This is a genomic window from Desulfurispirillum indicum S5, assembly GCF_000177635.2.
Classification (GTDB): Bacteria; Chrysiogenota; Chrysiogenetes; order Chrysiogenales; family Chrysiogenaceae; genus Desulfurispirillum; species Desulfurispirillum indicum.
Map to the genome: position 1 here is coordinate 2,397,672 of NC_014836.1, position 114,243 is coordinate 2,511,914.

General features: G+C 56.3%; 110 protein-coding genes (1 of these 110 cut by a window edge). 78 read left to right on the forward strand and 32 right to left on the reverse strand.

The window, feature by feature from the left end:
- Positions 1–217: 217 nt before the first annotated feature.
- The 11 genes from SELIN_RS15135 to SELIN_RS11260 all read left to right on the forward strand — a co-directional run bounded on the left by SELIN_RS15135 (position 218) and on the right by SELIN_RS11260 (position 13,846).
- Positions 218–2,347 (forward strand): hypothetical protein, encoded by a 2,130-nt coding sequence (locus SELIN_RS15135; RefSeq protein ID WP_013506768.1) that lies wholly within the window; start codon positions 218–220, stop codon positions 2,345–2,347.
- 143 nt (positions 2,348–2,490) lie between these two features.
- The gene (locus tag SELIN_RS11215) at positions 2,491–2,991 is read left to right on the forward strand and encodes a 3'-5' exonuclease (protein ID WP_013506769.1); all 501 of its coding nucleotides are present in this window, start codon (positions 2,491–2,493) and stop codon (positions 2,989–2,991) included.
- Between the two features lie 224 nt (positions 2,992–3,215).
- A complete protein-coding gene (locus SELIN_RS11220; protein ID WP_013506770.1) occupies positions 3,216–4,658 on the forward strand; it encodes a protein adenylyltransferase SelO in 1,443 nt (480 codons plus the stop codon).
- Between the two features lie 1,168 nt (positions 4,659–5,826).
- On the forward strand, positions 5,827–8,322 hold the full coding sequence (locus SELIN_RS11225; RefSeq protein ID WP_013506771.1) for a flagellin N-terminal helical domain-containing protein: 2,496 nt from the start codon (positions 5,827–5,829) through the stop codon (positions 8,320–8,322).
- Positions 8,323–8,544: 222 nt separating this feature from the next.
- Positions 8,545–9,297 carry a 4Fe-4S dicluster domain-containing protein gene (locus SELIN_RS11230; protein ID WP_013506772.1) on the forward strand — a complete coding sequence of 251 codons (753 nt, stop codon included), beginning with the start codon at positions 8,545–8,547 and terminating at the stop codon, positions 9,295–9,297.
- Positions 9,298–9,318: 21 nt separating this feature from the next.
- Complete coding sequence (gene nrfD, locus SELIN_RS11235) at positions 9,319–10,497, forward strand: NrfD/PsrC family molybdoenzyme membrane anchor subunit (protein ID WP_013506773.1); 1,179 nt, start codon at positions 9,319–9,321, stop codon at positions 10,495–10,497.
- A gap of 39 nt (positions 10,498–10,536) precedes the next feature.
- Complete coding sequence (locus tag SELIN_RS11240) at positions 10,537–10,998, forward strand: hypothetical protein (RefSeq protein ID WP_013506774.1); 462 nt, start codon at positions 10,537–10,539, stop codon at positions 10,996–10,998.
- 9 nt (positions 10,999–11,007) lie between these two features.
- The gene (locus SELIN_RS11245; RefSeq protein WP_013506775.1) at positions 11,008–11,400 is read left to right on the forward strand and encodes a hypothetical protein; all 393 of its coding nucleotides are present in this window, start codon (positions 11,008–11,010) and stop codon (positions 11,398–11,400) included.
- 137 nt (positions 11,401–11,537) lie between these two features.
- A complete protein-coding gene (locus SELIN_RS14210) occupies positions 11,538–12,203 on the forward strand; it encodes a TorD/DmsD family molecular chaperone (RefSeq protein ID WP_013506776.1) in 666 nt (221 codons plus the stop codon).
- 12 nt (positions 12,204–12,215) lie between these two features.
- Complete coding sequence (locus SELIN_RS11255; RefSeq protein WP_013506777.1) at positions 12,216–13,349, forward strand: 4Fe-4S binding protein; 1,134 nt, start codon at positions 12,216–12,218, stop codon at positions 13,347–13,349.
- A gap of 116 nt (positions 13,350–13,465) precedes the next feature.
- Positions 13,466–13,846 carry a hypothetical protein gene (locus tag SELIN_RS11260; protein WP_013506778.1) on the forward strand — a complete coding sequence of 127 codons (381 nt, stop codon included), beginning with the start codon at positions 13,466–13,468 and terminating at the stop codon, positions 13,844–13,846.
- A gap of 132 nt (positions 13,847–13,978) precedes the next feature.
- On the opposite strand, the gene SELIN_RS11265 is transcribed toward SELIN_RS11260, so the two are convergent.
- The 5 genes from SELIN_RS11265 to SELIN_RS11285 form a co-directional block, all read right to left on the reverse strand.
- The gene (locus SELIN_RS11265) at positions 13,979–14,446 is read right to left on the reverse strand and encodes a NapC/NirT family cytochrome c (protein ID WP_013506779.1); all 468 of its coding nucleotides are present in this window, start codon (positions 14,444–14,446) and stop codon (positions 13,979–13,981) included.
- A 55-nt stretch (positions 14,447–14,501) separates the two neighbouring features.
- A complete protein-coding gene (locus SELIN_RS11270; protein WP_013506780.1) occupies positions 14,502–15,995 on the reverse strand; it encodes an ammonia-forming cytochrome c nitrite reductase subunit c552 in 1,494 nt (497 codons plus the stop codon).
- 193 nt (positions 15,996–16,188) lie between these two features.
- The gene (locus tag SELIN_RS11275) at positions 16,189–17,532 is read right to left on the reverse strand and encodes a sigma-54-dependent transcriptional regulator (RefSeq protein ID WP_013506782.1); all 1,344 of its coding nucleotides are present in this window, start codon (positions 17,530–17,532) and stop codon (positions 16,189–16,191) included.
- A gap of 298 nt (positions 17,533–17,830) precedes the next feature.
- On the reverse strand, positions 17,831–18,112 hold the full coding sequence (locus tag SELIN_RS11280) for a hypothetical protein (protein ID WP_013506783.1): 282 nt from the start codon (positions 18,110–18,112) through the stop codon (positions 17,831–17,833).
- Positions 18,113–18,250: 138 nt separating this feature from the next.
- Positions 18,251–20,566, reverse strand: a complete 2,316-nt coding sequence (locus SELIN_RS11285) for a glycosyltransferase (protein WP_013506784.1) — start codon at positions 20,564–20,566, stop codon at positions 18,251–18,253.
- A gap of 246 nt (positions 20,567–20,812) precedes the next feature.
- On the opposite strand from SELIN_RS11285, the gene SELIN_RS11290 reads away from it, so the two are divergent.
- Genes SELIN_RS11290 through SELIN_RS11310 form a run of 5 tightly spaced genes read left to right on the forward strand, consistent with a single transcriptional unit; the run spans position 20,813 to position 24,715 of the window.
- Entirely contained in the window at positions 20,813–21,916 is a 1,104-nt protein-coding gene (locus SELIN_RS11290; RefSeq protein ID WP_041726930.1) for an iron ABC transporter substrate-binding protein, read from the forward strand.
- 7 nt (positions 21,917–21,923) lie between these two features.
- The gene (locus SELIN_RS11295) at positions 21,924–22,997 is read left to right on the forward strand and encodes a FecCD family ABC transporter permease (RefSeq protein ID WP_013506786.1); all 1,074 of its coding nucleotides are present in this window, start codon (positions 21,924–21,926) and stop codon (positions 22,995–22,997) included.
- Positions 22,994–23,761, forward strand: coding sequence for an ABC transporter ATP-binding protein (locus SELIN_RS11300; protein WP_013506787.1), 768 nt, complete (start codon positions 22,994–22,996; stop codon positions 23,759–23,761). The genes SELIN_RS11295 and SELIN_RS11300 overlap by 4 nt, the downstream gene beginning before the upstream one ends.
- Positions 23,762–23,780: 19 nt before the next feature.
- Positions 23,781–24,344, forward strand: coding sequence for an FmdE family protein (locus SELIN_RS11305; RefSeq protein ID WP_013506788.1), 564 nt, complete (start codon positions 23,781–23,783; stop codon positions 24,342–24,344).
- A complete protein-coding gene (locus tag SELIN_RS11310) occupies positions 24,302–24,715 on the forward strand; it encodes an ATP-binding cassette domain-containing protein (protein ID WP_013506789.1) in 414 nt (137 codons plus the stop codon). Before SELIN_RS11305 ends, SELIN_RS11310 begins: the two co-directional genes overlap by 43 nt.
- A 212-nt stretch (positions 24,716–24,927) precedes the next feature.
- On the opposite strand, the gene SELIN_RS11315 is transcribed toward SELIN_RS11310, so the two are convergent.
- Positions 24,928–26,142, reverse strand: coding sequence for an ISL3 family transposase (locus SELIN_RS11315; protein WP_013505421.1), 1,215 nt, complete (start codon positions 26,140–26,142; stop codon positions 24,928–24,930).
- Between the two features lie 289 nt (positions 26,143–26,431).
- Between SELIN_RS11315 and SELIN_RS11320 the strand changes: the two genes are divergently transcribed.
- Entirely contained in the window at positions 26,432–28,420 is a 1,989-nt protein-coding gene (locus tag SELIN_RS11320; RefSeq protein ID WP_013506790.1) for a methyl-accepting chemotaxis protein, read from the forward strand.
- Between the two features lie 28 nt (positions 28,421–28,448).
- Here SELIN_RS11320 and SELIN_RS11325 read toward each other — a convergent pair whose 3' ends face one another.
- From SELIN_RS11325 to SELIN_RS15140, 5 genes are all read right to left on the reverse strand, one after another.
- Positions 28,449–29,030: a transglutaminase-like domain-containing protein gene (locus SELIN_RS11325; RefSeq protein WP_013506791.1), complete on the reverse strand. Its 582-nt coding sequence runs from the start codon at positions 29,028–29,030 to the stop codon at positions 28,449–28,451.
- A gap of 622 nt (positions 29,031–29,652) precedes the next feature.
- Positions 29,653–29,964, reverse strand: coding sequence for a type II toxin-antitoxin system RelE/ParE family toxin (locus SELIN_RS11335; protein ID WP_013506792.1), 312 nt, complete (start codon positions 29,962–29,964; stop codon positions 29,653–29,655).
- Positions 29,952–30,209, reverse strand: a complete 258-nt coding sequence (locus SELIN_RS11340; protein WP_013506793.1) for a type II toxin-antitoxin system Phd/YefM family antitoxin — start codon at positions 30,207–30,209, stop codon at positions 29,952–29,954. Before SELIN_RS11340 ends, SELIN_RS11335 begins: the two co-directional genes overlap by 13 nt.
- 772 nt (positions 30,210–30,981) lie before the next feature.
- Positions 30,982–31,819 (reverse strand): IS5 family transposase gene (locus tag SELIN_RS14855; RefSeq protein ID WP_156788070.1). Its coding sequence is split into 2 segments (ribosomal slippage): positions 30,982–31,413 and positions 31,415–31,819, totalling 837 coding nucleotides; the frame shifts between segments, so codons are not numbered across the junction.
- Positions 31,820–32,365: 546 nt separating this feature from the next.
- Positions 32,366–32,542: a hypothetical protein gene (locus SELIN_RS15140; RefSeq protein WP_013506795.1), complete on the reverse strand. Its 177-nt coding sequence runs from the start codon at positions 32,540–32,542 to the stop codon at positions 32,366–32,368.
- A gap of 309 nt (positions 32,543–32,851) precedes the next feature.
- On the opposite strand from SELIN_RS15140, the gene gluQRS reads away from it, so the two are divergent.
- Both gluQRS and SELIN_RS11365 read left to right on the forward strand, forming a co-directional pair.
- A complete protein-coding gene (gene gluQRS / locus SELIN_RS11360; protein WP_041726091.1) occupies positions 32,852–33,778 on the forward strand; it encodes a tRNA glutamyl-Q(34) synthetase GluQRS in 927 nt (308 codons plus the stop codon).
- A 99-nt stretch (positions 33,779–33,877) separates the two neighbouring features.
- Positions 33,878–34,900 (forward strand): NAD-dependent epimerase, encoded by a 1,023-nt coding sequence (locus SELIN_RS11365; RefSeq protein ID WP_041726092.1) that lies wholly within the window; start codon positions 33,878–33,880, stop codon positions 34,898–34,900.
- Between the two features lie 105 nt (positions 34,901–35,005).
- Here the strand turns inward: SELIN_RS11365 and mnmA are convergent, their stop codons facing one another.
- Positions 35,006–36,043 (reverse strand): tRNA 2-thiouridine(34) synthase MnmA, encoded by a 1,038-nt coding sequence (mnmA, locus tag SELIN_RS11370; RefSeq protein ID WP_013506798.1) that lies wholly within the window; start codon positions 36,041–36,043, stop codon positions 35,006–35,008.
- A 132-nt stretch (positions 36,044–36,175) separates the two neighbouring features.
- Positions 36,176–37,135, reverse strand: coding sequence for a cysteine synthase A (gene cysK / locus SELIN_RS11375; protein ID WP_013506799.1), 960 nt, complete (start codon positions 37,133–37,135; stop codon positions 36,176–36,178).
- Positions 37,136–37,425: 290 nt separating this feature from the next.
- Between cysK and flgB the strand changes: the two genes are divergently transcribed.
- The 9 genes from flgB to SELIN_RS11420 all read left to right on the forward strand — a co-directional run bounded on the left by flgB (position 37,426) and on the right by SELIN_RS11420 (position 44,932).
- Positions 37,426–37,851 (forward strand): flagellar basal body rod protein FlgB, encoded by a 426-nt coding sequence (flgB, locus tag SELIN_RS11380; protein WP_013506800.1) that lies wholly within the window; start codon positions 37,426–37,428, stop codon positions 37,849–37,851.
- A gap of 1 nt (position 37,852) precedes the next feature.
- Positions 37,853–38,308 (forward strand): flagellar basal body rod protein FlgC, encoded by a 456-nt coding sequence (gene flgC, locus SELIN_RS11385; RefSeq protein WP_013506801.1) that lies wholly within the window; start codon positions 37,853–37,855, stop codon positions 38,306–38,308.
- Between the two features lie 2 nt (positions 38,309–38,310).
- Positions 38,311–38,631: a flagellar hook-basal body complex protein FliE gene (gene fliE, locus SELIN_RS11390; protein ID WP_013506802.1), complete on the forward strand. Its 321-nt coding sequence runs from the start codon at positions 38,311–38,313 to the stop codon at positions 38,629–38,631.
- A gap of 145 nt (positions 38,632–38,776) precedes the next feature.
- Positions 38,777–40,453, forward strand: coding sequence for a flagellar basal-body MS-ring/collar protein FliF (fliF, locus tag SELIN_RS11395; protein WP_013506803.1), 1,677 nt, complete (start codon positions 38,777–38,779; stop codon positions 40,451–40,453).
- A complete protein-coding gene (gene fliG / locus SELIN_RS11400; protein WP_013506804.1) occupies positions 40,453–41,460 on the forward strand; it encodes a flagellar motor switch protein FliG in 1,008 nt (335 codons plus the stop codon). The genes fliF and fliG overlap by 1 nt, the downstream gene beginning before the upstream one ends.
- 21 nt (positions 41,461–41,481) lie before the next feature.
- Positions 41,482–42,603 (forward strand): FliH/SctL family protein, encoded by a 1,122-nt coding sequence (locus SELIN_RS11405; RefSeq protein ID WP_013506805.1) that lies wholly within the window; start codon positions 41,482–41,484, stop codon positions 42,601–42,603.
- 6 nt (positions 42,604–42,609) lie between these two features.
- Entirely contained in the window at positions 42,610–43,929 is a 1,320-nt protein-coding gene (gene fliI / locus SELIN_RS11410) for a flagellar protein export ATPase FliI (protein WP_013506806.1), read from the forward strand.
- 2 nt (positions 43,930–43,931) lie between these two features.
- A complete protein-coding gene (locus SELIN_RS11415; RefSeq protein WP_013506807.1) occupies positions 43,932–44,387 on the forward strand; it encodes a flagellar FliJ family protein in 456 nt (151 codons plus the stop codon).
- Positions 44,384–44,932 (forward strand): MotE family protein, encoded by a 549-nt coding sequence (locus SELIN_RS11420; protein ID WP_013506808.1) that lies wholly within the window; start codon positions 44,384–44,386, stop codon positions 44,930–44,932. The genes SELIN_RS11415 and SELIN_RS11420 overlap by 4 nt, the downstream gene beginning before the upstream one ends.
- A gap of 21 nt (positions 44,933–44,953) precedes the next feature.
- On the opposite strand, the gene SELIN_RS11425 is transcribed toward SELIN_RS11420, so the two are convergent.
- Positions 44,954–45,604, reverse strand: a complete 651-nt coding sequence (locus SELIN_RS11425) for a TetR/AcrR family transcriptional regulator (RefSeq protein WP_013506809.1) — start codon at positions 45,602–45,604, stop codon at positions 44,954–44,956.
- Positions 45,605–45,855: 251 nt separating this feature from the next.
- Between SELIN_RS11425 and SELIN_RS11430 the strand changes: the two genes are divergently transcribed.
- The 5 genes from SELIN_RS11430 to topA all read left to right on the forward strand — a co-directional run bounded on the left by SELIN_RS11430 (position 45,856) and on the right by topA (position 53,256).
- Positions 45,856–47,742: an N-acetylmuramoyl-L-alanine amidase gene (locus tag SELIN_RS11430; RefSeq protein ID WP_013506810.1), complete on the forward strand. Its 1,887-nt coding sequence runs from the start codon at positions 45,856–45,858 to the stop codon at positions 47,740–47,742.
- Positions 47,743–47,753: 11 nt separating this feature from the next.
- Positions 47,754–48,146, forward strand: a complete 393-nt coding sequence (locus tag SELIN_RS11435) for a hypothetical protein (RefSeq protein ID WP_013506811.1) — start codon at positions 47,754–47,756, stop codon at positions 48,144–48,146.
- A 10-nt stretch (positions 48,147–48,156) separates the two neighbouring features.
- Entirely contained in the window at positions 48,157–49,569 is a 1,413-nt protein-coding gene (locus SELIN_RS11440) for a phosphomannomutase/phosphoglucomutase (protein ID WP_013506812.1), read from the forward strand.
- 42 nt (positions 49,570–49,611) lie between these two features.
- Positions 49,612–50,676 (forward strand): type IV pilus twitching motility protein PilT, encoded by a 1,065-nt coding sequence (locus tag SELIN_RS11445; RefSeq protein ID WP_013506813.1) that lies wholly within the window; start codon positions 49,612–49,614, stop codon positions 50,674–50,676.
- A gap of 273 nt (positions 50,677–50,949) precedes the next feature.
- Positions 50,950–53,256, forward strand: a complete 2,307-nt coding sequence (topA, locus tag SELIN_RS11450) for a type I DNA topoisomerase (protein ID WP_013506814.1) — start codon at positions 50,950–50,952, stop codon at positions 53,254–53,256.
- A gap of 73 nt (positions 53,257–53,329) precedes the next feature.
- On the opposite strand, the gene SELIN_RS11455 is transcribed toward topA, so the two are convergent.
- The 6 genes from SELIN_RS11455 to argS form a co-directional block, all read right to left on the reverse strand.
- Positions 53,330–53,788, reverse strand: a complete 459-nt coding sequence (locus tag SELIN_RS11455; RefSeq protein ID WP_013506815.1) for a hypothetical protein — start codon at positions 53,786–53,788, stop codon at positions 53,330–53,332.
- 71 nt (positions 53,789–53,859) lie between these two features.
- Positions 53,860–54,252, reverse strand: coding sequence for an aspartate 1-decarboxylase (gene panD / locus SELIN_RS11460; RefSeq protein ID WP_013506816.1), 393 nt, complete (start codon positions 54,250–54,252; stop codon positions 53,860–53,862).
- Positions 54,253–54,257: 5 nt separating this feature from the next.
- Positions 54,258–55,121, reverse strand: a complete 864-nt coding sequence (panC, locus tag SELIN_RS11465; RefSeq protein WP_041726094.1) for a pantoate--beta-alanine ligase — start codon at positions 55,119–55,121, stop codon at positions 54,258–54,260.
- Between the two features lie 4 nt (positions 55,122–55,125).
- Entirely contained in the window at positions 55,126–55,947 is an 822-nt protein-coding gene (gene panB, locus SELIN_RS11470) for a 3-methyl-2-oxobutanoate hydroxymethyltransferase (RefSeq protein ID WP_013506818.1), read from the reverse strand.
- 163 nt (positions 55,948–56,110) lie between these two features.
- Positions 56,111–56,887, reverse strand: a complete 777-nt coding sequence (locus SELIN_RS14215) for an SPOR domain-containing protein (protein WP_013506819.1) — start codon at positions 56,885–56,887, stop codon at positions 56,111–56,113.
- Positions 56,888–56,918: 31 nt separating this feature from the next.
- On the reverse strand, positions 56,919–58,589 hold the full coding sequence (gene argS / locus SELIN_RS11480; protein WP_013506820.1) for an arginine--tRNA ligase: 1,671 nt from the start codon (positions 58,587–58,589) through the stop codon (positions 56,919–56,921).
- Between the two features lie 232 nt (positions 58,590–58,821).
- On the opposite strand from argS, the gene lepA reads away from it, so the two are divergent.
- From lepA to SELIN_RS11500, 4 genes are read left to right on the forward strand one after another with little or no spacing between them, the layout of a single operon-like run.
- A complete protein-coding gene (gene lepA / locus SELIN_RS11485) occupies positions 58,822–60,630 on the forward strand; it encodes a translation elongation factor 4 (protein ID WP_013506821.1) in 1,809 nt (602 codons plus the stop codon).
- A gap of 3 nt (positions 60,631–60,633) precedes the next feature.
- Entirely contained in the window at positions 60,634–61,452 is an 819-nt protein-coding gene (gene lepB, locus SELIN_RS11490) for a signal peptidase I (protein WP_198007094.1), read from the forward strand.
- Positions 61,453–61,456: 4 nt separating this feature from the next.
- Positions 61,457–61,930, forward strand: a complete 474-nt coding sequence (locus tag SELIN_RS11495) for an N-acetyltransferase (RefSeq protein ID WP_013506823.1) — start codon at positions 61,457–61,459, stop codon at positions 61,928–61,930.
- On the forward strand, positions 61,930–62,982 hold the full coding sequence (locus tag SELIN_RS11500) for an amidohydrolase family protein (protein WP_013506824.1): 1,053 nt from the start codon (positions 61,930–61,932) through the stop codon (positions 62,980–62,982). The genes SELIN_RS11495 and SELIN_RS11500 overlap by 1 nt, the downstream gene beginning before the upstream one ends.
- A gap of 12 nt (positions 62,983–62,994) precedes the next feature.
- Here SELIN_RS11500 and speD read toward each other — a convergent pair whose 3' ends face one another.
- Positions 62,995–63,384, reverse strand: a complete 390-nt coding sequence (gene speD / locus SELIN_RS11505) for an adenosylmethionine decarboxylase (protein ID WP_013506825.1) — start codon at positions 63,382–63,384, stop codon at positions 62,995–62,997.
- 337 nt (positions 63,385–63,721) lie between these two features.
- Here speD and thiE point away from each other — a divergent pair, with 337 nt between their 5' ends.
- From thiE to SELIN_RS11620, 23 genes are all read left to right on the forward strand, one after another.
- The gene (gene thiE / locus SELIN_RS14860) at positions 63,722–64,357 is read left to right on the forward strand and encodes a thiamine phosphate synthase (RefSeq protein WP_198007095.1); all 636 of its coding nucleotides are present in this window, start codon (positions 63,722–63,724) and stop codon (positions 64,355–64,357) included.
- 163 nt (positions 64,358–64,520) lie between these two features.
- Positions 64,521–64,790: a 30S ribosomal protein S15 gene (rpsO, locus tag SELIN_RS11515; protein ID WP_013506827.1), complete on the forward strand. Its 270-nt coding sequence runs from the start codon at positions 64,521–64,523 to the stop codon at positions 64,788–64,790.
- 28 nt (positions 64,791–64,818) lie between these two features.
- A complete protein-coding gene (gene pnp / locus SELIN_RS11520) occupies positions 64,819–66,987 on the forward strand; it encodes a polyribonucleotide nucleotidyltransferase (protein ID WP_013506828.1) in 2,169 nt (722 codons plus the stop codon).
- Positions 66,988–67,079: 92 nt separating this feature from the next.
- The gene (gene rplU, locus SELIN_RS11525; RefSeq protein ID WP_013506829.1) at positions 67,080–67,388 is read left to right on the forward strand and encodes a 50S ribosomal protein L21; all 309 of its coding nucleotides are present in this window, start codon (positions 67,080–67,082) and stop codon (positions 67,386–67,388) included.
- A gap of 21 nt (positions 67,389–67,409) precedes the next feature.
- On the forward strand, positions 67,410–67,682 hold the full coding sequence (rpmA, locus tag SELIN_RS11530) for a 50S ribosomal protein L27 (protein WP_013506830.1): 273 nt from the start codon (positions 67,410–67,412) through the stop codon (positions 67,680–67,682).
- Between the two features lie 92 nt (positions 67,683–67,774).
- Positions 67,775–68,791, forward strand: a complete 1,017-nt coding sequence (obgE, locus tag SELIN_RS11535) for a GTPase ObgE (protein WP_013506831.1) — start codon at positions 67,775–67,777, stop codon at positions 68,789–68,791.
- Complete coding sequence (rsfS, locus tag SELIN_RS11540; RefSeq protein ID WP_013506832.1) at positions 68,778–69,155, forward strand: ribosome silencing factor; 378 nt, start codon at positions 68,778–68,780, stop codon at positions 69,153–69,155. Before obgE ends, rsfS begins: the two co-directional genes overlap by 14 nt.
- Positions 69,115–69,585: a 23S rRNA (pseudouridine(1915)-N(3))-methyltransferase RlmH gene (locus tag SELIN_RS11545; RefSeq protein ID WP_013506833.1), complete on the forward strand. Its 471-nt coding sequence runs from the start codon at positions 69,115–69,117 to the stop codon at positions 69,583–69,585. Before rsfS ends, SELIN_RS11545 begins: the two co-directional genes overlap by 41 nt.
- Positions 69,586–69,600: 15 nt before the next feature.
- Positions 69,601–69,960 (forward strand): TraR/DksA family transcriptional regulator, encoded by a 360-nt coding sequence (locus tag SELIN_RS11550; RefSeq protein WP_013506834.1) that lies wholly within the window; start codon positions 69,601–69,603, stop codon positions 69,958–69,960.
- The gene (gpmI, locus tag SELIN_RS11555) at positions 69,960–71,471 is read left to right on the forward strand and encodes a 2,3-bisphosphoglycerate-independent phosphoglycerate mutase (RefSeq protein ID WP_013506835.1); all 1,512 of its coding nucleotides are present in this window, start codon (positions 69,960–69,962) and stop codon (positions 71,469–71,471) included. Before SELIN_RS11550 ends, gpmI begins: the two co-directional genes overlap by 1 nt.
- Positions 71,468–72,115, forward strand: a complete 648-nt coding sequence (locus tag SELIN_RS15145) for a ComF family protein (RefSeq protein ID WP_013506836.1) — start codon at positions 71,468–71,470, stop codon at positions 72,113–72,115. Before gpmI ends, SELIN_RS15145 begins: the two co-directional genes overlap by 4 nt.
- Positions 72,112–73,743, forward strand: a complete 1,632-nt coding sequence (locus SELIN_RS11565; protein ID WP_013506837.1) for a PAS domain-containing protein — start codon at positions 72,112–72,114, stop codon at positions 73,741–73,743. The genes SELIN_RS15145 and SELIN_RS11565 overlap by 4 nt, the downstream gene beginning before the upstream one ends.
- A gap of 52 nt (positions 73,744–73,795) precedes the next feature.
- Complete coding sequence (gene gap, locus SELIN_RS11570; RefSeq protein ID WP_013506838.1) at positions 73,796–74,791, forward strand: type I glyceraldehyde-3-phosphate dehydrogenase; 996 nt, start codon at positions 73,796–73,798, stop codon at positions 74,789–74,791.
- A gap of 12 nt (positions 74,792–74,803) precedes the next feature.
- On the forward strand, positions 74,804–75,991 hold the full coding sequence (locus SELIN_RS11575) for a phosphoglycerate kinase (protein ID WP_013506839.1): 1,188 nt from the start codon (positions 74,804–74,806) through the stop codon (positions 75,989–75,991).
- Positions 75,992–76,138: 147 nt separating this feature from the next.
- Entirely contained in the window at positions 76,139–76,564 is a 426-nt protein-coding gene (locus SELIN_RS11580) for a F0F1 ATP synthase subunit B (RefSeq protein WP_013506840.1), read from the forward strand.
- Positions 76,561–77,118 (forward strand): F0F1 ATP synthase subunit B, encoded by a 558-nt coding sequence (locus SELIN_RS11585; RefSeq protein ID WP_013506841.1) that lies wholly within the window; start codon positions 76,561–76,563, stop codon positions 77,116–77,118. The genes SELIN_RS11580 and SELIN_RS11585 overlap by 4 nt, the downstream gene beginning before the upstream one ends.
- Positions 77,115–77,651 carry an ATP synthase F1 subunit delta gene (gene atpH / locus SELIN_RS11590; protein ID WP_013506842.1) on the forward strand — a complete coding sequence of 179 codons (537 nt, stop codon included), beginning with the start codon at positions 77,115–77,117 and terminating at the stop codon, positions 77,649–77,651. The genes SELIN_RS11585 and atpH overlap by 4 nt, the downstream gene beginning before the upstream one ends.
- 23 nt (positions 77,652–77,674) lie before the next feature.
- Entirely contained in the window at positions 77,675–79,183 is a 1,509-nt protein-coding gene (gene atpA, locus SELIN_RS11595) for a F0F1 ATP synthase subunit alpha (RefSeq protein ID WP_013506843.1), read from the forward strand.
- An 11-nt stretch (positions 79,184–79,194) separates the two neighbouring features.
- Positions 79,195–80,070 carry an ATP synthase F1 subunit gamma gene (gene atpG, locus SELIN_RS11600; protein ID WP_013506844.1) on the forward strand — a complete coding sequence of 292 codons (876 nt, stop codon included), beginning with the start codon at positions 79,195–79,197 and terminating at the stop codon, positions 80,068–80,070.
- 18 nt (positions 80,071–80,088) lie between these two features.
- Entirely contained in the window at positions 80,089–81,495 is a 1,407-nt protein-coding gene (gene atpD, locus SELIN_RS11605) for a F0F1 ATP synthase subunit beta (protein WP_156788071.1), read from the forward strand.
- Positions 81,496–81,505: 10 nt separating this feature from the next.
- Positions 81,506–81,922 carry a F0F1 ATP synthase subunit epsilon gene (locus tag SELIN_RS11610; protein WP_013506846.1) on the forward strand — a complete coding sequence of 139 codons (417 nt, stop codon included), beginning with the start codon at positions 81,506–81,508 and terminating at the stop codon, positions 81,920–81,922.
- A 115-nt stretch (positions 81,923–82,037) separates the two neighbouring features.
- Complete coding sequence (gene sfsA / locus SELIN_RS11615) at positions 82,038–82,760, forward strand: DNA/RNA nuclease SfsA (RefSeq protein WP_013506847.1); 723 nt, start codon at positions 82,038–82,040, stop codon at positions 82,758–82,760.
- Positions 82,741–83,682 carry an RluA family pseudouridine synthase gene (locus SELIN_RS11620; RefSeq protein WP_013506848.1) on the forward strand — a complete coding sequence of 314 codons (942 nt, stop codon included), beginning with the start codon at positions 82,741–82,743 and terminating at the stop codon, positions 83,680–83,682. The genes sfsA and SELIN_RS11620 overlap by 20 nt, the downstream gene beginning before the upstream one ends.
- A 24-nt stretch (positions 83,683–83,706) precedes the next feature.
- On the opposite strand, the gene SELIN_RS11625 is transcribed toward SELIN_RS11620, so the two are convergent.
- Complete coding sequence (locus tag SELIN_RS11625; RefSeq protein WP_013506849.1) at positions 83,707–85,119, reverse strand: M99 family carboxypeptidase catalytic domain-containing protein; 1,413 nt, start codon at positions 85,117–85,119, stop codon at positions 83,707–83,709.
- A gap of 81 nt (positions 85,120–85,200) precedes the next feature.
- Positions 85,201–86,997, reverse strand: a complete 1,797-nt coding sequence (locus tag SELIN_RS11630; RefSeq protein ID WP_013506850.1) for a methyl-accepting chemotaxis protein — start codon at positions 86,995–86,997, stop codon at positions 85,201–85,203.
- Between the two features lie 84 nt (positions 86,998–87,081).
- Here SELIN_RS11630 and SELIN_RS11635 point away from each other — a divergent pair, with 84 nt between their 5' ends.
- On the forward strand, positions 87,082–87,558 hold the full coding sequence (locus tag SELIN_RS11635; RefSeq protein WP_013506851.1) for a tRNA (cytidine(34)-2'-O)-methyltransferase: 477 nt from the start codon (positions 87,082–87,084) through the stop codon (positions 87,556–87,558).
- A 47-nt stretch (positions 87,559–87,605) separates the two neighbouring features.
- Positions 87,606–89,042: a hypothetical protein gene (locus SELIN_RS11640; protein WP_013506852.1), complete on the forward strand. Its 1,437-nt coding sequence runs from the start codon at positions 87,606–87,608 to the stop codon at positions 89,040–89,042.
- A gap of 55 nt (positions 89,043–89,097) precedes the next feature.
- Here SELIN_RS11640 and SELIN_RS11645 read toward each other — a convergent pair whose 3' ends face one another.
- A complete protein-coding gene (locus SELIN_RS11645) occupies positions 89,098–89,736 on the reverse strand; it encodes a carbonic anhydrase (RefSeq protein ID WP_013506853.1) in 639 nt (212 codons plus the stop codon).
- An 834-nt stretch (positions 89,737–90,570) separates the two neighbouring features.
- Here SELIN_RS11645 and SELIN_RS11650 point away from each other — a divergent pair.
- The 12 genes from SELIN_RS11650 to ftsZ all read left to right on the forward strand — a co-directional run bounded on the left by SELIN_RS11650 (position 90,571) and on the right by ftsZ (position 102,668).
- On the forward strand, positions 90,571–90,864 hold the full coding sequence (locus SELIN_RS11650) for a DUF4212 domain-containing protein (RefSeq protein ID WP_013506854.1): 294 nt from the start codon (positions 90,571–90,573) through the stop codon (positions 90,862–90,864).
- 10 nt (positions 90,865–90,874) lie between these two features.
- Entirely contained in the window at positions 90,875–92,590 is a 1,716-nt protein-coding gene (locus SELIN_RS11655; RefSeq protein ID WP_013506855.1) for a sodium:solute symporter family protein, read from the forward strand.
- 134 nt (positions 92,591–92,724) lie between these two features.
- Positions 92,725–93,036 (forward strand): hypothetical protein, encoded by a 312-nt coding sequence (locus SELIN_RS11660; protein ID WP_013506856.1) that lies wholly within the window; start codon positions 92,725–92,727, stop codon positions 93,034–93,036.
- Positions 93,037–93,040: 4 nt separating this feature from the next.
- Positions 93,041–93,277 carry a hypothetical protein gene (locus SELIN_RS11665; protein WP_013506857.1) on the forward strand — a complete coding sequence of 79 codons (237 nt, stop codon included), beginning with the start codon at positions 93,041–93,043 and terminating at the stop codon, positions 93,275–93,277.
- A 485-nt stretch (positions 93,278–93,762) separates the two neighbouring features.
- The gene (locus SELIN_RS11670) at positions 93,763–94,050 is read left to right on the forward strand and encodes a DUF485 domain-containing protein (RefSeq protein WP_013506858.1); all 288 of its coding nucleotides are present in this window, start codon (positions 93,763–93,765) and stop codon (positions 94,048–94,050) included.
- Complete coding sequence (locus SELIN_RS11675; protein ID WP_013506859.1) at positions 94,047–96,005, forward strand: sodium/solute symporter; 1,959 nt, start codon at positions 94,047–94,049, stop codon at positions 96,003–96,005. The genes SELIN_RS11670 and SELIN_RS11675 overlap by 4 nt, the downstream gene beginning before the upstream one ends.
- Before the next feature lie 142 nt (positions 96,006–96,147).
- A complete protein-coding gene (locus SELIN_RS11680) occupies positions 96,148–96,771 on the forward strand; it encodes a hypothetical protein (protein ID WP_013506860.1) in 624 nt (207 codons plus the stop codon).
- Positions 96,772–97,004: 233 nt separating this feature from the next.
- Positions 97,005–98,216 (forward strand): pyridoxal phosphate-dependent aminotransferase, encoded by a 1,212-nt coding sequence (locus SELIN_RS11685; RefSeq protein WP_013506861.1) that lies wholly within the window; start codon positions 97,005–97,007, stop codon positions 98,214–98,216.
- The gene (locus SELIN_RS11690; RefSeq protein WP_013506862.1) at positions 98,213–99,124 is read left to right on the forward strand and encodes a D-alanine--D-alanine ligase family protein; all 912 of its coding nucleotides are present in this window, start codon (positions 98,213–98,215) and stop codon (positions 99,122–99,124) included. Before SELIN_RS11685 ends, SELIN_RS11690 begins: the two co-directional genes overlap by 4 nt.
- The gene (locus SELIN_RS11695; protein WP_013506863.1) at positions 99,121–99,855 is read left to right on the forward strand and encodes a cell division protein FtsQ/DivIB; all 735 of its coding nucleotides are present in this window, start codon (positions 99,121–99,123) and stop codon (positions 99,853–99,855) included. The genes SELIN_RS11690 and SELIN_RS11695 overlap by 4 nt, the downstream gene beginning before the upstream one ends.
- Positions 99,855–101,120, forward strand: coding sequence for a cell division protein FtsA (gene ftsA, locus SELIN_RS11700; protein ID WP_013506864.1), 1,266 nt, complete (start codon positions 99,855–99,857; stop codon positions 101,118–101,120). The genes SELIN_RS11695 and ftsA overlap by 1 nt, the downstream gene beginning before the upstream one ends.
- Positions 101,121–101,288: 168 nt before the next feature.
- Positions 101,289–102,668, forward strand: a complete 1,380-nt coding sequence (gene ftsZ, locus SELIN_RS11705; RefSeq protein ID WP_013506865.1) for a cell division protein FtsZ — start codon at positions 101,289–101,291, stop codon at positions 102,666–102,668.
- Between the two features lie 70 nt (positions 102,669–102,738).
- On the opposite strand, the gene SELIN_RS11710 is transcribed toward ftsZ, so the two are convergent.
- The 8 genes from SELIN_RS11710 to SELIN_RS11745 form a co-directional block, all read right to left on the reverse strand.
- Positions 102,739–103,632 (reverse strand): class I SAM-dependent methyltransferase, encoded by an 894-nt coding sequence (locus SELIN_RS11710; RefSeq protein ID WP_013506866.1) that lies wholly within the window; start codon positions 103,630–103,632, stop codon positions 102,739–102,741.
- Positions 103,629–104,501, reverse strand: coding sequence for a peptide chain release factor N(5)-glutamine methyltransferase (gene prmC / locus SELIN_RS11715; RefSeq protein WP_049871142.1), 873 nt, complete (start codon positions 104,499–104,501; stop codon positions 103,629–103,631). Before prmC ends, SELIN_RS11710 begins: the two co-directional genes overlap by 4 nt.
- A complete protein-coding gene (prfA, locus tag SELIN_RS11720) occupies positions 104,488–105,555 on the reverse strand; it encodes a peptide chain release factor 1 (protein ID WP_013506868.1) in 1,068 nt (355 codons plus the stop codon). The genes prmC and prfA overlap by 14 nt, the downstream gene beginning before the upstream one ends.
- A gap of 30 nt (positions 105,556–105,585) precedes the next feature.
- A complete protein-coding gene (locus SELIN_RS11725) occupies positions 105,586–106,017 on the reverse strand; it encodes a CoA-binding protein (protein WP_013506869.1) in 432 nt (143 codons plus the stop codon).
- Positions 106,014–107,045 carry an NAD-dependent epimerase/dehydratase family protein gene (locus tag SELIN_RS11730; RefSeq protein ID WP_013506870.1) on the reverse strand — a complete coding sequence of 344 codons (1,032 nt, stop codon included), beginning with the start codon at positions 107,043–107,045 and terminating at the stop codon, positions 106,014–106,016. Before SELIN_RS11730 ends, SELIN_RS11725 begins: the two co-directional genes overlap by 4 nt.
- 73 nt (positions 107,046–107,118) lie before the next feature.
- On the reverse strand, positions 107,119–107,850 hold the full coding sequence (locus tag SELIN_RS11735; protein ID WP_013506871.1) for an RsmE family RNA methyltransferase: 732 nt from the start codon (positions 107,848–107,850) through the stop codon (positions 107,119–107,121).
- Positions 107,851–107,856: 6 nt separating this feature from the next.
- Entirely contained in the window at positions 107,857–108,717 is an 861-nt protein-coding gene (locus tag SELIN_RS11740) for a 50S ribosomal protein L11 methyltransferase (RefSeq protein WP_013506872.1), read from the reverse strand.
- Positions 108,714–110,138: a type 1 periplasmic-binding domain-containing protein gene (locus SELIN_RS11745; RefSeq protein ID WP_013506873.1), complete on the reverse strand. Its 1,425-nt coding sequence runs from the start codon at positions 110,136–110,138 to the stop codon at positions 108,714–108,716. Before SELIN_RS11745 ends, SELIN_RS11740 begins: the two co-directional genes overlap by 4 nt.
- Before the next feature lie 109 nt (positions 110,139–110,247).
- Here SELIN_RS11745 and SELIN_RS11750 point away from each other — a divergent pair, with 109 nt between their 5' ends.
- The 4 genes from SELIN_RS11750 to SELIN_RS11765 form a co-directional block, all read left to right on the forward strand.
- Positions 110,248–110,856, forward strand: a complete 609-nt coding sequence (locus SELIN_RS11750) for an L-threonylcarbamoyladenylate synthase (protein ID WP_013506874.1) — start codon at positions 110,248–110,250, stop codon at positions 110,854–110,856.
- Positions 110,853–111,812, forward strand: coding sequence for a tetraacyldisaccharide 4'-kinase (gene lpxK / locus SELIN_RS11755; protein ID WP_013506875.1), 960 nt, complete (start codon positions 110,853–110,855; stop codon positions 111,810–111,812). Before SELIN_RS11750 ends, lpxK begins: the two co-directional genes overlap by 4 nt.
- 4 nt (positions 111,813–111,816) lie before the next feature.
- Positions 111,817–112,653: a menaquinone biosynthetic enzyme MqnA/MqnD family protein gene (locus SELIN_RS11760; RefSeq protein WP_013506876.1), complete on the forward strand. Its 837-nt coding sequence runs from the start codon at positions 111,817–111,819 to the stop codon at positions 112,651–112,653.
- Between the two features lie 107 nt (positions 112,654–112,760).
- Positions 112,761–114,243, forward strand: the 5' portion of a protein-coding gene (locus SELIN_RS11765; RefSeq protein WP_041726099.1) for an ATP-dependent DNA helicase. 587 nt of this gene lie beyond the right edge of the window; only the first 1,483 of its 2,070 coding nucleotides appear in the window; it begins with the start codon at positions 112,761–112,763; the stop codon falls past the right edge of the window.

Sequence of the window (114,243 nt, forward strand, 5' to 3'; positions counted from 1 at the left end):
CACAAACAAGCTGAGGGCAATGTCAAGAAACGCAGTCTGTACAGAACCATTTCAGCATGGCATCAGGGTCGGCGCAACAGCCTGCCGTTTCGGAGGGAGGGGAGAGAAATTTGATGATTTACTCCTCTTTTACACTTCCCCGACACCTTTCGGCGCTCCCCTGTTACCCTGCAGGGAAATGTTACTCACTTGTGCGTCACTGAGGAGGCGTCCCTCTATGTCACCAACGGGAAAAAGGGAAGATCGCGCCCGGCTCAGGCAGATCGCCAGCGGAGCCATTGTCTTTATCATACTGTGCCTGAGCTCCAGTGTCGCCGCCATGGAGCACTCCCAGGCGGGTTGCCCCTTCATCAGCTTCCACCACGCCCTTGAGAAACCACCCACCATAGCCTTGCAGCGTACCCTGCTGGACGCGCGCTCCCTGCTGGACACCACCTTCGGCTGCGACACTGCCCACAGGATTTCGGGAGCCATGGCGGTGGAGATTCACCTGGAGTATGCGCCATCGGATGAGCCGGGCTTCCGGGTGAGCGGCAGCACCTGGCAGGACATTCGGCGCATCACCATCAGCGCAGGCGAACCGGGGGAAATGAGCAGCGGCATCTACGCCCTGCTGCAGGAAAAGCTGGGCATCCAGTTTCTCCATCCGCGCCAGACGGTTTTCCCCGCATACCGGCAGTGGCCTCTGCCAGAGCACTTTGACCTCCGGGCTCGCCCACGCTTTGCCGTGCGGGGCTTTCACCTGCACACCCAGCACCCCACGGAGCTGGAAATGGCACTTCACCAGCCTGGCAGCGAGTCGCTGCAGATGGTGCGGGAATATATCGACTGGCTGGCCCGCAACGGCCAGAACCACTTTCAGTTTTACCTGCTGCGCACCGTGGATCGTCACCACTGGCCAGAACACGCTCGCGCCATTGTGGACTACGCCCACCAGCGGGATATGGGGGTGGGAGTCATGGTTTCCGCCTCCATGCTGCAGCAGCACGCCTTCCAGCTGGTCAAACTCCTGCGGCCCGAACGCTACAGCACCCAGGCGCGCCGCAACCTGGAATGGCTCATGGCCATACCCTGGGACGCGGTGATCCTGGAGCCCACCACCGGGGAGTACCTGCCCGATATGCGTCGTCTCTTCCCCGGCGTGCTGGAGGCCATCGAGCGCATGACCATGGACGAATTCCAGACACCGCTGTTTTACGCCACCCACGTCATCCATCCCCGCGACCGCATCGGCGGCGGCACCAACGACATTCACTGTGAACACCCGGTGGACCCCCGCTCCGGCATCCTCATTCATACCGTCATGTGTTACGACCTGCAGGAGCCCCTGCCCGGTGTCTATGGCAACCGCGACTTCCACTGGATGCGCGAACGGGCCCGTTGCGAAGTACAGCGCCGCCAGACCTGGTACTGGCCCGAATCCTCCTACTGGGTGGCCTTCGACAATTCCGTGCCCCTGTTGCTACTCCCCTATCTGGACAGTCGCCTGCGGGATATCCTGCTCACCGCTAACATGGGCCTTGACGGCCACGTGACCTTCAGTTCCGGCTGGGAGTGGGGTTACTGGCTCTTTGACTGGAGTATCGCCCACTGGAGCTGGCAGTGGTGGCACGAAGGCCAGGAACGCCAGCCCCTTCCCGCCGGACGCCTGCACCATCTGGCTGCGGACGGGGAGCTGGCCAGGTTGATGGAGCGCTCCCTGGACCTCCAGAATCACTTCCTGAAGGATCACGAACTGCTGCGCTATCTGCCCGCCTTCGAACCCTTTGCCGAAGCGCCACCGCCCTTTGACTTCATATTTCAGCCCCGCCCCGAACGGCGGCCCGCCCACCTCATGAAGCGCGCCTCGGCCACCGAAGCCCAGGCGGTGCTGGATGGCCCCGTCCGCCAGCTGGAAGCCTTTGCTCACCAGAGCCTGGCCCTGATCGCGACACACCAGCCCCGCAATGGCCTGGAGCGGGAGCTGTTGGATGGGCTGCATATCACCGCCCTGCGCGCCCTGCACCGCAGTGCCACCCTGCAGGCCACCATCGCCCGCCGTGAAAAGCCGCGCCTGTGGCACCAGCCCACCCCTTCAGCACAGCAGCACCTGGAGCAGGCCGAACGCATCCGAAGCGAAGCCCTGTCCATCGTGCGCCAGCGCGAAGCCGCCTACCGTTATCCCGTCAGCGACATTGCCAGCAGACGCCAGAGCTTCACCGCCTACGACTTTGGCTACCTCTACCCCGTCCATGAACTGTATTTCTGGCAGCGCGAAGAGGAGCAGGTTGCCACCGGGCGTTTTGACATGTTCTATCGCACCATCTGGAACTATTGGCGGGTACTGGGACTTTCCGGTTTGTGGTGAGACATGCGAAGCGCATGCAAGAAGTTTGGCATGATGTCCTTCTGCCTGTATTGTGAGGAGCATATGGCAGAAGGTTGCTCATTCCATGTCCCTCATGCGATGGTAGACTGCAATCAATAACGCAGAATACAGGAGCATTCAGCATGCAGAACTTCACCGCCATCGACTTTGAGACCGCCAATGAACAACGCACGAGCGCCTGTGCCATCGGGGTTGTGGTAGTGGAGAATCGGCAGATCGTGCGACAGTATGCGCGCCTGATTCGCCCGGAACCCATGCGCTTTGCGTCCTTCAACACGGCTGTTCACGGCCTGACTGCTGCGGATGTGGCTGGTGCACCGGTATTTGGTGAGCTGTGGCCAGAGATTGCCGCGGATATTGTTTCTGCTCCATTGTTGGTGGCCCACAACACTTCCTTTGACATGAGCGTCCTGCAGCACTGCCTGCGTTCCAGTGGCATTGCCGCCAATATCCCCGACGCTGTCTGCTCATGCCGTATGGCGAAAAAGCTACTCCCCCAGCTGGTCAACCACAAACTCAACACGCTTTGTAAGCACTTCGGCATACCATTAAACCACCACGACGCCCTCAGCGATGCCCAAGCGGCGGCGCGCATTATTCTGGAGTTATACCAGGAGAGGTAGACCATGGCGGGAAAAAGCCAGCTATCACGCCCTTCAGCGCAGGAAAACCTGGTATCTGATGGCCTCTGATGAGTCGGCCTGCAACCTGCGCATCTTTGCCTGAGCCGCATACAGGGCTGCCAGATTCGGCATTCGCTGGCAGCCTGAACGGGGTAAGGGTATGATGCTCCAAAAAGCTGTTATTTTTCCTCACCACACTCACCCCCCCGAAAGGTCTTCTGCCCATGCAACTCTCACAAAGCTACGCGCAATTACCGGGGATGTTTTACCAGAGCCTTGCACCGACTCCCGTGACCAGCCCTGAGCTTTTGTTATGGAATGACGAGCTTGCACAGGCCTTGAATATGGATTTTACCGGGCTTGATGCTTTGCAGAAAGCGCAGTTTTTCAGTGGCAACCGGCTTTTACCGGGAAGTCAGCCGCTGTCCCAGGCCTATAGTGGTCATCAATTTGGTCACTTCACCCATCTGGGTGATGGTCGCGCTCATCTTCTGGGTGAGTATGAGGATATGCAGGGGCGGCGGTGGGATATTCAGCTGAAGGGTTCGGGGCGGACCCGCTATTCCCGTAATGGTGATGGGCGGGCCGCGCTTGGGCCTGTGCTCAGGGAGTATATTATCAGCGAAGCCATGGCGGCGCTTGGGGTACCTACGACGCGCGGTTTGGCAGTGGTGGCATCGGGTGAGCCGGTGTATCGGGAAGAGGTGTTGCCGGGGGCGATTCTGACCCGTGTTGCCAGGTGCCATATTCGCGTGGGTACGTTTCAGTTTGCCCTGGCCCAGGGAGATATTGAGGGTCTCAGGGCCTTGTTTGACTACAGTGTGCAGCGCCTGGCGCCCCAGTGTGCCGAGTCCGAGTGCCCTCCACTGGCCTTTTTGCAGTGGGTCCAGGATCAGCAGGCTGCGCTGGTTGCCCGCTGGTTGTTGCTGGGCTTTATCCATGGGGTGATGAATACGGACAATATGGCCATCAGCGGCGAGACCATCGATTATGGTCCCTGCGCCTTTCTGGATATTTACCAGCCCGATACGGTTTTCAGCTCCATCGATCGGCAGGGACGCTATCGCTACTCCCATCAGGGCACCATTGCCCACTGGAACCTTACCCGTTTCGCGGAAACGCTATTACCCCTGATTGATGCCGATGGCGACAGGGCGGCAGAAATGGCGATGCAGACGCTGGCCGGTTTTCCCGGCAAGCTCCATGAGCAGTGGCTGGGGGGAATGTGCCGCAAACTGGGCTGGGAGACTCCCGAAAGTGACGACGCCCAGCTGATTGGCCAGTGGCTGCAGCTGTTGGAAAAACATGAACAGGATTTTACCAACAGCTTTTTTGCCCTGGGGAACGAGGAAGAGCGGGATAGGGAATTTTTTCAAGCGCAGGCGGTGCAGCAGTGGCTGGGCAGGCGAGAGCAGAGGATTGAAAGGGCCGGACTGAAGCGCGGGGAGAGCGCCCACATTCTGTCCCTGAGCAACCCTGCGGTCATTCCCCGCAACCACCGGGTGGAGCAGGCCTTGAAGCTGGCTGAGGCGGAAGGGGATATGAGCCTGGTGCATCGGCTGCTTGCCGTGGTGAAGTCACCCTACTCTGTGGCCGATCAGGACCGGGAGTATCAACAGCTGCCCAGCCCGCAGGAAAGGGTGTATCGGACTTTTTGCGGCACTTAACAGCTTGCTGAAATACTTCAAAATGCGCAGGCAATTGAAAAATGCTCAGGTGCAAGGCGCTCGCGGAGCGCGGAATGAAGCGTACTCCCCGTACGTTGCAGCAACGCGCGAAGGCTCAAATACGAAGAGATTCTCACACAAAGTCCGCAAAGGCGCAAAGAAAGGCAAAAGCAGTTCACCGCGAATGAACACGAATAAACGCGAATGAAAAGGCAGGATCTCACGCCCGTTCGCTGCGCTCACTCAAGTCGCGAAGACGTAGAGAAAAATACAAGGTTAACTGATTTGGCTGCCCATCTTCTCCGCGTTCTCAGCGGCTTTGCGAGAGGAGATTGTCTTTTCTGGAAAGAGAATTTTAAAGAAAGTGTCTTTCAATACCTCAAAATACGCAGGCAATTGAAAAATGCTCAGGTGCAAGGCGGGCAACACCGCAGATGAGGGTTTTTCAGCAGCCTGTTGATATTCTGCGGGAAACCCTGATTTGCCGTGTTCCTGGTATTTTCTTCCGAAAGGCTCTGTGAGCCCCTTGAAGAGAGCGCCACAACCGCTGATGAAAAAATGGCTTGATATTTCAAAAAACCGTTTTTATATTTACGACTGTACGACCACGGAAGGGGTCCTCTCGACGCAGGGAAGTTTCTTTTCTTTCATGTCCATTCCGGACGGCTTTGACAACGATTTCTGTGCTTTCCAACGAGTGGAAATTCATGGCACAGGCGCAATACAAGGAGGTAACACCACAGGCATGCGCGTTTTGTAATTTCTCACTATTCCATGGATTGGAATTGCGTGCCGGTGGCACGCCATCACGGAGGATACCATGTCGCAGAATTCCTGTTTTTTTTGGAGCAGTGGCTGCAGGGCCACAGGGAAAGCTCCGCAAACACGGCTGACGGCTTCTGCTGAGGTTCGGCTGACAGGAAAAGATGATTGCGGGATATCCTCCATGGCGTGGCAGATCTCCCCCTCTCTTTTCTCCTGAACTCCGTTTCTCCATAGGCAGCCCGTTGAAATTATCCGATGACCGCTGTGCACGCACATGTCCCGGCGCAAGGCGTCTGCAAGGCCAGGAGCTGACAGCTCCCTGCGCTCTGGGTTGCCGCGCCGCGATTGCCACGGCAACCGGATTTTTTCGCAAGGTGTCAGCGCAGCTATCATGGAGGATTTCATGTCCAGCTACATCAACACCAATATTCCATCGCTGAATTCGCAGAACCATCTGCGTTTTCACTCCCAGCAGCTCTCTTCGACCATTGAAAAACTGGCTTCGGGAATGCGCATCAATCGAGGCTCCGATGACGCTTCAGGCCTGGCCATTTCCGAGAAGATGCGCGGCCAGATCCGGGGCGTGGATCGCGCCATGGCCAATGCCCAGGACGGCATGTCCCTGGTTCAGACGGCTGATGGCGCGCTCAATGAGACCGCGGGCATTCTGCAGCGCATGCGCGAGCTGGCGGTGCAGGCGGCCAATGACACCTACACGCCCAGTGACCGCTTGCATGTGCAGCGGGAGATCGACCAGCTGCGCCAGGAGATCGACCGGGTGGCCAGTTCCACTGAGTTCAATACGAAAAAGCTCCTCAGTGGTGACGCGGCGGCCCGCTGGTCGGTCTCTGACCCCGGCAGCCTGGAAGCTATCATCCGCGACCGGGTGCAGTCGGGCACCTACCAGCTGGATGTGAGCGCCAAAGCAGGCAAGAACCAGGTGCTGCGCTCCAATATCATGACCCTGCGCGATGGCGCTTTCGCGGGGGATATTCTCACGGGGAACGGAGTTGCCCTCACCGCCAGTACCAACTCTTCGGGCATTGCGGGTATTTACGCCGCCGAGGGAGTGCGCACCGGCTCCCTGGACGAGCGCACCTACCATATCAATGTCACCAGCTACGATGTGGCCAATACGACCATTGAAGGCAACAGCACCATCAGCATCACGGCGGCCAATGTGGGCTTTATGGGGGTCTACCAGCAGGCGGGCTCCAACTGGGCCATCACCGCCGGGGGTGGGCAGGATGCTGCCACCGCCAACCAGCAGACCAACATTGTCAGTTTCGGCGGCATTGTGGCGGGTCGCCACGGCTACCTGGAGCTGCGCTTTGACGACGACGTGGATGTGGACAGCAATCCCGATGTCACCGGCCTGGCCAGTGTGCGCTTTATTGATGTGAAGACCGGCGAAGCGGGTGCCTGGGCCAGCGTTGATCTGGTAGCGGGTGAGCTGAACCTGGCGGGGTCCGGTGCCCAGACCTTTGACGGCGCTGCCGTTTTTGGCGGTGGTGCCAGCCTGAGCGTCACCGGCAATGTGAAGCAGGGAGACAAGGCCCTCTTCTCCATCAACGCCGCCGTTGCAGCGGCTGATGTGGGCAGCATGTCCATGGGCGCCGGGGCCATCAAGATTGACGAGCGCTTCTCCAACGATGTGGGCACGGCTTCGGTGGTGGACTACCGGGGAGCCTACTACATTGACACCCAGAGCAGTGGCATTCAGAATATGCAGCTTACCGATGGCAACCAGCAGATCACCTACCACCTGGCCCAGCTGGAAAGCTCCACGGGCTCGGTGAGCATCGGCTCCATCACCCTGGACATGCAGGCTGACAGCACGGGCACCAAAGCGGACAGCTCCATTCTGGCGGAAGTGCGTGGCACCAGTGGCCTGGCTTCAGCTTACACCCGTCTGGAGGACATTGACGCCTTTTTGACTTCCGACGGCCTCAGCGTCTTTCTGGCCCCCCAGCAGCTGACCCTCTACGGCAACGATCGCCAAGTCAATGTCACCCTGCAGGGTAGCGATACCCTCGCTGATGTGGAGCGCAAGTTCACCACGGCCATTGCCAGTGGCCTTGGCATGGGTACGGGAATCAGCAATGTGGACAGCCATACGGTGGATTTTATTGCCAAGGGTTCAGCCATTGACAGCACCCACGCGGCGGTGGAGGGAACCATGCTGTTTCGCTCCCTGATCAATGGGGCCCAGGGGCGTATCGGCCTGGCGGGAGAGGATGCGGTGATTGGTGGCTTCAACCTGGCCACCCTGCAAAACCCGGAGGAGAATCGCTACATGGTGCGGGTCAGCGAAGCCCATTCGGGCCGCGCGGTGGGGTTTGGCGAGGTGAGCGGCTCCATGCTGCGCGACCTGATTCCCGGTATGGATATCGCCGTCAAGGGCAATGTGGGCATCGACACCAGCTTCAACGACAGCCGCGCCCGTTACGACTTCACCAGCCAGGCCACCCCATCACCATTCACCCTGCACGTGGTGGACAATTCCCCCTCTTTCCAGGTCGGCGCCAATCCGGGGCAGAGCATCAACATGCCCATCGGGCGGATGGATTCGCGGGCCCTGGAACTGGAAAACCTCATGGTGCTGGATACGGGGCTGGCCAACGAGGCCATTGCCCGCATTGACCGGGCCATCGGCATGGTTTCGGAAGCGCGGGGGAAAATGGGGGCGGTGGCCAATCGCATGGATCACACCATCAACAGCCTGGCCGTGGCCCACGAGAGCATGCAGGCCGCCGAAAGCCGCATCCGCGATGTGAATGTGGCCAAGGAGATCAGCAACCTGGTGCGCAGTCAGATGCTTACCGAGTCGGCGACCATCATGCTGGGCAAGGCCAATATGCTGCCCGACGGGGTCATGAGCCTGCTGCGCAACGCATGAAGAAATTGCCATATATTTTCATTTCCATCCCTTGAAAAAAAAAGCACGTATGTTTACGCTGGTCTCCGGGCCAGCGTATTTTTCAGAATACAGTATACAAACCCCAGGGAAAAAAGTTATGATGAAAGGTGCTGATCAATAGCAATTCCTGTTATTGTCGCAGCTTGTGAATTATAGTATTTTCCTATGAAGAGAGAAATTATTTCAGGAGGTCTGAAACCTATGAAAAGGCGTACTTTTCTAAGGGCCACTGCCGCTGCTGGCATTCTTGCCGGCATGGGAGCGGGAAGCCATGTGACTACCAAGTTACTGGTGAGCACCGCTGAGGCGTCATCCAGTGGACAGAGTGGCAAGAAGCGATTGGGCATGTTCATTGATGTCAACGGCTGTGTTGGCTGCAACATGTGTACTGTTGCCTGTAACAAGGAGAACAACGTGGGGCCCAAGGTGAGCCGCACCAAGATTCTGCCTATCGAACCCGAGGGCACGTACCTCTCCATGGCCTGCCAGCACTGTGACCGCCCGCCCTGCGTCCTGGTATGCCCCATCACTGCAACCTATCGCCGCGACAAGGATGGCATAGTCATGCAGGATGACAGCAAGTGCATGGGCTGCAAATACTGCATGACAGCCTGCCCTTACGGTGTGCGCACCTTCAACAAGTACCGTCCGTTCCCCGGCGATCAGGCGCAGTACAACCTCAACCCCGAAGTCAAGCCCCGCCCCCGTCACGTGGTGGAAAAGTGTTCCTTCTGCGACCACCGCTCCGATCGCGACCAGAAACCTGCCTGTATTGAGGCGTGCCCGGTTGGCATCCGTTACTTCGGCAACCTGGACGACCCCGACAGTGAGATCAGCCAGATGATCAGGAAGCGCAACGCCATCACCCTGTTGCCGGATCAGAAGACGAAACCGAAAGTCTACTTCGCCTTCCCGTACAACACGCAGACACGCTTCAATGGCGACAAAAGTTAAGGGCAGAGGAGGCTATACACAATGTCACTGAATATTCAAGCTCAAAAGATCAACTTCGGCCCCCTCAAGCCAACCATGGGAACCTGGTTCTGGGTTCTGGTTTTCGGCGCCCTGGGCCTTATCCTCGCGTATTCCGCCGTGTACATCTTCTTCCAGGGACAGCACACGCTGGCCACCAGTGATCCGGTGCCCTGGAACGTCTTTGTTTCCGCTTACATCTTCTTTGTGGTAACCAGTACGGGCCTGTGCTTTATCTCCGCCTTCGGCGCGGTGTTCGGCATTGAGAAGTACGAGCTGATCGCCAAGCGGGCCGTTTTCGCCTCGCTGGTCTTCCTGGCCGTGGGCATGACCGCTATCTTCCTGGATATCGGACGCCCCTGGATGATGTACAACTACGCCATTTCCCCCAACCCTGCGTCTCCCATGTTCTGGATGGGCGTGTTCTATGGCCTGTACTTCTTCCTGCTGCTCATGGAGCTGATCTTCATTATTCGCGGCAACCTGAAGGCCACCCAGTTCTGGGGAACCCTGGGCTTTATCTCAGCGGTCGTCGCCCACGGCTGTCTGGGCGCCCTGCTGGGCATGATCTACGCCAAGCCTCTGTGGTTCGGCCCCTACATGCCCATCTACTTTATCATGTCGGCTTTTGTATCCGGACTGGCTTCCCTGAGCATCATCCTGATCATCAGCTACAAGTCCAAGAACCGCAAGATGTCCCAGCGCATGCATGAGCTCATCCTCGACATGGGCAAGGTCTTCGGCTATGCCGTGTGCGCCCTGCTGTTCTTTGTCTTCTGGAAAAACGCTTCCGGCATCTTTGCCGACAAGCCCGAGCTGCACTGGATTCTCTACGGTGAGTACGCTGCCCGCTTCTGGATCGGCGAAGTGCTTATCGGACTGATCATCCCGATCTTCATTCTGCTGTATAAAGGAACCCGCACTCACTTCGGCATCCTGATTGCCGCGATCATGGTTATCGCAGGCCTGGTCATGGCCCGTGTCAACCTGGTTATCATCGGCCAGCTGCAGACCCCCTTCGGTCAGCCCTTGGGAACCTACAGCGCCAATATGCTGGAGATCATGTTCTTTGCCGGCCTGTTCGGCATGTTCGGACTGATCTACCTGGTTGGTGCCTACTTCTTCCAGTTCGAGGAGTTTGAGGATATGGTATCCGACGCCCTCGATGAAGCCGGACACTGAGTGAAACGAAGGAAACAATTGCAGAAAGGAAGCACTCCCATGATAAAGAAACTGATTCCGCTGCTGCTCTCCGTGGCGTTCATTCTGATAGCCTTCAGCAGTGCCAGCGCTATCGTCAAGTACCGCGGAGACGGACCCTATAAAGTCAAAGCTCACCCCGATGAGTTTGTCGCCATGCAGGCATGCAGCTCGTGCCACCAGACTGGCTGGCCCCCCGAGCTGCCCCCCTATGGACCACGTATCCACGAGCTCCAGCGGCAGGGCATTGAAACTCAGGAAGCGCAAGGGCACATTCACGGCAACTTCGGATTCACCTCCTGCGTGGTCTGCCATACCAACATCCACAACGCCGAAACCGCGTCCGAGTCCCTCACCGGTGGCTCCATCAAAAGCCTGGCGGCCTCCTGCGTCGGCTGCCACGGCGAAGGCGGATTTGGCGGATACTGGGGTGACTGGACTTCAGAAAAGCTTCGTCCCCATACCTTTAAGCGTGCGCAGTAAGGAGAAAGCATGAAAAAAGTACTCTATACCCTTATGGTGCTTTGCGTGTTTGCCGGTGTAAACGCTTACGCCGCGCCACTTGCATGCAACGCGTGCCATATCAATATCTCGGCTGACAGACTCGCTGGCGGCAAGGCCCACCCCATTCAGTACGAGGGCCTGCACAACCGCATGACAAACCAGATGCACGGGGGCTTCAAAAACTGCAGCTCCTGCCACGACGTCCAGCGGCTCGGCGAATCATCGTCCCCTGGCGCCAGCCTGCTGGGCGGCAGCATAGAGGCACTGGGTTCACGCCCCACCTGTATCGGCTGCCACAACGAAAACGGCTTTGCCGGCTACTACGGCACCTGGGCCGATTCGGAAAACCTGCGCCTGCATATCTTCAAAAGAGAGAACTGAGCTCCCCCGCACACCGCAGAAACCGGAACAAGAAAACCCCCAAGGCATTGGGGGTTTTTTCTTGCCATGGGGCAAAATCCATCGCTATGCTAGGCTGAACCTGCCGACAAATTCCTCCGTGGAACCAGGAGAACACTGTGCAAAAACACGACAATCGTTCCGAAGCCCGAGCTTACATATACACCTGGTTTTCCGAAAAGTTCATCGCCCTTGCCGAGCAGCAGCTGCCCGATGACTGGGAAACCGAAACCCTGGCCGAAGCTTTTGATTACATCGGACTGCCACAGCTTGGGGCGCTTGCCACCGAAATGGCCTCCCAGATCAATCAGACGCCAGCATTCAGCGAAGCGATCATCAAGGAGCACTTCCGCCTCTTCTTCGGCGGCCAGGAGGAGCCCATTCCCCTCTTTGGCTCCTGGTGGATAGACGGGGGCTTTGACGGCCCCTCGACCCAGATGGTCTTTGAGGTGTATGAACAGCATGAGCTGACACCCCACGAAGATATTCAGTGGCTGCCCGACCATATCAGCATTGAACTGGAATTTCTCTACTCCCTGGCCGTGCGTGAAGAGCAGGCCCGCGAAGCCGGTGAGATCGCGACTGCCCTGGCCAATGCCACGGCACAGTTGGAATTTCTGCGCCAGTTCGTCTCTCCCTGGGTACCTCTCGTCTGCCAGCGTGCGATTCAGCAAGCCCAGGAAGAGTTCTTTCCCCTGTTCTGCCAGCTTCTCCAGGGCATGGTTACGGAAGATCAGGTCGTCCTGAGCGATATTATCAACGATTACCAGCAAACCCTATCCTAACCGCCAGCAATCATGAAAACACCTGCCATCACTGACGACCGGCTGCTCTTTTTCCACCAGCTGTGCCTCAATCACAAGCTGCCACACCCTGTCTGCTCAGGATGCGTGGATGCCTGCCCCTTTGGCGCCCTGCAGCAACAGGGATCAAGCATTGAAATCGACCACGACCGGTGCACCCTCTGCGGCGCCTGTGTGGCCGCGTGCCCCGTACTGGCAGTCAATCTGCGCCAGCACCCGTATGCCGGTATCTCTGGACACATCACAGAAAAACCATACTTTGCCCTGGGCTGTTTCCGGCAAAGCGCCGGGCAGGAGCATATCCGCATTCCCTGCGCGCGGGTTGTGGATATTGCCCTGCTGGGCCACAGGGCCATCGAACAGCCTGATGAATCCGCTTCAATGCAGATTCTGACGGCTGACTGTACGCGCTGCCCGTGTAATGGCGATGGCGGACTGCCTTCGCATATCTCTTCCCTGCAGGAGGAGTCGGCTTTCTGGCGTATCCCCGTTGATATTGAGCTCCAGCAGGTCAGCAGCAAAGACCGAACAGGAAAGGGCGCTCCCCCTTCTTCAGGCAGCGGCCTCAGCAGGCGTTCATTGCTGCGCTTCTTCCGAAGCGGCGAACCTCATATTGCGTCATCAGCTCCTGCGAACAGTGCGCCAGACACATGTGAAAGCAGCTGCCACAAGCGGCAACTGCTGCTTGCGTACCTCTCCCGCACCCCTTTCCCTCTCTCCTCAGCCACGGTGCTGCCAGGACACTCCTTTGGCCAGATACACATGGAAAGGGGTGGTGAGTGCACCCTGTGCGAAGTGTGCACCCGCCTCTGCCCGACCAGGGCCCTGTACTGGCTGGACTCAGAAAATCAGCGTTCGCTGCGCTTTGACCCCACGCTGTGTATCGCCTGCAAGCGTTGCACCCTGTGCCCCGGCAAACTGCTCACCCTGCAGTCCATCACCTGTGGGGAGTTTTTCAGCGGAACCCGCGATCTGTGCCAGTTTGCCACAGCAGCCTGTGAGAGCTGCGACGATCTGTTTGTGAAAAATCCAGAAACAAACGGACTACTCTGCCCGGTTTGTCAGACCATGGCAAAGAACCAGCAACGCCTTCTTGCGGACCTGAAAAATTGTTCAGACACCCAATGAAGCCTCCCCATTGACCTTAGGGCCTGTAAACTCCACTTCACAATAAAATGGGGTTTTACAACCTCTGCGTTTTATACTATTTTTTCAGGTTAGAATTCTTACTTAAGGAGATCATTATGAAGAAAACTCTGCTTTTGCTCATGTCAGTGTTTGTGCTTGCTCTCGTAAGCGCCTACGCCCAGACACCCGCCTGTAACGCCTGCCACGCCGGACTGCCTGAAGCCGCTCTGCAGGGTGGAAAAGCCCACCCCGTCCAGTTTGAAGGGGTAAACCAGAAGATGACCAACCCCATGCACATGGGCCTGAAGTCCTGTAACAACTGCCATGACGCTGGCCAGCTCAAAGACGCGACAACCGCCGCTGCCAGCCTCAAGGGTGGAAGCGTAGCGGCTCTCGGCGCCATGCCTACCTGTGCCGGCTGCCACTCCGGAGCTCCTGCAGCCAAGCCTGCTGACTGGAACATGGAACGCGTGAAGCTGCACACTTTCTCCAAGTAAGCTGAACACGAAACGCTGACTACGGAAAAAGGCCCCCGCTGATTTGCAGCGGGGGCCTTTCTATTTGGAAAAAGCCTCCCCTGTGGAGGCGTACTTTCCACAGGGGAGCAGTATCAGGAGGTCGCTATGGCGTTAGCGTCGTGAGGCGGCAAAGCGTTGGTTCTGCATGCTCTTCACGTGCCCTGGGTCATGGCAGCCCATGCAGGTGGCCTGGTACTTCATGTACTCGTCGTGACGAGCGCTGAAGATGGGCCGCTCAGAGCGCTGCTCACGGCTCAGGTGGCAGCCGATGCAGTTTTCCGTAATGGCTTCCTTATAGCTGGGAAGCAGATCGTTATGCGGGTTAACCTGGCCGGTGGACGTGAGATACACTTTCTGGATACCTTTGACCTTATCCGTCATCATGCCCTTGGTATGACATGCTATGCATCCCACATCGGGGTGATCCCCATGGTCCCAGGATACCTTTTCATAAGCGTGGCATCTGATGCAGAAGCTGTCAGATGAAGTTTTGTTGGCCACGCTCACTGTCCCGCCCACGATGATAAAGAGGGCAACAACTCCCACTATTATCCATGCTTTGGGGCTGAGGTTTTTCATGAGCACTCCTTGTGAGAAGGTTATCGTTGTTCAGTTAGCAGTTCACCAGATGCAATCAGCGCAGCTTTTTCTGTCCATCCCAGACCAGGTCGGCCTCGGGCAGCTTGGGCAGGTACTGCAGCCACTTGTGAGAGTTCAGGTGCTCCTGGCTCTGCTGCAGCTTGCGGCTGTGCTCCATAATGGGGGGAACCAGCTTCTCGATAGGTCCTTCCAGCTTGGGTGCGATGGCGTAGCCAGTGGCCTGCATGGCCAGTTTTACCGCCTCGTCACTGTACTGCTGGGAGAATGCCAGGGTTTCCAGAGCCTTGGTGGGGTTGTGGAAGCCGGCACTGTTCTCGGCAGAGACATAATCCCAGAACCACTGACCTTTACGGACCATCTCGCGGGCTTCAGCCAGCAGCTTCTGATCAACACCATTGAATTCCATGGCCAGACGCACGGCTTCGTGGGCGCGCACGGATTTCTCCTGGGCGATATTCAGCTGCTTCCAGGTTTTCTCCTGGTGGTAGATAACGCGATCACGCAGGTAGCCGGTAGATTTGTCGTCGTGGCAGCCGGTACAGGAAACGCGGATCATCTCGTCGTTCTTGATAGGCGAAGTCCAGTGGTGAGAGGTGATGGTCACGGCTCCCTGCTTCATGCGAGGCATGTGGCAGTCGGCACAGGAAACTCCAGCAGCGCCGTGAACGGAGTCATAGAACATTTCGTACTCGGGATGCTGGGTCTTGATCATGGGTGTCTTGGAGACCGCGTGAGTCCAATCAACAAACTGACCCTTGAAGCCATCGCGATCGGGCTGGCCGTCGGCATAGAACTCATACATGTCAGCAGGGTCCATACCCTTGTCCCAGGGGAGGTGAGGCTTGGCAGCTACACCATGGGCACCGGTTTCGAAGTAGTATTCAACGTGACACTGGGCGCACACCAGGGAACGCATTTCATTGCGGGAAGCGTCCTGCCAGGGCTTACCCAGGCGCTCAAGGGTTTCTTCCAGGGGAATTGAAGTGATCACCAGCTGCATATTGTTTTCAGCATCGTGACAGTTGTTACACCCAATGGCGTGGTTGGAAGTGTCATGGGCCTGACGGTAGTCATGGAAGTTGGATGACCAGAAGGCGTCACCATAGGCCTCCACGAGGGTGGGAATGGTGCTGGTTTTACAGTTGAAGCAGGTGGCTGGCAGGCCGGCCTGTTCGCTGTAACGGTTGATACGGTCAATTTTCAAAATGTCTTTGATGGCATAGGTATGGCCGCGGGCACGGTCATACTGGTAGCTGAAAGGGTAGCCGAGCCACAGGTTCTTCAGGTAGGGCTGGGCATGCTTGTAGCCCTTGGGCAGGGGGTTAACACCATCATGCTTGGCATGAGGTACAGACCCACCATACTCGGTCATCTGAGTGTCATCATTGTTCTTCAGGTAAGACTGATACTGGGGCAGGTTTTTGAATGGCTCATTGCCTGGACCCAAATCAACATTCACAGCAGCGGCATTCCCGGCGAAGGCCAGAGCCACAAAGAGCGCTGCGATCACAGCAAGAGTTTTACGCATCTTTTCTCTCCTTTTCATGTTATTGACAAGTTTGAAAGCAAAAGAACATCTTTCCAGAGGCACCTCCATATGCATACTTCTTATTGAACAAATCCTGTGGCGGCCGCGTATGAGACAATAGTCATCAGAAACGCGCCCACCAGGACACCCATAAGCAAAAACACCGTCGTTCTTTGCATAAATCCTCCTCGCACTACTGCACGCCATACTCTTCCAGTTTTTTGCGCAAAGTGACTCGATTTATCCCCAGAACCTCCGCCGTGCGTGTCTTGTTCTTTTGCAGGCGGTGGTACGTGGCAATGATCAGTTCCCTCTCCACATCGGCGAGGGTTTTAAAGGCCTCTTCAGTGGAATCTCCATTTTGCTGACGCATCTGGTGCGTTCGTCCATCACCCAGCAGACTGGGGAAAGTTCCCAGCAAAGCCGTGCGTTCAGCCACATTCCGCAGCTCGCGCACGTTGCCAGGCCAGTGATAGGCCGTGGCCTCGGCCAGAATCTCGGCGCCAAGCTCCAGGACAGGCCTCCCCATACGCTGACAGTAGTGAGTAATGTAGTGCCGAAGCAAAGTGGAGATATCTCCACTGCGCTCCCGCAGGGTCGGCAGATTGATCTGCACCACATTCAGTCGATAGTAAAGATCGCTCCGAAACGATTTATCCTCAAGCATTCTGGCCATATCGCGGTTAGTGGCGGCAATCACCCGCACATCAACCTGAATCTCCCGCTCGCCACCGATTTTGGTGAATGTCTTGGCCTCCAGAAAGCGCAGCAGCTTCGACTGCACCTCAAGCCCCAGCTCACCGATTTCGTCCAGGAAGAGCGTGCCACCGGCAGCCATTTCGATGTAGCCCTTGCGACTCTTTTTGGCATCGGTGTAGGCGCCTTTCTCATAACCGAACAGCTCGGCCTCAATCAGACTTGATGGCAGAGCGGCACAGTTGACCCGCACGATGGGGCGACTGCGGCGCGCCGACAGTTCATGGATGGCCTGGGCCACCAATTCCTTGCCCGTTCCCGTTTCGCCGGTAATCAGCACCGTGGTGTCAGGCGACTGGGCGATGGTGCTGATGAGCTCTTTCACATGGTTCACCGCATCAGAATCACCCTTGATACTGTCCAGGGCATCAACGCGCTGCCGATCGCCAAGGGCGAGCTTCTGGCGCGAATAACTCTGCTGCAGAGCCTTGGCGACGATCAGATCCAGGTCATCCAGATCAAAGGGCTTTTCCAGATAGTCCAGAGCTCCCATCTTGATGGTGCGAACAGCCATCTGATGTTCGGGGAAGGCCGTAAGGATAATTGCCTGGGGGCTTCCCGGCGCATCGGGCAATATCTGCAGCACCTGGGTTCCTTCACCATCGGGCAGATGCATATCCAGCAGAACCAGATCAAAGGTGTGGGAGCTCACCGTTTCGATGGCTGACGCGATGTCGCTGCACCAGACAACACTGTAAAGACTCCCGTAATGACCGACCAGGTGTTCCCCTATGGTCAGGTCATCTTCGACTATGAGAATGCTGGCATTTTCATAGGACATCTGCGGCTCCTTCTCGGCCCACGCGGGCTCGCTTTCGTAATTTGCAAGTACCGTTCCAAAACATCACCGCTCGTGAAAAAGAATTCAAGAGTTATTTAACCAACGAAAACAGCGCCAGTTACTGAAATAGCGGCGAATGACACCCCACCATGGAGATGGCAAAATCCACCTCACTGATTAAAAAACTACCGGACAACCCTGGCGCATACCAGGGAAATCAGAACGCTGTTCCAGGGGTTTCGTCGCAAAAACAGAAATACGCAGACAAGGAGAACTCAGAGAGGGAAGAGAACGCGGATCAGCGAAAGAAACTGCGGGGAGGAGGAGTAAAGAGGAGAAAGAGGGCCGCGGAACCACCCAGGAACCACCAGCCGTGGGCAGTACTCTGAAAGGCAACCACTACCAGAAAAACGCTGAACAGGGCACTTGACCACAGCAGCAGGCGTGAAACCACGGGGTGGCGGGCTATACCGGTTATATCCTTACCATAAGGGCGTGGCACCAGCCACTTGCCGGCATAGCGCATAAAGAGAATAGTCGCAATCTGCAGCAGCCCCAGAACCAGAATGAAATACGGCATCGGGATTCACCTTCGGTCACTTGTGTAACAAAAAAACTCAGCACACAATTTCCAGAGAGTATATTGGCTGGCGAAACAGAATACAAGGAAAAGAAAATACTTTTCTGCGAACTATCCCAAGCCCCATCAGGAGCGGAATCACGATGAAACCACAAGGGCATCACCCTCAATGGGCCTGCGCTGCCTGACCTTTCCCAGGGACAGCAGATCGATCATCTGAATGAGCAGATCCCGCTCCCCCTTATCGGCCATATGGCGGATAGCCTCCTGGCGCATCTTTTCCAGCAGGGCGGGGCTCTCCAGCAGCTCCTGCACCTTCGCGGCATAGGAGAAGGGATTGTTGTCTTCGATGACAAATCCGGTACTGCCGGGCCTGAGGTTCTCCCTGGTGGCCCCTTCCGCAGATACAATGGCCGGCAGGCCACTGGCCTGGGCCTCCAGGATGACGTTGCCAAAGGTCTCCGTCATGCTGGGGAAGAGGAAAATATCAGCCGAGGCAAAGGCCGTCGAAAGATCGCGACCCTCAAGAAACCCCACAAACAGGACATTGTGAGCGTATTTTGCCTCCAGCTCGCGACGATAGGGGCCATCGCCCACCACCACAAAGCGCACATCATCGCGATTCTGCAGCAGCTGACTGGCCTGCATGAAAATATCGATATTCTTCTCCACCGCGATGCGACCGACAAAGAGCACGATTTTCCTGCCATCGCACTGCGGGTCAAAGCGACTCCAGAAAGAGGGCTCGCGGAATTCCGGGTTGAAACGCTCGTGATTGACGCCCCGCGAAAAGACCTCGATGCGCTTTCTCTTTACGCCATGGGCCTTGAGGATGCGTCCGTATTCGCGCGAAGGCGCCAGAACCCGGGCTGAATTATTGAAGAGCAGGGCGAAGGCGCTCCACAGGTTGCGGGTGAAGAGGTGATCACCGGTATAGTCGCGGATATAGGCCGGCAGATCCGTGTGAAAGGTGGTGACATAGGGGATGTTGAGGATTTTGGCGATAATAAAGGCATAGAGCCCCACCACCCCCGGCGTGGCAGCGTAGATCACATCGAAGTTCTCGGCATCCACATACTCCAGCATCTCCAGGAAGTGGGGAATATTTACGGTCAGATCCTCATATTCCGGCAGCGCGAAGGAGAAAATGGGCTCGAAATTCCGGTGGAACTCATCACTGTCCTGACCGCTGTACGCGGTTATGAAGGTCATGTGGAAATTCTCTTCGCGGGCGATGGCCATCAGCTTGCGTGAAGTCAGAGCGACGCCGTTGATCTCCCTCAGCGTATCGGTGAAATAGGCGATCTTGCCCTCGCTGTGCTTGCGGCCAACACCAAAGGCACAGGCAATCTGCCGCGAACGCCGTTTTTCCACAGCCCGCTGCCAGCAGGTGGAGGTATAAAACAGCGTGGGCACGCTGGAAAGAACGGTTTTTCCTACCAGGGAGCTGATCTTCTCGAAGTCAAAATCGCGGACTTCCGAAAACTGACGCACCGTGTGGGGCAGGAAGTTCTTGAAAAAGCTGTGCATCATCTCATGGCGCCTGGACTCCTCGCCAGGGTGAATACCCGCGATCCGGGCAATATAGTCCTCCACCTTGCGACTGCCGAGCATCCGCTGCAGGAACGAAGGCTTCTGTATGCCCAGCAGGTGCTCGAACAGCACCCCCTCGGACCCACTGCGAGCCTTTCCCCACTGGTAGGCAATACTCATGATCATATGGGTCAGGCGCATGGGAGAGCCATGATTGCCCTGGGGTTCCGTGGTTCCCGCCCGCAGGGCATCCTTGAGATCAGCCAGGGTTTCGCCCTCACAGCTGGTATAGGTGGTGCCGATATCCATGCCGGCGTGATCATCACTGCCGCCGGTAAAGGCAATGCGCTCCCGTCGACGGCGGTTGAAGCCATAGCGGTTGGCCAGCAACTCCAGATCGTGACCCTCTACCGTGGCGACGATCTCCTCCGTCAGGCCGGAAGAGAGGCGCGAGCGGGTGCCATTGATCATTTCCCAGTTGTCAAACAGCAGCAGACAGCGTTCGATATGCTCACGGCGCAGCTTGCCGTCCATGTCGTAGAGCGGGTGCGCCAGTATGGACTCCACCTCGCGGGCCTGCAGGTAGTCCACCAGTTCATAAACATTGTAGCGCAGGCGCTGGATCTCGCGGTGAATCTCCTCATTGATATCCAGAGCGATGACGTGAATCTTGCAGCGATCTTCAGGGAAATAGGCCGTCACCTCTTCGCTGAGAAAGGCACCCGGCAGGTGGGCAATCTCCAGGCAGCCGTCAATGCTGTCGTGGTCAGTGATGGTGAAGAGGTTCATGCCCCGCTCAAAAAGGGTATCGTACACCTGGCGCGGGGTGATATAGCTCTCCTGAATCTGCAGTTTTTCGGAAAAAAAACCCGCACCACGGCTGGAAGCCGCCGAGTGCAGGTGGAGATCGACTTTAACCATAGCGCACACCTTCCTGAGCTTTCGCTCAACACAAACAGGAACCGGTGTCAGCATGGCGCAAGGCAACCGCAAAAACGTCAGGGAACTGTCAATTTTCTGTAAAAAACAACGCGCCAGCAAACTCCCCTCCGAACAGCCTGCCAACCCATGCCCATTTCGCCATTCATCCCTTGACCGGAAACAGTGTCGCTGCTATACAGTAACACGAAACCAATAATCGTATTACCAGCGGAGGTTCCCGTGTCCATGCGCCCATTGCTGCTCCTGCTCCTCTGTACCATGCTGCTTCCCCCCCTGGCACACGCCGCCCCAAACCGTACCATCACCGATGCCATGCAGCGCCAGGTCAGCATTCCCGCTGAAGTCAGACATGTCATCTGCTCCGGCCCCGGCTGCCTGCGCCTGCTGACCTACCTGCAGGCACAACATATGATCGTGGGCGTTGACAGTATCGAAGTGCGGGGAGTCGATGCCGACGCACGCCCCTACGCCATGGCCAACCCCCAGTTCGCCACCTATCCCGTCTTTGGCGAGTTCCGCGGCCACGATCACCCCGAGCGCATTGTCACCCTGGAACCGCTGCCTGACGTCATATTCAAGACATCCCCCGAGTCCGGGCACAACCCCATCCTGCTGCAGCAGAAAACCGGCATCCCCGTCATTACCCTGAACTACGGCGACCTCACCAGTGGCAAATCCGACCTCTTCGCCTCCCTGCGCCTTATGGGCAGCATCGTTGGCCAGCAGAAGCGGGCCGAAGAGGTCATCGCCTTTTTCGAACAGACCCTGGAGGACGTGCAAACACGCATGGCCACTCACGATACCTCCGCCATCCCCGCCTGCTATGTGGGAGGAATCGCCATGCGCGGCGGACGCGGCTTTCAGTCCACCATGCCCTCCTATACACCCTTTGAACTGCTGGGAATCACCAACCTGGCCGCCAGCGGCTCGCGCCAGTCCCAGGCGGCCCATGCCGTGGTCTCCCAGGAGCAGCTTCTGGCCTGGGACCCCGCCTGCCTCTTCCTGGATGTCTCCACCTCAATGCTGGAACCCGCCAACAACGGCCTGCACGCCCTGCGCACCGACCCCTCCTACGCCAGCCTGGCTGCCGTGCGGGAAAATACCATTCGTGGCGTCCTGCCCTTCAACTCCTACACCCAGAACTTCGGCTCAATCCTGGCCAACACCTACTACATCGGCAGCGCGCTCTTCCCTCAAGCGTTCCATGATGTTGACCCAGCCACAAAGGCTGACGACATCTACCGCTTCCTGGTAGGCAAACCCGTCTTCGGTCAACTGGAACAGCAGTTTGACGGACTGGTTTTCCAGACCATCTCCATCTGGAACTGAGCCACCCATGGCCCACCTGCACCACGGCATCGTTCCCCCTGAATACACCGCCTACCTCAGGCACAAGCGGACCTTTCTTCTCATCTGCGCCCTGCTGAGCCTGCTGCTGCTCCTGGCCGCCCTCTGCCTGGGGCCAGCCAGAATACCCGTGGCAGACGTCTTCAGAACCCTGCTGGGAACCAGCGACTCCCTCCGCAATCACGCCATCGTGTGGAACATGCGCCTGCCCCACGCCCTGGCGGCAATTCTGGCCGGAGCCGGACTGGCCGCTGCCGGAGCCGCCATGCAGTCCATTCTGCGTAACCCCCTGGGCTCCCCCTTCACCCTGGGCATATCCCAGGCGGGCGCTTTCGGCGCAGCCCTGGTGGTCATGGCCCTGGGAGCCTCCGGAGCCTCCGGCCCGGCGCTGACCATGTTGAAAACCTCCCAGTCCCTGGCGATCACCGTCAGCGCCTTCTTCTTCTGCCTGACAGCCTCCCTCGTCATCGTGGCTCTGGCCCGCCTGCGGGGAGCCACACCCGAAGTGATGGTACTGGCCGGTGTGGCGCTGGGGGCTCTGTTTTCCGCCGGAACCATGTTCCTGCAGTACTTTGCCGACGACGTTCAACTGGCCGCCATCGTCTTCTGGGCCTTTGGCGACGTGGGAAGGGCCGGCTGGAATGAAGTGGCCATCATGGCGGCCGTGGTCGGCACCGGAATCCTCTACTTCATCTGGCACCGCTGGCAGTACAACGCCATCGATGCCGGAGACGAAACCGCCCGTGGCCTGGGCGTAAACGTGGAAAGGCTGCGTATAGTGGGCATGCTCGTCTGCTCGGCCATCACCGCCGTCATTGTCGCCTTCCTGGGTATCATCGGATTCGTGGGCCTGATCAGCCCCCACATCGTGCGCCGCTTCATCGGCGACGATCACCGCTTTCTCATGCCCGCCAGCTGCCTGGTCGGGGCCGCGCTGCTGCTGGCCGCCGATATCGTGGCTCGCCTGGTCATGGCACCCCACATGATCCCCGTCTCCGTGCTTACCGCCTTTATCGGTGCACCGGCATTTATTTACCTGCTTATCCGGAGGCAGCGACGATGAAACTGCAGGTGAAGGATCTGGATTTCCACTACCGCCAACACGCCGTGCTGCAGCAGATTGACCTGGAGCTGCACCAGGGCGAGCTCATGGCCGTCCTCGGCCCCAACGGCGTTGGCAAAACCACTCTGCTGCGCTGCATCAACGCCATGCACCGGCCACGGGGCGGCACCATCACCGTTGAGGACATAAATGTCCTGCGCATGGGCAGCCGCGACATCGCCCGCCACTTCGGCTACGTGGCCCAGCGCGGTGAAAGCGCCAGAATGACCGCCTTCGATGCCGTCCTGCTGGGCCGCACCCCCCACATGGGCTGGCGGCCCGCCCGCGACGACCTGCAGAAAGTCGAAGCCGCCCTGCAGCGCATTGGCCTGGGTGAGCTGAGCCTGCGCTTTCTCGACGAGATGAGCGGCGGCGAGCTTCAGAAAGTCTGTATTGCCCGTGCCCTTGTGCAGGAACCACATATTCTGCTCCTGGACGAGCCCACCAGCTCCCTGGACCTGAAAAACCAGTTTGAAATCCTGCAGACCATCCGCGCCATCACCCGCAGCCACCCCGTCAGTGCCATCATGACCATGCACGACCTCAACAGCGCCCTGCGCTTTGCCGACCGCTTTGTCTTTGTCAAAGCGGGCCGCATATACGCCGATGTCGCCGCCAGCGGCGTCACTCCCACCATCGTTCAGGCCGTCTACGGCGTGGAGGTGGATATTCTTGAGCACAGCGGCTACCGTCTGGTGGTACCACGTGCCACCTGCCCACAGTAACTTCGTAAAGGAACTCCATATGACAAGCATCTCCCCCGAACAGATTCAGGCCACCATCGACTTTCACGGCCACCACTGCCCCGGACTCACCATCGGCATCCGCGCCGCCGAACTGTGCCTTGCGCGCGTTGGGCACAATCGCCAGGCACCCGTTACCGCCGTGGTGGAGACAGACATGTGCGGCGTCGACGCCATCCAGTTCCTCACCGGCTGCACCTTCGGCAAGGGCAACCTCATCCACCTGGATCACGGCAAGATGGCCTTTCGCTTCTACCGCGCCGACACGAATCAGGCCCTGCGCGCCCTCTATCAGCCGCCCGCCGAGTTTGCCGCCATGAAAAAGCCCGCCCCCCACGAACAGGAAAAGCGCGAAGCCCTCTGCCGCGCCATCATGGAGACTCCCCTGGAAGCACTCTTCCGCGTAGAAGAGATTCCGACCCCAGCACCTCGCCCGGCAGTGATTCTGGAAAGCCTGGCCTGCGAACACTGCGGTGAAAAAACCATGGAGTCACGCACCCGCCGCTTTGGAGGACGCACCCTGTGCATTCCCTGTTTCCGCCAGGTGGAACAGAAAGTGCTGTAACCCATCTGCCCCGTTGCCCGCTGTGCCATCACGCCTGCTCACGTGCCCTGCGTCACCTCGGACAGATCAGCGGCGGCGAATTTCAGAAGGTGCAGATCACGCGGGCCATTGTCCAGGAGCCCCAGGTACTCGTTCTGGATGAGCCCTCCAACAACCTCGACATGACCAACCAGCACAACACCATGCACCTGGTGGAGGAGCTGGTGCACTCCAGGGGCATCTGCACCATCATGACCATGCACGACATCAACCTGGCCATCCACTACTCAGACAGGTTTCTCTTTCTCTCCCGGGGAAGGGTGCTGGCGTACGGTGGCCTGGAAGTGATAACCGAAGAGCTGATTCAGCAGGTTTACGGTTATAGAGTCTGAAATCATCGACCACCGCGGCATCCCCTTTGTGGTACCGCGGCACTCCTCCCGCTATCATCGGACAAGCCACCGCCATCCCCACGATGTCCATGACCATATCCTGCCGACGACACCGGACAGTTCGGGCTTGGCATATATCATCTCAGGGTAGAGATTTTACCGGTCGGACCCAAAGGATTTGTTTTCTTGACAGTTATCCATATTTTTTTGGTTCATCCGGTTAAAGCGTACTTTGAATTATGGAGGGCCTTTATTCTGAGCTCGAAGAATTCCATATCTCTGTATCCATAGGCTTGCCTTTTGAGGGTATCAATTTTGTTGTTGATCCCCTCAAGTGGTCCTGTTGATATGGGGTGATCATACCAGTTCAGGATTCCCTCTCGGTGCTTCTCCAGCGTTTTGGCCATTTTCTTCAATCCTTTGATAGCTGATGCTTGAGCCCTGTTGATCCAGTCATCGAGGAATACCGTGGCAGTTACCTTGTCAGTTTGTTGCCATATCTGGCGGAGATCTTCTTTCATGTAATAGGCAACCGCCAATGGTCGATTGGCCTGCAGGGCAAGTTCAAGGCGTTCATGATCACTGGTTTGCTCGCCAATGCTCTGCGGATTTTTGAGAAGCATCCAGCGAGTGCCTTTGAGAATGCTCTTGTCATGCTGACTTGTGAGCTCATGGTACAGCTCGCGGCGAATATCGGTAAGGCGTTCATTCATAAGCTTGACGACATGGAAACGATCAAACACCAACGCAGCAGATGGAAGGTGTTCGAGCACTGCCGACCGGTAAGCCGGACTCATGTCAGCAGCAACGGCTTTGATAGATGACTTGCGACGACCAAGGCGTTTCCAGAAACCATCAAGCGCTTCTGCCTGTTTGCCTGCTCCAACGTATACGACCCTGGCTGAACCAAGGTCAATGACGAGAGTAATGAAGCCATGTTTGCGTCCTGTGTATTTCTCATCAATGGCGATATACTCAAGCCCAGCAAGTGAAGGGCTACTGTAGTGATGATGCAGATACTGCTTGAAAATGGACTTGACCAGGTCCCAGCCTATACCAAGAAGCCGTGCTACATCAATGAGGGTCATAGCTTGGGCAAGGGAGACCACATACCGAGCAAATGCATGGGTGTAGGAACACCGTGGAGAGGCTATTTTCAGACTCACCCGCCTGACACTACCGCACTGAAGGCACTGGATGCGTGGAACGTGGACGTGCAACCAAGTGGACTTGATCCCCAAAGGCAAACCTCGTAACCGACGAATGCTACTGCCGCGTAATATGACAGAACGGCCAAGGCACGCAGGGCAGCGAATCAGCTTTTTACGGGGCCGGACATGGAAATTGATGGTATTGCCGCAATACTCTGTGCGGATGTAATCGTAGCCAGCAAGGCCGTAGGCATGGTAAAGAACACTGGTGAGCATGGTGCTTCTCCCGGAATTATTTGGTTGTAATCCCGATAAGTGGCACCATGCTCACTTTTTTGTCAATGTATCCTCAATACGGAAGAGCCATTTTTTTGGTATAATTGGTCACGTTCGCAATAAGACAAGTCCCGATTCATCTTTTCAACCAACCCCACAGCATTGTCCATCCTTCACCAGAGCACATGTATACCGCAAGGGAATCCACTCATACTTTTCGTTTCCGCGCCACTTCGTCTGTTTTTGTTTTTCGTAGAGATAACCGATAAACGTACTCCTGAGGTGACCCATGAACCTGAAAACGAAAATGTACATTTCCATGCTCTCTATTTTCCTGGTAACCCTGGCCCTGCTTGTGGGCAACGCCTACCTCTCCACCCGCTCCACCTTCGGCCACAGCGCCGAGGAGTTCCAGCTGGCCCAGTCGCGTGAACTGGCAGCCATGGTGGATGAATGGTCCCTGAGCCGTAAAAACGGCATCACCATCATGGCTAAAGAACTCAGCGCCAACTGGGACGCCTATATGGCAGATCTCGCCCACCACCGCAGCGCGGGAACCATGGCCGCGGCGGAAATCATCGGTGACATGGGCCTGACAGCCAATGTGGGTGGCTTCGATGTCGTCTACTTCGGTGCCGAAGCCGACGGAGGCTTCTACCCCTCCCGCCACCTGGATCTGCCCGCCGACTTCGACCCCCGCGTCCGCCCCTGGTATGAGCAGGGCAAGCGCTCCAGTGGCGCCTCCCAGACACTGCCCTACCGAACCGCCACCCGCGACGCCGGGCTGATTCTCTCCTTTATGCACCCCGTGACAGCCCACGGCCAGTTCCGTGGCGTCCTCAGTTCCAACGTATGGATGGATACCATCGTCCAGAGCGTGCTTTCACGCACCATCGGCGAAAGCGGCTACTTCTTCCTGGTACACAAGGACGGAACCATTCTGGCCCACCACCAGGGCGACCTGGTCCTGCAGAAAAAACTCTCCGACATCGACCCATCCCTCAGCCGCACCATTGCTGACATGCAGCAAGCCTCACAGGGCATTGCCAGCTTCCGGGAAAATGGCCGTGAAAAACTGCTGGCCTACTCCGCCCTGGAAAGCATGGACTGGTTCGTCATGGTGGCCATCGACCGCAGCGAAGTCTACGCACCCGTCATAAGCCTGCTGGGCTCCCAGATCACCATTGCCGTGATGGCCCTTATCGCCGGCGCGTTGATCATCGTCTTCCTGCTCCGGGCACTTCTGCGCCCCATTGACGCCCTGATCTACCGCCTGCGCGACATCGCCGAAGGCGATGCCGACCTGACCCAGCAACTGGATGAAAGCCGCCGCGATGAGCTGGGAACCCTGGCCCACCTCTTTAACCTCTTTATTCAGCGCATCAGACGCATCATGCTCGACATCGACGACCTCTCCCACCATGTGGCCTCTTCCAGCTCAGAGCTTTCCAGCACCGTCTCCGTCATCTCCGAAGGCATCGACGAGCAAAGCGCCAAAACCGGAGAGCTGGCCGCCGCCATCGAACAGATGAACCAGACCATCAGCCAGATCGCCGCCAACGCCACCGACACCGCCGAGCGGGCCCAGGAAATGCAGCGCGGCGCAGGTGAAAGCCAGCAGTCCGTCATGGCCACCGTGGAGAATATGCTGAAGATCGCCGACGGCGCCAAAGCCTCCATGGAAGTCATCCAGGAACTTGGCGACTCCTCCCTGCGCATCGGAGAAATCGTCAACGTGATCAACGATATCGCCGACCAGACCAACCTGCTCGCCCTCAACGCCGCCATTGAAGCCGCCCGCGCCGGCGACTCCGGCCGCGGATTCGCCGTAGTTGCCGATGAAGTCCGCAAACTGGCCGAACGCACCCAGGCCGCCACCAGGGAAATATCCGAAATGGTCAGCAAGTTTCAGGCACAGTCCAAGGATGCCGTCGACAAAGTCGCCGCCGATGTGGACCGCGTGGAAGTGGGCGCCCAGTCCGCCGACCAGGCCGGCGAATCCATCAACCAGATCATGGGCAACGTCACCACCACCACGGACATGATCACCCAGATCGCCTCGGCAGCCGAAGAACAAGCCGCCACCACCAATGAAATCGCCCGGAACGTGGAACGCATCAACGCCATCGCCGACAGCAGCGCCCGCGAACTGGTGGAAATCTCCAACTCCTCCACCCAGCTCAGCAAAGTTGCCGAAGAGCTGCGCAGCACCGTCATGCAGTTCAAACTGCAGGAAACCACCATCGCCCAGATAGCCGCCGCCACCAATTCACGATAACCCCTGAAATCAAAAGCCCGTGACCAACTCAGGTCACGGGCTTTTTCACATCTGGCAAATGAGCCCACAACTCATCAGCCGTCCTGAAAGACCGGAGGGCCTCCACCACCACTGGCAACGGCTCAGGCAGGATATCCGGAAAATCCACCTCCCCCGGCAGCCGAATCGCATAGGCCAGCTGCTCCACCGGGGGCGTAAACTGCGCATTGACACCCTCCCGGTTGCCCCGTGCGTCCACGCGATACCAGCCAACATCGGGCAGGAAAACCGCATTCAGCCCGTGCAGGCAAAAAGGCGCTCCGTTGTCATCGCGACTCAAGCGCTGATAGCACAAACCCGCCGCAATTCCATTAGCCCGCAACAGCGCCGCCAGCAGATGGCTCTTGGCATAGCAATAGCCACTGCCGACACGCAGCACCTCCGAAGCCGTGCAGGTCACCTCCTGCAGCTGAAAATCCCGCGAATGCCTGATCTCATCCCGAACCCACTGGAAACACCGCTTCGCCACAGCATGAACCGAATCCGCACCAGCAGCAAGCCCACGAGCGCGGGCGAAAACATCGGGATGATCCCAGTCGATGATATGGGTGGCGGCGAGGTAGTCTTGCATGGGAACTCCTTCAGGCTGCTGAAAAACCCCCATCTGCGACGTTGCCCGCAATCGCACGTAATTAAGGGGGTGGATACCCTTTAATTACTTTCCGCATCAGTGAGTGCTCTTGATGGCTAAGAGACGACGCGGCGTTAGCCGCGTTCAGTGGAGCGTGAAGCTCGGGACGGGCCTGAGCAAATGTTATACGGTTGCACCCTCAAGTTGCCTCCACATCTCAAGGCACCAGAATCCTATAGTTAATGCCGAGAGGTGCCAAAAGGGAGTAATGTTCGGAAATAGGGGCATATCGAATGCCTGCCCAATGATTGCCATACCAAAACAAAGACAGATGATGCCAATCCATCCATAAATCTGATTGCCAAAGTAGTTGACATTCAATGCAATAACTACCCACCACATAGAGAGTAAAGCAAACGTCACCGCGCATATTGAAATCACCATGGCTAATAGTTCACGCATTGCAATGGGAAGCCACTCAACTCCCATAAGGGGTTCTATGTGTCGTGTACCATAGAGTCTCCGCTCATTCGAACTCCGTGTATGTTGGTACAAGCGTCATCCTTGGCCACCTAACGCCCATATTCACGTGCCAGCGTAGCTGGTCACGTGCAATTGATGGTTAGCTGTTCAACTCCTCGTCCAGAAGAAATTTACGTAACAACATTTCTTCTCTCATGACGTGAACAATGAAAACCACACCCTTGTCTTGACGGTAAAATATTCGACATGGCCTGACAGAAATTTCACGATATATCGAGCCTGGAATCTCGGGGGGGACATGTCCCGAATCCGGAAACTGCCCAAGCCGATCCACGGTTGAAAATATTTTCTTAACAAGCCCTGCGGCAGCTTCCGGCTTATCCAACGCGATGTAATCTGCGATTTCTTCCAGTTGATCCAGTGCGGGATCCGTCCATACTATTTCAGCCACTTTTGCATCCGCTCTTTGGCCTTTTCATGGGAGGTCGTTCTGCCCTCCAGAATGGCCCTTTCTCCCTTGGACAATCCTTCCAGCAGCGCCAGCCTGCGCTGCATGAATTCGTAATCCTGAACATCGACCAGGTAAGCGGATGGCTGGCCGTGTTCTGTGATCAGGACCGCTTCCTTGCTCTCATGCAGATCAGCAAGAATTTTTGTCGCTTGACGCTTTAGATTGGTTACAAGCTCAACTTTCATGGGCTACCTCCTTCAAAGTGCCACTATAGTATCACTTTTGTCGGTTTATGACTACTCTTGCAAGACACGGAGGTCAATCTTGACAGCTAACGTTTGAGTTCAGGGGCGCGCTGCCGATAGGCGGAGCGTCCCCTGCAACGAAGGGTTAGGCATGGCCGACAATTGCTTTGAGAACCTTGCGTTCATATCGAGGAACATGGCCACCCGCTGGCAGCTCAAGTGTCCATATGCCCCTTGGCCTATCTTCATTGACAGGACGAAAGCCAAACCCTTTGCAGAGACGAAGGCCGTCGGGCGTAATTGGATTCGTGAGCAAGGTAATGGCGCGCTTCTCATTGATGCGCTTAATATGTTCCAAGGCACTAAGCAGTGTAGCTGCTCTATCCTTTTGTGATCTGCTGGTAGTGCCAACGGAACCGATGTAGTAACTCTTAGGCGTCGTCCGGGGAGACAATATGTCTTTCGCTGACAGTCCCCACCCTTCGATTACACCTCTTACGAGCCTCTTATGCGCATGGGAAGTTAGCGGTTCGAAATCAAAGAAGCCGGCGACACGACTATTGCTCTGCTCATTGTATGACTTTACGCACATCACCTTATGGCATATTGATGGATTCTTCACCATCCACTTTGTGAATTCTTCTTGAGGGATAAGATCATTCCCGAATATTTTTTCGTAGTGTTCAAAGAGTGAGTTTAGGTCGCCAATTGCCGCACGCTCAGTAACGTAGGACACTTCGCCCCGCATGTAAAACACGACCTGACTTAGAACTTATCCATAAATTACGCCGATTTTCCTGTATGTGATTATGGCTGCCGCAAGACACGTCAACCCGTAGTGAGTGACCTCAAGCTTCTCAAAGCGCACATGAATCTTCCTGAAACGGTTGAACCAGGAAATAGATGCTTCCACTATCCAGCGCCTCGCCTTCTTTGATGGGTCACGCTTCTTGTCCTCGATCTCTTCTTTTCGCTGCTTTACATGGGGTATGTATCCGCGCTGAAGAATGCTGCTGAGCGCCTGCTTTCCCTTGTAGCCACAATCTGCGCAAAGATGCTGCTCCTGCTCTGCAGGCTTCTCGAAGACTACGCCATCAAGAACAGCTTCAAGCTGGCTCACATCATGCCGGTTCGCTCCGGTTACGACGATGGACAACGGGACGCCACGACCGTCCACCAGGACATGACGCTTGCTCCCGTTTTTTTCCCCGATCCGTCGGGTTCTTCCCTACGGTTTCAAGAGCCATTGGTGCTTTGTACATTCCGCCATCTATGCTTTGCCACTCCCAGGCAATTCCCTCCATCTCGTCGTACTCAGCCAGCCCTTGACGCCAAATAGCTTCGAATACACCGGCCTTACTCCACTCAATGAAGTACTTGTGCACGGCACTGGCGCAACCAAACTGCTCCTTGGGTATCGCTTTCCACTGACAACCGGTGCGCAGAACATAGACAATGCCGGAAAACGCCTTCCTGGGGTTAAGTCGCTTGCGCCCACCACCAGGCTTGCGCTTGTAGACCTTGTCAAGATCTCTTTGCTGGATTGGCAGCAAAGGCTCAACTCTTTGCCAGAAAGCATCTGAGACTTCCCATGATTGCACTTTAGACATAAATCACCGCCATGAATGATCTCTCACTGAATCATTCTATAGCAAACTATCATGATGGTCAATGATTATTTATGGACAAGCTCTTAGTATCTCATTTTCTAAATTGCTCATTATCTCTCCGTCTGGTTGATTTCCCATAACTACAATTAGGCGTCAAAAGTGATGCTATGCAACTCTTGACTTTTTATCAGTATTGACTGATAAAAATGTACCTATTAGTTTTGGATGTGTCAACGAGTTTGTTTCTCGAAGTTACCATATCGCTAAGATTTTCGCTCAATATTCGGGGGCATAAATGCGAGAGGAAAAACCACGCCTGTTGGATCTGGTTGTAGGCGGCTGAGGGTCAAGCACTCTGCGTATCGGATTGCACAGCCGTATATTGAATGGATAAGGCGGTTTGTGCCGCTGCTTTTTTAGCGTGTCGTTTTCGGTGAGCGCAGCAAGTGGGCGGGAAGTATTGTCTCACTTGGTGTGAACAGTTAGTTTCTTCCAGTTTTATCCGTGTTCATTAGTGACTATTCGTGGTTACAATCTTCCCTATTATCACTCATCCCTGCGCAGCCTGCGTTGCTGGAGTAGGTGTCGCACGCTGAACACCAGTACCAGAACCAGGATGCTTGTGGTAATAATGGGGCTGACCAGAAGCCCAAGGCTGATGGCTGCCATGGTGATAAGGGTTTTGCCAAAACTCCAGCGGGTGCCAACGTAGCGGCGTGCCATTTCGTTCCTTTCAGGGTTTTTGAATGCAGGAAAGGCTCTTTCCTCTCGCCAAGCCGCAGAGAACGCGGAGAAGATGGGTGGCTAAATCAATCTCCTTGTGTTTTCTCGGCGCTCCCCGCGTCCCCAGTGAGCGCAGCGAACGGGCGAGAGACCTGTTCTTCTGAATTTGTGTTCATTCGCGTTTATTCGCGGTCAAACTCCCCTCTTTTCTTTGCGACTTTGAGGGCTTTGTGTGAGACCTTGCTTTCTGTTGGTGTTCCAATTCCGTATATTCTGAGAATGACTTTTATTCAGGCTAGCATAGAAAAAATGACGACGCAAAGCTCCACTCCCCCTTCCAATTCCCCATATATCGGGCGCTTCGCGCCGACGCCTTCGGGGGCGCTGCACTTTGGTTCCCTGGTGGCGGCGCTGTCCAGTTTTCTGGAGGCCAGGGTTCATAAGGGGCAGTGGCTGCTGCGTATTGATGATATTGACGCGCCGCGCGTGGTTCCCGGTGCGGTGGATGAGATTCTGGCGGCTCTGGAGCGTTTTGGCTTCGCTTGGGATGGTGCGGTGCGTTTTCAGAGTCAGTGCATGGAGCGTTACGGTGCGGCGGTGGAGGTGCTTGGCCGCGATGGTTTTGTCTTTGCCTGTACCTGTACCCGCAGGTTGCTGGCGGAGCGTGGGAATCATGGCCCCTATGACGGGTTCTGTCGTGGGCATGGGCATGCTTTGCAAGGTGCCCACTCCCTGCGCTTTTCGCTTCCTTTGCCTTTGCCGGAGCTGTGTGATGGTGTGCAGGGGGTGGTGGCCTGGGAGCAGTGGCGCGCTGAGATGGGGGATTTTGTGGTGCGGCGGGGCGATGGCTTCTACGCCTATCACCTGGCCTGCGCGGTGGATGACGCCCATGAGGGGATTACCCATGTGGTGCGGGGCAGTGACCTGCTGCCCAGTTCCTTTCAGCAGCGGGCTTTGATGGAGGCGCTGGGTTCTGCTGCGCCGGTGTATGCCCATGTGCCGGTGGCGCTGGCGCGGGATGGGCAGAAGCTCAGCAAGCACAATCAGTCCAGGCCCCTTGATCCGCGTCATCCGGTTCCAGAGCTGGTGCAGGCGCTGGCGTTTCTGGGGCAGTGTCCACCGGCGGGGCTGGAGCGTGCCAGTGTGCAGACTCTCTGGCAGTGGGCGCTTGAGTGCTGGGATCTGGCGAGGGTGCCAAGGGCCATGGGGATGCCTGTTTCTGGTCTTCACGGTTGAAATGCGGGTTGTGTCGAGGTACTCTGTTATGGTGAGTCCCTGTTTTGATGAATACTCTTTTCCCTTTCAGGAAAGGCCACTATGGCAAAGGAATACTCTATGCACCACCTGGTAACCGGCACGGCGGGATTTATCGGCTTTCATACGGCAAAAAAACTGCTGGAGCGCGGCGACAGCGTGGTGGGTTTTGACAGTGTCAACGACTACTATGATGTGGATATCAAGGAAGCGCGCCTGCGGATTCTGGAACAGACGGCCCGGGAGACGGGCAGCCAATATGCCTTTGTTCGCGCCAACCTGGCCGATCAGGAAGCGGTGAAGCAGTGCTTTGCGGAGCATGACTTCGGGCGGGTCATCCACCTGGCTGCCCAGGCCGGAGTGCGCTACTCCCTGATGAATCCCCACGCCTATGTGGAGAGCAATATCGTCGCCACCACCAACATTCTGGAAGCCTGTCGCCATGCCCGGACGCCCCACCTGACCTATGCCAGTACCAGCAGCGTCTATGGTGCCAACACCCGCATGCCCTTCAGCGAACACCGGGGCGTGGACCACCCCCTGCAGTTCTATGCGGCCACCAAGCGGGCCAACGAGCTGATGGCCCACAGCTACAGCCACCTCTACGGCCTTCCCACCACCGGCCTGCGCTTCTTTACGGTCTATGGCCCCTGGGGCCGCCCCGACATGGCGCTCTTTCTCTTCACGAAGAATATTCTGGCCGGAGAACCCATCCAGGTTTTCAACCACGGCAACCACACCCGCGACTTCACCTTCGTGGATGACATCGTGGAAGGCGTCATCCGGGCCAGTGATCAGATTGCCGCGCCCGACCCCGACTGGGACAGCGACAACCCCGATCCCGCCACCAGCTGCGCCCCCTTCAGGATATTCAATATCGGCAACAACAGCCCCGTGAAGCTGGGTGAGTACATTGCTGCCATTGAAGATGCCGTGGGGAAAAAGGCCATCAAGGAGATGCTGCCCCTGCAGGCAGGCGACGTGCCCGACACCTTTGCCGATGTGAGCGAACTGGAAAAGAGCGTGCAGTACCGCCCGGCAACACCGGTGCGCGAAGGTGTGCAGCGCTTTGTGCAGTGGTATCGGGAGTTTTACCGGGTGTGATGTGTGGAGCGGTCTGTAAAGGGCAAGTGGCGAGACGCCCCGGTGGTGGGGATCCTCGCCACTTGCCTTTTTTTGTGACGGATTGCCGCTGTTGAGTGGCGGAGGCTACACGATATAGCCACCGCCCAGCAGTCTGGTGCCCTCATAGAAGGCGGCGGCCTGGCCCGGTGCTATGGCGTATTCGGGGCGTTCAAGTTCTATGGTCGCGGAGCCGCCTGCGCCCAGCAGAACCCTGGCGGGGGCTTTGGGATTGCGGTAACGCACTTTCACTTCACAGGTGAATTCCTGGCCGGGGTCGGGCAGGAAGAGGTTCAGGTCGCGCACGGCAAAACGCTGCAGGTTGATTTCCTCGCGAGTTCCCACCACCAGCTCATTGGTCTTGGGCAGGATCTGCTTCACGTAGAGGGCCGTGTGGGAGAGGGGTACATCGAAGCCTTTGCGCTGGCCGACGGTGTAGTGCATGTAGCCTCTGTGGCTTCCCACCACGTTGCCGCTGGTATCGAGGACTTTTCCCGGCTGATCCACCTGCAGGTGTTCGCGCAGAACGTCGATGTAGCTGTCTTCCACGAAGCAGATTTCGCTGCTCTCCTTCTGGGTGGCCAGGCTGGCGAGCAGGGGGATGTCGGCGGCCATGGCTTTGACATCGCTTTTGCGCCAGCTGCCCAGGGGGAAGAGCAGGTGGGGGATGATGCGGGGCTCGATGTTGAAGAGGAAGTAGCTCTGGTCCTTGCCGGGGTCGTCGCCCTGGTAGATGTACTGGCCGTCGCATTTGACGTAGTGGCCGGTAGCCAGGTGGTGGCAGTCCAGCTCACGGGCAAACTCGAAGAGGGTGCCGAACTTGATGAGCCGGTTGCAGAAGGTGCAGGGGTTGGGGGTCTGGCCCTGGCTGTAGATGTCGATGAATGGCTGGTAAACGGACTGGTGGAACAGGTCCTGACGATCCAGCACGTGCCAGGGTATATTGAAGTAGCGCGCAACTCGCTCGACGCGGGCGATATTCTGCTCGTGCATCTGTTCGTTGCCGTGGAGCTTCATGTAGCAGCCCTCCACGGGGTAGCCCTGCTCCAGCAGGAGCTTGGTGGTCATGGAGGAGTCGACGCCGCCGGACATGGCGACCAGTACCTTCTTGCGTGGGACGTTCATGGGAGCTTTCCTTGTTCTTGCGATGCGGGCCCTTGGCCCGGCAGGCAGACGCCACTCCGCCCGCTGCCATGATGTGGTGTATCATGACGGCGGGCGGTGAGCAACAGCCTTGCCTGCGACTTGTGTGCAGGATCAGACGCCGATGCCCTCGAAGAGCACGGTGGAGAGGTAGCGTTCCCCGGCGTCGGGCAGGATGACGACAATGGTCTTGCCGGCGAATTCCGGGCGCTGCGCAATGCGAACAGCGGCTGCTGCTGCGGCTCCGGAAGAGATGCCTACGATAATGCCCTCTTCGGCAGCCAGGCGGCGGGCGTATTCCACGGCGTCGCTGATATTGACCTGCTCGACGGCATCTACAACGGAGAGATCAAGGGTTTTGGGAATGAAGCCGGCGCCAATGCCCTGGATTTTGTGGGGGCCGGGTTTCAGCTCTTCGCCCGCCAGCTGCTGGGTGATCACCGGGCTCTCCTGGGGCTCAACGGCCACAGAATGGAGGGCCTTGCCTCGCTCCTGCTTGAAGTAGCGGGACACGCCGGTGATGGTGCCGCCGGTTCCCACGCCACTGACCAGGACGTCCACATTGCCGTCGGTGTCCTGCCAGATTTCCGGCCCGGTGGTTTTCAGGTGGATGGCCGGGTTGGCGGGGTTTTCAAACTGCTGGGGCAGGAAGTATTTCTGGGGATCGGAGGCGGCAATTTCCTCGGCGCGGCGCACCGCGCCTTTCATGCCTTCCGGCCCGGGAGTGAGCACCAGGTTGGCGCCAAAGGCGGCCAGAACGCGGCGACGTTCGATGCTCATGGTCTCCGGCATGGTCAGGGTGAGCCTGTAGCCTTTGGCCGCAGCCACATAGGCGAGGGCGATGCCGGTGTTGCCACTGGTGGGTTCGATGATCTCCATGCCAGGCTTCAGCAGGCCTTTTTCTTCGGCGTCCCAGATCATGGCAGCGCCGATGCGGCACTTTACGGAGTAGGAGGGGTTGCGCCCTTCAATTTTGGCCAGTACTCTGGCAGAGCTTGTGCCGACAATGCGGTTAAGCTGGACAAGTGGCGTTCTTCCGATTGACTGGGCGTTATCTGCGTAAATGTTTGCCATGGGGAGGCTCCTTGCTGCGTTTTTAATCTTGATAAAATCAACCGATAAACTTTAGATATTGGCAATGTAAATGCTTCTTCTCGTTTTGTAAAGCAATTTTTGGAAAAAAAGAATGACAGGCTGGCTGTTTCTTTGTTAGCCTTGCTTCTGATGAGGCGCTCGGGGCGGAAAATAATTCGCCCATGGCCTGGGCGGTGATCGTAAAGTGTTGTATATGGCGACTTGTGTTTTTGGCACGCTGTCTGCATTTGAGCGGGCAGTCAACGCCACAACCTCGGAAAGGTGACGATATGTTTATCTCTGAGCTCTTCAATCGCACTCCCATAAACCTGCTGGCAACCTCCATGACGGTTCGCTCCAAGAATCAGGATGTGATTGCCACCAATGTGGCCAATGCGGAGACCCCCAACTACAAGGCCAAGGAGCTGGTATTTGAGGATCAGCTGCGCGAGGCCGTGCTGGGGCGCAAAGAGGACAAGGAGATGATTCCCATGGCGCGTACCCATGAGAGCCACCTGCCGACCGGGGCCAAGCCGGCGTTTATGCCGTATATGCAACTGCAGCACAATCAGACGGTCCGCAACGATGGCAATGATGTGGAGCTGGAAAAAGAGATCGGGCGCATGATGGAGAATGCCACCATGTACCAGGCTTCCACCACGATTGCTGCCAAAAAGATTGAGGGACTGAAGAGCGCCATAATGGAGGGACGTTAAGATGAGCTTCTTTGACGGACTGAAAATATCCTCATCCGCGCTGTTTGCGCAGCGCCAGCGCATGAACGTCATCTCCAGCAACCTGGCCAACGCCCACACCACGCGGGCTGAAGATGGTACCTACTACAAGCGTAAAGATCTCGTCTTCAAGCCCCAGACGATCCATGACGATGTGCGGGGGAAAATTTTTCCTGCATCCTTTGAAGAAGCATGGAAAAAAAAGATTGAAGGGGTTCGCGTCGAGGCTATAATAGAAGATGACGAGCCGCCCATTCTCAAGTATGACCCCAGCCACCCCGACGCCGATGAAGAGGGCTACGTGGCTTATCCCAATATTAACGTTGTTGAAGAGATGACCGATATGATAACTGCCAGCCGCTCCTACGAGGCGAACATAACGATGATCGAAACCATCAAGAAGATGGCCAATGAAGCCCTTGGGCTTGGGAGGGTCTGATCATGGCAGATTTTAACATCCATAACAGTATGCCCCTGCTGCTGGATATGACCAAGCCCACCGGAAAGCCGGAGGCCACGTCTGCCCAGCCGTCCGGTGAGCAGACGCAGTTTTCTGAGTTTCTGAAGAGCTCGCTGAAAGAGGTCAACACCGCTCAGAAGGATGCTGACCGCGCTATCGAAGAGCTTATAGCCGGCGAGAGCAAGGATATTCACACCACGATGATCAAGATGCAGCAGGCTGATGTCTCGCTCAAGATGATGATGCAGGTGCGCAATAAGATCATGGATGCCTATCAGGAAGTCATGCGCACTCAGGTGTGACCAGCCTTTATGGTTTTGTGACCCCAGCAGCCGGGAAATTGCTTTCCCGGCTGTTTTTTTGTGTTTTCACAGATGTAACTGATTGAAAACTTCTTTCCGTGGTGATAAGTTAGGATTTTCATCACCATATTATGGGAAAGGCTTTATGAAGTTTTCATTTAAGGAACTGATTTCCCAACTCTCACGTGTCCTCCAGAAACTTTCCCGCACGCAGCAGATTACCCTTGCGCTGGTGATCGGTGCGTCAGTCATTACTATTATCACCCTTATCATCTGGGCCGTTGTGGCCAGCCGTCCTGGCAACCAGGTTCTTTTTTCCAACCTGGCCATGGAAGATGCCGGCGAGGTGGCTGCGAAACTGGCTGAATTGCGAGTGCCCTATGAGATTCACAACGATGGCCGAACCATTCTTGTGCCGGGCAACGTGGTGCACGAAACCCGCCTGAACCTGGCCCAGCAGGGCCTTCCTCGCGGCAGTGGTGTCGGTTTTGAGATTTTTGACAGCGCCGGAATCGGCATGACGGAATTTATCCAGAAGGTGAACTTCCGCCGCGCTCTCCAGGGGGAGCTGGGTCGTACCATCTCGGCTATCGATGGCATTGAGAGCGCCCGTGTGCATATCGCTCTGCCGGAGCGCTCCCTGTTTATTTCCCAGGACCGGGGTGCCGAGGCCAGTGTTGCCCTGCGCCTGAGTCCTCACACTCGCCTTTCCGGCGATCAGGTCAAGGGGATTATCCACCTGGTCTCTTCCAGTGTGGAGGGCCTGACCCCTGAAGGGGTGACTGTGGTCGACGAGCAGGGGCGGATCCTGAACGATCTGATTCAGGAGCGCTCGGAAGAGTCCACCCTGAGCGTCACGCAGCTGATGTATCAGCGTAATATGGAACGCAACCTCCAGATAGCGCTGGATAACCTTCTGGTGAGCGTTCTCGGTCAGGGGAACTCCTACTCCAATGTCAGCCTGGAACTGGACTTTGACAAGGTGGAACAGCAGATAGAAGCCTATGACCCTGCCAATGTGCCGCGCAGCGAGCAGCGCATTGAAGAGCGCGAGCAGGGCCGTGAGGCTCAGGGGGGTATTCCCGGTGTGCGCGCCAATATCGCCGACCAGGACGACCCGGAAGCGGGTCTGATGACCACCCGCTCACGGGAAGTGGAGACGACCAACTACGAGGTCGGGCGCACCCTGACCCAGATTACCCGCAGCCGTGGTCAGATCAAGCGGTTGACTGTCGCAGTGGCGGTGAACGGCAATTATGTGCAGCAGCAGGCTGATGGCGTGTCGCAGGTGGTCTACCAGCCGCGCAGCTCCGAGGAACTGGACAAGATTACGGCGCTGGTGCAAAGCGCCATTGGATACAATGAAGGTCGTGGTGACCGGGTGGTAGTCACCAATCTCCAGTTCGGCGAACCGCCGAAATCGCGATGGCAGGAACTTATGGAAATGCAGGATCTGTGGAAGGAAATGCTGAAGTACCTTGGTATTGCCCTGTTCTTCCTCTTTGCCTTCATCTTTATCATCCGCCCCATTGTGAAGTGGGTGACCGATATGACCAGAGATGAGGACGAGCTGAAGAAGACCTTCGGTACCGGCCAGAAAAAGCCCAAGCAGCTGGTGCCGACGCAGCTGCCCAAAACCCTGGCGGAACTTGAAGCGGAGATGGAATCCCAGATCGACTCCGAGAGCAGTGTTTCCGCATCAGCGGTTCGGGGCAAGGTTATCCGCAAGAAGCTGTCGGATATTGTTCAGGAGAATCCGGCTGGGGCGGCTCAGCTGATCCGTATCTGGATTAATGATGACAAGACAAAAGGTGAACCCTGATGGCCATTCCCTATGACATGCTTACCGGCTATCAGAAAAGTGCCATTCTGCTGATTGCCCTTGGTGAAGATCTGAGCTCCTCGGTGCTTGAGCACCTGGAGGATGACGAGGTTGGCGAGATTTCCAAGGAAATTGTCCTGATGAAGGACATTGAGCGGGACACCGTCGACCAGGTTCTGGACGAATTCCACCAGATGGCTCTGGCCAAGGGCTACCTGTCCAAAGGTGGCCTTGATTACGCCAAGGCGCTTCTGAATAAATCCCTGGGCCCGGAAAAGGCCCGCAAGATCATCGACCGCCTTACCCGCGCCCTGGAACAGTCCAGTGGCTTTTCCTTCCTGCAGAAGGTGCACGCGCCCCAGCTGGCCAAGTTCATACAGAATGAGCATCCTCAGACCATATCACTGATTATGGCGCACCTTGACCCCTCCCAGGCGGCTGAGTGTCTGGCGGCCCTGCCCGAAGACCTGCAGCCGGAAGTGGCCATTCGAATGGCGAACCTGGATGAAATTTCGCCGGAAGTGGTCAAGCGCATCTCGGCGGTGCTGGAGGAAAAACTGGACGCCTTCACCTCTTACCAGGTGGAGATTGGTGGTGTGCGCTCGGTGGCGGAGGTCTTCAACCGCATGGATCGCACCGTCGGCAAGGTTACCCTGGAAAAACTGGAAAAGCTGGCACCGGAGCTGGCGGCCCAGATCCGCGATATGATGTTTGTCTTCGACGATATCCGCATGCTTGGCGACGCGGCCATAACCGAAATTCTCAAGCGCGTGGATAAAAAGGTTCTCACCCTGGCTCTCAAAGGCACTGATGAAGACCTGCAGGGGAAATTCTTCAGCAATATGTCACGCCGCGCCACCGATACCCTGAAGGAAGAGATGGAGTTCCTGGGGCCCATCAAGGTGCGCGATGTGGAAAAAGCCCAGCAGGAAGTCATTGAGATCGTGCGAGCCCTGGAAGAGGAAGGCATCATTACCCTTGGCGAGCAGGAAGAACTGATTCAGTAATATCCGGCTGGAGGGATGCTAATGAAGCGGATTATCAAAAAAGATCAGGCGCAGCGGGAAGTGAGCCAGATATACGACTTCAGCTTCGACAAGGCGCTTGGTCGGGAATCCACCGACGAGGACTATGATTTCCCTCACTTTCACTGGCAGAAAGAGTATTCCCAGGAAACTGCCTCCAAGGCGACCAAGAAGGTCTTTCAGCGTCTGGATTTCACGCCTTTGCTTGATGAATCCACCTATGGACGCAGACCTGAAGAGACTCCCCCCCAGGAAGCCTTTGTCTTTCCCTTTATGAACGAGCGCGTCAGTGGCGAGATCAAGGATATGCTGGACCGCGAACAGGTTCTGCGGATTGTAGCCGCTGAAGGCAATGCCATCAAGGTGGTGGCGGAAGCTCCCCGGGCATCAGCTCCTCCCAAGGTGGATCAGCCGGCTGCCGAGACAGTGTCCGCCGAAGCGTCTGTGTCCAGGGAAGAACTGCGTCAGCTGGAGCAGCGCAAAGGGGAACTGGAACAGCAGATTGCCACCCTGAGCGCGCAGCTGACAGGTATTGAGGGCCAGCTGCAGCAGAGTCAGCAACAGCTGGAGCAGTCTCAGGCCCAGGCCCGACAGGTTCTTGAAGAGGCCAGGGCCCAGGAGGAGAGTATCCGTGAGGAGGCCCGCAGCAAAGGCGAGGCCGATGCACGCCAGGAGCTGATCGCCATTGAAAGTCAGAAGCTCGATGGCGTGAAGAAGCAGTATGAAGAGAGCGTGGCGCGCGTAGGCGAAGCCGCGAAGAAGTTTGAGAAAGCCTATCTCGAGGCGGAGCAGAACCTCATCGATCTGGCTATCCACATTGCCACGAGTGTGATTAACACCGAGCTGAAAACCAACCATCTGGTGATTGTGGGACAGGTGAAGAAAGCCATTGTGGAGTTGATTAACCGTGAAGAGGCCGTGGTAAAGGTCTCTGCGGCAGATTATGACGCCCTGCAGAGCTCCCGCCCTGATGTCATGCAGTCGATACCCAGCCTGAAAGTCCTCACCATCGAAAAGGATGAAAGCCTCCCGGCCGGAAGCTGTGTGGTGGAAAACGAATATGGCTCCGTGCACGCCAATGTGCAGAGCAGCCTGCGTGAAATCGAACAGACCCTCAAAGGATAATCATCCATGCCCCTTGATGTGGAAAAGCTCAAGCACCGCATTGACCATACCCGCACTGTGAAACTCATCGGCAAGGTCACCAAGATCATCGGCCTGCTCATCGAATCCCGGGGGCCCGCCTCCTCCATCGGAGACCTGTGCCTCATCCATCCCATTAACCCCCGCGAACCCCTGGTGACGGCGGAAGTTGTCGGGTTTCGCGATGATGTTATCCTGTTGATGCCCCTGGGGGATCTGGCGGGAATCGGGCCAGGCAGTCGCGTCGAAGCCATGAAGGAGGTCTTCATGGTGCCCGTGGGTGACGCTTTGGTTGGCCGTGTGCTCAACGGCTTGGGCATGCCCATTGACGAGCAGCCTGAGCCGGAGTGCAAACGCCTCTATCCCGTTCAGGCGGCGCCGCCGAATCCCTTCACCCGCAAGCGCATTGATACCCCCATCGGCACTGGAGTGCGCGCCATTGACGGCCTGCTGACCTGGGGCAAGGGTCAGCGGGTGGGAATCTTTGCCGGCTCGGGCGTGGGCAAGTCCACACTGCTGGGGATGATTGCCAAGAACAGTCAGGCTGACATCAACGTCATTGCCCTGATAGGCGAGCGTGGTCGCGAGGTGCGGGAGTTCATCGAACGCGATCTTGGCCCCGACGGCCTGGCCCGCAGTGTGATTGTGGTCGCCACCAGTGATCAGCCGGCGCTGGTCCGGCGGCAGGGAGCCTATGTGGCCACAGCGATCGCCGAATACTTTCGCGATCAGGGAAAGAACGTCATGTTCATGATGGACTCCATCACGCGCTTCTGCATGGCCCAGCGCGAAATCGGGCTGGCGGTGGGTGAGCCGCCGACGACCAAGGGGTATACCCCCTCGGTTTTTGCCCTGCTGCCAAAGCTGATGGAGCGTACTGGAACCGGAACTGGTGAAGGCAGCATCTCCGCTCTCTACACGGTGCTGGTGGATGGCGACGATATTACCGAGCCGGTGGCCGACGCATCGCGATCTATCCTGGATGGTCATATCATGCTTTCGCGTAAGCTGGCTTCCCGAAACCACTTTCCGGCCATCGATGTGCTGGGCAGCGCCTCCCGCGTCTTTGGCGAAATCACCTCAGGGGAGCATCAGGAGCTGGCGGCCAAGTTGCGCAACCTGATGGCGGTCTACGGAGACGCTGAAGACCTGATCAACATCGGAGCCTACAGCAAGGGCACCAACAAGGAGATCGACCGCGCGGTCAGCCGCATGGGAGCCATCAACAGCTTCCTGCGTCAGGCGGTCAACGAGTCAGAGGATTTCGGCAATATCTGTGTCCTGATGAAACAGACTGTGGGTGAATAGACATGGCGTTCCGCTTTCGCTTCCAAAAGGTACTGGAGCATCGCCAGCGGCAGCTGGACATGCAGCAGAAGGTTATCGCGGAGTTTCGCCGCAAGAAGCTGGCTGCCGGTGAGCGCAAGCGCTCCCACGAAGCTCTTCTGCTGCAGGATACCGAGCATGTGCGCCAGTGTCGCCTCAAGGGAGATATGGCCACCGCCCAGCTCTTTTATGATTACCTGCCGGCCCACACCAAGGCCATCAGGAACTGTGAAATCGAAATTGCCAGCCTGGAGAATGAAATACGGCGCGCCACCGAAAAACTCAAAGACCTTTTCAAGCAGAAACGCAGCCTCGAATTTCTACGGGATCGTGATCTGCTGCGCCATCAGGAGCATGAGCGCCGCGAAGAGGAGAAAATGCTGGCTGAAATCAACACCATAAAATATGCGACCAACCAACGCGAAGGAGTGACTCCATGAAAACCCTGCCCCGCCTCTTTGTAGCGGTATACATGCTGATTATCCTCGGGCTTTTTCTCTCGGCGGCATCATCTGTTCGCGCCGAGGAGCGCTCTTTCTCGGGAGGGTATGAGAGCGAAATCAATGTGGATAAGGTTATCCAGAATCTGCGGCAGCGCGAAGAGGAGCTCAACCGACGGGAAAGCAATCTGCAGGCCCGCGAGCAGCAGCTTCAGCAGCTTCAGCGCGAGGTAAACGGTCAGATAAACCGTCTTGAAGCCCTGCGTGGCAACATTGAAGAACTCATTGGCATGATCGACAACGAACGCCAGCAGAGGCTGCAGAACGTTGCCAGTATCTACGAGACCATGAAGCCTCGCGAGGCGGCGGCCGTTGTTTCGGAGCTGCCGGCCCGCGAGGCGGCTGACATCTTTGCCGCGATGCCCCCTCGTACTGCCGGGGGTATTCTCCAGGCCCTGGGCCGCCTGAATCCTGCCCATGCGGCCCGTATCAGCCATGAACTCAAGACGGTTCAGGGATTTGAAGAGCTGCAGCAGCAGTTCTGAATCTGGCTTTGCGTAGGTATCCTATGCCGGAGCGATTTCGCGGCGCAGGGAGCGCAGCAGCATTTCGGTCATGATGGAGGCGGCTTCCTCGGGGGGCGACTGCAGCATGACCTTGCTGTCTTCGATGAGTTTCTGGCTGGCTGCCAGGTGACGCAGTGGCTCGCCTACGATGTAATAACTGATGCTGCCCACAATCATCAGGTAGGTCATAAAGGGGTTGCTGGTGTGAAATACCCCTTCTTTCTCGCCCAGGCCCAGGATATCAGAGAGCAGGTTGATCAGACGGATGACCTGCTCGAGAACCGACGGGGGCATGTTCTTGCCACCGCTGGCAACCTCCCACATCATCAGCACGGAGATCCGGCGGTCGTTGACCATGTTGCCCACATAGGCGTCAATGAACGCGCGTAACTTTCCCTCGGCGCCTTTGGCGGCGGCCACCTGCTCTTCCAGGGCGGTGGCGTGTCGATTGAGCATTTCTATGAGAACATGTTCATAGAGTTTTTGCTTGTCCTGAAAGTGATAGTAGATGCTTGCCTTATTGACGCCGGAGACCTTGGCGATCTCGTCGACGCGGGTGCCATCATAGCCATCACGGGAAAAAATATCCGATGAGGTTTCCAGGATTTTCGACATGGTTTCTGCGCTTCGGGCACGAATAGGCTTTCGCATGATTTTCCTCGGAAGAGTGTTGCTGGCTCATCGCAAAGGCTGTGACAAAACGTTGCGACAAACCCGGTCTGATGTTTTACTGAACTTTTTGCGGTTAAACTAAATGGCAAGTTTAGCCTTTTTTTTTGCGTCGTCAACAGATTCTGATTGGTTCGCCAGCAAAAGCGCGATAGTTTCCTGAGAATACTTGAGTTAGAGGAAAAATTCCCGTATTCTGCTGACAATTTTCAACTGTTGCCAGAGGGGGAGCTGTGTTTCGTCGAATGGGTTTCTTGCTTGTACCTTTGCTGCTCTGCATGCTCCTGTCTGCGCCGCTGCTGGGCAATGAATACAACGAAGACTACTTTTTTGGCGTCAAAAGTGATTATGAGCGCCTGTTGCGCAATGAGAGCACTCAATTCCGCTCGGCGTGGCTCAAGGTGATTGAAGGCTTTGAGCTCTTCTACCTGAATCGCCCCGACTCCCCCCTTGCCCCAGAGGCCATGTATAATGCCGGCGATGCCTATTTTCGCCTCTATCGCCTCTCCTCCAAAGACTACGACCTTGAACAGTCCCTGAGCACCTTCCGCACCCTTCCCCGCCGGTACGCCGACAGCGAAAAAGCTCCTGACGCCGCCTTCCAGGCGGGCCGCATCTATGAGGAGGAAAAGAATGACATCCTCCTGGCGGCAAGGCTCTATGAACAGCTTATTGAACGCTATCCCCGCAGCCAGGCGGCTGTGGATGCTCTGCAGCGGCTCGATGCCATGGGCGACATCGTTCGCTCTCCGGCCAATGTCAGTACGCGACGCCCTTCCGCCACCCGCTCCACTGTGCCGACGCTGGAAGATCCGGCGGTGGTGAAACCCACCCAGGTGGCGGCGACGAATCCAGTCCCCTCCCCGGCAGCGTCTGAGGAGGTTGAGCTGATCAAGGTCGACACCTTCTCCAATGCGGAGTACACCCGTGCGGTGCTGCGATTCAATGGCTTTGATGGTGATATCTCGCTGAAAAAACACTGGCTGCGTGAAGACCGCAATCTTGGGATGCCTCCCCGCCTCTTTGTGGATCTGTTCAATGTGCGCAAGTCGGAAAAGCTGGAAAATCTTGAGCTGGACAATACTCAGCTGCAGGGTATTCGCATGGCGCAGTACGACCGGGAAACGGTACGGGTCGTCTTTGACATCAACAGTGTCAGCGACTTCAAGGTTTTTGTGCTGCAGAATCCGGTGCGGGTTGTCGTTGACCTGATTTCCGAACCGGAGCCTGATCCCATGGCGGTAACCCGTAACCTGCTGGTGGCAGCCAAGACGCCGCCCCCCGTCGCGCAGTCCATCCAGGCTCCTGCCGCGCCACCCGCTGCGGGCAGTCGGGGTGGGGAAGTGCTTCTGGCGGAGCGCTCCAAACTGCCGGCTTCCGATGAGCCTGAACCACTGCAACTGGCTTCCCTGGAACCCCGTGCCATAAGCCTGGCCAAGCAGCTTGGCCTGGGGGTCAATACGGTGGTCATAGATGCTGGCCATGGCGGCAGAGATCCGGGGGCCGTGGGCTTTAACGGCCTGCTGGAAAAGGACGTGGTGCTGGATATTGCCTTGAAAACGGCGGCGTATCTGCGTCGCAACTCCGACCTGACCGTGCACCTGACGCGGGAGACCGACAAGTTTTTACCATTGGAGGCGCGCACGGCCATTGCCAATACCAAGCGGGCGGATCTCTTTGTGTCCATCCATACCAACGCCTTTCGTGATCCCAATGTGCATGGGCTGGAGACCTACTATCTGAATATCACATCTGATCCGCGCGCCATGGAAGTGGCGGCGCGGGAGAATGCCATATCCCAGAAGAGTGTCAGTGACCTGCAGAATATTCTCAATGACCTGATGCTGAATACCAAGATCAACGAATCTGCCATCCTGGCCCAGGTGGTCCACAACGACATGTTCCACGGAATACGTCGTCACCACCCCCAGGCGCGCAACGCGGGGATAAAGAAAGCTCCCTTCTATGTTCTGATTGGCGCCCAGATGCCGTCGATTCTTATCGAAACGGGTTTTATCACCAACCCCCGTGAAGGCACTTTGCTGGCCCAGGAATCCTATCGCCAGGCGCTGGCGGAAAATATCGCCAAGGGCATAATCCGTTATGCCGAAAATCACTAGGAGCCAGTTCTTTGGAGAAATTTGATGTATTCGAATCCTTTGTTCGCTATTACGGTTCGGCCTATCTCGTGGTCAACCGCACCCGTGGGTTGTGCCGGGGCATAAAAGAGCACTTCTTCAAGGATGACCAGGTGGTGCTGATCTTCAACCCTCTGACGCAGCCCCTGTGGAGCTATGAGGATGATGTGCTGCTGTGCACCCTCTCCTTTGACGGGGATCGTTGTGAAGTCGCCATATCCGAGCGGTCGGTGGCGGCAACCTACAGTGTTTACGAAGGGAAGGTTCAGGCCCAGGCGGTTTTCCCTCCGGAACTTGACGATATTGTGCTGGGTGAGTCTCCCCGTGAGGCAGCAGCAGAACCTGGTCGCGACAGCCAGGGCAAGAAGATCCTGAAGCTCTTCTGATGGGTGCTCCGTGAATGCTCATATCTTCCGGGCCAATGATATCCGCGGACTGGCCCACAGCGAACTGACGCCGCAGCTGGTGTCAGCAATCGGTGCCGCGTTCGCGCGTATGCTTCCCGCGAAAAAACACCCACGGGTTTTCGTGGGCAAGGATGCCCGTACGCACTCTGAGACCCTGGCTCACAGCTTTCTGGCAGGCCTTGCCTCGGTTCCCTGTGAAGTCGTCTATGGTGGCGATTGCACGTCGCCCATCTCCTACTTCGCCGCATCCCCTGCCGGGGGTGGTTTTGACGCCACGGTTATGGTTACCGGCAGCCACAATCCTCCTGAGTATAATGGACTCAAGATGACCCTGGGTGGTCGCAGCCTCAGTCCCGATCAGATTACCACCCTGCGCCTTGGCTGCGGGAGCGCCGTGACAGGGACACCAATGGTTCCCAGGGTTGACACTTCGGTTCTGGTGCGGTACCGGGAGTATCTGTGCAGCCTCTTCCCCACGCTGCAGGGAATGCGTATCGGCATTGACTGCGCCAATACGACCATGGCACTGGTGGCACCTGAAGTACTGGGCTGTCTGGGGGCCGAGGTTCACGCCCTCTTTACCGAGATTGACGGCACCTTTCCCAACCATCATCCCGACCCCACCATTGCGGAAAATCTTACCGACCTGATGGATCTGGTGCGCCAGCAGCGGCTGGATGTCGGCTTTGCCTATGATGGCGATGGAGACCGCGTGGGGGTGGTGCTGCCTCACCCCGATGATGGCGTACGGATTCTCTGGAGCGATCAGCTGCTGCTGCTCTTCGCCCGGGATATGGCGCGCCGTTATCCCGGCCGGCCGGTTACCGTGGTCAGCGAGGTGAAATGCTCCCAGCTGATGTATGATGGTATCAACCGGCTGCCGGGGTTCCGGGCCATTATGGGCAAAGCCGGCCACAGCTTTATCAAGAGCAGGATGCTTGATACCGGGGCCCTGCTGGGTGGCGAGATGAGTGGCCATATCTTCTTTGCCGATGAGTACCTGGGCTTTGACGATGCCCTGTACGCTTCCTGTCGATTTGCCTGCCTGCTGAAGCAGGGTGTTGATATCTGGGACGAACTGCGGGAGTTTGAGCAGGTCTGTTCCACGGCCGAACTGCGTCTGGAAAGTGATGACCAGCGGAAAGTGCAGATCGTGGACGCGGTTGCGACATACCTGCGGGATCCGGCGGTGCGATCAGCCAGTGGTATCCAGGATATCATTGATGTGGATGGTCTGCGTATCTGTTTTGGCGCCGGAGCCTGGGCGCTGCTGAGGGCAAGTAACACTCAGCCAGCGCTGGTGATGCGGGTTGAAGCTGCTACGCCAGCTGAGCTTGAGCGCTATCAGTGCTTTGTGGAGCAGCTGATTGAGCGGGTTTCTCCCAGAGTGGCAGAGGCCTGATGGCCATGATAACCCCATAACCCATGACACCGGAGGTGTGAGATGAATGATACCCTGAAGGGCCTTTTGCAGATCATGGCTGACCAAGGTGCGTCGGATTTGCACCTGGTTGCCGGCAGTCCGGCGCAGATTCGCGTTGATGGTCGTTTACGGCCGGTTAACCAGACCGTGCTCAGTGGTGAAGACATTGATCTGATGTGCCGCAGTACCGTTGAGGGCAAAGAAATTGCCCGCTTCCAGGAGAGTGGCGAGCTGGACAAGGCGCTTTTTCTGCCGGGTATCGCTCGTTTTCGCCTGAATCTGTATAAGGCGCTGGGGGAGACGGCGGCGGCATTCCGCATTATTCCCGAGAAGATTCCCGCCCTGGACGAGATCGGTTGCCCCCCCATGTATAAGCAGCTGGTCAAACGCGAGAAGGGGCTTGTCCTGGTGACGGGGCCGACGGGCAGCGGCAAGTCGACCACCCTGGCGTCCATGCTCAATGAGATCAATCTGACAGAGCATAAACACATTATTACCATTGAAGATCCGGTGGAGTTTATTCACCGGCACGACAAGTCACTCTTCTCTCACCGCAATATCGGCCGGGATACCCAGAGCTTCCCCCAGGCCCTCAAGTACGCCCTGCGGGAAGATCCCGATGTGATCCTGATCGGCGAAATGCGTGATCGCGCCACCATTGAAGCGGCGTTGACCGCCGCGGAGACCGGACACCTGGTATTCGGCACCCTGCACACCAATTCGGCCTCCCAGACCATCAACCGCATCATTGACGTCTTCCCCGGTGACGAGCAGTCGCAGATACGGGCTCAGCTTTCCGTCAGTCTGGTGGCAGTCATCGCCCAGGTGCTGGTGCCCCGGATCGGTGGCGGGCGGGTGGCTGTGCCGGAGATTCTCCTCAACACCAGTGCTGTGGGCAACCTGATCCGTGAGAGCAAGGTGCATCAGATTTACTCCCAGATGGATCTCGGCCGCAACCTGGGGATGCAGACCCAGGTGCGGATGATGGCGCAGCTGGTGCAGGATGGTGTGGTGGAGCGTACCACGGCGTTTCAGTTCAGCAACAACCCCGAAGAGCTGATGCGTGTTCTGGGGACAGGGAGTTAGAAATTTCCTGGTGACCATGACTACCATGTGAAGGGTTGCGGGAGCGACCTGGTCTCCTCTTTCCTGGATCCGTCCGCGCGCCTGTCGTGCGGACGGTGAGTTTTTTTGCATTTTTGACGGGTCTGTCTGGCAATTCGTTCATTATATGTGTTACACCCTTTTAGTTTTGATGTAAGTGCCGGCAAATGTGTGCAGACGTTTGCGCCGGTTTGTGCAGGCAGAGCTCCCGTACCGTTGCGGGGGCCCGATGTTATACCTTTTACTGAGGATGGTATGGGAAAAAAGAAACTCGTCATTGTGGAATCACCTGCCAAAGCGAAAACCATTAACCGCTACCTGGGGAATAATTTTACCGTCAAAGCCAGTGTGGGGCATGTCCGCGACCTTCCCAAGTCGACTTTTGGCGTTGATCTGGAAAATAACTTTGAGCCCAAGTATGTGACCCTGCGCGATAAGAAGAAGGTAATCGATGAGCTGAAAAGCGCTGCCAGCAGGGTTGATGAAGTCTTTCTGGCAAGCGATCCCGATCGCGAGGGAGAGGCCATCGCCTGGCATATCAGCGAGATTCTGCAGAAGGAAAACAAGGGACTTGCCATCAAGCGGGTGCTCTTCAACGAAATAACCAAGAAGGCCATTGTGCAGGCGTTGGAACATCCCGGCGAAATCGTCCAGCCCAAAGTGGATGCCCAGCAGGCCCGGCGGATTATCGACCGTATCGTGGGCTACAAGATCAGCCCCTTCCTGTGGGAGAAGATCTCGCGCAACCTCTCCGCCGGCAGAGTGCAGAGCGTGGCCCTGCGCCTGGTGTGTGAACGGGAGAAGGAGATCGACGCCTTTGTCACCGAGGAGTACTGGAGTGTTGTCACCCAGTTCATCAAGGACGAGGTGCCCTTTCAGGCCAAGCTCTTCCGCATCAAGGAGAAAAAGGCCCAGATCAAAGACGGAGACACGGCCCACGCCATCGTTGACGCCCTGAAAAAAGGTTCGTTCACGGTTGGCACGGTGGAAAAGAAGCAAAAGCGCAAGCGCCCCATGCCGCCTTTTACCACCAGCAAGCTGCAGCAGGATGCCTCACGCAAGCTGCGTTTTTCCGCCAAGAAGACCATGATGGTGGCCCAGTCACTCTATGAAGGGGTCAACCTTGGTGAGTACGGCCAGACGGGTCTGATCACCTATATGCGTACCGATTCCACCAGGCTCTCCCAGGATGCCATTGACATGGCCCGCGAATATATCGGCAAGACCTTCGGCCCCGATTATCTGCCGGAAAAGCCACGGGTCTACGCCACGGGCGGCAAGACCCAGGATGCCCACGAGGCGATTCGCCCCACCACTTCCCTGAACCCCGAAAGCATCAAAGCACACCTGACGGGGGATCAGTACCGCCTCTACAAGCTTGTTTTTGACAAGTTCCTGGCGTCGCAGATGGCCGATGCCCTGATTGACGCCACGGCGGCGGATATCATCAATGGCGACTACACCCTGCGCGCCACCGGAAGCGTGGTGGCCTTTGCCGGTCACCTGGCCCTCTATCAGGCGGTGGAGGAGAGTGCCAAAAAAGAAGAGGATATTCTGCCGCCCCTGCATCAGGGCGACAAGCTCACCAGTGAAGATATCCAGGCCCTGCAGCACTTCACGCAGCCACCGCCCCGCTATACGGAGGCGACACTGGTGAAGACCCTTGAGGAAAAAGGTATCGGCCGTCCCAGTACCTATGCCTCCATTCTCTCCACCATCGAAGATCGCAAGTATGTGGAAAAGGAGGACCGGAAGTTTACCCCCACCGAGCGTGGAAAAATCGTCAACGAGCTTCTGGTCAATCACTTCCCCGAACTCTTTGAGTACAGCTTTACCGCCAATCTCGAAGCCAAGCTCGACCGCATCGAGGAAGGCGAGGAGAACTGGAAAGATACCCTGGGGAACTTCTACGAAGGGTTTCAGCGGGAGCTGGAGAAGGCCAAGGAGTCGCTGAAACACGTTGACAAGATCAATATCAAGTCGGGGGTAGCCTGCCCGAAATGTGAAGCGGAGCTGGTGATCAAGAGCGGTCGCAACGGTGAATTCCTGGCGTGTATCCGCTATCCGGAGTGCGAGTTCACCTCCAACTTCACCAAGGAAGAGGATGGCTCCATCACCATTGTGCAGCGTCCGGCCGAAGAGATGACCAGCATCGCCTGCGACAAGTGTGGGAAGCCCATGGCCATCAAGATGTCACGACGTGGCCCCTTCCTGGCGTGCAGCGGTTATCCGGAATGCAAAAACCCTAAAAGCTTCCGCCGTGAAGAGGATGGCACCATTGTGGTGGTAGAGAAGAAGCCAGCTGAGCCCACCGATATCGCCTGTGAGAAGTGCGGCGCCCCCATGGTGATCCGCGCCTCCCGCCGCGGCGAGTTCCTGGCCTGCTCAGCGTTTCCCAAGTGCCGCAACACCAAGAATATGGAGCGCGATGAACAGGGTAAGGCGGTGATCAAGGAGAAAAAAGCCACCGCCAAGGAACCTGGCGAAAAGGCGGCAGCGCCCAAGGCAAAGGCGGCTGCCAAAAAGGCACCCGCAAAAAAATCAGCTGCGAAAAAGAAGTAGTGTTGCCCTCATGCCAAATACAAAACCCCCGCGGTCAGAGGACTGCGGGGGTTTTGTTTTCTGCAAAGAGATATCAGAACGCGAACATCACATGGAGGCGGGGAAAGAAGATCGGGCTCTCGGCGTAACCGAATATCTCCTCCTCAATCATGACCATCTGCACGGCTCCACCCAGGATGATATTGCGGGCGATGGATGTTTCATAGCCCACGGCTGCGCTAAAGCCGATTTCGGTGTCGTCATCTCCGTCCACATACATGCCGCCCAGCTCGTAGTAGGTGCCGTTCTGGTAGCGCTGGTTGTACGCCTTGTAGGTGAGTTCCAGCACGGTGAGATCCTCGCCGCTGGCGAAGCTGGCCTTGATGGCCGAGGTGCGCGTCAGGGCATGCTGAAAGATGATGTTCATCATGCCATCATCCTGGTTTCGATCAAAGATGCGCACGACATCGGTTCCGATGGCGTTATTGGCACTGGCGGTCGCGGGCAGCAGAAAAACGAGGGCAGCGAGCGTGCTGACGATCACTCTTTTCATGGGAACTCCTTCGGAATGAAATGAGCTCACTATAATTTCTTTTGCCGTGGGTGTAAAGCCTGCAGCGTTGTCTAGCAGCAGGCGCTCTCCAGTTCCTCGACACCCTGGGTAATGCTCCAGTCGATGCGGTTGTGCTCGTCCACATGGATGATGCGTGGCTTGAGAGTGCGGGCGACGGCATCCTCCATCTGGGCGTAGGAGATGATAATGATCAGATCACCTGGCTGTACCAGCCGTGCCGCGGCACCATTGAGGCAGATGACGCCGCTGCCGGGTTCGCCCTCGATGATATAGGTTTCAAAGCGGGCGCCATTGTTGATGTCGACGATGGCGACCTGTTCATATTCCAGCAGGTCGGCAGCTTCCATGAGTTCTCGATCGATGGTGATACTGCCGACATAATGCAGATTAGCTTCGGTGACGGTGGCTCGATGTATCTTGGATTTGCACATGGTACGCAGCATAGGGGTTACTCCTTGGCTTTGAGGGTAATGGAGGCGTTATCGATCAGGCGGGTTCTGCCGATATGGACGGCCAGGATAACTCTGGCTTCTTCGGTAATGGTTTCCAGGTGAGCCAGGGTGACCGGATCGACGATTTCCACATAGTCGATGGTGCACAGTGGCGAGGCTGCGAAGTGCTCCCGGAGAGCCTGCCGGATTCTGGAAGCATCCCGCTGTCCCTGGTTGAGTATCTCCTGGGCCAGCGTCAGGGCCTGAAAGAGCATGGTGGCCGCTGAGCGTTCCTCCGGCGAGAGGTAGGTGTTGCGGGAGCTCATGGCCAGGCCATCTTCTTCGCGCAGCGTGGGGCAGGCAACAATTTCGACGGGCATATTGAGGTCCCGGGTCATCTGGCGGATCAGGGCCAGCTGCTGGTAATCCTTCTCGCCGAAATAGGCCCGTTGGGGCTGAATCAGGTGAAACAGCTTGGTGACAACGGTGGTGACTCCGCGAAAGTGGCTGGGGCGGCTGGCGCCACAGAGGACGGCGGCCATGGGCGACTGAACCTCAACCCAGGTGCAGTGTCCAGGAGGGTAGATGTCCTGGGCTTGCGGGGCAAAGACGTAGTCAACGCCAGCGTCACGGGCCATATCCAGATCCCTTTGCAGGTCGCGGGGATAACTGTCCAGGTCTTCTGAAGGGCCAAACTGGGTGGGGTTGACAAAGATGCTCATGACCGTGCAGGCGTTCTCGCTTTTGCTGCGCTCCACCAGGCTCATGTGGCCAGCGTGGAGGTATCCCATGGTGGGGACCAGGCCAATGGTATGGGACGTCTTCTGCCAGAAAGCCCCAAGCACGTTGCACAGTTCCTTGCGTGTTTGTATGACCTGCAAGGTGCTACCCTTTGAAGCAGTGTTCCGGCTGCGGGAACACTGCTTGTTTTACTTCGGCGCGGTACTGGCGGAAAGCCTCGGCCACCTGCTCACCCAGCAGGGCGTACTGTTTGACGAACTTGGGCGTGAAGTCATCGAAAAGCCCCAGCAGATCGTGCATGACCAGAACCTGGCCATCACAGTCGGGGCCGGCCCCAATGCCGATGGTGGGAATACGCAGCTCTCGGCTGATGCGCTGCCCGAGGGATGCGGGGATGCCTTCCAGGACTAGGGCGAAAGCTCCGGCTTCCTGAAGGGCCAGGGCGTCGGCTGTCAGGGTGTCGGCAGCTTCAGCCCCTCTCCCCTGGACGCGGAAGCCGCCCAGTGTGTGAATGGATTGCGGTGTCAGGCCGATATGGCCCATGACGGGGATGCCGGCACCGACGATTTTGCGTACGGTGTCTGCCATGGCGCGCCCGCCTTCAATTTTGACGGCTTCGGCACCCGCCTCCTGTACGAGGCGGCCGGCATTGCGCAGGGCTTCTTCGGGGTTGATCTGGTAGGTCATGAAAGGCATGTCAGCGACGACCAGGGCATGCTTGGCCCCACGGCTGACGGCGCTGGTGTGGTAGATCATCTGTTCCAGAGTGACGCTCAGGGTGTTGGGCTGGCCGGAAAAAACCATGCCAACACTGTCCCCCACCAGGAGGATTTCGATACCCGCACTGTCGGCAATGCGGGCAAAAGACGAGTCGTAGGCGGTCAGCATGGCGATCTTTTCCCCCTCCGCTTTCATGGACATGACAGCGGTAGTGGTGATCTTGCCCACCTCAAGGACTTTGCTCATGTAAAGAACCTTTCTGGTCTGACCCCATGCGGGTGTCAGCCAAACAGTGTTTTCAGATTTTTTTCTTTTAGAGAACGTGGCAATTTTTGTCAAGACAAGAGCTTGCAATTTCCCGCAGTTTCTCTGTGGCTGCGCTCAAAGGGGCGTGCTCAGAGGGATCGTGTCAGTTCACCTCAATGGGGAAGGGGAAGAGTTTTTCCTTCTCTTTGATCTGTTCGGCTTTGGTGCGGGCGGCGTCCAGCTGGCCGAATTCACCGACTCTGACACGGTACCAGATACCTCGGTCTCCCTGGTCGGAAACCATATAGTAGGCGTCATAGCCTTTTTCCTTGAGGGCTTTCGCCTGGCTCTGCGCGGACTGCTCGTCCCGGAAAGCGGCTATCTGTATGGTGAATTTTCCGGCGGGTACCGTGCGTTTGAGAGATCCTTCGCCTGTGGCTGTGGCCGGAGCGGCCGGGGGAGCAGTCTTGGCTGCCGTAGGCTCAGCGGGGGAGCTTACCTGTGGTGTACTGGGTGCCTGGGGGCCGCTGGGGGTTGTTGGGGCGGCTATCTCCTGTTTTGCCCTGGCCAGCAGGTTGTCCTTTTCCTGGCGGGTTGCCTGGGCCTGCTCGGCAGCGCGCTGCGCTTCCTGGGCGGGTGGAACTTCCGCGAACTTGAGCTCAGGGGCTGTGGGCGCTCCGGGTGCGGTTGGCGCGCTCAGGGGCTGGGAGTTTGGCGGCAGGACGGTGGTGGTTTCCGTATCTGGCTGCAGGACGGAAATGCGCTGATCCATCTCTTTGGAGCCCAGGAGCATGCGACCGGCAAAGACTCCCAGGGCAAAGACCAGGGTGAGCCCGACTATAAAGACGATAAGGGTTGCAAATGTCTGATTGCCGCTTTTGCGGTTTGGCTGTTCCTGCTTGCTGCGTCCTGCGCGGGACGCGGTTCCAAATTGATCCACCTGTGGCCTCCTTGGCGGTTTCGGGGGGTTGTTACATGCGCTGGGGTGCGTCTATGCCGATGACATGGAGTCCGTTGCAGACGATCTGACGGGTTGCCTCCACCATGATGGTGCGGGCGGTCAGCAGTTCCTGCGTGGGGGCATTCATGACGCGGCATACATTATAAAAGCTGTGGAATGCCGATGCAACTTCGTTGAGATAGTGGGGGATGCGGTGGGGTTCGCGCGCCAGAGCCGCGCCTTCTACCACTTCAGTGAAGCGTCCCAGCACCTTGGCGAGGTCTTTTTCCTGTTCCGTGTCCATCACGCTGAAATCGATGGCGTCCAGGTTTTGCTGCGGGTACTTGTCGTTGGCTTTGAGCTGTTCGATGATGCTGCAGCAGCGGGCATGACAGTACTGGACATAGAAGACCGGGTTATCGTTGGTCTGCTGTTTGGCCAGCTCCAGGTCGAAATCCAGGTGGGAGTCGCAGCGGCGCATGAGGAAGAAGTACCGGGCGGCATCGGTGCCCACCTCGTCCAGCACGTCGCGCAGGGCATCGAACTCGCCGGAGCGGGTGCTCATGGCGACGGGCACACCCGCGCGCTGCAGGCTGACCAGCTGGATGAGGATGACTTCCAGATCGTCGGGGTTGCGATCCAGCAGGTTGACGGCGGCCTTGAGTCGGTTCACATAGCCGTGGTGGTCGGCTCCCCAGATATCGATCAGGGTGTCGAAGCCACGCTGGAATTTATTGCGGTGGTAGGCGATATCGGCGGCAAAGTAGGTGGTTTCGCCATTGCCACGGCGCACGACGCGATCTTTGTCATCACCGAAGGCGGTGGTGCGGACCCACAGGGCGTCGCCCTCTTCATAGGCCTTGCCGGCAGTCTGCAGCTGATCCAGCTCCCGGCTGACGTGGCCCTGTTCGTGAAGATCCTTTTCCGAGAAATAATGGTCGAAGCTGACCCGGAAGCGCTGCAGGTCGTCTTTGATGCCCTGCAGGATCACATCACCGGTCAGGGTGGTGAAAAAGGGTATGCTGGAGCGGTCGCCTTCAAACTTGCGGCCGTACTTGGTGAGGACATCCCGGGCGATATCAGTAATATAGTCGCCCTGGTAGCAGCTCTCTTCCAGGGTCATTTCCTCGTGTCCCAGCAGCTGCATGTAGCGGATATAGGTGGAGAGGCCCAGGTTGTTCATCTGGTTGCCGGCATCGTTGATATAGTATTCGCGGTGCACATTGTAGCCGGCGTACTCGAGAATGCGGGCAATGGCGTCTCCCACGGCAGCTCCCCTGCCATGGCCGATATGCAGAGGGCCGGTGGGATTGGCGCTGACAAATTCCACCATGACGCGGCGGTTCTGGCCTACGGCGCTGCGTCCATACTGCTCACCTTCCCGCAGAATGGTTTTGAGGACTTCCAGGGAGGCGGCCGGGCGTACAAAGAAATTCATGAAGCCGGGGCCGGCGATTTCCACTTTCTCAATGGCGCTGTGGGAAAGGTGTGCCATGATGGCCTGGGCTATGGCTCGTGGTGGCTGCCCCATGATCTTGGCCAGTGGCATGGCTATGGTGCAGGCGAAATCGCCAAAGGATTTTTCCTTAGGGTTTTCGATGATGATCTCGGGGAGACCCTGGCCTTCGGGCAGGGACAGGGTGCCCCTCTGTATTGCCTGTTCAATGGCGTTTCGCACGCATTCCGCAATGAGCTGTCGCATAGGTGACGATTCCTTGTTTCTGGAAAAATGAAGTGTTAAGCCACAGCATCATAGTGATTCTTGCCTGCCATGGCAAGAGCAAGGGACGACTAAAGTAGCGTTGGTTGCCTGTGGTACCTTTACTTGCGGTAGCCTGCGCAATGGTGTATATAATTTGCTTTTGTTTCCAGAAGGCTGCTTTGGATGTGTTTTCTGCAAACGGTGACACTATCACTTGAGTACAAGAGGTTTCATGCAACGGGAGTTCAAGCGCAACTTTTCCATTATTGCCCATATTGATCACGGGAAGTCGACCCTGGCTGACCGCATCATAGAGTTTACGGGTGCCATACAGGATCGCGAAAAAAAGGACCAGCTGCTGGATCGCATGGATCTGGAGCGCGAGCGTGGCATCACCATCAAGGCCCAGGCCATTACCCTGAACTACCTGGCGCAGGATGGGAACACCTACGAGCTGAACCTGATTGATACTCCGGGGCACGTGGACTTTTCCTATGAGGTATCCCGCAGCCTTGCCGCCTGTGAAGGGGCACTGCTGGTGGTTGACGCTTCCCAGGGTGTCGAGGCCCAGACTCTGGCAAACGTGTACCTGGCCCTGGACAACGACCTTGAGCTGATTCCGGTGCTCAATAAAATCGATCTGCCGTCGGCGGAGCCGGAGCGTATCAAGCAGCAGATTGAAGATATTATCGGACTGGATACTTCCGATGCCGTTATGGCCTCTGCCAAGGAGGGGATCGGTATCGGCGATATTCTCGAGGCGGTGGTGCAGCGCATTCCCTCACCGGAGGGCTCAGAGGAAGCGCCGCTGCAGGCACTTATTTTCGACTCCTGGTTTGACCCCTACCAGGGCGTGATCATCATGGTGCGGATTGTGAATGGCTCTTTGCGCAAGGGGATGCGTATCCGCTCCTTCAAGGGAAGGAAGGAACACGAGGTCACCCATGTGGGGTACTTTGACCCCTTTCAGCAGGATGTGGACTGTCTCAGCGCCGGCAGTGTCGGCTTTGTGATCGCCGGTATCAAGGATATTCAGGAGGTCAAGGTCGGTGACACCATCACGCGCTGTGACCACCCGGCCAAGCAGCCGCTGGACGGTTACAAGGAAGTGAAGCCCATGGTATTCAGCGGGCTTTACCCTGTGGACAGTGCAGAGTACGATGACCTGCGGGACGCTCTGGAAAAGCTGGTGCTCAACGACGCTTCCCTGAGTTTTGAGCTGGAGAGCTCGGCGGCCCTTGGTTTTGGTTTTCGCTGTGGCTTCCTGGGACTTCTGCACATGGAGATCATTCAGGAGCGTCTGGAGCGCGAGTACAACCTGAATCTCATTACCACGGCGCCTACGGTGACCTACGCGGTGCACGATATCCATGGTGGGTGCACCATGGTGGACAACCCCACGCAGCTGCCGGATCCGCAGTTGATCGACCATATCGAAGAGCCGTATATTGTTGCCAACATCATGTGTCCCAACGACTACGTGGGGCAGGTGATCACCCTGTGCCAGATGAAGCGCGGGATTCAGAAGGCCATTCAGTATATTGGATCTGACCGGGTCATGGTCACCTATGAATTGCCGCTCAACGAAGTGGTCATGGATTTTTATGATGCCCTGAAGAGCGCGACGCGCGGCTATGCCTCTTTGGATTATGACTTCCTGGAGTATCGCCCCGGCAAGCTGGTCAAGCTCGATATACTGCTCAACGGCGACACGGTGGACGCCTTGAGTCTGATCGTGCACGCTGACAGCGCCTATGCCCGTGGCCGCGACCTGGCAGCCAAGATGCGCGAAATCATTCCGCGCCAGATGTTCGAAGTGGCGATTCAGGCCGCTATCGGTAATAAGATCATCGCTCGCGAGACCGTCAAGGCCATGCGGAAAAACGTTCTTGCCAAGTGTTATGGTGGCGATATCACCCGAAAAAAGAAGCTTCTGGAGAAACAGAAGGAAGGAAAGAAACGCATGAAACAGGTGGGAGCAGTGGAAGTTCCTCAGGAAGCATTTATGGCCGTTCTGCGTGTCGGCACGGAGGGAAGGTAAGTGGTGAACGAGACCCATACCGACAAGGAAGGAACGCCGGTATCCCGGGAGGGAAATCCCAGGGGGATGCGCCACTTGCTGGAGAGGCACCTTGATCTGATTATCGCGGTTTTCTATACGCTGTGCCTGATCTTCTGGGCCGATCAGCTGCCCCTGAAAATGGGGACGGCCACGGTATCTTTGCCCATGGTGGTGATACTGACCGCATTGATTGCCCACCACGCCTTCTATTACGTGGTCCGCCTGCTGAAGACCACCATTGAAAAGGGAAGATTCCAGCGTTTTGTGGACGAAATATCCCAGGTGCTTGCCATGGCCCTGGTGATTATCATCTTCATCGTGCAGGCCTTCAAGATCCCTTCCGGATCCATGCTGGAGACGCTGCAGATCGGTGACCACCTGCTGGTGAACAAGTTTATATACACTTTTGTAGAAGTTGAGCGCGGTGACGTGGTGGTGTTCAAGTTTCCCCCTGAGCCTCACATCGACTATATCAAGCGTGTCGTTGGCCTGCCAGGCGACCGGATTCGCATCGAGGCCAAGCGGGTCTATGTGAATGACGAGCCCTTTGTGACCGGTTTTGAACAGTTTAAGGATTCCCAGCTGCAAACGGGTTCGCCCCGCGACAATATGAAGGAATTCCAGGTTCCCCAGGGCAATTACTTCATGCTGGGTGACAACCGGGATAACTCTTTCGACAGTCGCTTCTGGGGATTTGTTCCCGAAGAAAACATCGTTGGGAAAGCATTCATTCTCTATTTTTCCTGGGATTCCGAAAACAGCGCTGTGCGTTTTAATCGCATCGGCCGCCTGATACGGTGAGAGCGTGGAAGCAACCAAAGCCACCATAGCCGATGTGAAGCAGATTCACACCATCATCAACCGCTTTGCTCAGGAGCAGCTGATGCTGCCCAAGGCGCTGAGCGATATCTATGAGACCATCCGCGATTTTTTTGTTCTGCGTGACGAGCAGGGGCAGGTTACGGCCTGCGGAGCCCTGCACGTTATCTGGGAGGATCTGGCCGAAATTCGCAGCCTGGCCGTAGCCCATGGCTTTCAGGGTCAGGGCCTTGGCAGCTGTATCGTGAGCGCCTGCCTGCAGGAGGCAAATTTCCTGGGGGTGAGGCGTATCTTTGCTCTTACCTATCAGAAGCCTTTCTTTGAGAAGATGGGTTTTCACGAAGTGGAGAAGAGCGAACTGCCCCACAAGATATGGGCTGACTGTGTCAAGTGCGCGAAGTTCCCGGAGTGCGATGAGATTGCCATGGAAATTCTGCTGCAAGGTGTGCGCGCAAGCTGATGGCAACACAGATTATCGGGGCGACGGGCATATTCGATGGCAGGCAGTGGGTACAGACTGTCGCCGTCCGCGACGGGGTTCTGCAGCCCGCCGGGGGCTGCCCTGCGGATCACGCCATCGAAGGAGTGCTTTTCCCTGGCTTTGTCAACGCCCATGCGCACCTGGACCTCTACTTTACCCTGGAGCCCGGCCCCTTCTATCAATGGGTGCAGCGGCTGATCGACAAAATATTTCACGAATATGATGCCGACTTCTCCATTCCCCTTTCCCTGAAGCTCCTTCGTGACTCTGGCGTGCGTTATGTGGGTGATATTGCCCGCAGGCCCCAGGCAGATCGCCTTCAGGAAGAGATTTTCGTCCGCAGTTTCTACGAGTTTATCGTGCGTTATCCGGACATCAGTGAGGAGGGTTTCTACTCGCCCCACTCGCTGTACACGGTTCCCCACGATTTCCTGCAGCGTTTTGGCCGGGAGAATCGGCAGCGCTTTCAGATCCATCTGGCAGAGTCCAGAGACGAGTACGAGTACTTCATCCGCGGTAACGAGACCTTTTACCGCGAATACCTGCAGAAATTCTCCCGGGAGCGCTTTGGGCAGCCGTATCGCTCGCCAGTGCAGGTGCTGGATGACCTGGGGCTGCTGGGGCCTCTCTCGATTCTCGTGCATATGGGCGAGGCCACCGGAGAAGATCTTGACCTGGTGCAGCGCGCTGGGGCCAGTGTTATTGCCTGCCCGGAAAGCAACCGGTTCCTTGGCAATGCGGTCGCCGACCTGCGCGGCCTTGAGGAGCGTGGTATCCCCTATGGTATAGGCACCGATGGTAAATGCTCACGCCACGCTCTGGATTTTCTGGAGGATTATCACGCTGTTGCGGGAGTGGTGGGATATGAGAGTGCCTTCCGCGCTGCGACCAGTGGGGGCGCGGGCGTCATCGGCCTGGGGGACGCGTACAGCCTGTATGGACAGCCGGTATCCCGGGCGGTTGTGGGTCTTGGTGATGGCGTGAATATCAACCGGGTCAAGAGCCTGAGCGATGTCCTGGCAGGCGCCTGAAATAAGGGCTGGTTACAGGAAGGAACGCTGAAAGGGGCTGCCCTGTCCCACCTTGATCTGCCCGCGACGCAGCTCGGTTGCCGAATCGTACTGGGCCTCCAGGCGCTCCTTGAGGTAGTCGTAGGCGAGCCAGGGGTCAATGGTGTTTGAGGGTGTGAAGATATCCACGGCGGCGTAGCTGTGGGATGGCCAGGTATGAATGGACACCCGAATATCTGCCGTGATGACGGTGCCGTTGGCGCCGTTTTCTGGTGTAGGCTGAAAAAAACTCTCTTCGATGGAGGAAGTGCTGAAGGTGATGGCGCCTTCCACGTGTTGCTGAATCAGAACCACATCGCCGATAATCTGCGGGTTACAATTATAAAATTCGACAATAATGTGTTTTGCCAGCGCGTGGACCAATCCGGCACCTCCTTGAAAAATAAGAAAATACTTTTACTCTATTGGTGTGCCGGGCGTCAAGGATGTTTCTGGTTGACGGCGGGTAATGGCCTGTACAGAGGGCTGGCGGGGTGAGTGTTTTTTGCTTGCCTCGGATGAATATCTTTGCCAAAATTACTGTTTTGTTCAGCTGGCTGCTGAGGAAAACTCTCTGGGGCGCAAGCCTGTAGTCGTCTGTGGCTGCAATGCCTTGCGCACTGGGTGCTTTCAGCTGCCGACGGTCTTTTTGCAAGCTGTCTGTGGTTTCGGGCGCGCGGGGATCGTTTATGGAGTGGATGTTATGGAGAGAAAAGGGCTTATGTTTACGTTTTGTGCGATTACCGCTGCTGACGCCTTGGGCGACCACTGCCAGACGGCTGCTTCAGCCCTCGAGGGTGGAGCGGATATGATTCAGCTTCGTGCCAAGGAATTGTCTGGCGATGACCTGCTCGTCTGCGCCAAGAAGATCATGGAACTCAAGTCCCGCTTCCGTTTCACCTTTATCGTGAATGATTCCATCGAGGCAGCGCTGAAATCCAATGCTGACGGAGTCCATCTGGGGCAGGATGACGACGGTCTGGAATTTGCCCGCGATATTCTCGGCCCCGACGCCATTGTGGGTATTTCCACCCATACCCTGCAGCAGGCAAAGTCCGCTGTGGCTGCCGGCGCGGATTATATTGGCTTTGGCCCGATGTTTGCCACGATGACCAAGTCATCGGAGTATGAACCCCGTGAAGTGGGAGATCTGCTCAAGGTGGCCCAGGGTGTCGAAGTGCCGGTGTGCGCCATTGGAGGCATCAGCGTCGCGTCCGTGGCGCAGCTGATTGTTGCGCCCAATGTGTTCGTGGCCAGTATAAGTGGCTTCCGGCGCGAAGACATGAAAGCGGCTGTCGGTGAGTATGTCCACGCGGTGGAAGAGTGCCGCCGCCTCAAGGGGTTTGACGTATCCTGACGCACCTGGCGGCTTTTCAACGGCCTGTTTGCGAGAAAAGACTTTACTAATGAAGCTTAAGGTGTTAACTACCCTGGGCTTAACTGGCCGCCGGGTTCAAGGGCCCGGCAGGCGGAAAACAACCGACTAACAATCTCACATACAATGCAAGGAGAAAGACGAAATGGCTCTGACGAAAGAGAGAAAAACTGAGATTATGAGGGAATTCGGGATGTCCGAAGGGGATACTGGTTCTCCTGAGGTACAGATCGCCCTGCTGACTGAGCGCATCAATTACCTGACCGAACACTTCAAGGATCACAAGCACGACTTCCACTCCCGCCGTGGATTGCTGATGCTGGTCGGCAAGCGACGTCGCCTGCTGGACTACCTGAAGAAGAAGGAAATCGACCGTTACCGTAAGATTATTGAACGCCTGAATATCCGTAAGTAAGTTTTCCTCGAACCTGTAAGGAGTAGTAATGGAATCGGTATCAGTAGAGTTCGGTGGAAAAATTATTGAAATGCAAACCGGCCAGGTGGCACGCCAGGCTTCGGCGGCTGTAGTGGTGAGGCAGGGCGATAATGTCATTCTGGTCACGGCCGTGAGCAATAACGAACCCAAAGAGGGAATCGACTTTTTCCCTCTGACGGTCAATTATATTGAAAAGCGTTACAGCTCGGGCCGGATTCCCGGTGGTTTCAAGAAGCGTGAAGGCATGCCGTCGGATGACGAAACACTGATTTCGCGTCTGATCGATCGCCCGCTGCGCCCACTGTTTCCCGATGGATACTTCAATGAAACTCAGGTTATTGCCACGGTCATGTCATCTGACGGAGAGACGCCTGCTGATGTGTTGGCCATGTATGGCGCGGCTACAGCGCTGCATATCTCCGATGTTCCTTTTAATGGGCCCCTCGGAGCGTGCCGCATTGGCCGCATCGACGGTCAGTTTGTGCTGAATCCGACCTATGCGCAGATTGAGCAGAGCGACATGGACATCTCCCTGGCGGCCACGCGGGACGCGATCCTCATGATCGAGGCCGGCGCCAAAGAGGTTTCCGATCAGGATATCCTTGACGCCGTGGCTTTCGGCCAGCGTGAAATGGGTCGACTGCTGGACGCGCAGGAGCAACTGCGTACTCAGGCAGGAACCCCCAAGCGCGCGTTTACTCCCCAGCTGGTGCGCGATGAGGTTCGCGGTGCGGTGCGGGAGCAGTTTGCCGGACGTCTGCGCGACGCCCTGGCTGCTGGCGGCAAGATGGAAGTGTACAGCGCCATCGACCAGACGAAAAAAGATCTGCAGGAACACTTTGCTGCGGTTCTGGGTGAAGAGGAATTTGCGGCGCAGAAAAAAGAGTATATGCGGGCCTTTGGCGACCTTGAGCGGGACATCATGCGCGGACGTATTCTCGATGAAGGCAAGCGCGTTGACGGCAGAAGCCTCAATGAAGTGCGCCCCATCAGCATAGCCCCTTCCTTCCTGCCTCGCACCCATGGCAGCGTGCTCTTCACTCGCGGCGAGACCCAGGCCATTGTGGTGACAACGCTGGGTACCGTTTCCGATGAGCAGTTTGTGGAGAACCTTGAGGGTGAGCGTCGCTCAAACTACATGTTCCACTATAACTTCCCGCCCTACTGTGTTGGCGAGGCTGGTTTTCTGCGCTCGCCCGGACGCCGGGAAATCGGTCACGGCGCTCTGGCGAAGCGGGCCATTGAGGCGGTTCTGCCCCAGGGCGAGGATTTCCCCTATACGATTCGCATCGTTTCGGAGATCACCGAGTCCAATGGCAGTTCCAGTATGGCCAGTGTCTGCGGTGCGTCGCTGGCGCTTATGGATGCCGGTGTGCCCATTAAGGGAGCCGTTTCCGGTATCGCCATGGGCCTGATCCTTGAAGGCGATCGCTTTGCGGTGCTCACCGATATCCTTGGAATCGAAGATCACCTGGGGGATATGGACTTCAAGGTGGCGGGAACGTCCCGGGGCATTACCTCGCTGCAGATGGACATCAAGGTTGAAGGCATCACGCTGGAGATCATGAAGGCGGCCATCGAGCAGGCCAATGGTGGGCGCATGCACATCCTTGACCGCATGAATGAGGCCCTGGATACCCACCGCCCTGAGCTGAATCCCCACGCGCCCCGTATCGTGACCATCTATGTCAAGCCTGACAAGATACGCGATATCATCGGAACCGGCGGCAAGGTTATCCGCGGTATTGTGGAGCAGACCGGCGCCAAGATCGATATTGACGACGATGGTCGCTGTCTTGTGGCTTCCGCCAACAAAGAGAGCCTTGACATGGCGGTTGCCATCATCCAGGGAATCCTTGAGGAGCCGGAGATCGGCAAGACCTATAAAGGGAAAGTGAAGAAAGTTGCCGAGTTTGGCGCTTTCGTGGAATTCCTGCCCAATCAGGACGGCCTGCTGCATATTTCGCAGATTGACCACAAACGCGTTGAGCGGGTCAGCGATGTTCTGCAGGAAGGCGACGAACTGGAAGTACAGCTGATTGAAGTTGACTCCAAGACCGGTAAGTACAAGCTGTCCCGCAAGGCGCTGCTGGTTCGCCCTGCCGGTATGCCCGATGATGATTCCGATGGCGATGGCGCTGAGCGTCGCCGTCCGATGCACAGTAAACGCCGCTGAAGCAGTATTTTTCCTTGACTTGGGGTCGGGGGGTGTATATGCTTTGTCGGTTTTGTAAGAAAAATGATTGAGAGTTTCATGGAGGTGCAGCCGTGCAAGCGGTCATAAAAACCTGCGGAAAGCAGTACCACGTCAGCGAAGGAGATGTCCTGTCTGTCAGCCGTCTTGAAGGCGAGATCGGTGATGTCGTGCATGTCAATGAAGTACTTCTGCTCAGTGGTGACAGTGTTGTTGTTGGCGCTCCCTATGTCGAAGGCGCGAAGGTATCTCTGGAGATCCTGAGCCAGTACAAAGGGAAGAAGATTATCGCTTTTAAGTCCAAGCGACGTAAAAAATCGAAGTGTAAGCGCGGCTTCCGGCAATCGCTGACCAAGATTCGCGTTGCCAAGATAGAACAGTAACGAGTATTGAAGGAGTAGACCATGGCTCACAAGAAAGCAGGCGGCAGTTCCCGCAATGGACGGGATTCACAGTCCAAACGCCTTGGAGTGAAAAAGTTCGGTGGCGAACAGGTTCTGGCCGGAAATATTCTTGTTCGTCAAAGAGGCACGCGCTTCTATCCCGGTGAAAACGTTGGAATGGGCAGGGACTTCACCCTTTTCTCCAAGGTTGAGGGCAAGGTGACTTTTGTGACCAGAAAAGGTGGCAGAAGGTATATTAATGTTGTTGAAGCGGGCACGGAAAGCGCCAGCTGAACACAGGTGAATTTTAACCCCCGAGGGAGCACCAGCCATGCGTGGCCAGTGCTCCCTTTTCTCATTACAGATGTACCGTAAAAGAGTTTCATATGTTTATTGACAGTATCAGTATAAAGGTTCAGGGCGGCCGTGGCGGCAATGGCTGCATGAGTTTCCGCCGTGAGAAGTATGTGCCGCTGGGTGGCCCCGATGGAGGCTGTGGCGGCGCGGGCGGTAATGTCGTTCTGGAGGCTGATGAACGCTATCAGACGCTCCATGACTTCAACTACCAGCGCCACTATACCGCCAAGCGGGGGCAACACGGCAAGAGTGCCAATATGACCGGGCGCACCGGCGAGGATCTGGTGTTGAAGGTTCCTCCCGGAACCCTGGTGCGCGATGTTGCTACTGGTGAACTGCTGGCGGATATGGTGGAAAATGGCCAGCGATTCGTGGTGGCAGCTGGCGGTCGTGGTGGTCGGGGAAATCTCTGTTTTCAGTCTGCAAATAACAAGGCTCCACGCCGGGCTGATGATGGTCAGGAAGGCGAGTACCGCGAAATTGAGCTTGAATTGAAGCTGTTAGCCGATGTGGGTATTGCCGGGCTGCCCAATGCCGGCAAGTCTACTCTGATCTCGCGCATTTCATCGGCACGCCCGAAGATTGCTGACTATCCTTTCACAACGCTTGTGCCGCAGTTGGGGGTAGTGAAGGTTTCCGATTACCAGTCCATGGTGGTGGCCGACATTCCCGGCCTTATCCGCGGAGCCTCCGAGGGAGTTGGCCTTGGTCACCAGTTTCTCAAGCATATAGAGCGTACTTCCCTGATTCTCCACCTGGTGGATCTGGCCACAGATGAATATGACATCGAAGAGGCATATTCCATCGTTGACGAGGAGCTGCGTGCCTATGGAGATGAACTGGCCAGAAAGCATCGCATCGTAGTGGGTACCAAGACCGATAGTTGCCAGGATAGTGATCGTCTGCAAAAAATACGCAAGCTGGCTGAGGAAAACGGGTTTGACATAATTTTCATTTCCAGTATAACAGGCGACAATCTTGACGCCCTGGTGCGTCTTGCCTGGGAAAAGCTCTGTGATATTCGAGGTATACATGAAGTCCAGTGAACTTTTGGAGCGCATCCACCAGCTGGCGGATGAGAAACATGCAGCGGACGTGAAGGCCCTGGAGCTTGCAGGAGTCTCAAGCTTTGCCGATTATTTCTACATCTGTACAGCCCAGTCCGCGCGCCAGGCCCAGGCAATCGCTGACCATATTCGCGAGACGGTGAAGAAGGAAGCCGGTGTCAGCGTGCTGGGCGCAGAAGGCTATGATACCGGTGAGTGGGTTCTGCTTGATTTTGGAGATATTATTGTGCACATTTTTTCTCCCCAGCTGCGCGAGTACTATCGACTGGAGTCCCTCTGGGAGGGAGCGCCCGAGGTGAATTTTGAAGTATCGTCTTCTGAGCACCGGCAAGATCCGCAATAAGCATATCCAGGCACTGGTCGCCGACTATGAAGGGCGTATTCATCGCATGGTGCCTTTCGAAAGCGTTGAGATCGCCGATGAAAAGATTCAGTCTGGCCGGCCCGTCGCGGCCATTCAGAAGGCTGAAGGAGAGCGGCTGCTGAAAAAGATTCCCGCTGATGCCTGTACGGTGGTGCTTGATGAAAAGGGAAAGCAATTGAGTTCTGTTGAGTTGGCAAACTGGATTCAGGGCATGGAGAGTCGGTACCGGGAGATGATCTTCTGTATCGGTGGTGCCCTGGGGCATGGCGAGGAAGTGAAGGCGCGGGCTGATTGCCTCCTCTCACTCTCCGCCATGACCATGACCCACACGATGGCCCGGCTCTTTGCCGTGGAGCAGCTGTACCGGGCCTTCGCCATTCAAAAGGGTTTGCCTTATCATAATGAATAACTGGAGGTTTGCCATATGGCGATGAATCTGGAAAACGCAAAAGAAACCTTGATTCAGATGAAGCGGGATCTCTTGGAGGCTATTCGACAGCGCAGCGAACAGAGCAATGAGCTGGGTCGCGATGGTGCTCAGGACAGTGCGGATGAGGCCAACAATGATAACCTCCGCAATATCATGATTGAAATGAATGACCGGGACTCCCGCAAGGTGCGCCTGATTGAGCTGGCCCTTGATCGCATTGAAAAAGGCGAGTATGAGACCTGCATGGAGTGCGGAGAGCCTATTGGCACCGAGCGCCTGGAGTATCGCCCTTTTGCCCGTTACTGTCGTGACTGCAAGGAAGAACTGGAGCAATCCAAGGAAGTGGATGACTGATGTCCAGCCGGGCTGCACTGATTATTCTGGATGGTTTTGGCTTTCGCCCCGAGCAGCTGGGGAATGCGACCGTCGCCGCTGATATGCCATTTTATCGTGGGCTCCTGTCCCGGTATCCCCATACACTGATTCATGCCAGTGGCGAGGCGGTCGGCCTGCCGACCGGTCAGATGGGAAACTCGGAAGTGGGGCACCTCAATATCGGGGCCGGAAGGGTTGTCTACCAGGATCTTGTGCGCATCAGCAAGGCCCTTGGCGAAGGGAGTATCGCCGAAAATGAGACTGTGAACTCCTTTCTTGCGCAGGTGAAACCAGGGCGGACCCTGCACCTTATCGGGCTGTTGTCCGACGGTGGTGTGCATTCCCACCTCGAACACCTTTTTGGTCTTATCGACTACGCCCGTTCCCGCGGCGTGAAATCCATCGCCGTGCACGCCTTTCTGGACGGGCGGGATACGCCGCCACGCAGTGGCCTGGGCTATATCAGGCAGCTGCAGGATTTCCTGGCCAGCCGTCCTGGTGTGGTGCTGTCATCGGTCATCGGCCGTTTTTTTGCCATGGATCGTGACAAACGCTGGGAGCGGGTGGAGAAGGCGTACCGCCTGTTAATTCACGGTGAAGGGGAGGTCTGCCCCGATGTCGAAGCCGCGCTGGAGCGCAGCTATGCCAGCAATGTCACCGATGAGTTCATGGAGCCCCTGAAGTGCAGTGACATTCCCAATATAGCGTGCGATGACAGTGTTTTCTGCTTTAACTTTCGCTCGGACAGGGTTCGTGAACTGACACAGGCTCTGGCTCTGGACGCAGATCTGCCTTTCGCGACACCGGTAAAAATTCAACGCTTCCTGTGCCTTACCGAATACTCTGCCGACTTTGGGCTGCCCGTAGCCTTTGAGCAGCAGCCGCTGGCCGATATTCTCGGTGATGTGGTCAGTGCCCGGGGGCGAACCCAGCTGCGCATCGCCGAAACCGAAAAGTACGCCCATGTCACCTTTTTCTTTAATGGAGGAGTAGAGCGGCAGTTTCCCGGTGAGCAGCGGCTCCTCATTCCCTCTCCCCGTCAGGTCAGAACCTACGATGAAAAACCCGAGATGAGTGCCATGGAAGTGGCCGATGCTCTTTGCGCCCATGTGCGTCAGCAGCAGCCGGATCTGATTATTCTGAATTTCGCCAATCCTGATATGGTAGGACATACGGGGATTTTCGAAGCTGCTGTGGCAGCCTGCGAGGCGGTTGACCGTGCACTGGAAAAAGTTGTCAATGAGCTGCTGCAGCACGGGTATGCCGTATTGATCACGGCAGACCATGGCAACGCTGAACAGATGCTGGATGCCTCCGGCCAGCCGCATACTGCCCATACCAGTAACCCCGTGCCCTTCATTGCGCTGACATCGCAGCCATGTCAACTGCAGCAGCATGGTAAACTGGCGGATATCGCGCCGACGCTTCTGTATCTGATGGGTATTGAAAAGCCTGCTGCCATGACCGGGACACCGCTGCTCTCCCTATGAAACCGCTTGCACGTCTGTGTTCACGGGTTCTGGATATTGCCTATCCCCGCATCTGCCGTCACTGTCATCGACCCATCGAGCGTGAGTTGCAGGCCACGGCTTTGTGTGCAGCCTGTTCACGGCTCTGTGTCCTGGATATGTCCACCCAGCTTCTTGACCCCCTCTGGGTTACTTCCCTGTATACCTATAAATCGCCTCTGCTCTCCCTGCTGAAGTCGTGGAAATACAGCCGCGACATGCAGGCTTTGCAGACCCTGACCTGGTACTGGCGCAAAGGGATTGTCAGTATGCCCGATGAGTATTTCGCGGGCGCCGTAGTCACCTGGGTGCCCATGCATTTTTCCAAGTACCTGTACCGGGGCTTCAACTCGGCCCGGCAGCTGGCGCTGGATGTTCCGGGGGAGAAACGGACACTTCTGTGGCGCTACCTGCCCGGTTTCTCCCAGGCAGGCAAAGGGAGAAAAGATAGACTTGCCACGGCTGGCTTTGCTATAGTGCCAAAGAAATATAACGTTCAGAAAGTGGTGCTGGTGGATGATATTGTCACTACTGGAGCCACTCTGCGGGCATGCGCTGTGGCGCTGTTGCCGAAAACCGGGGGGAATGTGCGTGCAGTGACGCTTTTGAGGGCCGATTCGCTATGAAGTATACCGTGTCATCCAACGAAGTGAAGTTTCTGGAGTTTTTTACCCAGTCGCTTCTGCAGGCACAGTGCTTTTACCAGATGATCGTTGGTGTGGCTGGCCATGAGTCTTTCACCATCATCGTGCGTGGTGCTGCTGATGACGTGAAGGTTTATCAGCAGGAGGTCAGCTATAAGGATAATCCGGTCAGCAATGCTATTCAGAGTGTTTTTGAGACAGGCAAGTCAGCGGTGGTGTCGGCAACCCAGAACGAACAGGCTTTTCAGATACTGGCCTTTGCCTTCCCCCAGCTTCACGAAAAAGGTTTTGTGCTCTTTGACAGCAAAGGCTATTCAGAGGTCTTTTCCCAGGACACCATAACCTTTCTTCAGAATAAAGCGTACAGCGTCGGTAACCTCAAAGGTCTGCTGATGAGTACCTTTGAATCCTACCAGAGTCAGATTAACCGCATGCGCAGAGATGCGGCTGACTTTTTTTTCCAGTCTCAGGGAGACAAGCCCGAATGCGACGAAGCAACGGCGCAGCTGCAGGAGATGCAGAACATCCTGGCTGTGGTCAAGGAAAGTCGTCGTAAACTCTACACCCTTTTTGACAATATCTCCGTTGGCCTGTGTTCTATTGATCCATCGCTGGTTATCGTCAATGTAAACCGTTATTTTGCCAGGGCCATAGCGGGTAAGGATGTCAAGGATCTGGTGGGGCAGTCGCTGAGCCCCTATGTCAATATCAGTCAGCACATGGCAACCATTAGTGAAGTGTTTGCTTCTGGCGAGGGTCGCACCACGGTGGTCGACGAGATGGGGGGGCATGGGAGTAACCGCACCTTTTCCGTTGAGCTGTTTCCCATTTCTGAAAATGATGCCATTATAGAAGTGGGACTGCTTTTCAAGGATATCACGGAGCTCATGAAGACCCAGAAGACCTTCCGTGATTTTCAGAAGTTCACCCAGAACAAGTTCAAGAACCTTGATTCGCTGCAGAAAGAGTACAGCCTGCTCTCTGAGAAGTACAAGGCACTCTATTCGCGCTATGTAAGTGCGACAAAGGAGTTCCAGGAGATGAGCAAGCGCCACCAGCTGCTGGGCGTGAAGTATGAGCAGGCTGTGGGGCTTATTGAAAAGGGCGAGCAGGGAAAGTTGATGGTGGAGAAGCTTGCGGAGCAGAAGAAGCGGCGTGAGCTCGTATTGCTGCTCTCCCGTCAGAAAGAGATGGTGGAGAACCTTCTCATTGAACGGGCCGATGTTGCCAAGTCATTTGGCGAGGGGTATCAGCGCTACCTGCATCAGATATCCCTCTACCTCAATCGTGTTGATAATATGGTGAGCAAGTCGGGGCTGAGCAGTGCCCAGCTTGAGGAGGTGCAGGAGATGACTGTGGAAGTGCGCCAGCAGCTTGAGCGTTTTACGCAGTTGATAGCTCCGGTCTTTGAGGTGGTCAGTGATCTGCGTGGCAAGGTGCAGTCATTCTCCCGCGAACTCCATGAGTTTGTGCAGAAATATTCCCGCGAAGGAGCTCCAGAGGAAGAAGAGAGTTCCTCGGGTGAATACACCTACCGGGCACTGGCTCCTACCCAAGCGCCCCGTGAAGCGGGCAGCCGCGACGGAATACAGATGTTTGTTCTTTCTTGAATTCTGATATACGCAGAACTGCAGACTACAACTTTTTCTCCAGGAGGATTGTATGAAAATTGCCATCAATGGATTCGGCCGGATCGGACGTTCGGTTTTCCGCATTGCTTCACAGCGTAAGGATATGGAAGTGGTCGCCATTAACGATCTGACAGATCCCGCCACCCTGGCGCACCTGCTGAAATATGACTCGGTTCACGGGATTTTCGGCCAGGAAGTCAAGGCTACTGAGAAGGGCATTGTCGTTGATGGCAGGGAGATCCGGGTCTATGCGGAAAAGAATCCCGCAGATCTTCCGTGGAAGTCCCTGGGTGTTGACTATGTCGTCGAGTCCACCGGAATATTTACCAGCAAGGAAAAAGCCGAGGCGCATATCAAGGCCGGAGCGAAAAAGGTCATAATCAGCGCCCCAGGGAAAAACGAGGACATAACCATAGTGATGGGCGTGAACGAGGGCAACTACGATCCGGCCAGCCACCATGTGGTTTCCAATGCCTCCTGCACCACCAACTGTCTGGCGCCGGTTGCCAAGGTTGTTGTCGATAACTTCGGTCTGGTAAAAGGATTCATGACCACCATCCACTCCTATACCAATGACCAGCGCATCCTCGATTTGCCCCACAGTGATTTGCGACGCGCGCGGGCTGCTGCCATGAGCATGATTCCCACCACCACGGGCGCCGCCAAGGCTGTTTCGCTGGTTATTCCTCAGGTGAAGGGGAAGCTTGACGGCGTTGCCGTGCGAGTCCCTACCCCCAATGTGTCCGTGGTCGACTTTGTCTGCCAGGTGGAAAAGAACACCACGACTGAAGAGGTTAACGCCACCCTGAAAGCCGCGGCCGAAGGCCCCATGAAAGGCATCCTGTCCTTCTGCCAGGAGCCCCTGGTCTCCATCGACTTCATGGGGAACAGTCACTCCAGTATCGTTGATGCCGATAACACCAAGGTAATGGATGGTAACCTGGTGAAGATCTTCTCCTGGTACGATAATGAGTGGGGCTACTCCTGCCGTTGCGTCGACCTGATCGCCTATATGGCATCACGCTGATTCGGGGGAAGCATGGCCAAGCAAAGCGTGCGCGATATTGATTTCCAGGGGAAGCGGGTTTTTGTCCGCGTCGATTTCAATGTTCCGATCAAAGATGGCGTGGTGCAGGACGCAACGCGAATTGAAGCCGCTGTTCCCACCGTGGAGTATATTGCCGGTATGGGAGGCAAGGTTATCCTTGCCTCCCATCTGGGGCGCCCGAAGGGTAAGCCCGATGCAACATTTTCCCTTGAACCCGTTGCCGCCGAGCTCGCGAAGCGCATGGGCCGTCCAGTGGTATTTGTGCCGGACTGCGTTGGGCCGAAAGTGGTTCAGGCGGTTGCTTCCATGCGGGCTGGCGATGTCGTCCTGCTGGAAAACACACGCTTCTACCGTGAAGAGGAGCAGAATGACCCCGAGTTCTCCCGCAAACTGGCTGAGAGTGCCGATATCTATGTGTGCGATGCCTTTGGCTCTGCTCACCGTGCTCACGCTTCCACCGCAGGTATGACCGCGTATATTGCGCAGAGGGTCACCGGCTTTCTCATGGAAAAGGAGCTGGAATACCTCAGTGTTCGTATCAGTCAGGCTGAGGCGCCCTTCGTGGCTATTCTTGGCGGCGCCAAGGTCTCCGACAAAATCCCGGTTATCGAAAACCTCTTTGATAAGGTGCACCATATCATCATCGGTGGCGCCATGGCCTACACTTTCCTCAGTGCCCAGGGAATACGCACCGGGAAATCCATGGTGGAAGAGTCCATGAAGGAATATTCCCTGCAGCTGCTGGCTACGGCGCAGCGCAAGGGCGTTAAAGTGCATCTGCCCGTCGATCACGTGGCCGGACGGGAGTTCTCCGAGGTGACGGAAAAGCTGATCACTCCCGATGCCCATATCCCCGACGGGTATATGGGTCTTGACATTGGCCCCCGCACCAGGCAGGCGTTTCAGGAGATTATTGCGGAAGCCAGGACGGTGCTGTGGAATGGCCCCATGGGGGTGTTTGAGTGGCAGAGTTTCGCCGAGGGAACCTTTGCTATTGCCGCCGCCATGGCGAACAATACCGCTGCTACCACCATTGTTGGTGGTGGTGATAGTGTCAGCGCCATTCAGCAGAGTGGTCTCGCTGATCGCGTCAGCCATATCTCCACTGGCGGGGGAGCCAGCCTGGAGTTACTCAGCGGCGTCGACCTTCCAGGTGTGGCCTGTCTTTCAGACAAATAATTTTCTGTCACTTCCGTCCTGGCAGGATTGTATACACACGCTTGACGAGATTGTATACACATGGTAGATTACGGCGTTTTACTCTCTCGGGGTGCGCTTGTATCTATTTGTGAACGGGCGTATTAAGTATTGCTCAAGGGGTTTATCGTGATTGATTTGAATGTGACGTTTTTTATTCAACTTGCGAATTTCCTGATTTTCCTCGTCCTTCTCAATCATATCCTCATCAAACCCATGGTATCCATGCTGCAGAAAAGAAGGACCACCATGGAGGGTTCCGCCGCTCAGGTGCAGAGCACTGACGAACTGGTTGCCCGCAAGAAAGCAGAGTATGAGGATGCTTTGGCCCAGGCCAAAAAAGAAGCCAAGGATTATGCCGAAGCCGAGCGTCGCGCGGCACTGGCCCAGCAGGAAGCTCTTCTTCAGGAGGCGCGGCAGGAGTCCGAAGCTCTTCTGCAGTCTGGACAACAACAGATTCAGCAGCAGATGGAAACATCACGCAAACAGCTTTCCGGCGAAGCTCAGTCGCTGGCTGAGCTGATCAGCTCGAAGTTGATGGGGAGGGCATCATGAACCGCCGTCTTTGCGCTCTGCTGGGCCCGATTCTCATCCTGATACCGACCATGGTGCAGGCTGCCGAAGGTTATCCCACCTTCAGTTCCATGTTTCCCAAAGCGTTTAACTTCTTTCTCCTGGCAGCATTGTTGTATTTTATTCTGAAAAAATATGTCATAGCCTTTTTCAAGGGGCGTACAGAACGCATTGAAAGTGAGCTCAGCGCCGCTCGCAAGGCCCAGGAAGAGGCGCAGCGCAAGGCGGCCGAGTACGAGGAGAAGTACCGTACCGTAACCGACGAACTGGCGAAGCTGAAAGAGACCATGCGCATATCTGCCCTTGATGAAAAAGAAAAGATTCTGGCTGAATCCAAGGAGATGGCGGATAAAATGGTGGCCAACGCCAAGTCTGCCATTGAGATTGAGTTCGCCAAAGCTCAGGCGGAAATCCGTGAGCTGGTTCTTGAAAGTGCCTTCACCGTCGCCAGGGATAAGCTCAAGGACACCATGGACAGTGCCAAGAATGAAGAGCTGGTCAAGGAATATGTCAGTGGTATAAGGGGGATGAAGTGAGTGAATCCATAGTAGCCCGGCGCTATGCGCTGGCGGTATATGAGCTGCTCAAAGCACAGTCAGCCACCGAGATTTTCGCGGCGGAGGTTGGCGCTTTTTCCCGTGAAATGCTGAGCTCCGATGAACTTGCCCACTTCTTTCTCAATCCGACCGTCCAGAAGCGGGATAAAATTACCGCTCTGGAGCTGAGCAGCAAAGGCATGCATTCGGTGTGTGCCCGATTCCTCGTGCTGCTGGCTGCGAAGGGTCGTCTGGGAATTCTGGACGCTATTGTTCGTGCCTACGAAAATATCTATAACGATGACCGCAACCGGGTGGTCGCTCAGGTGCGCTGTGCGTTTCCCCTGGACGACAAGGGCCTTGAAGAGATTCGTCAGGCCCTTGCTGCCATTACCCGCAAGGAAATCGAAGTGCAGACAGAAGTGGATGAAACGCTGATCGGCGGCGTTTGCGCCCAGATCGGTTCCGTAGTTTATGATGGATCCCTGCGCGGCCATCTGGACAAGATGAAAGACAGCTTAGTAAAAGCTTAAATTTTATAGAGGTGACGTGACTCATGCAGATTAAAGCTGAAGAAATCAGCCGGATAATCAAGGAGCAGATCGCAGGGTTTGAAAAATCCTTCGATGTGCAGGAGACCGGCAAAGTCATTTCGGCAGGTGACGGTGTTGTACGTATCTACGGCCTGGAAAACGCCATGGCCGGTGAGCTGCTGGAATTTCCCGGTGATCTTTACGGATTGGTACTGAACCTTGAAGAAGACAATGTCGGTGCGGTTTTGCTGGGTGAGGCCACTGCCATTAAGGAAGGCGATACGGTCAAGCGTACCGGTCGCATTGCCCAGGTTCCCGTTGGCCCTGAAATGGTTGGCCGCGTTGTCAACGCCATTGGTCAACCCATTGACGGCAAAGGCCCCATTGACGCCAAGGAATTCGGCTATCTGGAACGCAAGGCGACAGGCGTTATTTCCAGAAAATCAGTTCACGAGCCACTGCAGACCGGTATTAAAGCCATTGACTCCATGATCCCCATCGGACGTGGACAGCGCGAACTGATCATCGGTGACCGCCAGACCGGAAAAACCACGATTGCCATAGACACCATTCTGAACCTCAAGGGTGAAGATGTTTACTGTATCTATGTTGCCATTGGCCAGAAGCGCTCCACCGTTGCCCGCGTGGTCAACGTTCTCGAAGCCAACGGTGCCATGGCCTATACCACCGTTGTGGCGGCGACGGCTTCTGAGCCCGCTCCCATGCAGTTCCTGGCTCCTTATGCCGGTTGCACCATCGGTGAATATTTCCGTGACAACGGCAAACACGCCCTCATCATCTATGATGACCTGAGCAAGCAGGCCGTTGCCTACCGTCAGCTCTCCCTGCTGCTGCGCCGCCCACCAGGACGCGAAGCATATCCCGGGGACGTCTTCTACATCCACTCGCGCCTGCTTGAGCGCGCCGCCAAGCTCAATGATGACCTGGGAGCCGGTTCACTGACCGCTCTGCCCATTATTGAAACTCAGGCCGGTGACGTCTCCGCCTATATTCCCACCAACGTCATCTCCATCACCGATGGTCAGATCTTCCTGGAGTCCGACCTCTTCTATGCTGGTCAGCGACCTGCGGTAAACGTGGGTATCTCCGTTTCCCGTGTTGGTGGTGCCGCGCAGATCAAAGCCATGAAGCAGGTTGCCGGTACGCTGAAGCTTGAGCTGGCCCAGTATCGCGAACTGGCGGCTTTCGCCCAGTTTGGCTCCGACCTTGATCCTGCCACCAAAGCTGTTCTCGACAAAGGCGCCCGTCTCTCTGAGCTGCTGAAGCAGCCTGAGTACAGCCCCTTCAAGGTAGAAGAGCAGGTGGTCAGCATCTACTGCGGTGTCAAGGGACATCTCGACGATATCCCCGTCAGCGCCGTTGGCAAGTTTGAAAAGGAATTTATCGCCTACATGAAATCCCAGCAGTCCGACATCCTCAAAGGCATTGTTCAGAAGAAGCAGCTGGACGAAGAACTGGAAGGAAAGCTCAAGGCAGCCATCGCAGAATTCAAGAAAACCTTTAGCGTTTAAGGAATCAGGGCATGTCAGGTTTCAAGGAAATAAAACGCCGAATTAATTCGGTCAAGAGCACCCGGCAGATTACCAAGGCCATGAAAATGGTTTCAGCTGCCAAGCTGCGCAAAGCACAGGATGCCATCACCAATGCCAGACCCTATGCCACGAAGATGCAGGATGTCATCGACAGCCTTTCGTGGAGGGTCTCCAGCGACGCGCACCCCATGCTGCGGCAGGCAGAGTCGGTAAAAAAGATAGCAGTGTACGTGATCACCTCTGATCGCGGACTCTGCGGCAGCTTCAACGGCTCGGTGATACGGACCGCCAAGAATTTTGTGCGCGACAGGCGTGCTGCCGGACAGGAAGTGGATATTTATGCTCTGGGCAAGAAAGCGCGGGATCTGTTTCGCCGTGACCAGGGCTTCCAGAAAGCCTATACGGATATCAGCCAGTCCTATCAGTTTGAACTGCTGCGACCCATTATCAACGAACTCAATGAAAAGTTCATTGATGGTGAGTACGACGAGGTGCATGTCATCTTTAACCGCTTTGTCTCCGCGCTTACCCAGCAGCCGATCACCCATCGACTGCTTCCGCTGAGCCCTGCCGATGAGCCGGACAATGTCCCCGTCGAGGAGAGCCAGCGCCTTGACTACACCTATGAACCCCAGGATGAACTGTTACTGGCGCAGCTTTTGCCCAAGCATGTTGAAGTCCAGGTTCACACCATGATGCTTGATTCCGTTGCCAGTGAGCATGCCGCGCGCATGACCGCCATGGACTCTGCAACGAACAATGCGTCGGAAATGATCGACAAACTCACCCTGCTCTACAACCGGGCACGGCAAGCCGCTATCACCACGGAGCTCACGGAGATTATTGCCGGAGCAGAAGCGCTGTAAAACGAGGATAAGGAAGGAATAGGTATGAATACGGGAAAAATTACCCAGGTCATCGGTCCCGTCGTGGACTTTGCCTTTGACGCCGACAAAATACCAGCGGTATACAACGCCCTGGAGATACAGCTTCAGGATCGCAAACTGGTGCTGGAAGTGCAGCAGCACCTTGGAGAGGGCATGGTACGCGCTGTTGCCATGGACTCCACCGACGGACTGGTTCGCGGGATGGACGGCATTGACACCGGCAAGCCCATTGCGGTCCCTGTCGGCAAGGCCACGCTCGGGCGCATTCTCAACGTTATCGGCGAGCCCGTTGACGAAGGTGAGCCAGTGAACGCAGAAGAGTACTGGTCAATCCACCGTGAGGCTCCCTCGTTCGTGGATCAGGACACCCAGTCAACCATGCTGGAAACCGGCATTAAGGTTGTCGATCTGCTCTGCCCCTATGCAAAGGGTGGTAAAATTGGTCTGTTTGGTGGCGCCGGTGTTGGCAAGACCGTTCTCATCATGGAGCTTATTCGCAACATCGCCACCGAGCACGGTGGATACTCTGTTTTTGCCGGCGTCGGTGAACGTACCCGCGAAGGCAATGACCTCTATCATGAAATGAAGGACTCCGGTGTTATTGATAAGGCCGCGCTGGTGTATGGTCAGATGAATGAGCCTCCCGGAGCCCGTATGCGCGTTGCGCTTTCCGGCCTGACCATCGCGGAGAATTTCCGCGAAGATGGCCTTGACGTCCTGCTCTTTGTCGACAACATCTTCCGCTTTACCCAGGCGGGCTCTGAGGTATCGGCTCTGTTGGGCCGTATGCCCTCTGCGGTTGGTTATCAGCCGACACTCTCCACCGAGATGGGGAACCTGCAGGAGCGCATCACGTCCACGAAAACCGGTTCCATTACCTCGGTTCAGGCAGTTTATGTGCCAGCGGATGACCTGACTGACCCCGCGCCTGCCACCACCTTCGCCCACCTTGACGCTACTACGGTTCTGAACCGTTCCATCGCCGAGCTGGGCATCTACCCTGCGGTGGATCCCCTTGACTCCACATCCCGTATTCTTGAGCCCGGAGTCGTGGGTCAGGATCACTACCATGTGGCCCGCGCTGTGCAGAATATTCTGCAGCGCTATAAGGCGCTTCAGGATATTATCGCCATTCTGGGTATGGACGAGCTTTCCGAGGACGACAAACTGATAGTAAACCGTGCCCGTAAGGTTCAGCGCTTCCTGTCACAGCCCTTCTTTGTTGCTGAAGTCTTCACCGGCTCGCCAGGAAAGTATGTTCCCGTGAAGGAGACCATTCGCGGCTTCCAGATGATCATTGAAGGGAAACTGGATCACTTGCCGGAGCAGGCCTTCTACATGGTAGGTACCATTGACGAAGCCATAGAAAAAGGCGAGAAAATCCAGGCCAGCGTAAAAAAGTGAGTGTGAACTGATGGCCGAAAAAATTCGACTGGAACTGGTGACACCGACCAAGCAACTCCTCAGTGTTGATGTGGACTCCATTTCCATGGTAGGTACCGAAGGCGACTTCAGCGTCCTGCCCAACCACACTCCCATGCTGACGACTCTGGAAATGGGCGAACTCAGCTATCAGGTGAACGGCGAAACCCACTTTGTCTTTGTGGACTGGGGTTTCTGTGAAGTACTTCCCGATAAGGTCATAATCCTGGCGGAGACCAGCGAGCTTGCCTTTGATATTGATGTGGAAGAGGCGAAGCGACTGCGGGCAGAAGCCCAGGCGATCCTGGATCAGAAGCGTGCGGAAGATGATGTTATCTTCGAGCAGGCCCGCGTCGAGCTGCTCAAGCAGATTGCCCGCTTGGGAGTAGCCTCAAAGATTCGAATGTAGGCTTTTTGCTGAGTTGCCTTGAATCAGATACACCAACCGGGAAGCTTTCGGGCTTCCCGGTTGTTTTTCATTGGATACACTCCATCACTTCGACACCATAACGGAAAGGTCCCGCGTGCTGCTCCCACCCCTTATTTTCGGAACCCTGATTCAACGCTATAAGCGCTTTCTGGCAGATGTCCGTCTGGAAGACGGCACCGTCGTCACGGCACACTGTCCCAACTCCGGCAGCATGCTTGGCTGCGCTGAGCCCGGCAGTGTGGTTGCCCTTTCCCGCAGTGATAATCCCAGGCGCAAGCTGTCATATACCTGGGAGCTGGTGCAGGTTGATGGCAACTGGATCGGCATCAATACTTTCCGCACCAATGGTATCGTGGAAGAGGCGGTCGCGGGTGGGGCTGTCCCGGAACTGCAGGGGTATGCTTGTCTGCGCCGTGAGGTGCGCTACGGGCACCAGCGCAGCCGCATTGATCTTCTTCTGGAGGATGATCAGCGTGGGAGGTGCTATGTGGAAGTCAAGAGTGTCACCCTGAAACTGGATGGGCGGGCCTGCTTCCCCGATGCTGTGACCACCAGGGGTCAGAAACATACTGAGGAGCTTATGGCCATGGTGGCAGAAGGGCATCGTGCCGTGGTATTTTTTCTCGTGCAGCGAAGTGACGTGGAGTGTTTCACACCAGCCGATGCCATTGATCGGCGTTATGGCCAGCTGCTGCGTCAGGCGCTGCAGGCAGGTGTCGAGGTCTGCATCTATGGAACGGAAATTTCCCCCGCTTCCATCGTCGTGGCAGAGGCTCTGGCAGGAGATTGGAGGCAGCATGAAGAGCAGCAGACATGAGTTGACGGTGGACGCCTCCCGGCGCCTGGATCAGTTTCTCGCCGCCACGGAGCTTTTCTCCCGGAGTATGGCTCAAAAACTGGTGGCCCAGGGGCATGTCCAGGTGAACGGCACGGTGATCGAAAAAGCCTCTTACAGCCTGCAGCCGGGAGATCTGGTGTGCGTGCAGCAGCCAGCACCTGTGGACCATGCCACTGTGGTGGGCCAGGAAATTCCCCTGAATATCTGGTATGAGGACGAGTCCCTGCTTGTCGTCAACAAGCCTGCTGGCATGGTCGTGCATCCGGCTGCCGGCAACTATGATGCCACCCTGGTAAATGCGCTGGTGCACTATCTTGGGGATGGATTGCCCGCAATCGGTGGAGTGCTACGCCCGGGTATTGTTCACCGTCTTGACAAGGACACCAGCGGACTGATGCTCGTGGCCAAAACAGAAGTGGCCCATCAGCGGCTGGTCAGCATGTTTGCCGCCAAGGAGATCGATCGGTGCTATCTGGCGCTGTGCCATGGATCGCTGGATGATTCCGGGGTTATTGAAGGCAATATCGGGCGCGATCCGAAGGATCGCAAGCGCATGGCCATTGTTGAGGCGGACAAGGGCAAGACGGCTCGCACCCACTACCGCCTGCTGGAAAAATTCTTCTGCCATCAGCAGTGGGTTTCCCTGATCGAGTGTCGCCTTGATACCGGTCGCACACACCAGATACGCGTGCACCTGCGCTCCGTGCAACGCCCTTTGCTGGGAGACCAGGTGTATGGGGTAAAAAAGGAGCCGGGCTATGTGAGTATGCGACGCCAGGCGCTCCACTCGGCCTCCCTGTGTCTTCAGCATCCGATCAGCGGTGAAGTGGTGGAGCTGCAGTGTCCGTTGCCGGAAGACATGCGTGACCAGGTCGAGAGCCTGCGCAGGCGAAGCAGCTGATGGTGCAGGCATCCTGTGAATCAGCTATTTTCCGTACATGTCATCGACGGTGAAGTAGATTTCGCCGGTTGAGCGAAAGGTGCGATCCGCAAAGCTGTGGACGCGATACTGCAGGCCCCGGCGGTCCACGGAATAGCGCCAGTCAAGTTCTTCCGGATGCAGGGCGTAGCCCCTGTCGTCGGGAATTTTCCCCTCCAGGCCCGGGGGGACGTAGCCGGCTACATTGACCATGGTTTCTTCTCCCCGGTCGGTGAATCCCCTCAGAATCTTGAATCGCTCATGGACATGCACCACTTGTCCCTGGCGCAGCAAATGAATTTCCCCATCAACCAGCGCTTCAAAAAATTCCGTTGGCTCATCGGCCAGACGGACTTCAATGATGCCGCGGTCTTCATTATTGCGACGGATCACGATTTTTGTCTCTTCCGCGACGGAAAAGCTTCTCAGGCTGTCATCATAGAATCCGGTGCCGTAAATATCGGGATACCAGCCGATGGGGCTGCTGGCATTGATTTCCTGCACGGCAATGCTGTCGCCGGGCCGAACGTGGATGCGCCCGCTGGGTGGCATGGTGCGCGCAGCGCCGTTGATGGCGATGGTGACGCTGTGCAGGTGGTCCGTGTGTGCCAGGAAGATGCCGATATCGGCATAGGTGTTCCACGGGCGGTGGTACTCAATGCCCACGGCAGCCGCGAAACCCTCGATGGCATTGATGTGGTAGAAGACTTTCTGATTGATGTCCGGCAGGAGTTTGGAAGCTTCCATGCAGAATGCGGGCACACCCAGCTGGGTCAGGGTAAAAAATGTCAGACTGGTGCGCTGTTCGGCATGAATGGTCTGCGGACTGGCGGTATTGTGGTTATTGACGCGAAACTGGTGGTCCTCATGGAGGATCTGCCCGTTGAGGGTCTGGATGATCTCTTCGGCGATACACTGAAGGCAGACTGTGCCGTGCCTGGTTTCGTGGTAGATATCCGTGTCGATGATAATGGACTGTCCATAGCGCCGGGGATTGCGCACATTATCAATATACTCAGGGTGGTAGAATCCTCCGCCGTCGTGAAGGCTGAGAATATAGTCGTACTGGGGGATTATGGAAATCAGTTCCCGCACGGTGCGCTGCTCCGGGATTCGGGGGGAGATATCATGCTCAAAGAGCCGGTTCATGTCAGCGTAGACCCCGCGGCGGTTCAGAATAATGGCGCGTTTGTTCATGCGGGGGATGACATGGATCTCCCCTTTGCCAACCACCCCTTCGAGGGCGTAGTCCGCTGCCAGGTAGCCGCCGGGCTCATCACCGTGGATGCCGCCGATAACCAGCACCTTGGGCCCTGGCTGCCATTTGGAGGCCTTGGGGACTTCGTGAATATCGAAAGCGAAGTCATGGTTCGCCAAAGTGATGGGCGGAGAAAGGAGCAGCGTGAGGAAAAAGAACACGCAGGCACCCCCCCGCGTAATGAGCGGGGGGCACAAACGTGCGAATGGGGAAGGAGTGGCGCCTTTGGGAGTGCTCAAAGCCTACTCTTTCAGACGTAAGCTCTTGGGCGCAAGGGCCACTTTGTCATGAGCCTGGAATTTGAAGTCATTGACGGTACTGTTCATCTGCTGAGCCAGGGCCGAAAGCTCTTCAATGGCTCTGGCAGCGTCTTCCGATCCACGGGCAGTTTCATCGGCGACATTTTTGATGTTTTCGATGCTGCGGGCTATTTCGCCCGTGGTAGCTGACTGCTCTTCGCTGGCGGTGGCAACCTGCTGGAACTGGTCATTGAGGGAGTTGACCACGACCACGATGCTTTCCAGAGCCTGGGAGGCCTGTCCGGCCAGGCTATTGGCAAGTTCGACCCGCTCCTGTGTGTGCATCATGGTGTCATTGGTCTTGACCGCGTCACCCTGAATTCCCTTGATCTTGGTGGCAATTTCCTTGGTGGCATTCTGAGTGCGCTCTGCCAGCTTGCGGACCTCGTCGGCCACGACGGCAAAGCCGCGCCCATGCTCGCCGGCACGGGCCGCCTCGATGGCGGCGTTCAGAGCCAGCAGGTTTGTCTGGTCGCTGACTTCATCGATAACCTGAATGATTTCACCGATTTCCCGGGCGCTTTGATTCAGGCGCTGAACCATGTCATTGAGCTCTCCGGTGGCCTGCTGCACAGAACTGATTTCATGCATGGCTTTGGAAACTACCGAGCGACCCTCAATGGCAGTGTTGTTGGCGTCCGAAGCTTTTTCAGCACTCTGTGAGATCAGCCTGGAAATTTCCACTACAGTCGAGCTCATTTCCTCAGCGGCGCTAGCGACCTGGGCTACGGCATCGGCCTGTTCGTTGGCCCCCTCGCTCATGGCGGCTGTGGTCTCGCTGAGCTGAGTGCTGTGGCTTGCTACCTGAATGCTTGATTTATTAAGTTTTTCAAAAGAGAGGCTCAGGTCATCGAAGGTTTTATTGATTGATGTCACCAGTGTGCTGATTTCGTCATTGGAGCTGCTTTCAGGCACGCGCTGGGAGAAATCGCCCTGGGCAGCATCGCCCAGTACATCCACCACCACATTGATTTTCCGGGTGATCAGCCTCTCAAGCAGTTTCATCATGAAAAGGGTTACGGCGATCAGCATCACGACAGCAATGCCGATGACCTGCAGGGTCGTGCGGGTTACGGCTGCCTGGATAGGGGCGAGGTCAGCGATGACTTCATAGGCTCCGTGAATCTGTCCGACTCTCCAGCCTTCCATGGGAAAACCCAGCGGGTCTATACCGTCGCCGGAAATACTGTCAGCGCGGGTTCCATGGCAGACCATGCAGTTCTGGTCGAGTACGATTGGCTTCATGTAATAGAGAGCATTTTCCTGGCGATTCACCCGGTACAGTTCATTGAGGCGCTTTTCCGTTGCTTCACGTAACATGCCGGCTTCGAAGTCTGTGGGGGTGTTTTCCGGGTTTCGTGGCTGGAACTTTGGGACGCGGAAGGTGTAGTTGGAAAACTCCGCGTTTTCCAAGGCAACTCTCCAGCCAGCGATAATGGGAATAGTATAGTAGGCACCGGTTTTGCGCAGCTCCTGCAGACGCTGCTGCTGCGGAAGCTGGCGCAGGCGCTGGAAGTCACTGTTGATGGCGTGCTCATCCAGAACACCCATTTGCCGCAGGTTTGCTACGTAGGTGCGCGCGTTCTCGGCCTGGGTTGTGATGGCGCGGGCCTTTTCCACCAGCATGTCCTGGGCGATGCTGTCTATCTCAGTTTTCGCAACGAAAATGAATATAACGGACATGAAAATAAAAGCGATGGCAATGGCGAGTTGGACTTTTGCGCTGATGGATTGTAGCATTGTGCCTCCTGTGGGCGCTGATAGAGTAAAACAGTTGCGCTTTCCATAGTAGATGTTTTTGAGCCACTTATACAAGAGTAATCTATGTTGAACGTTGTATTGTTTGAGCCTCGTATACCTCAAAATACCGGAAATATCGGCCGCCTGTGTGTTCTCACCGGCTGTCGGCTGCACCTGATAGAGCCCCTGGGTTTTTCCCTGGACGCCAGGCACCTGCGTCGCGCAGGGCTGGACTACTGGGAACACCTGCCCCTGCGCGTTCATGGGACGCTTGCGGAATTCCTTGAGTATGTGAACTTCCAGAAAGGTACACTGTGTGGCATTACCACGAAGGCGCGCAGACCATACACGCAGATTCCCGTCGATGGTGGCCCGCTCTTCGTCATTTTCGGTCGCGAAGATACCGGGATGACTGAGGCGCTGCACGGGGCCTGCGGCGAAAAACGCTACCGGTTGCCGATGCGGGAATGCTCCAGTTGCCGCAGCATGAATCTGTCCAGTAGTGTTGCTGTGGTGGTTTATGATATATTGCGAAGGCAGGGTTTTTCTGAACTTTTGTAGCGGCAAGTTTCATTTTAGGCTCTTTGTCCATGTAAAGGGGATAATGCATGCAGGATCAGCAGGAACTGTTGGGAGAAGAAGAGACCAGTGGCAGCGGTTCTTCTGAACTTTGTGAAACCACTGTCGGCAGCTGGTTTGATCTTTTCTGGCATGACAATCGCCAGAGGCAGGAGTTTCTCTACTACTGTGGCGTTGTCCTGCTGCTGATTCTTGCCGTTGGAGTGCTGGGGGGAATGTACCTGCACCTGGACGATGGTCATAGCGCTGGCAGCCGCTCGCTGGTTGTGCTGGTTCTCTCTTTTGCCGCAGGTGGCGCACTTGCCATTGGTTTGCTGTATGGAGCACTGCTTGTCGGCTTTATGAAGAGGTGGAAACGGGATATGCTGAGCCGACTTTTTGATGTGCGTTCGGCCGCTGAGCTTGCCGGAACGGGGCCCGTTGGGGTGCGTCTGTTCAGTGGACTGCAGAACCCCATGGCCAGCGCGGCTTTCCTCTGGTCGACGGTGGGAAATACCCCCTTTGAAGAGTTTGTCGAGCGCTGGGTTGTTTATATCGAGGAAGATATGCTGGGAAAGATGCCCTGTATTCGCGGCAATCCCCAAGCGGTCATCAGCGTGAACGCCTATCCGGAAAAATATCAGAAGGTGCTCTTTGCCGATGGCCTTGTGCGTATGGATGGTTCCCAGACAGCGCTTTTCGGTGTGGTGCCTTTTCTTTCTGAAGGACTGGTGGCAGCAGACTACCAGGATTCCAAGGAGCTGCTCCTTTCCATGCCGGCAGAAATCGCAGAAATGCAGAAGCGCATAGGGGGAGGAGAGGGGGCGCCCAGGCGCGAACTTCGCTATCCATCAGAGCTTGAGCTTCTGATACCCGAAGACACACTGGATGTTCTGACGGTATTTGATATTGATCTGGCCAAGTGGCACTTCGATGTCTTCAGTCGCCAGTACAGCCTGGAGCAATTCACGGAAAGCCCCCGGGAGTTCCGCGTGAAGGTGCTGGAGTACTTTGGGACAGTGCCGACGTTTCAACGCATTCGTGCCGGTATGCACGATCTCGAATCCAGTCTTGCCAGCTCCTACGGTAAGGCCTTTGGCTTGCTGCTGGATGAATTCGGCTATCGGCATAAGCGTAAGACCTATGAGCAGTTTGTTCGTCAGTGTACGCGCCTGTTTCGCCTGTTCATGATGATGGAGCACCAGATTCGGGAGTTGACCGTTCGCGATCGGGTGAGCATTGCCCTGTTGCGCAATCATCTGCGTGAAATGCCCTGGGAGATGGCGGTGCTGATGGTGGGCCCGCCCCGGGCGATCATCGCCCAGCTGAATATTGCCGGTATTCGACCTGACAGGCCCTATATTTTTTTCCTGAAAGAGGCAGGGGTTGATGATCTTGGTGAGTCGCCCTATCGGCGAACCATTGAGTCAACACTCGAAGAGGCTGGTTATAAAAGCTTTGAGCTGTGTTTTATGCCACTGCCGTGAGTGTGAGATCCGCAAAAAAGACGCCCATGAGGCGTCTTTTTTGCGTTGAGGGGTGTTATGGGGTGAAGGTGTCGGTTACCAGCTCAAACTCCATGGATTCCTTGTTGTAGCTGAAGACTTCACCGGTTTCGATAATATAATACCAGCCGAGAATACTCAGCTTCCCTTCCTGATAACGCTCCTTGATATAGGGGTAAGAGAGCAGATTTTTCATCTGCTGCACCACGTTCATCTGCTCCGTCATCCATTCGCGCTTTTGCGCATCGGCATCGGGGTACTCTCGCAGAATTTTTTCCTTCACTCCGTGTGATATTTCCAGCCATTTCTTGACATGGGGTACGGCGTTCAGTGTCTCCTCGGGGGCGAAAAGGGCGTTGCAGCCGCCACAATTGGAGTGTCCGCAGACGACGATATTTTCAACATTGAGCGCTTTTACCGCGTATTCAATGGCCGAAAGCGTGGCGACATAGTCGTTGGTATCGCGATATGGCGGCACGATATTGGCCACATTGCGTATGACGAAAAGCTCTCCAGGCAGTGTCTGAGTGATGAGATTCGGTACGACCCGTGAGTCTGAACAGCCGATAAAAAGGGTGTGAGGGCTTTGGGACTGGCCAAGTTCTTTGAAAAGATCCTTGTGGCTCTGGTAGTCGCTTTCGCGGAAGCGGACTATCCCCTGGTAGAGGCGTTCCATGCAGTGTGCTCCTTTATTAATGGTGAACTTTATCTTGTCATGTTTTCGAGATGATCAGCGTGGGGATATTCTGAGTTTGAATCTTGAGAAAAATCGCACAAACAACGTTCTGTTGTCAAGAAAATGTAACAGAGTAGCGGTAAAATGTTTTCTTTGCGCTAAATCGTTGTTAGGGAAAATGTTAGCCAAACAACACTGCGCTTTGTAACTCCATATACGGTATTGTATTGTCTTGCGGTGTCCGGCGTCAACAACCAATGTTTTATGAATTGTATACAGTGTACAATCTTTATAAACAAAAGGCTTACGAAAAAAGTCGCTTGACATGTGAACGGGTTGGCACTATAAGCAGGAACGAGGATAGAACGTCATATCATTTTGGCGACAATGATCGGAAAACCTGGAGGTGCCTGTCGAGGCGGTTACCAGGGAAGGGGATCTCGCTCTATTGGTAGCAGATGTTCTTTCATAAGGGAGTGGGATATCGTTAACGGTGTTTTATTTGTGTCGCCAGGATGTCAGTGGCGCGTCAATGTGACACCTTGGAACAATTCGCAGGGGGTGCAGAAGGGAAAGCAGCTCAAGATCGTTCTGGGGATAGTGCCGCAACGGCAGGTGGTCCCTGCAGAAATAACGCTACTGTTTAGGGAGGTGACATCATGGCCAAGACCTCAGGCCACCCTATAGGTTTTGCCACTGCTCCTTGACGCGGCGAGTCCGTGAAGGGTTATTGTGGACAGGGAGCGTATCTCTGGGAAATTTCGAGGTGCATCGCATCTCCATTGAGGTTTGAAAGGTCGTTGAACGCTTTTTTAAGAAAAGGAAGGTGGGAATATGAGTGAAAAAGACACTGAATTGACCCCGCAAAATTACTGGAAAGAAAATGTACGCTTGCTGTCCATACTTCTGGTGATCTGGTTCGTGGTCTCTTATGGATTCGGTATTCTGCTGGTGGATGTGCTCAATAACATTCGTCTCTTCGGCTTTCAGCTTGGCTTCTGGTTTGCCCAGCAGGGATCAATTTACGTGTTCCTGGCATTGATTATCATCTATGTGCGTGGCATGGCCAAACTGGACGAGAAGTACAATGTCGGTGAAGACAAGCCTGTAAAAGCAGCGAAGAAATAAGGGGGGACGTATGGATTTACAACTTATGATATACCTCTTTGTCGGGGGTACCTTCGCGATTTATATCGGTATTGCCATCTGGGCAAAGGCCGGTTCGACAAAGGATTTCTATGTGGCTGGTGGCGGTGTTCCGCCTGTGATGAACGGCATGGCGACTGCGGCTGACTGGATGTCGGCGGCGTCCTTTATCTCCATGGCGGGCCTGATTGCCTTCCTGGGTTATGACGGCTCCATGTACCTGATGGGCTGGACTGGCGGTTACGTCCTGCTGGCGATGCTGCTGGCTCCTTACCTTCGCAAGTTCGGAAAGTTTACGGTTCCCGATTTTGTCGGTGATCGCTACTATTCCGATACGGCTCGTATTGTAGCGGCCATTTGTACCATCTTTATTTCCTTTACCTATGTTGCCGGCCAGATGCGCGGTGTTGGTATCGTCTTCTCCCGCTTCCTGCAGGTGGACGTGAACAGCGGCGTTATCATTGGTATGGTTATCGTCTTCATCTACGCCGTACTTGGCGGCATGAAGGGTATCACCTACACCCAGGTTGCCCAGTATTGCGTGCTGATCACGGCCTATCTGGTGCCTGCGATTTTCCTCTCCATTATGACCACCGGCCACTTCTTCCCCCAGACGGGTATGGGTGCCACGGTTCTTGACCCTGTTACTGGCGCTGACACCGGAGTCTATCTGCTGGATCGACTGGATGGCATGCTGACGGAGCTGGGCTTTGTGGCCTACACCGACGGCACCAAGTCCACCCTTGATCTGTTCTTTATTACCGTAGCCCTGATGGCTGGTACGGCAGGTCTGCCCCACGTTATCGTGCGTTTCTTCACGGTTCCCCGTGTGCATGACGCCCGTATTTCTGCAGGCTGGGCCCTGTTCTTCATCGCCCTGCTCTACACGACTGCCCCTGCGGTAGGTGTGTTTGCCCGTACCAACATCATCGAAACGGTGCATGGTCAGGATTACGCCGAGATGCCCCAGTGGTTCAAAACCTGGGAGCAGACGGGCCTGATTGGCGTTTCCAATCCGACTCCCAATGCCGAAGGGAAGATCATTCTCGATATGTCACGTGGCGCAACGGAGAACTCTGTGCGCGTTGACCGCGACATCATGGTTCTGGCGAACCCTGAAATGAGTCAGCTGCCCAACTGGGTAATTGCTCTGGTTGCAGCTGGTGGTATGGCGGCAGCCCTCTCCACGGCGGCTGGTCTGCTCCTGGTTATTTCGACATCCATTGCCCACGATGTTCTGGGTAAGGTGGTGATGAAAGGCAAGATGTCCGACAAGGGTGAGCTTCTGGCGGCCCGGATAGCAGCGGCGGTGGCCATCTGTGTCGCAGGTCTGCTGGGCATCTATCCGCCGGGCTTTGTGGCCCAGGTGGTGGCTTTCGCCTTCGGACTTGCCTGCGCCTCCTTCTTCCCGGTTATTATCATGGGCGTATTCTCCAAGCGCATGAATAAGGAAGGCGCCATTGCCGGCATGACTGTGGGTCTGAGCTTTACTTTCGTGTACATCGTCTACACCCGCTTTATTAACACCGATCCCTCCATCTGGTGGTTCGGTATCTCTCCCGAGGGTATCGGTACCCTGGGTATGATCTTTAACTTTATCGCGGCCTACGTGGTTTCCAGGATGACATCGCCTCCTCCGGCGCATATCCAGGATCTTATCGAGGACATCCGCGTTCCCAAAGGCGCTGGAGCGGCAACTCACCACTGAGTCCTGCTTCTGTGCGGCCCCCGGTTCTCCGGGGGCTTTTTTTATTTACCGTGCGAGCAAGAAGACGTATGGTATTGGCTTCAGCGTATGACTCTTTTGGTCGCGCACTTTCAATAAAACGAACATGGTGAGTCATGAATTTTTTGAAGAATCTCTATCGATCGGGCAAGCTTCCCCGCTGGCTCATTTTTCTTTCCATTATCATGTTCATTGTCGTGTATCTTTCCTTTCGCGAAACTACGCAGGCCAAGTTCTATAACGGGTGTCTGCAGGGGGATTCCCGTCCGACGCCTGCACAGTGTCAGTGTCTGACGGACTACGTTTTCGAGCACCTTGATGGTATTCAGGTAATTGCGATCATGGAGCCCAAGCGCATCCGGAAGCAGGATGACATGGAGCGGATTCAGCAGGTGCTCAGAGCCGGAACCGAAGCGTGCGGGTGGTGATCTGATGGTGGCTGTTATTCTTTCCGCCCTGCAGTACATTTTCCTTGTTTTTGGCCTGCTGCTGGTGCTGGCGTCGTTCTTCCTGTATCTTCGCCGCACAGGCGACGTGAAGGGTGTTATCATGTTCTGGTCTCCCCGCATGGTGATGCTGAAGCAGGAGTTTGTCATTAACCGTGTTGGCTTCGGGCTGATGTTTGCGGGTGTGGTTCTTCGTATCCTCTATTTTTCCTTTTATCTTTAGCGGGCTGCTGGAGAGGGGAAGGTCTTTTGTGCTGAGATTGTCATGAATTGTGGTGCCGCACGCGTTTTCGCGTGCGGCTCTTTTTTTTTGGGTTGGTGTGGCGTGGTCGGATGGGGCGTGTGATGGTGGTGCTTGTCGGTGCGCCTGGCCTATCTTTTTTTCTTACAATGAGATATTGAGATTGTGCCATATTTTGAGCCATGCAAATGTTAATTGCTACAGCGATGCGTGTTTACAATAGCGCTTTCTTGACTGTGCAACAATGCGCGCTGACTTTTCAGGCCGTTATCTGAGGTTGAAAACTTGATAATGTATGACGACGTTTGTCTGGTTACGATTTTTCAGTTGACAGGCTATGTGTTGTGTGGCAGCATCGGGCCGTTTTGGCTTTCCGGAAACAGATTAGCTGTTGCACGAGCTCTTTCCCGAAAGCCAAACGGGGTTTGCCGACATCGGCAAGCCAATTCAGAGACAAGGAGAGTGTGATGGGACACGGACCGGCGGTCAAGCTTGGCAAGGATAATGCCTCGCCGTACAAAGCAAAGCTCGGAATTAAGATGTTTTGGGTGTATGCCCTTCTGTACCTTGGTTTTGTGGTGATTAACCTGAACTGGCCCTCATTGATGGCGGCCCATGTGCTTGGTATGAATTTTGCGCTGGCCTATGGCCTCGGGCTGATTGTCATCGCCATGGTGATGGCAATGGTCTATAACTACTTCTGCACCAAGGCAGAGCGTGAGATGAACAAGGACGAGAAGGCGGTGGTACGATGATTTACGCACAGTCAAGCCTCGCGGTCGTTCTCTTCTGCCTGTTCGTTGCCCTGGTACTGGGGCTGACCTTCTATCTTGCCCGCAAGACGACTTCGGCTGCCGGTTACTACGCGGCAGGCGGTGGTGTTCACTGGTTCACCAACGGGGTCGCCTTTGCCGGTGACTACCTTTCCGCAGCATCTTTCCTGGGGATTGCCGGTATGATTGCCACGGTTGGCTTTGATGGCTGGATGTACTCCCTGGGGTATCTCGGTGGATGGATTGTCGCTCTTTTCCTGGTGGCAGAACCCCTGAAGCGCCTTGGGAAATTTACCTTTACCGATGCCCTTGATTCAAAATTCAACTCAAAGGCCATTCAGCTGATGGCGGGTATCAGTACTCTGGTGGTATCTGTTTTCTACCTGATTCCGCAGATGGTCGGTGCTGGTACGCTGGTAACACCTCTGCTGGGCCTTCCCCACGCGGCTGGTGTCGTGATTGTTGGTGTTATTGTTACGATTATCGTTGCCTCGGCGGGAATGGCCTCCACCACGATGGTGCAGTTCCTTAAGGGTGTGCTCTTGATCATCTTCTCAACGGTTCTGGTTATCGGACTGCTGGTTCGCGGTCTCTCCACAGAGCCCGATCATGGTGGAACCCGCGAATTCTACAACTTCCAGCAGATGGAAGCAGCGCTGGCTGCCGATGGTTCACTGGTTCTCCCCGCCAACAGTGGCTATGAGGTGGTGGATGGCTGGAAGCAGTCAGTCTATGCACAGAAAGGCTACGCTCGTCTGAAGTCCCAGCGTGATGGCTACGAGACGATCTGGCGTATCGAGGAAACTGCTGCTGGAATCGTGCTCAATGAAGCCATGTATCGCGAAACCCTTGCTGATGGCACTCGTCTGTATAACGGTGCCCCTGCTGAAGAGGGTCGCTTTGTCCCCGTAGGCCAGGCCAAAGAGATTATGATTGATGGCGAAGTCGTCATGCAGACTGGCCCCATCGGTCCATTGGCTTTCCTGACGGCACTGCGCGACAGTACCATTGTCCTGTGGGGCACTGAGCATATGCGTGACGGCGACAATATTATCGTAGTCTACTACCAGAAGCCGACTCCCGGCAACGAGGTGCTGCGTCCCGGTATCCTGCTGCAGGTGGAAAATGCCACCCTGGTTCAGCAGCTGAACTTTATCTCCCTGATGCTGGCGCTGTTCTGCGGTACGGCGGCCCTGCCCCATATCCTGATCCGTTACTACACGGTTCCCAGCCAGGCAGATGCCCGCAAGTCCACCATTGTGGCGATTGGTCTCATCGGTTTCTTCTACATCCTGACCCTCTACCTTGGGCTGGGCGCCATGACCAGTGGTGTGGTAAACATCATGGACAGCAATATGGCGGCGCCGTTACTGTCCCTCTCCTTCGGGGTGGTGCTCTTTGCGATCATCTCGTCCATCGCCTTCGCGACGGTGCTTGGAACGGTGTCTGGCCTGATCGTTGCCTCCTCGGGTGCCTTGGCCCACGATCTGCTTGATAACTTCTTTGGTGTCAAATTTACCGATCAGGGAAAGGTGCGGGCCGGAAAGATTGCCGCGGTTACTGTTGGTATCTTTGCGATCTATCTTGGTATCCTGTTTGAGGGCATGAACGTGAGCTTCCTGGTGGGCTGGGCCTTTGCCATCGCGGCTTCTGCCAACCTGCCGGCCATTGTCATGCTGCTCTTCTGGAAGAAGACCACGGCGTATGGGATTGCGGCATCGGTGGGAACGGGTATTGTTTCCGCTCTCGGCCTCATCCTGCTGTCGCCTGATATGTATACCCGCTATGGCCTGTTGCCCCAGGACGCTCCCATGGTTCTGAACAACCCGGGTATCATCTCCATCCCCCTGAGCTTCCTGGCTCTGGTGGTGGTGTCCCTGATGACCCAGAAGCACAATGAGGGTCTTGCCACTGAAGGTGAAGGCGCGACCAGCTGATCTGCTGAAATAAAAAATACTTTCGGGAAGCATGCGGCAGACTCTGCCGCATGCTTTTTCATTACCGGCAGGGCATATTGGCGCTTGTCAATTTGCAGGACTTGCAGTAGGTTAGCGACGAATTTTTGAAAGAGGAAGGCCCATGAGACGATTTCGTTTTACGGTTTTGGCAATATGCATGCTGTTGCTCTACCTTGCCTGGGGTGACATGCAGATTACCCTGCGCAATGGAGCTCCGGAGACAGTGAGTGCGCGTGATGTCTATCTGGACGGTTATCCCCGTGAATGGCTTGAGCTGAAGGGGGGCTATCTGGATCTGCAGAGGGCTATATCCACTTCGGGAACGGTTGAGCTCGATGCCCTGGTGTTACCGCTTATGCCCGATCGTCGCTATGATGGAGAGATCCGTATTCTGGTGGAGACCCGCGATGAGGAGCTGCTGCACCACTTTGCCCAGTATCACTTCCGCTCCCCAACCCAGGAGCAGAAGCGACGTTACCTTGAGGAGCATCTGGACGCCTTTCATCCCCAGCGCGATATCATCGGACTGGTGGCAACGGGCAGTGCGTCGCAGCGCAACCGCGGGAAAATCCTTGACATTGCGGCCAGTGCCGGGTTGGATATCCATCCTGAAGTGATCTATGTGAGCGAGGGGAACACGCCACCACGGTATCGTGGGTGGTTCTATCTGATAGTCGGTGTCCTGGGCATAGCGCGGGTATTGACAACCTGGAATGCCAGACCGGAGGCGCAACGCTCAGCCTGAGCAAGGGATACTGGCTGTCCGCGTCGCATCTGCGATGAAGCCGGTGGCCGTGCTCTTCGTCTGCAGACACAGGTGCCGGGAGCCGCTCTGTGGAGAGTGGGCTTTTCGGTGCGTGGTTCGGTATTATCCGGCGCTTATCCGTAAAACATCTGGGGTAAATGGCAGTATTTTCCTTTGACAGTGCCTGTGAAACGCTATACTGTAAGAAAATTTTTTTATGGGGTGCTCTTTGTATGCCATACCTGAAGTCTCAGCATCTTTGTGATGTCAATTACGAAATACGGGGCAAAATAGCCCAAAAGTCCGCTGAATTACTGCGATCGGGCCACAATATTATTGAGCTCAATATCGGAAATCCAGCACAGTTCGGGTTTCGTGTGCCTGAAGCCATTAACCAGGCGATAACGCAGAATATTATCCAGGCAGAAGCCTACACGGACTCCAAGGGGATTTTTCCTGCGCGCCAGGCGGTGGTCAATGAAGTACAGCTGCAGGGTATCGCCGATGTGAAAATTGAGCATGTGTTTCTGGGCAATGGGGTCAGTGAGCTGATTCTCCTGGCGATGGAAGCTCTGTTGAATCCTGGGGACGAAGTGCTGATTCCCTCACCGGATTATCCGTTGTGGACAGCTGCTGTGCGCCTTTCTGGCGGCAAGGCGGTTCACTACAACTGTATTGAAGAGAAGGGCTGGATTCCCGACCTTGCGGATATGGAAGCCAAGATAACCTCGCGTACCAAGGCGATTGTCGTCATCAATCCCAATAATCCCACGGGCGCTGTCTATGACCGCGAGACGCTGACGGAAATTGTGGATCTTGCCCGCACCCATAACCTGATCCTCTACAGTGACGAGATTTACAATAAGATTACCTACGACGGGATTGAGCACATTCCCATGGCTTCCCTTTCCACTGATGTTCTGACCGTTACTTTCGGGGGCCTCAGTAAGGTCTACCGCGCAGCGGGCTACCGGGTGGGATGGCTCTACTTCAGTGGCCCGGTGCGGGAAGCTGAAGACTATATTGACGGCATAACACTGCTTGCCAGCATGCGGCTGTGTTCCAACGCCCTTGGGCAGTGGGGCGTGCAGGCGGCACTTGGTGGCATTCAGTCCATCTTCTCCCTGACGGCGCCCGGCGGCCGTCTGTACAATCAGCGCAATGCGGTGTACGAGCGACTCAACGCCATTGACGGTGTGCATTGCGCCAAACCTCTGGGTGCTCTCTATGCCTTTCCTTCATTTGACCTCAGGCGTTTCCGTTTCAAGAATGACGAAGACTTTGTCTACCGCTTTCTCAGTGAACAGCAGGTGCTTCTCGTTCAAGGGAAGGGCTTTAACTACTTCAGTGAGTGTCACTTCCGGGTGGTCTTCCTGCCGCAGGTTGACCTGATCAACGACGCCATGGATCGCCTCGAAGAGTTCCTGCGGGAAAACCAGGCATGATGAAGACCGTAGGGCTGCTGATGGGCGGCACTTCCCGGGAGCGGGAAGTGTCCGTGCAGAGTGGTACCTTTGTCGGCAAGGCTCTTGAGGAGCTTGGCTACGCTGTGCGCATTCTGGATCCGCAGGAGCCTCGGTGGCAGGAGAAGCTGATTGGTGTGGATATGGTGTACAACACCCTCCACGGCCCGGTGGGCGAAGATGGTACTGTGCAGGGATACCTGCAGATGTGTGGAATTCCCTATACGGGAACGGGTGTCCTGGGCAGTGCGGTGTCCATGGATAAGATTGCCGCCAAGCGCATAGCGCTTGCCTGCGGTATTCCCACCCCTGCCTATCTGGTAGTGACTGCAGATATGGCCCATGGGGCCGTGGATATGCTGGCAAAATCCAGCTTCAGTTTTCCCCTGGTGGTGAAGGTTCCCCGGGAAGGTTCCAGTATCGGTGTCTTCATCGTGCATGATGCCGGGGAATTTCAGCGGGCCTTGCAGGAATGTCTCCAGCTTGATAGCCAGGTGATGGTGGAGGAGTATATTCAGGGGTACGAGCTGACCAGTGGTTTTCTTGATGACCTGGCCCTTCCCCTGGTGGGCATTGTTGCGGGCAACGCCTTTTACGACTATGCTGCCAAGTACACCAAGGGTATGACTGTCTATGATGTCCCCGGCAAGGTTGATCCATCAGCGGCCTCTCGCGTAGTGGACTACAGCCGCCGACTCTGCCGTGCCCTTGGCTTGCGTGGGGCCTTCCGCGTTGACTACATGCTCAAAGATGATGTCCCCTATTTCCTGGAAGTCAATACAAACCCTGGAATGACGCAGACCAGTCTCATTCCCAAAGCGGCCGGAGCGGCCGGCATGAGTTTTGCGGACGTGGTTGCAAAGGTTCTGGAAGGTGTCGCAAAGTCTTGAGTGTAAAAAACAACAGCCGTCGACTGCCCGTGGCCGCCACTGTCGCCGTATTTCTCGCTGGTCTGAGCGTCTACTGGTATTACCTTGCCTCTCCCCTTTTTCCCTTGCGTGCTGTCGTGAAGGAAAATCACTATTACGCCCGCGAGGAAAAGATAACAGCACTGTTTACAAATTACCTGGGAAAGGATATCCTTGCCCTGGACATTCAGTCGGTAGCACAGGAGCTTGCAGGATTGCCATGGGTAAAAAGTGTGGCCGTCTTTCGCAAGCTCAATGGTGTTGTCCAAGTGGTTCTTTCAGAGTACCAGCCTGGGTACATACTGAAAACTCCTCAGGCAAAACGTTTCTACATCTCCGCTGACGGTTATGTCATGGAGGAGGTACACGGGGCCATGGATCGCAAGCTTGAGTACCATGGCATTCATCTGCCTGAGATTTTTACCGCTGAGTCAGGTGTTGCCCCTGGCGACTTTATATGGCAGACGCCACTGCTGTACTCGCTGGCGCAGAGTGTGCCGGAGGACTTCCTGCTGGATTTTTCCATCCGCCTCGAAAGCGGGGGGATTGTCCTGGTCAAGGGCAACATGGAAGTGTTCCTGGGCGAAGACAAATATCCGCGGAAAGCTGACGCGCTGGCAAGTGTGCTGGGTCAGCCATTTTCGTTTTATCTTGACTACAGGGTCCATATAGATGACAACGCTGTGTATATCAGGGAGAGCTTGGGGAACTAATGTCAAAAGAAAGCGCTGAACAGAAAAACATTATCGTCGGACTCGATATCGGTACCACGAAAGTCTGTGTGGTTGTCGGTCAGGTCAAAAGTGATGGTTCCATCAATGTCATCGGTATCGGCAAGGCTGAGTCGCGGGGCATCCGCAAAGGAATAGTGGTCAATATCGACCAGACCGTGGATGCCATACGCAAGGCCGTCAACGAAGCGCAGCTCATGGCAGGTGTTCCCATCCGTGACGTGTATGTCAGTATTGCCGGCGCCCATACCAAGGGCCAGAATTCCCGCGGTGTTATCGCCATAAAAAACAAGGAAGTCAGCCTCGAAGATATCGACCGCGTGATCGAGTCTGCCCGGGCCGTGGATATATCACTGGATCGTCAGATAGTACATGTGCTTCCCCAGGAATACGTTGTCGATGGTCAGGACTCCATCAAGGATCCCCTGGGCATGAGTGGTGTGCGCCTGGAGATAGAGGTACATATTGTTACCGCCTCTAAAACCTCTGTCGAAAATATAGTCAAGAGCTGCAACCGCGCCGGACTGAATATCTCTTCGCTGGTGCTGAGCCAGCTGGCCACCTCCCATGCCGTTCTCGCCCATGATGAACGGGATCTCGGGGTCGCCGTAGTTGATATCGGCGGCGGAACCACGGACGTGGCCATCGTCATTGAAGGCAGCCCCTGGCACACCTGCAGCATCCCGTTCGGTGGTGTCAACATCACCAATGATATCGCTATTGCCCTTAAGACTCCCTTCAAGGAAGCGGAGAGGATCAAGCTCGACTACGGCAGCGCCCAGGTGCGTCCCCAGGATGAGAACAGCATTGTGGAAGTTCCGGGTGTTGGTGGACGTGATCCCAAGCGGCTCTCCCGCTATGTGCTGAGCCAGATTATCAACCCGCGCGTGGTGGAAATCATGGGCTGGGTGCGCAAGGAACTCGTGAGCGCAGGCCTTGAGGAGCGTATAACCAGTGGTATTGTCCTGACCGGCGGGACCAGCCAGATGGAAGGTATTGGCACCGAGACGGCCAAGGTCTTTGGAACCGAGGTGCGTAAGGGAATTCCCAGCAGAATTGGTGGCCTGGTGGACATAGCCAGTGCGCCGGAGTATTCAACTGCTGTTGGGCTCGTGCTTTATGCTGCTTCGGAAAATCCGTTTCTCTTCCAGGCCGGCGTCGAAATCCACTCAGATGGGCCCCAGGGCTCAGGATCCATGAAAAAAGTTGCACAGAAAGTTCAAAAACTGTTTGGAGAATTCTTTTAAAAATATGCTATATAAAGAAAAGCCATTACGTGACCGGTCAATTCCCACGACCATTTCCGGTCGCTGGTACCGGAAATCATGAACGGTATCATGGTCGCGTTCGTGGCATCAGTAGCCGAGTGTGCTATTGTTGGGACCAGCTCAACGCTATGCGAGGGGGACTAACGTATGTTGGAATTTGAAGAAGATTATATACCCGGTGCGACCATTAAGGTCGTTGGTGTCGGCGGAGCTGGCGGAAATGCTGTCAACAGCATGATCGACGCCTCCCTGGAGGGCGTTGAGTTCATCACCGCCAACACGGATCAGCGCGCCCTTGACATATCCAAAGCACCGGTGAAACTTCAGATAGGATCGAAGCTCACCCGCGGCCTTGGTGCAGGAGCAAATCCCGATGTGGGACGTAAAGCGGCTGAAGAAGACGTGGAACGACTGCGTGAAGCTTTGAGTGGTGCGGATATGGTCTTCGTGACCCTGGGCCTTGGCGGGGGAACCGGTACTGGCGCTTCGCCGGTTATCGCCAAAATCGCCAAGGAAATGGGCGCCCTGACCATTGCGGTGGCCACCATGCCTTTTGCCTTTGAAGGACGTCGCCGTATCCAGGTGGCCCAGAAGGGGTACCTCGAACTGCGGGAGTTCGTCGACAGCATCATCACCATTCCCAATCAAAGCCTTTTTGAAATCTGCGACAAAAGCACCAAACTCACGGAAGCCTACCTCCTGGCGGATGATGTTCTGAAACAGGCCGTTCAGGGCATATCCGACGCCATCAACGTCACCGGTATCGTCAACATCGACTTTGCCGATGTACGCACGGTCATGTCCAACTCTGGCCTGGCTTTAATGGGTACCGGCGAGGCTGAGGGCGAGAATCGGGCTGTCGAGGCTGCCCGCAAGGCCATCACCAGCCCCCTGCTCAAAGACTTCGATATCTCCGGAGCCAAAAATATCCTTCTGAATATCACCGGCGGCATGGAAACCACCCTCCATGAAATCGAAGCTGTCACCAAAGTGGTTTCAGAGGCCGCCAAAGGGGAAGCGGAAATTATCTACGGGAACGTCATTAACCCGGACATGCAGAATCGCATGAAGGTTACTGTTATCGCTACCAGCTTCCGCAATGACAAGTCCCAGGTGGCCGGAATCCCTTCGGAGGCCCAGCGTAAAGGTACTACAACAGGCATGGAAAGCGGCTTGCGCAAGGCACCCGAGTCCGTGTCATCATCCCATGAGGGGGTTGCCAGTGCCGCTCAGGTGCGCGCGCCAGAGAGCTCCAGAGGCTCTTCCCATGCGGCTATGGCGGCGCTGGAGCGCGAGCTGAAAAGCGATGATGAGGATATGATCATTGAGGAGATACCGGCAAAAAGTGCAGGAACCGGGCCGGCGGCCCCAGCAGCACGCAGTGCCGTGAACCCTGAGTTTATTTCCATCAAGAAGATTCGCGAAAACCAGAGCGCCGATGTGCAGAAAATCCATCAGATTCTCGGCGGCAATGACGAGACCGATTACTTTGATATTCCGGCGTTTTTGCGCAATCAGGCTGATTAAAAGACGGCAAATACCTGAAAAAGCCGGACACACGAAAGTGTGTCCGGCTTTTTTTCTTTGGTATATGGCCTCAAAGGTTCTCCCAGCGGCAGTATATCCCACAGGGCAGGGTTTTGCCATCGCTGACCACGGGCAGGCCGATTTCGCCGCAGGTGATGGCGCCACGGCGTTTCCCGAGAATATCCTGCAGCATATTGGCGAGAACCGTTGGGGAGATGCCGGTGGTGTAGGAATTAATCAGCAGGAAGCGCGCGTTGGGGGCCAGGGCAGCTGCGCACAGTTCCAGCAGTTCCCAGAGGTGCTTTTCCAGTTTCCAGGTTTCGCCGCTCTTGCCCCGTCCGTAGGATGGTGGATCCATGATGATGGCGTCGTAGGTGCTTCCACGTCGGATCTCCCGCTGCACAAACTTGATGCAGTCATCCACAATGTAGCGGATCGGCGCTTCCTGCAGGCCGTTCAGGCTGGCATTCTCCCGACACCACTGTACCATTCCCTTGGCGGCATCCACATGGCATACTGCGGCGCCAGATTTGGCTGCCACAATACTGGCCGCACCGGTATAGCCGAAGAGGTTGAGCAGGGAAAAGGGGCGCTGCGACTGACGGATGATGGGGCCAAACCAGCTCCAGTTTGCCGCCTGTTCGGGGAAAAGGCCGGTGTGCTTGAAGTCGGTAGGCCGGACGCGGAAGCGGTAGTCCTGGTAGCGAATCTCCCAGGATGCCGGCAGCTTTCGGGTAAATTCCCACGTGCCACCACCGCTGGCACTGCGATGGTACCACCCATCGTAGGTGCTCCACTGACCACCCTGAGTGCCCTGCCACAGTACCTGGGGATCGGGGCGCACCAGGCGCACATCCCCCCACTTCTCATATTTCATGCCATTGCCACAGTCAAGGAGCTGGTAATCTTCCCAGTCTGTGGCCTGCAGCAAGGGGCGATGGTGAACGGGCAGGGGGTTCATCATGGTGTCTCCGATGGGGTGATGACTGCTCCGCGAAACCGTTTGGCCTCGTCAAAAAGCGGTTTTTCCAGGGTATCTCCAAAGAGGCTGGCAAGGGATTGGTGTTGGTCGTAGCCTGCTTCAAGCAGCATGCGTCCTCCAGGATTGAGGTGGTGTCGAAAGCCTCTGGCCAAAGCGCGGTAGAAGTCCAGTCCATCCCGGCCGCCGTCTAGGGCATGGAGGGGTTCGTGGCGCACTTCGTCTTCACGCTCAGACAGATGGGCCTGGTCAAGGTATGGGGGGTTGCACAGGATGAGATCAAAGGTGCCCCTAATGGCGCCAAAGAGGTCTGAAGGAAGAACATGCCAGGCACCTGCGCCAAGGTGACGGCTGGCGTTGCGCTGGGCGTACTCCAGAGCAGCGGGGTCTATATCTGCCAGGGTGAGCTGACAGGGTTTGCCAGCCATATGGGCCACGGTGATGCCCAGGACACCGCTGCCACAGCATAGGTCGAGAATGGCTGGCTGTTGCGGTGCGCAAGGCAGGCGTAGACGGGCCACGGCTTCCATGGCAATGGTTTCCGTGTCAAAGCGTGGAATCAGCACTCCGGGGCCCACCTGAAAGTCCAGCCCCAGGAAGTTCTGTTCGCCGGTAATATAGGCCAGGGGTTCGCCACCGGTGCGGCGCTGCAGCAAGTGCTTGAAGCTCTGCAGCTCTTCTGGGGTGCAGGGCCGGTCAAAGTGCAGGTAAATATCGAGGCGCCTCTGGTAGTCACAGACTTTTGCCAGCAGTGTTTCCGCACTGTAGCGCGCCGCATTCACCCCTTTTTTTTCCAGGTACGTCGTACTCCACAGCAGCAGGCGCTGCAGGGTCCAGATCTCAGGTGTTTCCACTGAGTTCACCGGCGCGGGCGCTCTTGGTCAGGGTGTCAATGACCTCATCCAGGTCACCTTCGAGAACCTGTTCCAGTCGGTGGAGGGTCAGGTTTACCCGGTGGTCGGTCACGCGTCCCTGGGGGAAATTATAGGTGCGGATGCGCTCGCTGCGGTCACCGGATCCCACCTGCAGCTTGCGATCCTGGCTGCGCTGGGAGTCGGACTGCTGGACGGCATGGTCCAGCAGACGCGAACGCAGAATACTGAGTGCTTTCTCCTTGTTTTTGTGCTGCGAGCGCCCCTCCTGGCAGGCAACGGATACGCCGGTAGGGATATGGGTGACCCGCACGGCAGAGTCCGTCGTGTTGACGTGCTGCCCACCTGCACCGCTGGAGCGATAGACATCGATGCGCAGGTCGGCGGGGTTGATATCGATATCCACCTCTTCTGCTTCCGGCAGCACGGCCACCGTGACCGCTGAAGTGTGAATGCGTCCACTGGATTCGGTCTGGGGAACCCGCTGAACCCTGTGGGTGCCGGACTCGAATTTCAGGCGCGAATAGACGTTACGGCCTTCAATCATGGAGATGATCTCGCGGAAACCGCCATTGCCCGTTTCATTGACACTGAGCACTTCCACTTTCCAGCCACGCTCATCGGCGTAGCGGGAGTACATGCGGAAGAGATCCGTCGCGAACAGGGCAGCCTCCTCGCCGCCGGTTCCGGCGCGTATTTCCAGAATGATGTTCTTGGTGTCGTTGGGGTCCCTTGGCAGCAGCAGTTCGGTCAGGGTGTCTTCGAGCTGCTGTTCCTGGTGGCGCAGGCTCTGGATTTCCTGCTGAATCATTTCGCGCAGTTCACGATCCTTTTCACTGGTGAGCATCTCCTGATTATCTGCCAGTTCACGACGCACGGTTTTGAACTGCTGGAAGGCTTCCACCACTTCGCGCAGCTCGCTCAGTTCCCGGGTTGCCTGTTGCAGTCGTTGGGTATCCGCCGTGGCGCCAGGGTGGGAAAGCTCGGCGCTGAGCAGTTCATAGCGATCTTCAATATCCTGAAGTTTTTCGAGCATGGTCTTCTTTCCGTAAAAAGTATATTCAGATCAGTGGATCGGTTGCCTGTTGAAGATGGCGGCATGCTCGACCATGAGACAGCGATCCATCACGACAGCAAGTCCGGCGGTACAAGCTGCTGTGGCGGCCTCCCGATGCTCAATGCCCTTTTGCATCCAGATCGCCTTGGCGTGGCAGGTGATGGCCTGTTCAACCGTGGGGGGGACGTTTTCCGAACGCTGAAAAATATCAACCAGGTCAATGGGTTCCGGTACCTGCGCCAGGGAGCCATAGCAGTGCTCCCCCAGCAGCAGCTGGCCTTCGTAGACCGGGTTGACGGGGATGACGCGGTATCCCTCCCGCTGCAGGTAGCGGCTGACGAAGTTGGAGGCCCGATCCTCCTTGGGCGAGAGCCCTACGACGGCGATGGTTCGGGTTGTTTCCAGGAGGCGTTTCATATCGGCACGGTGTTCCAGTATCATGGTGTGTTCCTTGGAGAAGTTTGCAGAGTGCGTTGAAAGTTTTCCAGAATCGATTGCTGCTTTTGCGGTGGAAGGTGCACAAACCACTGAACCGTCTTCTCCAGACCATCGGCAAGGGATGTCCGGGCACTGTAGCCAAGCTCTGCAGCGGCCAGTGCCGTGTGCGCCAGCCCATGGTGCATGTCGCCGGGTCGCTGCGGCAGGTGGCGGGGGGGGATATCCGCGTTCAGGCCACGTCGCTTCAGAATGGTCTGCAGTTCTTCACAGATTTCATTTACCGAAAAGCGTTGTCCGGAGCCGACATTATACTCTCCGGCGGGAATGTCGCGGTGGAGGGCGGCGGTGAGAGCGCTGACGGCATCATTGACGTAGACAAAGTCACAACTCTGATTGCCATTGCCGAAAATGATGGGCTCCTGAGCCTGGGAGAGGTGCGCGATAAGGGATGTCACCAGCGCCGGGCCCTGCTCACCCCAGATCTGCCCCGGGCCGTAGACATTGAAGAAGCGCAGGCCCACGGTGGGGATATGGTACTGCCGATGCATCAGGCCGGCATAGAGTTCGCAGGTGTACCGGCTGACGCCATAGGGTGTCAGGGGCTTTCCCAGTGAGTTCTCCGCCAGGGGAACCGCAGAACTGTCTCCATATACCTTGTGGGAGGAAGCGTAGACGATTTTACCCACTCCCTGGCGATATGCCGCCCAGAAGAGGTTGAGACTTCCCTGGATATGGATGGCAGCGCTGGGGAAAGGATCTGTGAGGCTGTGGGGGGCGCAGCTCTGCCGGGCCAGGTGCACAATGGCCTGCTGCCCGGAGCAGGCTTGCATGCAGGTTTGGGGGCAGGTCACTGTGCCCTCGATCAGGCGCAGGCGCTGATGGTGGCGGTTCTGCAGGTTTTCCAGCTGCTCGCGGCTGCCGGAAGAGAAGTCATCCAGGACGCTGACGTGCAGATGCTGCTCTTGCTCAAGCAGTGTTTCCAGCAGATGCAGGCCGATAAAACCGGCTCCGCCGCTTACGAGTACCCTCATGGATGTTCCTTGACCTCGGAGATATTTCGACTCAGATTATCCTGTCCGCTGGTGGATTGCAACAGATGGGAGTTCATGGGATATCGCCAAAGCGATGCTGCACTATGCTCAGGGCAGCGACCTGCGCGGTACTGGCTTTGAGTATGCGTGGCCCAAGGCTGACCATCTGTATGCCGCACATGCGGGCTTTTTGCGCTTCCCGCTGACTGATTCCCCCTTCGGGACCGATCATGAGCAGCAGTGGCTGGCCTGTGTCAATGGACAGGGAGGCTATGGGCTCCCGAGCGCCCTCATAGCAGAGGATCTTCTGGCGGGGCAGCCACTGATCGTCACTGAGCAGCTGCTCAAAGGTCGTCAGCGGATCAATGGCTGGCGGGCAGGTACGCAGGTTCTGCTTGCAGGATTCGTTGACGATGCGCTGCATCTTTTCCCGTTTGCGCTGAGCCCTTTTTTCATCGTACTGCACGACGCAGTTCTCCGACACGAAGACGACAATGCGGTGGGCGCCCAGCTCGCAGAACATGCGCACGTTGTCAAAAAAAGCATCGCCTTTGATCGCCGCGCAGGCGATCGTCAGCTGGAGCGATGATTCCGTTTCGTGGGCAATGGGATCGCTCAGGGAGATTGCGGCGCTGTCATCTGCCATGGCGGTGATTCTGCCGCGATATCGCACTTTACCGGTGGAGAGAATATCCACCGGGTCGCCGATATTTTTGCGCAGCACCCGTCGCAGATGGTGGAAGTCCTCGCCTTCAATGCGGCAGGAGTCCTGGCCTATCAGTGCCTGGTCAATCAGGAACGCCATGGCAGCCTAGACCTCGACGCACAGGGCGCACCAGTCTCCGCGATAGGTGCTGGCTGCATGCCTGAAGCCGTGCAGGTTCAAGGCCGTACGCACATCGGCTTCCCGCTCTCGCAGGATGCCTGAGAGGATGAGGTACTCGCCGGCCAGTCGCCGGTAGTGGGGCATGATCTCGATATGCACCCCGGCAATAATATTGGCAATGACAATATCATGTACCTGGCTGATGTGCTCTGCCGTGGTCGTGCGGAAATCGATGCCTTCCACCTGGTTCAGGGCGGCATTTTCCCGACAGATGGGCTCACAGAGGGGGTCGTTGTCAAAGGCCAGCACAGGGTTTGCCCCCATTTTGCGGGCGCCGATGGCAAGAATGCCGGAGCCGGTTCCCACATCAAGGACGCTTTTGCCCGCCAGGGGCAGGCGGGCGAGGGCCTCGAGGCAGAGGATGGTGGTCGGGTGCTGGCCGGTGCCGAAGGCCATGCCGGGGTCAATGAGGATAACCGCCATGTAAGGCGCGGTCTCCTGGGGGCTCAGGGGCTCCCAGGCTGGCTGGATGCGTATGGAGCCTTCGGCCACCTCAAGGGGCTGAAAGTAGGCCTTCCAGCTGTTTTCCCAGTCCTGGGGTTCAATGACACGGGTGCAAAAACCTGCGGCCGCGCTCTGCAGATAGCGCTCAATGGCCTGGCGTCGGCCTGCGTACTCCTGGGGATCGAAATAGGCCTTGAGGCTGAGGGTCGGCTGCTCTTCACGCTCAACCTCTTCGAGCTCCTTGCTGAGGAATGCCTGGCAGCCGAAGAGTATCAGTTGGGTTTCAATGGCTTCGTGGCAGGAGCGTTCATAGGTGATGGTGAGTTCAATGGAGTTGCTCATGGATAGTGCCGCCGCAGGTGGGGGAATTCTTCCTGGTAGAGCAGTGGTTCGTGCGGTACAAGTGCCTCGGGGAAAATATCTTCCGGCAGATTAATGAAGAGTGTTTCGGGTGTGGCGCGGTAGACCGGCGAGGTTCTTTCCAGCACACGGAAGCCGCCACGGGCAACTTCGACCATGGCGGGACGTTTGACAAAGCGCTGTTCTTCATCGCGGAACATGACTCCGGTTACGCCGAGGAAGCAGGCTTCGTTGGCTTTGCTGACGCCGTAGAGCAGGAGCAGATGTCCGAGGGTGGCTGCGTCATAGCCCTGGGCCGAAAGCCAGGAAGGCTGGTCGGAGTGGCTGTACTCCTGCAGGGAGCGGCGGAAAATGACATCGGAGATCCAGCGGTTATCGGATATGTACAGGGTAGGGAATCTGGCGCCATGGATGTGGGGCGCGGCTTCATAGATCTTCTGGTCGTGCCAGTAGCTGGTGCCATAGACTTTCAGGTGATCCATGTCAAAGTTGAAGAAGGGAAACAGTGGTGCCACGACGATGGCATCCAGGAAGTCCATGGGCAGGAAGACCCCGTCAAAGTCGGTGGTGTAGGTGGCAAATTTTTCCCGGGTCTGGTGCTCCACCAGCTCTCCCAGGAACTCGCGGATAACACGTGACTGGTTGTTGAGCTGTTTGGAGTAGATCCTCTCGCGGAACAGTGTCAGGTAGCGGCTGTATTGTGCCTGCTGCTTGATGGCGTTGGCATATTCGGCGGTCATGGGTTCGCCGGGCCGGAAGACGATATAGCGGAAGATGCCATCGTCCTCCATCTGCTTGATAACAGCGCTGACTTCATCGCGTACGCTCAGGCCGGTGGAGTACTCGGCAGGCTGCTGAGGATTGTGGGCAATGGTGGGTGTGATGAACACCTTGCGCTGGCCGAACCGCGCGCGCATCTTTTCCAGCAGTGAAGGCTGCAGGGGGCCGATGACAACAGCGTAGGGCCGCAGGCTGTCCAGGAGCTCCTCTTCTTCCATGGAAGCGGAGTTATAGACGATCAGGGAAAAGCCCCGCTCATGGGCGCTGGCGGTAATTCCCCTGAGAATTTCACGGGATGCGGAGAAGTATGCTGGCGAAAAGTCCAGCACCACTGCCAGGGAGCGGAAGCTGTCATGGTAGGCTTCAATGGCGCGGCCTGGATCCATCTCCATGTCCTGCTGGAGAGAAAAGGGCATGGCGTAGCCCTGCAGGCTGTCCCAGAGGTAGCGATCGTCAACAGCAGCGCGATGGCGCGGGTGTCGTTGACCCTGGATGGTCTGGTCGTCTGTATCGCCAAACGTGGTGCTGATACCCTCAAAGGTGGATTTGGCAGGTCCGGCGCAACCGCTGAGCATGAGCAGGGCCGCAATGGTGAGAAGCGTAATGAGTCGCAAGGCTGGCATGGCAGTATGTCCTGGGGGTACGAGTTTTTTCGGATTATACACATGAACACCTTGATTCTCAACGCATCATCAGGGTATTTTTGTCGGGCATCCTGAGGAGGTGTTTTTCATGAAACTTTTTACGGTACAACCGAATAACATTGACAGCCGTCAGATTGCCGCTGCAGTGGAAATCATGCGCAACGGCGGCCTGGTCGCCTATCCCACCGATAGCGCCTATGGCATTGGCTGTGATATTCTCAATAAAGATGCCATCGCCCGCGTGCGGCGCATCAAACAGATGCATGACGCCAAGCCGTTGACCTTCATCTGCAGCTCCCTCTCCCACGCTTCCCAGTACGCGATAATTTCCGACTACGCCTATCGCACCATGAAGCACCTGATTCCCGGCCCCTACACCTTTTTGCTTGATGCCACCAAGCTCACGCCCAAAGCGGTGCAGAACCCCAAGCGCAAGCGGTGCGGCATCCGTATTCCCGCCAATGACATCTGCATGGCACTGGTGGAGGAGCTGGGCCGGCCGATTATCTCTACTACCGCCAAGGTAGACGGTGAGCCCACCGGTGACCCCTGGCGCATTCACCAGGAGCTTGAAGGGATGCTGGATGCGCTGGTGGATGGCGGCTACAGCGAGCCAACGCAGACCACGGTCCTGCTTTTTGAAAACAACCAGGTGGAGCTGGTGCGCCAGGGAATGGGCGCCGTTGATTTTCTATGAGCCTGCGGGATCGCTATCTCTATGGTGGGGGATTGTGGCACCTGCCGCGCCTGGCCCTGCTGCCCCTGAGCCTGCTCTACCCTCTGATCGGTGCCTGGCGCTATCGCCTGGCCACTCCCCGGCGCTTTCCTTTTTTTACCATCAGCCTCGGCAACCTGGTTGCCGGAGGGACCGGCAAAACGCCCCTGACCATTGTTCTCGCCCGCCTGCTGACTGAACATGGGCTGAAGGTGGGTATTCTCAGCCGCGGTTATGGGGGCTCCTATCGCGAACCCTATCTGGTGGTGACCGAATCGACCCCGTGGCGGGAGTGCGGGGACGAACCGCTGCTCATGGCCCGCAGAACCGCAGCGCAGGTGGTGGTCAGCCGCCAGCGCATTCCCGGGGCTCTTTATCTGCAGCAGCAGGGAGTTGACGTGGTGCTGTTGGATGATGCTTTCAGCAACCATAAGCTGGTGAAGGACTTCGAAATACTTTTACTGGATCATCGGCGTCCTTTGGGGAACGGACTGCCCATTCCCAGCGGTTTGCTGCGGGAGTTTCCCTCCGCCATTGCACGGGCGGACCTGGTCATCCGTACCCGGGTGGAGGAGCATTTTGCCGGCGATGCTCCGGCGGCCCACTATGCCATGAGCTGTTCTGCGGACAGGGCATTTCCCATCAGTGCTTACAGCGCCCTTGGGAATAACCGGGCATTTTTTGAAGGTTTACAGCAGATGGGATACCGGTTGGAGCGAACCCTGGCTCTGCCCGATCATGGCGTGCCGACGGATGATCAGCTGGAGGCGCTCAGCGCGGGTGGGCACCCGCTGGTAACCAGCGAGAAAGACCACCTCAAGCTGTCAACCCACTGGCAGCCCCGCGTGATGCCCGTTGGCCTCGCCCTGAAGCTTCTGAATACAGATGCCCCTCTGGAAAACCTTCTGCAGAGGATCAAACGCCATCAGGAAAGGTGAATTCATGTCCACTCTCCGTCCACGGGCCGGCGTTGTCAGCTATATCAATTCGGTTCCCATGATCCATGGTATCCAGCAGGGCCGGGTCCCCTGCAACTGGGATTTGCACTTTACTACTCCTGCGTGCATCTCTGAGTTGCTGTTCGCAGGGGAAGTGCAGTCGGGCCTGGTTTCCAGCTTTGCCTATACAGGCGCTGGCAGCGAATATGTGGTGCTGCCCGATGTTTCCATCTCCAGCTGCGGCAATGTCCAGAGTGTTTTACTCTTTCACAACAAACCCCTTGGCAGAATTCGTCATATTCACCTTTCCAGTTCCAGCCTGACCAGCAGTAACCTGATGCGTCTGCTGATGCACCTTGAAGGTGTGCCCTGCCAATACACGGCCATTGATGGCGAGGAGCAGTTCGCCCCTGATCAGCAGCCCGAGGCGGTGATGTACATTGGCGATCGCGCCCTGCAGGAGCTGCGTCTGGGGCGCTTCAGTTACGTTTCTGATCTGGCAGCCCTGTGGTACGACAAATTCCACCTGCCCTTTGTCTTTGCCCTGTGGGTGGTGCGCCGGGACTTCGCTGGCGAGCACCCGGCTGCGGTGGGTGAACTCTACCACAGCCTGCAGCAGTCCATGGCTTATGGAAAACAGCACCGGGATGAGATTGCCGCTCTCTGTGGGCAGCGTATCGGCTATAGCCCTGCCGAGTCCCGCGACTATCTGAGTAAAATTCACTATGAGCTGGGCCCTGAGCACCTGAAGGCGCTGAAACTCTTTTATTCACTGCTGGAAATTTTCCAGATCATTCCCGAAGCACCAGTTGTCGAATTTTTTCCGGTACCCGAGCGCTGACAGACAGCTGAAAGCTCCTGGCTGCCATTTCCCGCTCGCTGTGTTATCATGGGCGGACTTCAACTGACGGTGAGAGTTGCCCGATGCCAGACCCGCAAAACACTCTAATGCAAAGCTACTTTGCTCCCGATGGTGCTCTGGCCGAAGTACTCCCCGGCTATGGCTTCCGCCAGGAGCAGTTTCGAATGGTCCGTTGTATTGAGTATTGCCTGGACCGTCAGGAAAGCGCCATCATTGAAGCGGGCACTGGCACGGGCAAGTCGCTGGCCTATCTCATTCCCTCCATCGTCCATGCCCTGCGCTCCAAGGTGCGGATACTGATTTCCACCAATACCATCAATCTGCAGGAGCAGTTGCTGGAGAAAGATCTGCCAGTGGTCCGGGCCCTGGGCCTCGAGTTCAACGCTGCGCTGATCAAAGGCCGCGGCAATTACCTGTGCCAGCGCAAGCTCGATAGCCTTCCGGAACTGGATTCGCCCCTGCTGCTGCCCGACGCAGTAGAGGATGCCTATGAACAACTCTACCACTGGCTGGGGCGAACCCGGGAGGGTTCCCGCAATGACCTGGACTTCGCCCTGCCGCCCTCGGTGTGGGAGGAGGTCTGTTCCGAAGGTGATACCTGTCAGCACGGTCGCTGTGCCTTTTACCGCGACTGTTTCTTCTTCCGCAGCCGGCGCGAAGCCCAGAACGCCCATGTGTTGATCGTGAACCACGCACTGCTGTGCAGTGACCTGGCCCTGCGCGGGCTGGACAATGACTCCTCCGGCATTATTCCGGCCTATGGTGTCGCCATTATCGATGAGGCCCACAACCTGGAGGATGTGGCCAGCTCCCATCTGGGAATGCAGTTCCACTTTCGCGGTTTTCTGAAAAATCTCTCCCGTATCTACTTTCTGCGCGGCAGCCGCGAATCGGGCAAACTCCTGCAGCTGGCCCAGAGTATTGTGCGCCGGGAACTGCCGCCCACCAGCCAGGAGGAGATGCTGGTGCGCCTTGAGGGAGTTCGCCAGCGCATAAGCGGCTTTTATGGCAGTGTACAGGTACGGGCGCAGCGGGTCCTGGATGAGCTGGCCGGGCTCAGCCAGCGCCGCATTCGCAAGGATTCAGATTACCCCCAGGCCCTGCTGGAGTTTGTCTTTCTGTGCACCGAGGAGGGTCGCCTGCTCCTTGATCAGCTGCAATCGGCCATTGGATACGCAAAAATTCTCCTGGAAGGAGATGATCTGCTGCAGGAGCTCAGTGCCTACCGCAGTCGCCTGGAAGGCTCTATCAGTGCCCTGGAGTTTTTCCTGCGCCACGACGATCCCACCCATGTGCGCTGGTTTGACGTGGGGCGTGACAACTTTGCCATGGTCAGCGCTCCCCTGGAAGTAGGGCCGATATTGGCGGAGCTTCTGTTCAGCCGTGTCAAAAGCAGCTTTTTGACCAGTGCCACCCTGGTCGTTGAGAATTCCTTTCAGTACATGCGCCGCAGCCTTGGCTGCCAGCCGCGTTATGAACTGACCCTGCAGAGCCCGTTTAATTATGACGAGAACGCCGTGCTGATCGTGCCCCGCCTGCCGGATTATCAGGATGAAGGACAGCACCAGA

Excerpts from the sequence above, each read along its gene's own strand:
- SELIN_RS15135 (WP_013506768.1), top strand. The coding sequence starts at position 218 with ATGTCACCAACGGGAAAAAGGGAAGATCGCGCCCGGCTCAGGCAGATC.
- SELIN_RS11215 (WP_013506769.1), top strand. The coding sequence starts at position 2,491 with ATGCAGAACTTCACCGCCATCGACTTTGAGACCGCCAATGAACAACGC.
- SELIN_RS11220 (WP_013506770.1), top strand. The coding sequence starts at position 3,216 with ATGCAACTCTCACAAAGCTACGCGCAATTACCGGGGATGTTTTACCAG.
- SELIN_RS11225 (WP_013506771.1), top strand. The coding sequence starts at position 5,827 with ATGTCCAGCTACATCAACACCAATATTCCATCGCTGAATTCGCAGAAC.
- SELIN_RS11230 (WP_013506772.1), top strand. The coding sequence starts at position 8,545 with ATGAAAAGGCGTACTTTTCTAAGGGCCACTGCCGCTGCTGGCATTCTT.
- nrfD (WP_013506773.1), top strand. The coding sequence starts at position 9,319 with ATGTCACTGAATATTCAAGCTCAAAAGATCAACTTCGGCCCCCTCAAG.
- SELIN_RS11240 (WP_013506774.1), top strand. The coding sequence starts at position 10,537 with ATGATAAAGAAACTGATTCCGCTGCTGCTCTCCGTGGCGTTCATTCTG.
- SELIN_RS11245 (WP_013506775.1), top strand. The coding sequence starts at position 11,008 with ATGAAAAAAGTACTCTATACCCTTATGGTGCTTTGCGTGTTTGCCGGT.
- SELIN_RS11255 (WP_013506777.1), top strand. The coding sequence starts at position 12,216 with ATGAAAACACCTGCCATCACTGACGACCGGCTGCTCTTTTTCCACCAG.
- SELIN_RS11260 (WP_013506778.1), top strand. The coding sequence starts at position 13,466 with ATGAAGAAAACTCTGCTTTTGCTCATGTCAGTGTTTGTGCTTGCTCTC.
- SELIN_RS11265 (WP_013506779.1), bottom strand. The coding sequence starts at position 14,446 with ATGAAAAACCTCAGCCCCAAAGCATGGATAATAGTGGGAGTTGTTGCC.
- SELIN_RS11270 (WP_013506780.1), bottom strand. The coding sequence starts at position 15,995 with ATGCGTAAAACTCTTGCTGTGATCGCAGCGCTCTTTGTGGCTCTGGCC.
- SELIN_RS11275 (WP_013506782.1), bottom strand. The coding sequence starts at position 17,532 with ATGTCCTATGAAAATGCCAGCATTCTCATAGTCGAAGATGACCTGACC.
- SELIN_RS11280 (WP_013506783.1), bottom strand. The coding sequence starts at position 18,112 with ATGCCGTATTTCATTCTGGTTCTGGGGCTGCTGCAGATTGCGACTATT.
- SELIN_RS11285 (WP_013506784.1), bottom strand. The coding sequence starts at position 20,566 with ATGGTTAAAGTCGATCTCCACCTGCACTCGGCGGCTTCCAGCCGTGGT.
- SELIN_RS11290 (WP_041726930.1), top strand. The coding sequence starts at position 20,813 with ATGCGCCCATTGCTGCTCCTGCTCCTCTGTACCATGCTGCTTCCCCCC.
- SELIN_RS11295 (WP_013506786.1), top strand. The coding sequence starts at position 21,924 with ATGGCCCACCTGCACCACGGCATCGTTCCCCCTGAATACACCGCCTAC.
- SELIN_RS11300 (WP_013506787.1), top strand. The coding sequence starts at position 22,994 with ATGAAACTGCAGGTGAAGGATCTGGATTTCCACTACCGCCAACACGCC.
- SELIN_RS11305 (WP_013506788.1), top strand. The coding sequence starts at position 23,781 with ATGACAAGCATCTCCCCCGAACAGATTCAGGCCACCATCGACTTTCAC.
- SELIN_RS11315 (WP_013505421.1), bottom strand. The coding sequence starts at position 26,142 with ATGCTCACCAGTGTTCTTTACCATGCCTACGGCCTTGCTGGCTACGAT.
- SELIN_RS11320 (WP_013506790.1), top strand. The coding sequence starts at position 26,432 with ATGAACCTGAAAACGAAAATGTACATTTCCATGCTCTCTATTTTCCTG.
- SELIN_RS11325 (WP_013506791.1), bottom strand. The coding sequence starts at position 29,030 with ATGCAAGACTACCTCGCCGCCACCCATATCATCGACTGGGATCATCCC.
- SELIN_RS11340 (WP_013506793.1), bottom strand. The coding sequence starts at position 30,209 with ATGAAAGTTGAGCTTGTAACCAATCTAAAGCGTCAAGCGACAAAAATT.
- SELIN_RS15140 (WP_013506795.1), bottom strand. The coding sequence starts at position 32,542 with ATGGCACGCCGCTACGTTGGCACCCGCTGGAGTTTTGGCAAAACCCTT.
- gluQRS (WP_041726091.1), top strand. The coding sequence starts at position 32,852 with ATGACGACGCAAAGCTCCACTCCCCCTTCCAATTCCCCATATATCGGG.
- SELIN_RS11365 (WP_041726092.1), top strand. The coding sequence starts at position 33,878 with ATGCACCACCTGGTAACCGGCACGGCGGGATTTATCGGCTTTCATACG.
- mnmA (WP_013506798.1), bottom strand. The coding sequence starts at position 36,043 with ATGAACGTCCCACGCAAGAAGGTACTGGTCGCCATGTCCGGCGGCGTC.
- cysK (WP_013506799.1), bottom strand. The coding sequence starts at position 37,135 with ATGGCAAACATTTACGCAGATAACGCCCAGTCAATCGGAAGAACGCCA.
- flgB (WP_013506800.1), top strand. The coding sequence starts at position 37,426 with ATGTTTATCTCTGAGCTCTTCAATCGCACTCCCATAAACCTGCTGGCA.
- flgC (WP_013506801.1), top strand. The coding sequence starts at position 37,853 with ATGAGCTTCTTTGACGGACTGAAAATATCCTCATCCGCGCTGTTTGCG.
- fliE (WP_013506802.1), top strand. The coding sequence starts at position 38,311 with ATGGCAGATTTTAACATCCATAACAGTATGCCCCTGCTGCTGGATATG.
- fliF (WP_013506803.1), top strand. The coding sequence starts at position 38,777 with ATGAAGTTTTCATTTAAGGAACTGATTTCCCAACTCTCACGTGTCCTC.
- fliG (WP_013506804.1), top strand. The coding sequence starts at position 40,453 with ATGGCCATTCCCTATGACATGCTTACCGGCTATCAGAAAAGTGCCATT.
- SELIN_RS11405 (WP_013506805.1), top strand. The coding sequence starts at position 41,482 with ATGAAGCGGATTATCAAAAAAGATCAGGCGCAGCGGGAAGTGAGCCAG.
- fliI (WP_013506806.1), top strand. The coding sequence starts at position 42,610 with ATGCCCCTTGATGTGGAAAAGCTCAAGCACCGCATTGACCATACCCGC.
- SELIN_RS11415 (WP_013506807.1), top strand. The coding sequence starts at position 43,932 with ATGGCGTTCCGCTTTCGCTTCCAAAAGGTACTGGAGCATCGCCAGCGG.
- SELIN_RS11420 (WP_013506808.1), top strand. The coding sequence starts at position 44,384 with ATGAAAACCCTGCCCCGCCTCTTTGTAGCGGTATACATGCTGATTATC.
- SELIN_RS11425 (WP_013506809.1), bottom strand. The coding sequence starts at position 45,604 with ATGCGAAAGCCTATTCGTGCCCGAAGCGCAGAAACCATGTCGAAAATC.
- SELIN_RS11445 (WP_013506813.1), top strand. The coding sequence starts at position 49,612 with ATGAATGATACCCTGAAGGGCCTTTTGCAGATCATGGCTGACCAAGGT.
- topA (WP_013506814.1), top strand. The coding sequence starts at position 50,950 with ATGGGAAAAAAGAAACTCGTCATTGTGGAATCACCTGCCAAAGCGAAA.
- SELIN_RS11455 (WP_013506815.1), bottom strand. The coding sequence starts at position 53,788 with ATGAAAAGAGTGATCGTCAGCACGCTCGCTGCCCTCGTTTTTCTGCTG.
- panD (WP_013506816.1), bottom strand. The coding sequence starts at position 54,252 with ATGCTGCGTACCATGTGCAAATCCAAGATACATCGAGCCACCGTCACC.
- panB (WP_013506818.1), bottom strand. The coding sequence starts at position 55,947 with ATGAGCAAAGTCCTTGAGGTGGGCAAGATCACCACTACCGCTGTCATG.
- argS (WP_013506820.1), bottom strand. The coding sequence starts at position 58,589 with ATGCGACAGCTCATTGCGGAATGCGTGCGAAACGCCATTGAACAGGCA.
- lepA (WP_013506821.1), top strand. The coding sequence starts at position 58,822 with ATGCAACGGGAGTTCAAGCGCAACTTTTCCATTATTGCCCATATTGAT.
- SELIN_RS11500 (WP_013506824.1), top strand. The coding sequence starts at position 61,930 with ATGGCAACACAGATTATCGGGGCGACGGGCATATTCGATGGCAGGCAG.
- thiE (WP_198007095.1), top strand. The coding sequence starts at position 63,722 with ATGTTTACGTTTTGTGCGATTACCGCTGCTGACGCCTTGGGCGACCAC.
- rpsO (WP_013506827.1), top strand. The coding sequence starts at position 64,521 with ATGGCTCTGACGAAAGAGAGAAAAACTGAGATTATGAGGGAATTCGGG.
- pnp (WP_013506828.1), top strand. The coding sequence starts at position 64,819 with ATGGAATCGGTATCAGTAGAGTTCGGTGGAAAAATTATTGAAATGCAA.
- rpmA (WP_013506830.1), top strand. The coding sequence starts at position 67,410 with ATGGCTCACAAGAAAGCAGGCGGCAGTTCCCGCAATGGACGGGATTCA.
- obgE (WP_013506831.1), top strand. The coding sequence starts at position 67,775 with ATGTTTATTGACAGTATCAGTATAAAGGTTCAGGGCGGCCGTGGCGGC.
- rsfS (WP_013506832.1), top strand. The coding sequence starts at position 68,778 with ATGAAGTCCAGTGAACTTTTGGAGCGCATCCACCAGCTGGCGGATGAG.
- SELIN_RS11550 (WP_013506834.1), top strand. The coding sequence starts at position 69,601 with ATGGCGATGAATCTGGAAAACGCAAAAGAAACCTTGATTCAGATGAAG.
- gpmI (WP_013506835.1), top strand. The coding sequence starts at position 69,960 with ATGTCCAGCCGGGCTGCACTGATTATTCTGGATGGTTTTGGCTTTCGC.
- SELIN_RS15145 (WP_013506836.1), top strand. The coding sequence starts at position 71,468 with ATGAAACCGCTTGCACGTCTGTGTTCACGGGTTCTGGATATTGCCTAT.
- SELIN_RS11565 (WP_013506837.1), top strand. The coding sequence starts at position 72,112 with ATGAAGTATACCGTGTCATCCAACGAAGTGAAGTTTCTGGAGTTTTTT.
- gap (WP_013506838.1), top strand. The coding sequence starts at position 73,796 with ATGAAAATTGCCATCAATGGATTCGGCCGGATCGGACGTTCGGTTTTC.
- SELIN_RS11575 (WP_013506839.1), top strand. The coding sequence starts at position 74,804 with ATGGCCAAGCAAAGCGTGCGCGATATTGATTTCCAGGGGAAGCGGGTT.
- SELIN_RS11585 (WP_013506841.1), top strand. The coding sequence starts at position 76,561 with ATGAACCGCCGTCTTTGCGCTCTGCTGGGCCCGATTCTCATCCTGATA.
- atpA (WP_013506843.1), top strand. The coding sequence starts at position 77,675 with ATGCAGATTAAAGCTGAAGAAATCAGCCGGATAATCAAGGAGCAGATC.
- atpG (WP_013506844.1), top strand. The coding sequence starts at position 79,195 with ATGTCAGGTTTCAAGGAAATAAAACGCCGAATTAATTCGGTCAAGAGC.
- SELIN_RS11610 (WP_013506846.1), top strand. The coding sequence starts at position 81,506 with ATGGCCGAAAAAATTCGACTGGAACTGGTGACACCGACCAAGCAACTC.
- SELIN_RS11620 (WP_013506848.1), top strand. The coding sequence starts at position 82,741 with ATGAAGAGCAGCAGACATGAGTTGACGGTGGACGCCTCCCGGCGCCTG.
- SELIN_RS11630 (WP_013506850.1), bottom strand. The coding sequence starts at position 86,997 with ATGCTACAATCCATCAGCGCAAAAGTCCAACTCGCCATTGCCATCGCT.
- SELIN_RS11635 (WP_013506851.1), top strand. The coding sequence starts at position 87,082 with ATGTTGAACGTTGTATTGTTTGAGCCTCGTATACCTCAAAATACCGGA.
- SELIN_RS11640 (WP_013506852.1), top strand. The coding sequence starts at position 87,606 with ATGCAGGATCAGCAGGAACTGTTGGGAGAAGAAGAGACCAGTGGCAGC.
- SELIN_RS11645 (WP_013506853.1), bottom strand. The coding sequence starts at position 89,736 with ATGGAACGCCTCTACCAGGGGATAGTCCGCTTCCGCGAAAGCGACTAC.
- SELIN_RS11650 (WP_013506854.1), top strand. The coding sequence starts at position 90,571 with ATGAGTGAAAAAGACACTGAATTGACCCCGCAAAATTACTGGAAAGAA.
- SELIN_RS11655 (WP_013506855.1), top strand. The coding sequence starts at position 90,875 with ATGGATTTACAACTTATGATATACCTCTTTGTCGGGGGTACCTTCGCG.
- SELIN_RS11660 (WP_013506856.1), top strand. The coding sequence starts at position 92,725 with ATGAATTTTTTGAAGAATCTCTATCGATCGGGCAAGCTTCCCCGCTGG.
- SELIN_RS11665 (WP_013506857.1), top strand. The coding sequence starts at position 93,041 with ATGGTGGCTGTTATTCTTTCCGCCCTGCAGTACATTTTCCTTGTTTTT.
- SELIN_RS11670 (WP_013506858.1), top strand. The coding sequence starts at position 93,763 with ATGGGACACGGACCGGCGGTCAAGCTTGGCAAGGATAATGCCTCGCCG.
- SELIN_RS11675 (WP_013506859.1), top strand. The coding sequence starts at position 94,047 with ATGATTTACGCACAGTCAAGCCTCGCGGTCGTTCTCTTCTGCCTGTTC.
- SELIN_RS11680 (WP_013506860.1), top strand. The coding sequence starts at position 96,148 with ATGAGACGATTTCGTTTTACGGTTTTGGCAATATGCATGCTGTTGCTC.
- SELIN_RS11685 (WP_013506861.1), top strand. The coding sequence starts at position 97,005 with ATGCCATACCTGAAGTCTCAGCATCTTTGTGATGTCAATTACGAAATA.
- SELIN_RS11690 (WP_013506862.1), top strand. The coding sequence starts at position 98,213 with ATGATGAAGACCGTAGGGCTGCTGATGGGCGGCACTTCCCGGGAGCGG.
- ftsA (WP_013506864.1), top strand. The coding sequence starts at position 99,855 with ATGTCAAAAGAAAGCGCTGAACAGAAAAACATTATCGTCGGACTCGAT.
- ftsZ (WP_013506865.1), top strand. The coding sequence starts at position 101,289 with ATGTTGGAATTTGAAGAAGATTATATACCCGGTGCGACCATTAAGGTC.
- SELIN_RS11710 (WP_013506866.1), bottom strand. The coding sequence starts at position 103,632 with ATGATGAACCCCCTGCCCGTTCACCATCGCCCCTTGCTGCAGGCCACA.
- prfA (WP_013506868.1), bottom strand. The coding sequence starts at position 105,555 with ATGCTCGAAAAACTTCAGGATATTGAAGATCGCTATGAACTGCTCAGC.
- SELIN_RS11725 (WP_013506869.1), bottom strand. The coding sequence starts at position 106,017 with ATGATACTGGAACACCGTGCCGATATGAAACGCCTCCTGGAAACAACC.
- SELIN_RS11730 (WP_013506870.1), bottom strand. The coding sequence starts at position 107,045 with ATGAGGGTACTCGTAAGCGGCGGAGCCGGTTTTATCGGCCTGCATCTG.
- SELIN_RS11735 (WP_013506871.1), bottom strand. The coding sequence starts at position 107,850 with ATGGCGTTCCTGATTGACCAGGCACTGATAGGCCAGGACTCCTGCCGC.
- SELIN_RS11740 (WP_013506872.1), bottom strand. The coding sequence starts at position 108,717 with ATGAGCAACTCCATTGAACTCACCATCACCTATGAACGCTCCTGCCAC.
- SELIN_RS11745 (WP_013506873.1), bottom strand. The coding sequence starts at position 110,138 with ATGCCAGCCTTGCGACTCATTACGCTTCTCACCATTGCGGCCCTGCTC.
- SELIN_RS11750 (WP_013506874.1), top strand. The coding sequence starts at position 110,248 with ATGAAACTTTTTACGGTACAACCGAATAACATTGACAGCCGTCAGATT.
- lpxK (WP_013506875.1), top strand. The coding sequence starts at position 110,853 with ATGAGCCTGCGGGATCGCTATCTCTATGGTGGGGGATTGTGGCACCTG.
- SELIN_RS11760 (WP_013506876.1), top strand. The coding sequence starts at position 111,817 with ATGTCCACTCTCCGTCCACGGGCCGGCGTTGTCAGCTATATCAATTCG.